The following is a 102,805-nucleotide window of genomic DNA, read 5'->3' on the forward strand; positions in this document are numbered from 1 at the left end:
CTCCCAGCCCATCGCGAACTGGATCACCGTGTGCAATTTGCCCAAGGTGATGTTCTCGGGCACCGCCACACGGCGCCAGATGGCAGGTTCGATCCACTTCAATTCAATGTGCAGTAGCAACAAATCAGGCTCGGGTTTTGGCAAGCGAACAGTTTTGACCATGGATCAGGCGGCCTCGCAGAGTTCCGTGGGGGTGAGAGAAACGTTCCAGGGCAGCAGTTCGTCGACCCGATTGATCGGGTGCTCGGCGATGCGCTCCAGCACGTGTGTCAAATAGGCTTGCGGGTTCAGGTCGTTGAGTTTGGCCGAACCCACCAGGCTGTAAATCGCAGCCGCTCGTTCTCCGCCGGCATCGGAACCGGCAAACAGGTAATTTTTGCGACCCAAAGCGACGGCGCGCAACGCGCGTTCGGCGGCGTTGTTGTCGATTTCGATCCGGCCGTCATCGCAGTAGCGCGTCAGCGCCTGCCACCGGTTGAGGGCATAGAAGATCGCACCGGCCAATGCCGATTTTTTCGACAATTGAGTCAGCGTCTGGTTAAGCCACGCGTGTAGTTGTTCCAGTAGCGGACTTGCTCGGCTTTGCCGAACCGCTTTTCGCAGGTTGGGCGGTTGCCCTCGAATCTCGCTTTCGATGGCATACAGTGCCGCAATCCGTTGCAGCGCCTCGGCGGCAAGTGGTGAAGCCAGGTCTTTGTAGACATCGTAAAACTTGCGGCGGGCGTGAGCCCAGCACGCGGCTTCCTCAATAGTGCCTGTGGCATACAGCTGAGCAAAACCGGCATAGCCGTCAGCCTGCAAGATCCCGCTGAAGCTCTTGAGATGAGCGCGGGGATGCTGCCCCTTGCGATCCGGCGAGTAGGCAAACCATACCGCCGCCGGTGTCGCGTCACCGGCAGGTCGGTCGTCCCGCACGTAAGTCCACAGACGAGCCGTTTTGGTCTTGCCGTTGCCTGGCGCGAGCACGCCAATCGGCGTGTCGTCGGCATGGACTTTGTGACCGCTCATGACGTGGTGCTCAAGGGCGTTGATCAGTGGTCGCAGCAACTGACTGCTCTGGCCGACCCAGTCGGCCAGGGTTGAGCGTTCCAGCTCCACGCCCTCACGGGCGTAGATCTCGGACTGCCGATACAACGGCAAATGGTCGACAAACTTCGAGACCAGCACATGGGCCAACAACCCCGGGCCTGCAAGGCCTCGGGCTATCGGCCGACTCGGCGCCGACACCTGGGCGATGTGCTCGCAGCAACGGCAAACCCACTTCGGACGGACATGGCGAATGACTTTGAAGCGTGCCGGAACGTACTCCAGCACTTCGGACACATCCTCACCCAAATGGCGAAGCGCCTCACCGCAACCGGGGCACTGCGACTCGGGCTGATACACATGGACTTCGCGTGGCAGGTGTTCAGGTAACGGCTTGCGCCGAGAGACGGTGCGAGGTGGCGGTTCAGTTGGCGGTATCAGTTCAGTCTGGCTGACTTCCAGTTCCTCAAGACTCAACTGGAGCTGGTCGATCATCGCCTCCAGTTGCTCGGAGCTACGACCGAACTGCGTGCGACGCAGTTTGGCGATCATCATCTTCAAGCGCTCGATCTCTGCGCGCTGGGCAGCGACCAGAGCCTTCAAGGCTTGAAGATCGTTCGGCAGGGAGTCGGTCAGGAGTGTCATGACCGAATATTACTGGGGATTTTTTCAGCGCGGCAAGTCAGACCGCGAGGACGGGTGCTGTACGAATTGGCCTGCGCCAATCAATGCCCTCCAACAGCATCGACAACTGCGCGGTCGTCAGCGACACGCTGCCGCTGGTTGCTTGCGGCCAGACAAAGCGCCCTTGTTCCAGCCGCTTGCAAAAAAGGCACAAACCGTCGCCATCCCACCACAACAGTTTGATCCGGTCACCACGCCGTCCGCGAAAGACAAAGATCTGCCCCGAAAAAGGGTCGGCTTCCAGTTGAGTCTGCACCAGTGCCGCCAATCCGTCGAAGCCACGGCGCATGTCGGTGACGCCGGCGGCGATCCAGATACGGGTTCCAGCGGGTGGGGCAATCATCGCAATAACTGCTGCAAGACGAGTTGCAGCGTCTGCGGATCTGGCGTGCCCGTGATGCGCAGCTTGGCTTTTCCTGCCTCAACTGCGATCTCGGAACAACACTCTGCCTGTGGCTGGACGACTTGCGGCAGATCCATTGGCGCCTCGATCACCTGGACTGGCAAAAGCGTTGCACCCTGGTTGACGGGGCCGAGTAACCCTTCCTGATATTGATGCCGCCAGCGAAAGACCAGGTTGGCATTGACGTCATGTTCGCGAGCGATCAATGACACGGAGGTGCCAGGCTGGAAGGTGGCTTCGACGACTTGGCGTTTAAAGTCCAGCGGAAAGTTGGGGCGGCGACCGGCTCGACGGGCTGGGGCAACTGTATCCAAGATAGTGTCCACTAAAAAATGGTGTCCACTATCTTGGCCAATTTGGAGGGCTGTCAGGAGAGGGTGCTGGCCGGACGGTTACCCCCAACGAAACTCTTAAGGCGTAAAAAGTCATGCGTATTCTGGAGCACGCTGGACTTGTTGAGCGATGTCTGCACCGTGTTCAATCTCCGCCTTACGCAAGTCGTAAGCTGATTGGAGGTTTGCCCAGAATTGCGGACTGGTATCAAAGCATGCTGCTAGGCGTAGAGCTACGTCAGCGCTGATATTGCGACGCTCATGGACGATTTCATGCACCGTAGGCGCAGAGACATTCAGCAACCTCGCGAGTGCGGTAGGGGAAAGGTCCATGGGATGGAGATATTCTTCCCTGAGAACTTCGCCCGGATGGACAGGGCGCATGCCGTTAGTGAACACAATTTCACCTCAGTGGTAGTCTACAATTTCAACGCTTTCTGGCCCATAAGCCCCCCAGATGAAGCAAATTCGATACTGATCATTGATTCGGATGCTGTGTTGACCTTGTCGGTTCCCTTGTAGTGCTTCCAGCCGATTTCCCGGCGGTGACCCCAGATCCTGGATGGTAGTCGCGGCATTGAGCATGTTCAGTTTCCGTTGCGCCACAGTCAAGATAGCCGTCCACCTTCTGGAGGATCCCGTCGTGAAGAGGCTCTCTGTGTCACCGCAGCGAAAATTTATGATCATTATTAACGCTTAACGTTAGTCGTTAATGGGATTGTAGCGCCACTGCGCTCCGTCAAGGGGGATCCTGATGAGTGGTCGCCAGCGGCGTAATCATTCATACAGCGGCAGAGGAGATGGTAGTAGCGGTTTTCAATTCTTGCTTGCATGAAATACCCGCTTAAAAGGCTATAACTGGTGTGCACTTAAATTTAAGTGCACACCATGTCTTGGCCTTGCGGGGATGGGTAGATGAGTTGGCCGGACGGATACAAACCAGATGCCTACGCCGTCATGCACCAGGACATTCATCCGGTTGACGCGGCGATTGGCGAAGAGATAAGCACAGTGCGGCTTCGCCGCACCGAACACTGCAATCACCCGAGCCAGCGCGGTCTCGGTACCGACGCGCATGTACATCGGTTCAGTGGCGAGCCAGATGGCGTCGATGCGGATCAATGGGCAAACGCGCATCCTTCAGGATCGCAAGTTGGCCACTTCACCGTGACCGATTGCTCACCAAGGGACAGCTCAATGATCGCCAACGCCTCAGCCGGCCGTTTAAGCGCAGCCCTCAAAGGAACAAAGGCCGGCGGCGCCGCTGCTGACTGATCCCGGTAAAGTGGCAGCCACTTGCGAATGACGTTGGCGTTGATGCCATGGCTGATGGCAACGCTTGAGATGCTCGCACCGGGTTGCAGGCATTCCTGAACGACCTGGGCTTTGAACGGTTTAGGGTAAGAGCTTCGTTTCTGACGTTAAGGGCTATCGCGTCCGCTTAAAACGTGGACACCATCGCCCTTAATGCTGGAGTTCGGAAGATGACTTCCCCAAACGCTTACGTCGTAGCGGTGTTAGGCGAAAACGAGGATAGCTGAGGCTCCCTCCAACTGAAAAAAAGCTCCCAGTTAAGGAGGTTTCGATCAATCACCTTCGGCTTCGATAAATTGCGTCGAAAGCACTGGAGGGACATTCCTCAGATAAACTTCAGCTTCTCTACCGATTTCTTCAGCCGTATCTTTGTGAGGCGGCAGCTTTTCAGCCCATTTTCGACCCGGATGAAGCGTATCCCACTTTGGTCGCATCCCTTTCTCCCGCCCGCTGCCGGGCGTATGGTTACCAAACCCATCAATCAGAGTGTTCCAAACGGGGGTGAAGCGAGTAATTATTAAGGATTCCCCCAGAGGAATCCAAATATCGTCAACAACTAAGAAGCGGCAGTAAAAATCTTCGATTTTGAGCTGTGTATTCTTGATGCTGCCAGCGTGCTCACGCAACCTTTTCAGCAGCGCCGGTTCCATTTCCTTTTCTGTCTCAATCCCACGCCTAGATCCTTTTGGAACAGCTTTTCCGACGTAAATAGGCCACAAGAACAATCCGTTCCTGTTCATCTTCGCCATATTTTCATAGATCGGCAGGTCACCGGTGTAATAGATGGCGTAGACGCCAGCACCTACAAATTTGGGCAGACTCCCCAGCGGATGCACCTCTTTTGTAAGCAGTGCTTCCGCAACACTCGCGCCGAGATTTTTCTTATCCAGAGGGTTAAATGGAACTACGGTCATGCAACGTTCTTCCCTTTTTTGTTGCTGCTGGCTTTTTGAACTTTATCAAGCTCTGCAAGCAGTAGCTTCTCCGCAACACTGGATGCCACTTGCTGAGCCAGCAACACAGGCACGGCATTACCCAGTTGTCGCATAGTTTCCGTCCAACTGCCGTGAAATTTAAAGCCGTCTGGGAATGTCTGAATCCGAGCGCTCTCACGAATTGTAAAGTACCGAACATCTCCGTTTTCTTTGACGAGCATGTTCTCGCCACCGGGAACACCGTGATCTCCTGCTTTCAGCGTTTTGGCTGGCAAATCAAGCGGGCTTCCTGTGTGACCAGGATATGAACGAGCACCGCCTTGGAACCCGTGATTCGATATTTTCAATGCTGCCTTTGTTTGCGGATCTGGTAGATCACAAATCGCATCCCGCACAGTACGCCAAGGCTGAGTATCCATTGGCAGGATACTGTTTTTCATCTTCTTGATGCGAGCAGCCAGCTTCTCTGGAACCGGGGGCATCTTCATGCCATGTCGCTCCCAGTAGCGACCCGTAATCCACTGCGAGCGCAGTAGCGCCTCATGGCTGTGAGTTGGTTTAGGAAACGACCACTCGATACCCAAATCGTCGCGAAAGCCGACGATGAAAACCCGCTCACGCTTCTGAGGAACGCCATAGTCAGCCGCGTTCACAAGGGTCGGGACGACGTTATATGTAAGCCCTTTGCCTTTTTTCTTCCCGCTCGTATGTTCAGCTTGGAGACGCTTGAAGTGATCATCCCAAAGCTCATCCTTGCGGTGTGGAAGCTCTGGAAACTCAAGTTGCAGGAGAATGTATTGGTAGTAATTTGCAAATGCAGCACGAGTCAGGCCCTTCACGTTCTCGACGATGAAGGCTTTAGGCTTTAGCCTGCGGATGATATCTACCGTAGCCGGGAACATGTCCCGGCTATCATCATAAGCTTGATGCTTACCGCCAATAGAAAATGGCTGACAAGGAGGACCACCAGCAAGAAGCTCTATTCCTTCTGGAATCGATGCCCAGTCGAAGGTGCGCACGTCTCCCTCGTGCAGTGTCCAATTGGCAACGAGCGGATAGCCGCGCTTACGGTTCTCCCGAACTGTATCGCATGCCCATTTGTCCCACTCAACGACAGCAAGATGTTCGAAACCAGCTATCTCGCATCCCATCGCCAGTCCGCCGGCTCCCGCAAAAAGCTCTACCGATCGCATCGGACATCCTCTCAAAAACACTTACAAAAAACCGCAGCATAGTACCAGTCGATGCTAGCGATGTCGTCAAATAACGGCTCCGTCCTGGCTAATTCAGCGCAAGGAAAAAGTACCCCAGCTGCCTGTAGATACCGAAGAAAGTTGCCCCCTCCTCACCTCCCATTGCCTCCCTCCTTCGCTGGTAGTGCCGATCCGCACAGCCCCTCGTCCAAACCGTACATTCAGGGCGTCGATGACCTCCATCAGCCTCTCAGCGCTACACCGAGCAGGCATAGCAAAGAGATCAAATGTATCCCCACCCCACACCTCTTCGACAGGAGCGATCTTGAGCTGCTTGTCACATCGAGCTGGGTTGGTCAGGTAAACCACACCACCTGTCTTCTGCCACTTCCTTGAAGCGAAATTGGCGAGTTTTGCCCAGGTTTTGGTATGACCTATAGCGGAGCGACCGGGGTCAGCTTTGCCGACGCGGTTCACGACCAAGACATCGTGCTGGTAGATACCGAGGCTCGCCAAAGCGTCACTGTCGGCGATCCAGAGCCAAATATGAGGGAGGCATCAGGGCCAACGAAATCATCGATGCTCAAAGGCCCCTGCTCGTGATCACCAGCAGGGCTCTGGAAGCCGGTTATCTTCAATTTTTCGGGTGACAGGCGGAAGCGCTCTATGCGGCAACCGGGGGTCAAAAATGCGGTGTTCATCGGGACGCTCCAGAATACTGTACATATAAACAGTATAGTAGGATTATTTCGAATCCCAAGGGGGTCAGCGATGTAAGGCGACGTGGAGATTTCAAACAGGTACACACGGACAGGTGAGCATGTGCAGATCTATTTTTCCGATTCCGCACGCTCTCCTTCCCGTTCTCGGCGGTGCTGCTGATGAGGTGGTTTGGATGCCTTGGGGAAGACGACGGGGACAGGCCGGCAAGAGGCCTGCTTTCGGTTGGGCGAGACTAAGCTCGACTCAATAAGGGAAGTGGGAAAAGTACGGGCCGACTCGCGCCTTCATTCCAGTTGCGCGCTTTATGGAGAAAGACGAGGAAAAGGTGAGTCACTGATTCGACATAGCCGATGGCCAAGCAATGGAGAGTATGGTGATCGGCGAGGGTGAGCAGCAGCGGCTCTATGTGATTACAACCGATGCGCCTGAGGGACAGGCTTGGGTGTCTGATCGCTGGCCATTGTTCACTATTTAGCCAAGCGAGAAGTAGTAACCAAAGTAGTCACCAAAATTAGAGACCACACGAGCTGAAAACTCTGAAATACGCTGAGAGCCTTAAAAAATATGGTGTCCCAGGGCAGGTTCGAACTGCCAACCTTCCCCTTAGGAGGGGGATGCTCTATCCAATTGAGCTACTGAGACACAAGTCGCCCGCGAGAAATGCGATGCGATGGACGGCGTGCATGTTAACGGGCGGGTCTGATTTTGTCATGTCGTCCGTAGGCTTTTTAAGTGTAGGCAGACGCCCCTCTACAGCACGGGATTTGTTGACCGTGCAAATTGCATCACCGCAAAAAGTCATCATTGCAAATTGCAATGAGGCCACCTTGCACGATTATCTTAATTCTTTGTTTTTAAAGGATTTAATAGCCGTTAGACTCTTGGCACGTCGGCTGCTTCAGCTGTTCTCAAAGAACAACGGAGGTCAGCCCTCATGAACCGCGCCCTTTTACTCTCGAACGCGATCGCTCTGGCGATTTTTTTGGGTTTTCATTTTGCCCCGCAGAGCGGTGCCGAGCCGGTTGCCCAACGAATGCCTCATTACCTCCAGGTACAGAAGGCACCTCAATTGGCGGTGTTGGGTAATCAGCAGGGTTTTGTCGGTCAAGAAGTGAGTCAGGAAAATGTCCTGTTGCCAGCGCAGTCTTCAGAACGCCTGGTATTTTGAACAACCCATCAGGAGCACAGCATGTCCAAATCAGCCGCAGGATTTTTCGTCCTCGCCCTGCTCAGCGGCATTCTTCATTTATCACTGGTAGAAGACGCAGTCATCACTCTGCCGTTGATTGCCTGCGGCATTTTCAGTGCGTTGTTCGTGCTGGCGCTGGTCGCTGGCCGCAAGATCAAGTTTGATCCGGTGTTGCGCTGACGTGTATCAGCTTCAACAGACCGGCCACTGTGTCCGAAAGTTCGCCTGAATTGTCGAGTCGGTGGATTAGCGTCTCACCGACTGAGGCGTCCGCCGTGAACAGTTCATTTCTGCGCAATCTCGCCTCAATCTCCGCCAGACTTTCACGCCCGCGCCGCAACAAGCGCTCTCGCAGCACGTCCTCCTTGACCGTCAACAGAATCGGCACCAACGCTGGATAGCGGCGTAGCGCCTGAGCCAAGTGCCCGCGGGAACCGTTGATCAGGACATCCCTGCCCTCCTTGAGCCATTGATCGATCACGACGGGAATACCGTAATCCAGGCCATTGGCATGCCAGCACAGCGCGAAGTCGCCCTCTTCTTTGCGGCGCGCGAACTCTTCACGGGAAACACCGATGGCATCTTCGCCCAAGGATTCGGCTGAACGCGTAATGACCCGACGCACCACTTCGCAGTTGATTGCCTGCAAAGGCGCACGAGCGGCCTCGATGAGACTGTCCTTGCCGGATCCGGAAGGCCCCATCAGGTAAATCAGTCTGCCATCCATCCTGAATTAGCCCCCCATGTCGTGGTTGCCACTAGTAAATCGGCCAATTGCCACTATTCTGTACGAAGTAAGGAATCGTGATCGAAATCCGCACAGCATGCACCTTCAGGTGTCCCAGGACATCTCCTGTCGTGCAATAGGACGCGGCCAGCGATACGGACATGGGTAGTCTTTTCAAACCAGTCCGCATTTCTGATAATTGGTGCTGGCATAACGCCTTTATCCAGTTCAATATTTGTCACAGAATTGACGCCAATGATCTGGCTTCTTTGAGGCATGATGCGAGCCTCTATCAATTCAGGTTGAACATTTGGCCAGAGTCCTTGTCCTATCAGACATCGCGCGGCCAATCCCGAGAACCGCTCCCCTGAACTAACCGGTTAAATATATGCGCCCATTGAAACAGGCAATTTATTCCAGCCGTACGGCTGACAAGTTCGTCGTACGTCTGCCAGACGGAATGCGTGAACGCATTGCCGAGGTGGCTCGCAATCATCATCGCAGCATGAACTCCGAAATCATTGCGCGCCTTGAGCAGAGTCTCATTCAGGAAGGCGCACTGGGTGAAGAGTTGAGCATGCGACTGGACAGCCCGGAGCTGTCACTGCACGAACGCGAACTGCTGCAGCGCTTCCGCCAACTCTCCCACCGCCAGCAGAACGCACTCGTTTCGCTGATTGCCCACGACGCCGAAATGGCCGCAGACGCCTCCTGATTCATCCGAACGCTCAAGCCAGCTTAATCGCTGGCTTTTTTTTTGCCTGAAATTCAGCCACAAAAAAACCCGCCACCCGGAAACCTGTAGGAGCGAGCCTGCTCGCGATGGACGTAAACGATGATGCGTTAATACTGGATAAACGCGTCGTTCTTGAGTCCATCGCGAGCAGGCTCGCTCCTACAGTTCTACGCCGGATGGCGGGTTTTGTTCTGCCTGGGGATCAGAGCAGGAAGATGGTCGCCAGCCCGAGGAAGATGAAGAAACCACCGCTGTCGGTCATGGCCGTAATCATCACGCTGGCGCCCATCGCCGGGTCGCGCCCCATCTTCGCCAGGGTCATGGGGATCAACACACCCATCAACGCCGCGAGCAACAGGTTGAGCGTCATGGCAGCGGTCATCACCACACCAAGGGACCAACTGCCGTAAAGCAGGTAGGCCACCGCACCAATCACCCCACCCCACACCAAACCGTTGATCAAACCGACGGCCAGCTCCTTGCGCATCAGACGCGAGGTATTGCCGGTACTCACCTGGTCCAGCGCCATGGCGCGAACGATCATGGTGATGGTCTGGTTACCCGAGTTGCCACCGATGCCCGCCACGATCGGCATCAATGCCGCGAGCGCCACCAGTTTCTCGATCGAACCTTCGAACAATCCGATCACGCGAGAGGCAATAAAGGCGGTGATCAGGTTGATTGCCAGCCAAGCCCAGCGGTTGCGCAGGGATTTCCAGACTGACGCGAAAATATCTTCCTCTTCACGCAGACCCGCCATGTTGAGAACTTCGTTTTCGCTCTCTTCACGAATCAGGTCGACCATTTCATCGATGGTCAGACGGCCGATCAGCTTGCCGTTCTTGTCGACCACCGGGGCCGAGATCAAGTCGTAACGTTCGAACGCTTGTGCAGCATCGTAGGCGTCTTCGTCCGGGTGAAAACTCACCGGGTCGCTGGCCATCACTTCCGAAACCTGCTTTTCCGGGTCGTTGACCAGCAAACGCTTGATCGGCAGCACGCCCTTGAGCACGCCGTCGTAATCGACCACAAACAGTTTGTCGGTGTGACCCGGCAGCTCCTTGAGCCGACGCAGGTAGCGCAACACCACTTCAAGACTGACGTCCTCACGGATCGTCACCATCTCGAAGTCCATCAGCGCACCGACCTGCTCCTCGTCATAGGACAACGCGGAGCGGACGCGCTCACGCTGTTGACCGTCGAGGGTTTCCATCAGCTCGTGGACGACGTCTCGCGGCAGCTCGGAGGCCAGGTCAGCCAGTTCGTCGGCATCCATGTCCTTGGCCGCCGCCAGGAGCTCGTGATCGTCCATGTCGGCGATCAGGGTTTCACGTACCGAGTCGGACACTTCGAGCAGGATGTCGCCGTCGCGGTCAGCCTTGACCAATTGCCAGAGCGTCAGACGATCGTCCAGCGGCAAGGCTTCAAGGATGTAGGCAACGTCGGCGGAGTGCAGGTCATCGAGCTTGCGTTGCAGCTCGACGAGGTTTTGCCGGTGAACCAGGTTTTCAACCCGGTCGTGATGCGGACCTTCCTGGCGATGAGTCAGGTCTTCGACCACCCGCTGACGCTGCAACAGCTCAATCACTTGAGCGAGGCGGTCCTGCAGGCTTTCTTGCGTTTTCTTTACTTCAACTTCGGACATAGGCGAACTCCACTCCCAGCAGCGGGGCACGCCGGAAGGATCAATCAGTCAATTCATGATTGGAAAAGCGGTTTACTGAATTACTACTGGGTAAGTCCATGGAGGTATTCCACAAGCCCCGGCGGGGCTGACGGGCGCAATGATACACCGCCCAACGGTTTTAAATGTTAAAAAATCGCGGCTGAAACAAGCGCTTGCGAGACAAACCTGAGCGCCGTCCTGATCCGTGAAAATGCGACGACTCATTCTGAAAAGAAAACACACCAGCGCTGAAAAATGTAGCGGCTACCCTTGAGTCAGACCGTCATGGAGGACGTTTGATGCCATTGAATGCCTGTTATTTTCTGCTGATCGCCCTGCTCTGCCTGCCGCCCGTGGTACTTGCCTCAACCGTTCACCGCTGCGAGGCAGCAAACGGCCGCATCACCTTCACCACGCTGAGTTGTACGGCCGGAGAAAGCCTTTCGTTCCAGGAAGTGCGTACGTTTACCCCCGGCAGCACGGTGTCGCTTATGCCGGAAGCGGACTTTCGTGAAACATCACGTATGAATATCAAAAGGAGGGAGCCGACAGTCGTCGGCCAGACAGAGGACAACTGTGGAAACCAGATCGATGCCCGGGAACGCAGGGAAGCAATCATCAATCAACGGATTGTTGCCGGCATGACCCGGCAAGACGTCGAAAGCGCCCTCGGCAAGCCAGACAAGATCAGTATTCGGAATTCGGCGACGAGCTACCGATACGACACCAAGCGAGGTCGCAGCGCACACGTCGAATTCGATGAGAGAGGTTGTACCAGAGGAAAAGCCAAATCCCAGACGGCAAAAAGCCCGCGTTAAACGCGGGCTTTTTGTTGTTTGGTGCACTCGACAGGATTCGAACCTGTGACCGCTCGGTTCGTAGCCGAGTACTCTATCCAGCTGAGCTACGAGTGCAATTTGTGTTTTTAGACCAGATCACAACTGGTTGAAACAGAGTAGCTCACATCACTGCAAACAACTCTTAAATGGTGCACTCGACAGGATTCGAACCTGTGACCGCTCGGTTCGTAGCCGAGTACTCTATCCAGCTGAGCTACGAGTGCATTTGTTGCCGCGCATTATAGGCCGTCGAATCTTTTTGTAAAGCGCTTTTTTCTAGTAATTTCAACAACTTACCGAAGAAGCCAGATTACAACGTACTACGCAAATAATGGCGGAGAACGGGGGATTCGAACCCCCGACACCCTTTTGAGGTGTACTCCCTTAGCAGGGGAGCGCCTTCGGCCACTCGGCCAGCTCTCCGCAACACGGGGCGTATATTAACCAGCTTCTTCCCCGTTTGCAAACATAAAAAACGATAAAAATTAATGGCTTGGTTCTTCGTCCTTCTCTTTCTTTATACGCAGGTAAATTTCCTCACGGTGGACCGCAACCTCTTTCGGGGCGTTGACACCGATACGCACTTGATTTCCTTTAACGCCGAGCACGGTCACGGTGATTTCTCCATCACCAATAATCAGGCTTTCTGCGCACCGACGAGTCAGAATCAGCATACCTTTCTCCTCACGCATTTCATTTCAGGGACAACAGTCTGCAAAAAAAAGGCACTCGACCTACAACCTGAAAGATCGTAGCCCTACATGCCTGAGTATTGACTAGCGCGGGCAAAAGAACAGCTTCGAGCCGCACCATTCAAAAAAACAAAAGGGCGCGGTCAGACCGCGCCCTTCGGCAAACGCATCACTCGCCCGTTCGGGCCGGCGCGTCCAGTTCGAAAGCCGTGTGCAGGGCGCGCACAGCCAGTTCCAGGTACTTCTCTTCGATCACCACGGAAACCTTGATTTCCGAAGTCGAGATCATCTGGATGTTGATGCTCTCTTTCGCCAGGGATTCGAACATGCGGCTGGCCACACCTGCGTGGGAGCGCATGCCGACGCCGACGATCGAGACCTTGGCGATCTTGATGTCGCCAACGACCTCACGGGCACCGATCTCGCGAGCGGTGTTTTCCAGCACGGTTTGCGCGGCCTGGAAGTCGTTGCGGTGTACGGTGAAGGTGAAGTCGGTGGTGTTATCGTGCGCAACGTTCTGCACGATCATGTCGACTTCGATGTTCGCGGCGCTGATCGGGCCGAGAATCTTGAATGCAACGCCCGGGGTGTCTGGCACGCCACGGATGGTCAGCTTGGCTTCATCGCGGTTGAAAGCGATGCCGGAAATGATCGGCTGTTCCATGGTTTCCTCTTCATCAATAGTAATGAGGGTGCCCGGACCCTCCTTGAAGCTGTGCAGTACGCGCAGCGGAACGTTGTACTTGCCGGCGAATTCCACCGCACGGATCTGCAACACCTTGGAACCGAGGCTGGCCATTTCCAGCATCTCTTCGAAGGTAATCTTGTCCAGGCGCTGGGCCACGGACACCACACGCGGGTCGGTGGTGTAGACGCCGTCGACGTCGGTGTAGATCTGGCATTCGTCAGCCTTCAAGGCTGCCGCCAGCGCCACGCCGGTGGTGTCGGAACCGCCACGACCGAGGGTGGTGATGTTGCCGTGCTCGTCGACACCCTGGAAACCGGCGACAACCACCACACGACCTGCCTTCAGATCACCGCGAATCTTCTGGTCATCAATCTGCAAGATACGCGCTTTATTGTGCGCGCTATCCGTCAGAATCCGTACCTGGTTGCCGGTGTAGGACACCGCTGGCACGCCGCGCTTGATCAGCGCCATGGCCAACAGGGCAATCGTCACCTGCTCACCGGTGGAGACGATCACATCCAGCTCACGCGGAACCGGTTGGCCGTCGCCACTGATTTGCTTGGCCAGATCGATCAGACGGTTGGTTTCGCCGCTCATTGCAGACAGCACAACCACCAGGTCATCGCCGGCATCGCGGAATTTCTTAACCTTGTCGGCGACCTGCTCGATTCTCTCGACAGTGCCGACCGAGGTGCCTCCAAATTTCTGTACGATCAAAGCCATTTCAAAGCCGCCTCTGCCCATGAAGGGCGCCCAAATAATCACTCAAACAGCGTTCCGGCCCACCACTAGACTGTGGGCCGGACACACTGCCTTATAAACCCTGCTCTACAAATGGAACAGTCAGGGCCAATGCCGCATCCAGTGAGCCAGCGTCAGTACCACCGCCCTGCGCCATGTCTGGACGACCACCGCCCTTCCCGCCCACTGCCGCAGCGGCTTGCTTCATCAAATCACCGGCTTTGAGTTGGCCAGTCAGGTCTTTGGTTACGCCTGCAACCAGAACGACCTTTTCCTCATGGACACTGCCGAGCAGGATCACTGCGCGGCCGAGTTTGTTTTTCAGTTGATCGACCAGCGCCAGCAGCGCCTTGCCATCCTGACCGTCCAGACGCACGGCCAGCACTTTCACGCCTTTGACGTCCAGGGCGGAAGCCGACAGATCGTCGCCCGCCGCGCTGGCAGCCTTGGCCTGCAACTGCTCGAGTTGCTTCTCCAGCAGACGGTTGCGCTCCAGCACAGCCGACAGCTTGTCGATCAGGTTGTCGCGGCTGCCCTTGACCAGGTTGGCCGCTTCCTTGAGTTGTTCTTCGGCAGCGTTCAAGTATGCCAGTGCCGCAGCGCCGGTGACCGCTTCGATACGACGCACACCGGAAGCCACACCGCCTTCGCTGATGATTTTCAGCAGGCCGATGTCGCCGGTACGGTTGGCGTGGATCCCGCCGCACAGTTCGACGGAGAAATCGCCGCCCATGCTCAGTACGCGCACGTTGTCGCCATACTTCTCGCCAAACAGCGCCATGGCGCCTTTTTGCTTGGCGGTTTCGATATCGGTTTCTTCGGTTTCAACAGCCGTGTTCTTGCGAATCTCGGCGTTGACGATGTCTTCCAGCGCCTTCAGTTGCTCAGGCTTGATGGCTTCGAAGTGGCTGAAGTCAAAGCGCAGGCGCTGACTGTCGACCAACGAACCTTTCTGCTGAACGTGATCGCCCAGCACCTGACGCAATGCCGCGTGCAGCAAGTGAGTGGCCGAGTGGTTCAGCGATGTCGCGTGGCGCACGTCGGCTTCGACGTGGGTCTCGACCGGCGAACCGACAGTCAGGCTGCCCAATGCCTGCACACCGTGGTGCAGGAACGCGCCACCGGTCTTGGTGGTGTCGCGCACGTCGAAACGGCCGATGTTCGATTGCAGGTAACCGCAGTCGCCAACCTGACCGCCGGATTCAGCGTAGAACGGGGTCTGATCGAGAACGATCACGCCCTCTTCGCCTTCACTCAAGACGTCGACGGACTTGCCTTCTTTATAGATAGCGACAATTTTCGCCGAACCACTGGTGGCCTTGTAGCCGGTGAATTCGGTCGCCACGTCAACCTTGACCAGCGTGTTGTAGTCCAGACCGAACGAACTGGCGGAACGGGCACGGACGCGCTGGGCTTCCATTTCGCGTTCGAAGCCGGCTTCGTCGACGGTCAGGTTGCGCTCGCGGGCGATGTCCGCGGTCAGGTCCATCGGGAAACCGTAGGTGTCGTAGAGTTTGAACACCACGTCGCCCGGCACCACGGTGCCTTTGAGTTCCAGCAGATCCTGCTCGAGAATCTTCAGGCCGTGCTCCAGGGTCTTGGAGAACTGCTCTTCTTCGGCCTTGAGCACGCGCTCGATGTTGGCTTGTTGCTTCTGCAGTTCCGGGAAGGCTTCGCCCATCTCGGCAACCAGCGCCGCGACGATCTTGTAGAAGAAGCTGCCGGTCGCGCCCAGCTTGTTACCGTGACGGCACGCACGACGAATGATCCGGCGCAGCACGTAGCCACGACCTTCGTTGGACGGCAGCACGCCGTCGGCAATCAGGAAACCGCACGAACGGATGTGATCGGACACAACCTTCAGCGAAGACTGATCGTCATTGGTGCAGCCAATGGCCTTGGCGGATGCGCTCAGCAGGTTCTTGAACAGGTCGATTTCATAGTTGGAATGAACGTGCTGCATCACCGCACTGATCCGCTCCAGGCCCATGCCGGTGTCGACCGACGGTGCTGGCAGCGGATGCAACACGCCATCGGCGGTGCGGTTGAACTGCATGAACACGTTGTTCCAGATCTCGATGTAACGGTCGCCGTCTTCTTCCGGCGAGCCCGGTGGGCCGCCCCAGATGTCGGCGCCGTGATCGTAGAAAATCTCGGTGCAAGGACCGCACGGGCCGGTATCGCCCATGGTCCAGAAGTTGTCGGAGGCGTACGGCGCGCCTTTGTTGTCGCCGATGCGGATCATGCGCTCGACCGGCACACCGATCTGCTGGGTCCAGATGTCATAGGCTTCGTCATCCGAGGCGTAGACCGTTACCCAGAGTTTTTCCTTGGGCAGCTTCAGGACGCCGGTCAGGAAGGTCCAGGCGTAGGTGATTGCGTCGTGCTTGAAATAGTCACCGAAGCTGAAGTTACCCAGCATTTCGAAGAAGGTGTGGTGACGAGCGGTATAACCGACGTTTTCCAGGTCACTGTTCTTGCCACCGGCACGCACGCATTTCTGGCTGCTGGTCGCACGGGTGTACGCACGTTTTTCCTGGCCCAGGAAACAGTCCTTGAACTGGTTCATCCCCGCGTTAGTGAACAGCAGGGTTGGGTCGTTGCCCGGAATCAAAGAGCTGGAGGCTACACGAGTGTGGCCTTGCTCTTCGAAGAAGCGAAGGAAGGCTTCACGGATTTCTGCGCTTTTCATTAGGTTCTTCCACGGAGGCTGCGGCCAAAGGCCTGTGCGAAACGTCAACAGACGAAGCGACGGCAAAGGGCCGCATTATATCGGCCCAGCGCGCGGGGTACAGCGTGTTTATACGATAGAAACGGTCAATTGGACGGCTAACGCTGTCAGTTGCGCGAAAACTCGACGAATGTCGCGATGACTTGCTCGATTTGCGCGCGGCTCACGTCCATGTGCGTGACCATTCTAAGACGACCGGCGGCGCTGAGTTTGATCCCGCGCTCAGCGGCAAACGCCTTGATCGCCTCGGCCTTGTCGCCCATCTGCACATAAACCATGTTGGTTTGCACCGGTTCGACTTCGTAACCGGCTTTTCGCAGTCCGTCCGCGAGGAATTGCGCGTTGGCATGGTCGTCCGCCAGACGCTGAACGTTATTGTCCAGAGCGTACAACCCCGCCGCCGCCAGAATCCCGGCCTGACGCATGCCGCCGCCGACCATCTTGCGCAGACGGCGCGCCTTGCCGATCAACTCGACCGAGCCGCACAACACCGAACCGATCGGCGCGCCCAGCCCCTTGGACAGGCAGACCGACACCGAATCGAAATGCTGGGTGATTTCCCGGGCATCGACACCCAGTTTGACCGCCGCGTTGTACAGGCGAGCGCCGTCGAGGTGCAGTTGCAACCCGTGTTCGCGAGTGAAACTACGCGCCCGGGCCAGATACTCCAGCGGCAGCACCTTGCCCTGCATGGTGTTTTCCAGCGCCAGCAAGCGGGTGCGGGCGAAATGGAAATCGTCCGGTTTGATCGCGGCAGCCACCTGAGTCAGGTCCAGCGAGCCGTCGGCCTGCACTTCCAGCGGTTGCGGCTGGATCGAACCGAGCACCGCCGCGCCGCCACCTTCGTACTTATACGTGTGCGCCTGTTGGCCAACGATGTATTCGTCACCGCGCTCGCAGTGCGCCATCAGGCCCAGCAGGTTGCTCATGGTGCCGGTCGGCACGAACAGCGCCGCGGCAAAGCCCAGGCGTTTCGCCAACTCGGCTTCCAGACGATTGACCGTCGGATCTTCACCGTAGACGTCGTCACCGGTGGCCGCGTTGGCCATCGCGTCGAGCATCCCTGGAGTCGGCTGAGTGACGGTGTCGCTGCGAAGATCGATAACGCTCATGAATCTGGCCTCGGTAAGCAGGGGAAAATCCCTTTCGGAATGGAATTACTGCGGTCATGTCGACGAATAATCAACCCTTGGGCGAGGAAAAGACGCAGCAAGTGAGCGAAAAAGTCGATAGCAATCATCAGATAGCAGCAATGCACGGCTGAGAAATATGTGTTAAAAACGCTGCGCCGCCAGACAATCTGTCGGCAAAACGTTCTCAGGGCGGGGTGCAACTCCCCACCGGCGGTAATTGCGCGCAATGCGCATAGCCCGCGAGCGCTTGGCGACAGGCACGGCTTCGGCGGTGTGTGAAGGCAAGGTCAGCAGACCCGGTGTGATCCCGGGGCCGACGGTCATAGTCCGGATGAAGAGAGAACGGGATTGGCGCCGCCTAGGCTCTATACCAAAGCGCCGTCCGCAGGCATTTGTGCCTGTGTACCCTTAAATCCCATTCGATTCATATGCCCTGTTTTATACATAAACAGGAGTCAGAACATGCAACCCACCGCAATCGACAGCAAAAGCAAACACCATCAGGGCGAGCGCGTTGCGTTCATCCAGGCCTGCTGGCACAAGGAAATCGTCGATCAGAGCCGTAAGGGCTTCGTCGCAGAAATGATTGCTCAGGGTTATCAGGAATCCGACATCGACTTCTTCGAAGTCGGCGGCGCCTTTGAAATGCCCCTGCACGCCAAGTTGCTGGCCAAGACCGGCCGTTATGCCGGTATTGTCGCGGCAGCCCTGGTGGTGGACGGCGGGATCTACCGTCACGAATTCGTCGCCCAGTCTGTGGTCAGCGGCTTGATGCAGGTTCAATTGGAAACCGAAGTGCCGGTGTTCTCGGTGTCCCTGACCCCGCACCACTTCCATGCCGGCGAAGAACATCAGAAGTTCTTCTTCGAGCATTTCGTGCACAAAGGCCAGGAAGCGGCGAAGACGTGTGCGGATACGCTGAGCAAGATTCGGGCGTTGCGTCGTACTGAGCCACGCGCAGTAGCCGTCTAAACACAAAATCTGCTGCTTGGGTGCGGTTTTATGACCTCACCCAACCCCCCTGTGGGAGCGAGACCGGCTTGCCGGCGATGGTCGTCAACGATAACGCGGGAAGTCTGGCTCCCCGCGGCGTTCTCGGGTTCATCGCGAGCAGGCTCGCTCCTACAGGGGGGCGGTGGCGCCAGTCAGGCCAGGTTTTCGTCGGTGGTCGGCACGATCAGGATGCCGGCGCGCAGGCCGTTCTTGACCTTGGGGTTCGGGAAGATAATCCGCGCGCCCTCTTCTTCGATGATCCAGCGCGTCTGGGCGATGTCTTCGGCCAGCAGATAACCCACTTCCAGTTCCGAAAAATTCTCGATGTCCGCCGGCAGGTTCAAGCGGAAGCTATCGCTGTGCTTGATGATTTCCCGTGCCACGCTGAACAACTGCAACCCATTCAGCGCCTCTTCGGTCAGTTCCGGCTCGGTGCCTTCGATGATCTGTTTAAGGCGGGTTTCCAGCAGGGAGACGTTGACCCCGTCGTTTTGCCCGAACGGCCGCGCCTTGCCCAATTCCAGGGTGAAAGACTCGGCACCCAGCTTGTCGTAGGTGTAGGAACTGAAAACGATGGACGGCTTGTTTTGCAGCAACACCGCTTCCATACCGGCGGCGCGCAGGCGAGCCAGTTCCTGACGGGAATGCTGGCGATCTTCTTTCCACGGATACAACGCAAACTGCTCGATCTTCGAGCCACGAATCGCCGTGTGCAGGTCGTAATGCAGACGATCGCGATCCGGCAGGCTGAAGAAACTGGCCGCCAGCCGCTCCAGTTCACAGGCACGCAGGGCTTCGGAGCCGCTGGTTTGTTCGTGACGGCCGTTGAACAGCCGATTGACGTCCTGCTCGATAAAGCGCTCGCCCTTGCGAATCGCTTCCGGGTTGCCGAACAGGAACAGAATACGTGCGCGCGGCTTCAAGTCGCCGCGAGCGATGTCATGCAACAGGCGATCAAGCAACTCGATCGGCGCTGTTTCGTTGCCATGGATCCCGGCTGACAGCAGCAGGTCCAGGCCATTGTCGCGAGCCTCAGGTGGCCGGACTTCCAGCGCACCTTCGCTCAACCAGCGCATGCGCACGCCTTCGACAGTCAGTTGAGTCTTCTCCGCCGGTTCGCGGCCGGCGAGGGTCAGTTCAAGCAGTTTGCCGAGGGCGAGCATAGAGCGGTTTCCTTAGTGGTCGTGGGCGCAATCCGGGCCGTGCACGTGGTCTTCGTCGCCGACTTCAGCCGGTTCCATTTCCAGTTGCAGACTTACCAGATTAGTCGCCAATGGGCGCAGCAGCAGGTTGGCGTATTCAGCGTCACCTTCTTCGACGTCCACGCCGATCAGCAATTGGCCGCGGCCATCGTGCTGAATCCACAGCTCTTTGCCTTGCCAAATGACAGCGACGCGGGTGCAGGAAGTTTCCAGTTGCGTGCCGTCGGTGTCTTCAAGGATCAGCTGCAGGGTATCGCTCATGTGTTTTACGCTCTCGACGTTCAATTGATCTGGAATGGATAAACCGCGCCCAGTTTAAGGATTTGCGTCAGTTCATCCAGTGCCGTCCGGCACTCAAGCAACAATTGCGGGTCCGCAAGGTCGGTTTCGGCCATGCGGTCGCGGTAGTGCTTTTCGACCCATTCGGTCAGCGTGCCGTACAACGGTGCCGTCATGATAACCCCTGGGTTGACGGCCGCCAGTTCGGTTTCATTCAGTGCCACGCGCAAACGCAGGCACGCGGGGCCACCGCCGTTCTGCATGCTTTGCTTCAGATCGAAGACTTTGACTTCGCGGATCAAACCGCCAGAACTGGTCAGGCTTTGCAGGTACTGCCAGACGCGTTCGTTGCCACGGCACTCTTCCGGCACGATCAACAGCATCGAGCCGTCAGGACGCGACAGCAACTGGCTGTTGAACAGGTAGGAACGCACCGCGTCTTCCACGGTAACCGCCGAACGGGGCACACACACCGACTGGAATTTTCCGCCGACCTTGGCGAGTTTGCTTTGCAGCTCGGCCAGCATCTGTTCGGTGTCGAGGAACGCGTCCTCGTGATAGAACAGCACCTCGCCGTTACCTACCGCGATCACGTCGTTGTGGAACACGCCCTGATCGATCACCGCAGGATTCTGCTGGGCGTAGACCACGCCGTCATCGCTCAAACCGTGCAGACGGGCAACAGCTTGCGAGGCTTCGAGGGTCTGGCGCGCCGGGTATTTCTGCGGTGCCGGGTAGCGGTTATCGAACGCGCTGCGACCGAACACAAAGAACTCGACGCCGGCTTCACCGTATTCACGGCAGAAACGCGTGTGGTTCGCTGCGCCTTCGTCACCGAATTGCGCCACGGCCGGCAACGCCGCGTGGTGAGCGAAGTGCTTCTGATCAGCGAACATTGCACCCAGTACACGGCTGGTGGTCGGGTGCTCGATGCTGCGGTGGTATTTGCAGTTGAGGTTGGCGGCGGTGAAATGCACGCGACCGTCGGCGGTGTCGGCGCTCGGGCTGACCGTGGCGGCGTTGGCCACCCACATGCTCGACGCCGAGCAACTGGCGACCAGCAACGGCATCGCGTCTTTTGCAGCTTGCTCGATCACTTGCGCGTCGGTGCCGCTGAAGCCCAGGCGACGCAGGGCGGCGACATCAGGACGCTCTTGCGGGGCCAGAACGCCTTGTTGAAAGCCCATTTCCATCAGCGCTTTCATTTTCGCCAGGCCTTGCAGCGCGGCTTCCTTCGGGTTCGAAGACTGCTGGCTGTTGCTCTGGGACGCGACGTTGCCGTAGGACAGGCCGCCGTAGTTATGGGTCGGCCCCACTAGACCGTCAAAATTGACTTCATAGGATTTCATCAGCGAGGCTCCACGAGAATCTGTTTTTATAGGCTTCAGTAACTATTCAGTACGACCGCGTTGCGGTCATCGCCAGCAGGCTGGCTCCCACAGTGATTGGGTGGTACACAAAATGTGTGAACACCACCGAACCTGTGGGAGCCAGCCTGCTGGCGATGGGCATCACGCCATTTTCACGCCAGGCGTGAGGGCCGCTGGCAACGTCAGGCTCGGCGTTTCCAGCGAGGCCACCGGGTACGCGCAGTAATCTGCCGCGTAATAGGCGCTGGCGCGATGGTTGCCCGAGGCGCCGACGCCGCCGAACGGTGCGCTGCTCGCAGCACCGGTCAGCTGTTTGTTCCAGTTGACGATACCGGCACGGCTTTCCAGCCAGAACTGCTGATAACGCGCTTCGGAATCCGACAGCAAACCGGCCGCCAGGCCATAGTCGGTGTCGTTGGCTTCTGCGATGGCCGCTTCAAAATCAGCGTAGCGGATCACTTGCAGCAACGGGCCGAACAGCTCTTCGTCAGGACGATCGGCAACGGCGGTCACGTCCAGAATACCTGGAGTCAGCAACGCGGCTTGTGCCTCAGGCTGAGTCATTTCCAGCAACGTCACGGCGCCATTGGCCAGCAGATGCTCCTGCGCATCCATCAGCGCTTTTGCCGCACCGAGGGAAATCACCGACCCCATGAACGGCGCGGGCTGCTGATCGAACGCACCGACTTCAATCGTCGAGCTGACCGCCACCAGACGCGCCAGGAGCGTGTCGCCCCAAGCGCCCTGCGGCACCAGCAAGCGGCGGGCACAGGTGCAACGTTGACCGGCAGAAATGAAAGCGGACTGAATGATGGTGTACACCGCTGCATCCAGATCAGCGACCTCATCGACCACCAACGGGTTATTACCACCCATCTCCAGCGCGAGGATCTTGTCCGGACGACCGGCGAACTGCTGGTGCAGGTGATTGCCGGTACGGCTCGAACCGGTGAAGAACAGACCGTCGATACCCGGGTTCGCCGCCAGGGCGATACCGGTTTCGCGAGCGCCTTGCAGCAGGTTCAACACGCCGGCTGGCAGGCCGGCTTCGATCCAGCACTTGACCGTCAGTTCGGCGACTTTCGGGGTCAGCTCGCTCGGTTTGAACAGCACGCTGTTACCGGCCAGCAGCGCCGGCACGATGTGACCGTTGGGCAAGTGACCAGGGAAGTTGTAAGGACCGAAAACCGCGACCACGCCGTGTGGCTTGTGGCGCAATACGGCGGTGGCGTCGCCCAGCGGGCCGCTCTTCTCGCCGGTGCGTTCGCGGTAGCTCTGCACCGAAATCGCAATCTTGTTGACCATGCTGGTCACTTCAGTCGCCGCTTCCCACAGCGGTTTACCGGTTTCTTCACCGATGCAACGCGCCAGTTCGTCAGCGTTGTTTTTCAGCGCGCCAGCAAAGGCTTCCAGCACCGAGATACGTTCTTCCAAAGTACGACGGGCCCAACCCGGAAACGCCTGACGCGCGGCTTGCACGGCGGACTCAACCTGAGCAGCGGTAGCGCCCTCGCCGGCCCACAGCACTTGCTGGGTCACCGGGTTCAACGATTGGAAGGCTTCACCCTGACCGGCCAGCCATTCACCTGCGATGTATAGCGAATTCATTATTTCGACTCCCGAGCAGCAGACAACGGAACGGCGCGCACTTGATCGCCGGCGTTGAGTTGAAGACGTTTGGCGGTCAGCGGATCGACCACCAGCGTACCGGCGGCAAGACGTGCGGGAGCGGCAGTGATCCGGCAGTCTTCGCGCTTGCGGTTGTGAATGATGAATGGCGTGGCGTCGTCACCCGGCGTGCCAACGGCCAACACCAGCGCCTGACTGTCTCGCACGGCGCGGATCTTGCCGGTTTCGCATTCGATGGCCGGGCCGGCGTCGAAAATGTCGACGTAGCCCTGGTAGCTGAAACCTTCGCTCTTGAGCATGGCCAGCGCCGGCTCGGTGTCCGGGTGAACCTGACCGATCACGTTACGTGCATCCGGCGACAGGAAGCAGGTGTACAGCGGGAATTTCGGCATCAGTTCGGCGATGAACGCCTTGTTGCCCACGCCGGTCAGGTAATCGGCCTGGCTGAATTCCATTTTGAAGAAGTGTCGACCCAGGCTTTCCCAGAACGGCGAACGCCCTGCTTCGTCGGAGACACCGCGCATTTCGGCAATGATCTTGTTGCCGAACAGTTGCGGGAACTCGGCGATGAACAGCATTCGCGCCTTGGACAGCATGCGGCCGTTGAGGCCGGTGCGGAAATCGGCGTGCAGGAACAACGAGCACAATTCCGAGTTGCCGGTCAGGTCGTTGGCCAGAAACAGCGTCGGGATTTCGCGGTAGATGTTCAGCTCTTGCGAAGCGCTGACCGTCAGGCCGACCCGGAAGTTGTACCAGGGCTCACGCAGGCCGACGGCGCCGGCAATGGCGGAAATGCCCACCACACGAGCGTTGTCGTCTTCGAGGACGAACAGATAGTCCGCATCGCCGCGCCCGGCCTCGCCGCGAAAGGTCTTCTCGGCCCAGCCGACCCGATGGGCCAGACGCTCTTCGTTGGCCGGCAAGGTGGTCAGGCCGGTGCCGGTGCTGCGGGCCAGGTCGATCAGAGCGGGTAAATCGCTGCTGCGTACGGGACGAACGATCATGCTATCTCCTCAAACGGGCCGCTTGCGCCACCCGCGAAACACTTGCTGCTTTCTAGGTTGAAAAGCAGGCGTTAAACCGCCACCAGGCGCACGCTTGCACCTTCACCGACGCCCAGGGCTTCGGCCGCTTCCAGATCCAGGGTCACGGGTTTGCCCGGCGCGTAATCGAGCTCGAGCAACACGGCGCGGTAATCCTGCAACTGCGCATTGGCCACCAGGTACTGACGCCCTGCGCCTTTGACCGGCTCGCCGATTTTCACCGGCACTACACGGCTCTGGGCGATCGAACGGATCCCCGAAACACGCGCATGCAACGTCGGGCCACCGTCGAAAATGTCGATGTAGTGATCGGTCTCGAAGCCTTCGCGCATCAGGATGTCGAAAGTGATCTGCGCCCGTGGGTGCACCTGGCCCATCGCTTCTTGCGCGGAGTCCGGCAGCAACGGCACGTAGATCGGGTAATGCGGCATCAGCTCGGCGAGGAACGTGCGGCTCTTCAGACCGCACAGACGCTCGGCTTCGGCGTAGTTGAGGTCGAAGAAGTTGCGACCGATGGCGTCCCAGAACGGCGAGTCGCCATTTTCATCGCTGTAACCGACGATCTCGGTCACCACGGAATCGGCAAAGCGCTCCGGATGGCTGGCCACGAACAGCAAGCGGCCACGGGAGTTGAGCTCGGCCCACGGCGAACCCACCAACTCGCGCTGTACGTAGAAACTGGTCAGCAAGCTGTTGCCGGTCAGGTCGTGGCACTGGGAGAGCACGTGAATCTTGTTATGAATCTTCAGCTCGCGGGAGGCGTGCACGAAGGTTTCATTGCGGAAGCTGTAGAACGGCTCGGAATAACCGGCCGAGGCAACGATGGCCGAGCAGCCGGCCAGTTTGCCGGTGGCAGTGTCTTCGAGGACGAAGAAATAGCTCTCTTCACCGTTGAAGCTGACTTCGGCAGCGAACGAGGCTTCGCTCGCGGCGATCTTGTCGCTCAGGCGTTCAACGTCATCCGGCAAGGAAGTGACACCAATCGGGCTGTCCGCAGCCAGACGCTGTACCTCGCCCAGATCAGCCATTTGCGCGGGGCGCATCACCAGCATGGTGTCACTCCTTTCTCATACTCTTTGAGGAAAATAAGCCGGCCCTTGTAGGAGCGAAGCTTGCTCGCGAAGGTGTGTCAGTCACAGTGATGTCGACTGACACACCTTCGCGAGCAAGCTTCGCTCCTACAGAAAAGCGGGGCCGGCATCAAAATTGGGTTCGACGCCTGAAATCATCAGGCGTCGAAGGGTCTATCAGGCTTGCGTCAGTTTTGCCGCAGCGCGCTCGAAACGATCCAGGCCGGCATCGATATCGGCGTCTTCAACCACCAGGCTTGGCGCAAAACGCACCACGTCCGGGCCGGCTTGCAGGACCATCAGGCCTTCGCGCTCGGCGGCGTTGAAGATGTCCTTCGCCTTGCCTTTCCAGGCCTCGCTCAGCACGCAACCGATCAACAGGCCCATGCCACGAACCTTGGTGAACAGGCCGTATTTCTCGCCGATCTGCTCCAGGCGAGCCTTGAATTTGTCGTGCTTGGCGTTAACGCCAGCCAGCACTTCAGGGGTGTTGATCACGTCGATCACCGCTTCGGCGACGGCGCACGCCAGCGGGTTACCGCCGTAGGTGGTGCCGTGGGTGCCGACGACCAGGTGTTTGGCCAGGTCTTCGGTGGTCAGCATGGCTGCGATCGGGAAACCGCCGCCCAGGCTCTTCGCGCTGGTCAGGATGTCCGGGATCACGCCGTAATGCTGGTAGGCAAACAGATGGCCGGTACGGCCCATGCCGGTCTGCACTTCGTCGAAAATCAGCAGCGCATTGTGCGCGGTGCACAGGTCACGGGCGCCTTGCAGGTATTCGAGTTCGGCCGGGATCACACCGCTCTCGCCCTGGATCGGCTCCAGGACCACAGCGCAGGTCTTGTCGGAAATGGCGGCTTTCAGCGCAGCCAGATCGTTGTACGGCACATGGGTGATGCCGGTGATTTTCGGACCGAAACCGTCGGAATACTTCGACTGGCCACCGACGTTCACGGTGAACAGGGTACGGCCGTGGAAGCTGTTGAGCGCGGCGATGATTTCGTACTTCTCGCTGCCAAACCGATCATGGCCGACACGACGGGCCAGCTTGAAAGCGGCCTCGTTGGCTTCGGCGCCGGAGTTGCAGAAGAACGCACGCTCGGCAAAGGTTGCGTCGATCAGCTTGTGCGCCAGACGCAGGGCAGGCTCGTTGGTGAACACGTTGGACACGTGCCACAGCTTGTTCGCCTGCTCGGTCAAGGCACCGACCAGCGCCGGGTGCGCATGGCCCAATACGTTAACGGCAATCCCGCCGGCGAAGTCGATCAGCTCGCGGCCAGACTGGTCCCATACGCGGGAACCGGCGCCACGCACAGGAATGAAGGCGGCAGGCGCATAGTTGGGAACCATTACCTGGTCGAAATCGGCGCGTTCTACCGCAGCGTGCTCAACGGACATCGGAGTCTCCTGAAGAGGAACACTCGCCGGAAACTGGCGAGCGATGGGGGGATTGTAAGGACAGTTTTCAGCCCGGCCTTGCCGCCAAGCGACAACTTCTTATAGCGCAAACCCCGGTTTCAGCCGGGTTTACGGCAATGCGACATATAGCGTCGCAAAGGCGCAGTTTAAACCGGCGGCACAGGTTATAGGCAGGCTTGTCGAACGGTGCGGTAAATATGTACCGCACACCGTGCTTCATCGTTTGTTTTCCTTGGGCTCCATCCAAACGCTAACGGACTAGCGCCATGATTCAGCATGACCCCGAGCTTACGGCTCAGCCAGACGCACATTTCCAGCATGCGTTCCACAATCTGCCCGACTGGCTATTAACAGCATCGCCCGCTACGCGCACTGCGCTGAAAAGCGCGCGGCTGGACATCCCTCAATGGCACGCCCAGGCAACCCGCCAGCAGCACCAATCATTGAGAGCGGCCAGCACGCACTATCTGACCCAGCGTAACCACCTGGAATCCATGCTGGATAAATTGCAGAACGCCCGGGACTTTGCCGAACCGCTTCTGCGTGACGCATTGAAAACCCGGTACGGCCTGGAACTGGACGTCAAGACGACCTTCCTGCGCCTGTACATTCCGCAGACCGTTCCGTGGTTCCCGATCAAGACCGGTGCCGCGCGCACCTGGACGGTCTCGCTGCTCGACGCCGCCCTGCACAACTTTCAGGATTCGGAAACCGAAGCGCAGGCTTACGAATCTGCCTCGACGTTCATCACCGAACCCTCGTCCACCGGGCAATTCGATACATTGCCGGCGATCAAGCGCCAACTCTCCATTCAGCACTTCACCCGGTTGTGCAGGGAGCTGGATATCGGCGGTCGATACGAGACCCACCTCAAGGAAAACCTGGGGTTTACCAACCCGGTAGCCGCTGCCGTGTTGAAGTCGAGCGTGATCAAGACGCACAAGGCCGCCCTGCTATCAGCCCTGCATCTGGCCCAGGTCCGTGGCGACCTGCCGCTGGATGCAGGGCAATCGATTCTCGACATGATCGAGGGCCGCGAAAACGTGGGGCTGGACAACTGGCGACTGCACTGTCACGACCTGAGCCTGATGTCTTCATTGCTGACCGGCATTGTCATTTTCGCGCCGCGACTTGAACTCACCTCCCAGCGGTCGCGGATCGTCGTCTACATCCCCGACGACCCGGAACACCCGCTCAAACAATACCCCGACACCCTGGCGTTCTTGACCGAGCTGACCCGCAAACTGCGCTCGCCTGCTTACCAGGCGTTCTTCAGCCGGTTCATCGATCATCAGGAACGAGGCCACTTTTTCGCCGACCTCAACAGTCGCCTCCGCGCCGTGACCTGGCATGAACACCTGCGCGGTGATCCGCTGCCGAGCTGGCGCGACACCCCCATCGACAAGCCCAACCTGCAATTCTCGGTGAGCCCGATCAGAAACGATCTGTGGACTCACCTCTACCAGCAGCAATTGAACAAACTGCTCAATGACGCACGCACCCTTGCGGTCTCTACCGCCAGTGCCGACCGAGCGGCGCGATGGGCGGCGTGGGACGCCTTCAGCAATGTCGCCAAAAAGATCCTTGAAGTGGCGTCGTTCGTTGCCCTGCCTTTTGTTCCGTTTCTGGGCGAATTGATGCTCGCCTACATGGCCTACCAAGTGCTCGACGACACGTTCGAAGGCATCATCGACTGGGCCGAAGGCCTGAAAACCGAAGCGTTCGGACACTTGATGACGATCGCCGAGACGGTGGTTGAACTCGGGACGTTCGCGGTGGGCGGTGTCATGGCGGCCGGCGCGTTCAATGGCCTCATGTCTCGCGAGGCGGTGACGCTGATTTCCCCGCTCAAACCCATCAAGACAGCCGCAGGCAAAACCCGATACTGGAAACCGGATCTCACCCCTTACGAACAGTCCGTTGATCTGCCGGACGCTGCCAGCCCCGACCCTCTCGGTTTGTATCAGCATGAAGGCAAAACACTGGCGCGCGTTGAAGGCAAACTCTACTCGGTAAAACCGGACAGCAAGACTGGCCGCTTTCAGATTCAACACCCGCGCAGGGCCGACGCCTATCAGCCGGCTCTGCGCCACAACAACCACGGTGCCTGGCAGACCACACTGGAGCGACCGCTGACGTGGGACCGGGAAACCGTGCTGCGCCGCCTCGGCCAAAGTGTCGAGTCGTTCAATACTGCCGAGCGTGAGCAACTCCTGCAGATCAGCGGTTTTCACGACAACGTGTTGCGCGAGATCCACGTCGAGAATCAGCGCCCGCCTTCGCTGCTGACCGACACGATCAAGCGCTTCAGGATCGACCGCGACATTCAGGCGCTGGTCGAGCAGACTGGCAGCGACCATCCCGACCGCTATCAGGCGCTGAACCAGCGCAGATCGCTGTTCCAGTCTCGCTACCGTGAACTTGAAAAAACCGCCGATCGCCACGTTCTGCTACTGCAAGGCGAAGTACAGGGACTGCCCACGGACATCGCACAAGAACTGGTGAGCAACGCAAGCGGCACCGAGCTGAAGCAAATGCACAACGGCCGCTTGCCCCAGCGCCTCAAGGATGTAGCGCTGAAAGCCATGGACGCGGTGCGTGTCGCCAGAGCCTATGAGGGGTTTTATCTGGAGGGTATGGAAACGGTAGACACTCATCGCCTGGCCCTGCATAGCCTTGAAACATTGCCTGGCTGGCCTGCTCGCCTGCGCATCGAAGTCAGGGAGTTCTCCCATGAGGGGACATTGCGCGACAGCATTGGCCAGCCCGACGCACCGCTCCTCAAGACATTGGTGCACGCCGAGGACGGCACGTATCGGGTCCATGAAAACACGGCTCTGCCGGGCAACTTTTATCAGGCCCTCCTGCAGACACTTCCCGACGCTGAGCGTAGCGCACTGGGCCTTTCTGCCGAAGACGGTCAGCTACTCAAACAACGCATTGCCGAACATGCGCAGAACAAACCCGCATTGCGCACGCTGCTGGTGAAGCATCCCAACCGAAAACCCTTTTATGACCCGGCGACCATGCGCCTGCCCGGCGGATCGGAGGGGTACAACCGAACAGGTCGCCCCACCCCAACACTGAATGACAGGGTTCGCGAGGTCTATCCAGGCCTGCCCCAGGATGAACTCAGCGTCGTCGTCGCCCGCTTGCAACGCCACCCCGATGGCGCTCGCGTGGAGCTTTCGCGCCTGAGCAATGAACTCGAACGGCTGCATGAAGACCTGGATACCTGGATAAAGGAAGCCCCCACGGTCCACCCCGAAACCAGACAGCCATTGAGCGAGCTGGAGCAACAGGCCCAGCAGCACAACCGCCGGTTGCTGGCCCAGGAAATCCAGCAGAGCTGGCGTCGGCAAACGCCACGGGATCTCGACTCGACAGAGCACAGTGACCGCTATGTGCTGCGGTTCGCCGAGCCGATTATGGGTGAGCTGCCGGTGCTGACGGCGGACTTCAGTCACGTCTCGATGGTCGCCCTGGAGGGCAGTCACGCGGAGCAAGGTGTTCACGGTTTCCTGCAAAATTTCAGCGACCTTCGTCGCCTCGACTTGCGGCGCTTCTCCCTGACCACCCTGCCCGACGCCATCCCACGGATGACCAACCTCGACACATTGGTGCTGAACGAATGCGCGATCAGGATTGATGCAGACGCGTGGTCGAAACTGTCCTCATTGAACAAACTGGTGATGCTGGACCTGTTCCGTAATCCGGTTGATGTGGTACCCGATGTCGGCGCATTTACCGAGCTCGTGCACCTGGACCTGAGCGCAACCGGGCTGACTGAAATCCCCCCCAGCACCATCACGCACCCCAGACTCGATACGCTCATGCTGATCAATAACCGGATCACCGAGCTGCCCGAAGGGGTGTTCGACAGCGTGGTCTACGACAAGCGCGGCGTACACCTGTCGGACAACCCGCTCGTCGACAGCGCTCGGCAACTCGTCAAGCTGCACTACCTCGAAACCTCATACGATCTGGGCGTCTATGCCCCCGAGGCGGATATCGAACGAGCCAGGGCGCTCTACCCGAACATGGAAGTCGAGCAGGCCAGCGACTTCGTCTACGAACTGCCCGGCACACTGGAAGAGGGCCGAGAGGCGCTGACCCAACTGGAGGCAGAACTGGCTCAATTGAGCAACGACCTGACGACATGGACAGCCGATCTGCCACCGAGCCATCCGCTAACGGGTGAACCCTTCAGTGACATGCAACAGTTTGTCGAACACGCCAATCGCGATGAATTCAAAGAGGCACTGCAACGTTGCTGGCAGCATGACGCAGACCTGGATGATTTCACTGAGTCGCTTGAGCCGTCGTATGAACTCTCCATCCGCCCGGTCATCACCGGGGAACTGCCGACCCTCAGCGCTGACTTCAGCCATGTCTCGGCGCTGGAGCTGAACAGTGTCGATGGCGTGACGCGCATCGGGCGTTTTCTGGAATCCTTCCCGAACCTGAGAAGCCTGAGGCTGCGCGACTGCAACCTCGGCGACATTCCCGATGCGCTGTTCAAGATGGGGCAACTCAGGTCGCTGTCGATTCCCAACTGCCGCGTCAGTCTGTCCGTGGAGTCGGTCGGTGGATTGGCAGGAATGGAACAGCTCGAATACCTCGATCTGGGCCTCAACCCCTTGGGGCTGACACCTGACCTGAGTCAGATGCCGGACCTGGCGACCATTCTGCTCAACGACACCGGCATCACCGACATACCCGATGGCCTGCTACAACTGGCGGAACTGGACTGGGCAGACTTGAGCGGCAATGCAATCACCGACGTGCCCAGCGACCTGCTGGAGTTACCCGCGGAAGTGGCTGAGAACATTACGCTGAGGGGCAATCCGTTTACTGAGGAAAGCCTGTTGCGGCTGATCAGTTACTTCGAACGCACACGTGCCGACTTTGGCGTGGAAGAGGTGATCAATCGAGGTGAAATGTACGTATCCACCTCTGAGGGTTCCGAGATCGACGAATAGATCAGCCGCGCTCGGACGGCACCGACGACAACTCGAACGGACTGCTGCTGCGCCGCTGGTTGCGATCTTCCCGCGGCGTGGCACCGAAGAAGTTGCGGTAGGCGCTGGAGAAATGTGGCCCCGAGGAGAAGCCGCACGACAGGCCGATCTGGATGATCGACTTGCTGGTTTGCATCAACATCTGCCGGGCCTTGTTCAGGCGCAGCTCCAGGTAGTACTGGCTCGGCACGCGGTTGAGGTATTGCTTGAAGATCCGCTCCAACTGCCGACGGGATACGCACACGTGCTGGGCAATTTCGTCGGTGGTCAGCGGCTCTTCGATGTTCGCTTCCATCAGCAACACCGCTTGAGTGAGCTTCGGATGGCTGGAGCCGAGGCGGTTCTGCAGCGGAATGCGTTGGCGCTCGCCGCCTTCGCGGATGCGCTCGACCACCAGCTCTTCGGATACGGCGCCAGCGAGTTCGGCGCCGTGATCACGGGCCAGCACCGCCAACAACAGATCGAGAACCGACAGGCCGCCACACGCCGTCAGGCGATCGCGATCCCAGTCGAACAGATGGCTGGTGGCGATGACTTTCGGGAAACGTTCGGCGAAATCGTCCTGCCAGCGCCAGTGCACAGCAGCGCGATAACCGTCGAGCAAACCGAGTTGCGCCAACGGATAAACACCGGCGGACAAACCACCGATCACGCAACCGGCACGCACCAGTTGTTTCAGCGCACTGCTGAGCGCCGGCGCGAGGGTGGTCGGCGGCTCATCGGCGAGCAGGAACAGTTTCTGCAAGTTTTCGAGCTTGCCGGCCCAGGGTTCACCCGGCAATTGCCAGGCGCCTTCGGTCGACGGTTCGGCCTGCAGGAACGACAGTTCGTAGACCACGTCCGGATGCACACGCTGGGCAACACGCAAGGCCTCCTCAGCCAGCGCAAGCGTCAGTGCTTTAGTGCTGGGCCAAATCAGGAAACCAATTCGATGGGCAGTCATGGCGGGCAATCCGAAACGAAACAGTGATGAAGGCATGGGCCAATGCTAGCCCGTAAATGAACGCAAATCTCAAAACCGGTAACTATCCCCTGTAGGAGCCGGCTTGCTGGCGATAGCGGTGGGTCAGTTTAAATATCTGACACAGACATACCGCTATCGCCAGCAAGCCGGCTCCTACAAATCGGGGCTGGCCTCTAAATTGCGAAGCATGCACTATCCCGGTGCACAACGGCAGTCTTGATTATTTCAGGCTGCCCGAGAGGAATTGTTGCAGACGTTCGGACTGTGGATTGACCAGCACCTCACGCGGGTTGCCGCTTTCTTCGACGACACCTTTGTGCAGGAACACCAGCTGGTTCGACACTTCACGGGCGAAGCCCATTTCGTGGGTCACCACCACCATGGTCCGGCCTTCCTGGGCCAGGGCCTGCATCACCTTCAGCACGTCGCCGACCAGTTCCGGGTCGAGGGCCGAGGTCGGTTCGTCGAACAGCATCACCTCAGGTTCCATCGCCAGCGCACGGGCAATCGCCACGCGCTGCTGCTCGCCGCCGGACATGTGGCCAGGGTAAGCGTCTTTACGATGCGCCACGCCGACCTTGTTCAGGTAGTGCTCGGCTTTCTCGCGGGCTTCGGCCTTGGACATGCCGAGCACGTGGACCGGCGCTTCCATGATGTTTTCCATCGCGGTCATGTGCGACCACAGGTTGAAGTGCTGGAACACCATCGACAGACGCGAACGCATGCGTTGCAGCTGTTTCGGGTCAGCGGCTTTCAGCGCGCCGTCCTTGTTGGCAACCAGTTTCAGCTCTTCGTTGTTGAGCAGGATCTTGCCCGCGTGCGGCTGCTCCAGCAGGTTGATGCAGCGCAGGAAGGTACTTTTGCCGGAGCCACTGGAGCCGATGATGCTGATCACATCGCCAGCCGCCGCTTTCAGGGACACGCCCTTGAGCACTTCGTGACTGCCATAGCGTTTATGCAGGTCTTGGACTTCAAGTTTGTACATGCGGTCGGTTCTCACAAAAACAGTCAGTCAGTCGTTGAGCAAGCGCCCGTGACGCAGCGCTTCGCGCCCCGCCACCTTGGCCAGCCAGAAACCGGGTTGGGCATAACGCAGCCGTTCAATGGCAAACAGCACCCCGGACGTACCAGCACACACCGTGCTGACCCGATCCGATAACGGATCGATCACTTCAAAAATCTCGTCGCCGGCTTCGATCCACTCACCGGGTTTACGCAGAAAACTGATCACGCCCGGATGCGGCGCGAACAGCAATTCGGTGCCTTCGAACGGCATGCCTTCACACGCGTCCTGCGCAGGTTTCGGCCATTCGCCGCTGATCAAGCCTTGCTCGGCGAGGAACGCGAGAATGCCTTCGGCATAAGCCTCGGCATCAGCGCGAGCGGTATCGGCCTGCCCCCCTAATTCAATAGTAGTCGCCAGACAGGCCAGTGGAATCTGTGCGTCCGGGAACTGACGGGACAGACGCAACCATGGCAGCGAGCAGGCTTCGTCGAAGGAGCTGCCGCCGGAATCTTCCGCCAGCAGGCCCACTTTCACATTCAGGTGCGCGGCGAGCGAACGCCATTGCGGCCAGTGTTGCGGCAACGCGTACATGTGCAGCGCGGCTTCGGCATCGCAGTGCAAATCGAGCACCACATCAGCGGTGCAGGCATGGCTGAGCAACACGCGCTGCATGCCTTGCAACTGGCTGCTCGCCTGCGGCAATGCCGCCAGGTGATCGCTCATGGCCTGACGGATCAAGCGGATGTTGGCGTGCGGATCGTCACCCAGATGCCCTTCGAGTTGGGCGGCCACTGGCGCGCTCAGCTCGACGAAATCGCGGTTGAAGTTCTTGCCGCTGCCCGCCTCGAAACGTCCTTGATGGTTGCCTTGCAGCAGCTGACCGAGACCCAGTGGGTTGGCCACCGGCACCAGTTCGATCACACCGTTAAGCAAGCCTTGGGCTTCGAGTTCGGTCAGGTGCTTTTTCAGCTCCCAGGCCGTGCGCATGCCCGGCAATTCATCGGCGTGCAGGCTGGCCTGGATGTAGGCCTTGCGCTCGCCACTACCGAAGCGGAACACCGAAATCTGGCGTTCGCTGCCCAGGTGGCTCCACGGCAACGAATGATCGATGCGTTCCATATCAGTGCTTCCGCGGGGCCAGGTAGCCCAGCCAACGGCGCTCGGCCAGCTTGAACAGCTTCACCAGAATGAAGGTCAGGCACAGGTAGAACACACCCGCGGTGATGTACGCTTCGAACGGCAGGTAGAACTGAGCGTTGACCGTGCGCGCGGCGCCGGTGATGTCGATCAGGGTCACGATGGACGCCAGACTGGTGGTCTGCAGCATCATGATCACTTCGTTGCTGTACTGCGGCAGCGCCCGGCGCAGGGCCGATGGCAGCAGAATCCGCTTGTACATCTTGAAGCGCGACATGCCCATGGCCTTGGCCGCTTCGATCTCACCGTTCGGCGTGGCGCGCAGGCTGCCGGCGATGATTTCTGCGGTGTAGGCGCTGGTGTTGATCGCGAAGGCCAGGCACGCACAGAACGTCGCGCTGGACAGCCACGGCCACAGGAAGCTTTCCCGCACCGCCTGGAATTGCGCCAGACCGTAGTAGATCAAAAACAGCTGCACCAGCATCGGCGTGCCGCGGATCACGTAGGTGTAGAGCCAGGCAGTCATGTTGACGACCGCGTTCTTCGAAACGCGCATCAAGCCCAGGGGCAAGGCGCACAGCAAACCGAAGAACAATGACAGTGCGAGCAATTTGAGGGTGGTCACCAGGCCGCCGAGGTACAGCGGCAGGGCCTCCCAAATGACGTTGTAGTCGAAGATCATAGATCAGCCGCCCTTACGCCTACCGAGTAGCGCTTCTCAAGGTGACGCAATGCCAGCAACGAGACACTGGTGATCACCAGGTACATCGCGGCCACTGCGAGGAAGAAGGTGAAAGGCTCGCGGGTGGCATCTGCCGCCTGCTTGGCCTTGAACATCATGTCTTGCAGACCCACCACCGAAATCAGCGCGGTGGCCTTGGTCAGTACCAGCCAGTTGTTGGTGAAGCCCGGAATCGCCAGGCGAATCATCTGCGGCACCAACACCCGGAAGAACACCTGAAAACTGCTCATGCCGTACGCCATACCGGCTTCGGCCTGCCCCTTCGGAATCGCCATGAAGGCGCCACGGAAGGTTTCCGACAGATACGCACCGAAGATGAAACCCAGGGTGCCGATACCGGCGGCCAACGGGTTCAGGTCGATGTAATCGTCATAGCCGAGCATCGGTGCGACGCGGTTGAGCAGGTCCTGACCGCCGTAGAAAATCAGCAGGATCAGCACCAGATCGGGAATCCCGCGGATCACCGTGGAATACAGATCGCCCAGCCAGGCCAGCCAACGCACCGGCGACAGACGCAGCGCAACGCCGATCAGCCCCAGGACGATGGCCAGGGCCATGGACGACAAGGCGAGCTGAAGCGTCAGCCATGCGCCATCGAGGATGACAGCCCCGTAGCCTTTCAACATGATTCAGATCCTCGAAAGTTGGGATGAAAAAATGGCGCAAACCTCAGAGATCCTGCTGCTTGCGCCATTCGGACTTGTCGCCGGGACGTGTTACTTGCCGTAGATATCGAAGTCGAAGTACTTGTCCTGGATCTGCTTGTACTTGCCGTTCTCACGAATGGCAGTGATCGCGGTGTTGACCTTGTCTTTCAGCGCATCACCCTTGCGAACAGCAATACCTACGCCGTCGCCAAAGTATTTGACGTCGGTGAAGGCCGGGCCCACGAAAGCAAAACCTTTGCCGGCGTCGGTTTTCAGGAAACCGTCATTCAGCAGCGTAGCGTCTGCCACGGTGCCGTCGAGGCGACCGGCAGCGACGTCGAGGTAAATTTCGTTCTGCGAACCGTACGGCTTGACCTCGGCACCCAGCGGGGCCAGGACTTCGCGGGCGAAACGCTCGTGAATCGAACCACGCTGCACGCCGATGTTCTTGCCCTTCAGCTCGGTCAGGCCTTCGCTGACTTGAGTGCCGGCCTTCATGACCAGGCGAGCCGGGGTGTTGTAGTACTTGTTGGTGAAGTCCACGGACTTCTTGCGGTCTTCAGTGATCGACATGGACGACAGGATGGCGTCGATCTTGCGCACTTTGAGTGCTGGGATCAGACCGTCGAACTCTTGCTCGACCCAGACGCACTTGACCTTCATTTCTTCGCACAGTGCGTTGCCGATGTCGTAGTCGAAACCAACGATGCTGCCGTCCGGTGCTTTGGAAGCAAACGGAGGGTAAGCCGCTTCGATGCCAATTTTCAGAGGCTTTTCATCGGCGAAAGTTGGCAGGGACAGCACGGACAGTGCCAGGGCGCCAAGCAGCACGAGTTTCTTCATCTTGGGACTCCATCGGTAAAGGGCTAAAACGGCAGAGTGAGCAACAGCCCATTATGCGAATGAGTAAAACCGGAAAGCGGTTGCTGCGTCCTGGGAAACCGGCGTTGTTTTCAACGCGAGCAACGACGAGCGAGTGATCGGCATTCTAACGACAGGCCCGAAGCCGATATTTCTTCAATGCGACAACAAATTACAGAAGCACCGAGAAAGCCGTTTAGGCACGTTGACAGCCTTGCAATTTCATGCAAGAGCAAAAGACAGTGAACCGATCTATATTGCAAATTGCGGGCCTATTATTCGCAAAGCCTTCTAATCCGGCAAGCGCAGCGTGGGTTCTTATTTTTTTGCGGGGTTGAAATGCATTGATGCGGGGTTATGGCGTTTCGCAATGCCCCGTATCGGCGCAGGCGGTTACACATTCAGTTACTTGAAGGGTCGTGGGTAACAGTGGGAAATGGACTACGGGGGAAGCCGATAATTATTGGCTGGTGTTTATGTGGCGTTTGATAGATCGCCATCGCGAGCAGGCTCACTCCTACAGGGGGTTTCAGTGAATTCAGAATTTGCGTACGCCAACAATCCCTGTGGGAGTGAGCCTGCTCGCGATGGGGCCAGAACAGCCAACACAAAAATCCCAACCAACAAAAAGCCCCACCAGACTCAACACCTGGCAGGGCTTCGATAACGCCAAACGCTACTTACGCAACATTCATCGTCTTGTGCGTATCAATCAAATGCTGCACCACACCCGGATCCGCCAGGGTTGAAATGTCCCCCAACCCATCATATTCAGCGGTCGCAATCTTGCGCAGAATCCGGCGCATGATCTTGCCCGAACGCGTCTTCGGCAGCCCCGGCGCCCACTGAATCACATCCGGCGAAGCAATCGGGCCGATCTCTTTACGCACCCAGTTCTTCAGCTCCAGACGCAATTGCTCGCTCGTCTCTTCACCAGCGATCAACGTGACATAGACATAAATGCCCTGCCCCTTGATGTCATGCGGCACACCGACCACGGCTGCTTCAGCGACTTTCGGGTGCGCAACCATCGCGCTCTCGATCTCGGCGGTGCCCATGCGGTGGCCGGACACGTTGAGCACGTCGTCCACACGGCCGGTGATCCAGTAGTAACCGTCCTCGTCACGACGCGCACCGTCACCGGTGAAGTACATGCCGCGGAAGGTCTTGAAGTAGGTGTCGACGAAACGGTCGTGGTCGCCATACAGCGTGCGCGCCTGGCCTGGCCACGAATCGAGAATCACCAGGTTACCCTCGGCGACGCCTTCGATGATGTTGCCCAGGTTGTCCACCAGTGCCGGTACCACGCCGAAGAACGGACGTGCCGCCGAGCCTGGCTTCAGCGCGTGAGCGCCTGGCAACGGGCTCATCATGTTGCCGCCGGTTTCGGTCTGCCACCAGGTATCGACGATCGGGCAACGGGATTGGCCGACGTTCTTGTAGTACCAGTCCCACGCTTCCGGGTTGATCGGCTCACCGACCGAACCCAGCAGACGCAAGCTGCTGCCGTCAGCACCTTCAACAGCGGCCTTGCCCGACGCCATCATCGCGCGGATCGCGGTCGGCGCGGTGTAGAGGATGTTGACCTTGTGCTTGTCGACGATCTTCGCCACCCGGGTGATGTCCGGGTAGTTCGGCACGCCTTCGAACAGCAGCGTGGTCGCGCCGTTGGCCAGCGGGCCGTAGACGATGTAGCTGTGGCCGGTGACCCAGCCGACGTCGGCGGTGCACCAGTAGATTTCGCCCGGGCGGTAGTCGAACACGCGCTCATGGGTCATGGCCGCGTACAGCAAGTAGCCGCCGGTGGTGTGTTGCACGCCCTTCGGCTTGCCGGTGGAACCGGAGGTGTAAAGGATGAACAGCGCTTCTTCGGCGCCCATCTCTTTCGGCGCGCAGACACTGCCCGCCACTTTCATCAGGTCTTCAAACCAGATGTCGCGATGCTGGTTCCACTTGATGTCGCCACCGGTGCGCTTGCACACGATGACTTTCTGAATGCTGCTGGTTTCCGGGTTGGTCAGCGCGTCGTCGACGTTGGACTTGAGCGGGATTTTCTTGCCGGCACGAATGCCTTCGTCAGCGGTAATAACCACTTTCGAGCGGCAGTCGATGATGCGACCGGCCAGGGCTTCCGGCGAGAAACCACCGAACACCACCGAGTGAATCGCGCCGATCCGGGTGCAGGCCAGCATGGCGACCACGGCTTCGGGGATCATCGGCATATAGATAGTCACCACGTCGCCGCGGTGCACATCCTGGCCGCGCAAGGCGTTGGCGAACTTGCAGACTTGTTCGTGCAGCTCGCGGTAGGTGATGTTGCGGCTTTCGGAAGGGTCATCCCCTTCCCAAATGATCGCGACTTGATCGCCGCGCTCGGCCAGATGACGGTCGAGGCAGTTGTAGGAAACGTTCAGGGTGCCGTCGGCGAACCATTTGATGTCGACATGGTGATCGTCGAAGGACGTCTGCTTCACCGTGGTGAAAGGCTTGATCCAGTCGAGGCGCTTGGCTTGCTCGCGCCAGAAACCGTCAGGGTTGACGACCGACTGCTGGTACATGGCTTTGTAGGTTGCCTCGTCGGTCAGCGTGTTGGCCGCTACCTCGGGACGAACGGGATACAGAGAAGCCGCACTCATCTTTCTTACCTCGGTGGAATAGTTGTTTTTGTATGGCCCTGTTGTAGCCCGGGCCGGGCCTATAGAACCATTCGACGATGGTAGTAACAAGCCCCTACAAATTATCGTGATAAGCCCGCACAGATGTACGCAACCCCTGTAGGAGCGAGGCTTGCCCGCGAAGAACGATAACGCGGTCAACCTGAAAACCGCGTTATCGTTCTTCGCGGGCAAGCCTCGCTCCTACAACCGTATTCCACGATTGTTACGAAATCTGTCAAAGGTGTTTATCAAAACCCCACCTATATGAATGCCAGCCCCACGCCTAAAATCCACCTCGCCAACAAGGCAAACCCTGATTAACCAAGTTGCAGCCCCCACGAAGGCAGTTAATCAAAACACCGGTAACCAAGTTCCACACGCAACCCCAAAAAGGTTGCGTGACCCCACTCGACCTCTAAAAGGTAAAACCGAAATGAAAGCTTTATTAGTTCTGGCCCTCTCCAGCCTGTGCGCAACCGCCATGGCAGACGAGGTCCCGACTGATGTCGCCCAGCAACAACCGGTCATCGAGGAATACACTTACTCCACTCACCTCGATATCGCCAAAGTTGTCTCCATGAGTGAAATCCCCAATGTGTGCGAAGTTGTCCCCATGAAAATGGAATACGACGACTCCAAAGGCCAACGCCACATTCTGCGCTACAGCATCATGGGTAACGGCTGCTCCAACGGCTGATCACCCGCACTCCCCAAAACGGTTCGACCCAATGCCCGATCATCACACCGACCTGTAGGAGCCAGCTTGCTGGCGAAAGCAGTCGACGCAATGTTCCAGGCAGTCAAAGCGCCGAACCGTATAGATCGATTTATACGATAGCTTTAAGCATTTATTTGCGCTTTTTAATCGAATCCATCGGCGTAGTATGAATTCCACACCAAGGCACACAACGCCAACGAACCTGGAGCAACGACCATGAAAACCAAACTGATCCTCGCCCTGACCCTGTCTGTACTGGCCGCCAACACCTTCGCCGCCGACGGTTACGACCGCACGGGCTCGGCCACTTTCACCACCGAAGCCGCTGTCGCTTCTGACGGCTACGACCACACCGGCTCGGCCAAAGTCGCCGCCGACGGTGCCGATCACGTCGGTGCAAGCAAACTCGCTTCCGATGGCTTCGATCACACCGGCGCCGCCAAAGTCGCTGCCGATGGTGCCGACCATGTCGGTGCAGGCAAACTCGCCGCCGATGGCGCAGACCACGTCGGTGCCGCTCGCCTGAGCTGATCATCGAGCGTGACTGACAGCCCGACTTCGGTCGGGCTTAGTTGTGTCTGAGGCCAGCGAAAATCGACTCAAAACACAACATGTAGTGAAAAACCCGATTTTTTGTCTATTTTTTGAACAAAAAAGTAGCACGTCAAAATTTAAGAAAAAAAATCTGCACCCGCGATCTCCAGCCAAAGCCCTGTAAACCCTCGCTCCGACCGAAAAACCCTGCTTCTCGACCGCTCCATGCGCGGATTCGCCCCACCACGGCCGCAAAAATTTCCCTATAATGCCGCCTTAAACGGGCCTGCAATATTCCCTTACAGGGATGACAGCCAGTCCGAAGCCCAGGCCGACGTCGTCAACGACTGCAGCGCCATCAGCGGCTCTCGGAACCCCGTACAAAATTATGTTTATTTGCCTGCGTGTACCGCTGCAAAAAACGCTATCAAACGCGGCCAGACCGGTCGTGTGAAAAACCAACCAATCAGTTTTCACACGGGCATCTGGCCCTCACGCAGGAGACGACACGTCATGCTGAGCTGGGACGAATTCGACAAAGAAGACAGCGGCGAGACCGTGGTAAAAGGCGCCAACGCCGGCCACGCGACTGAAGCCAACATGGACCGCCTCGACACCGCCGGTGGTGTTGCCGCTCAAGAAGCTCGCGCTGTAACCGCGTCCGACTCCGCCGCCATCGCTCGCGCCAAGGCTGCCCTCGACAACCTCGACATCGCCGAAGGCCTCGCCGAACTCGAAGGCGCCTCCGCCCGTGTCGCCGTTGACGAAAAGCGCATGATCAACTGCCGTGCCGACCTCAACCAACTCGTACCGTTCAAGTACGACTGGGCCTGGCAGAAGTATCTGGACGGTTGCGCAAACCACTGGATGCCGCAAGAAGTCAACATGACCGCCGACATCGCCCTCTGGAAAGACCCGGAAGGCCTGACCGACGACGAGCGCCGCATCGTCATGCGCAACCTCGGCTTCTTCTCCACCGCCGACTCCCTGGTTGCCAACAACCTGGTCCTGGCCGTGTACCGCCTGATCACCAACCCGGAATGCCGCCAGTACATCCTGCGCCAGGCGTTCGAAGAAGCGATCCACACCCACGCCTACCAGTACTGCATCGAATCGCTGGCCATGGATGAAGGCGAAATCTTCAACATGTACCACGAGATCCCATCGGTCGCGAAAAAAGCCACCTGGGGCCTGAAATACACCCGTTCGATCTCCGATCCGAAGTTCGAAACCGGCACCGTCGAAACCGACAAAGAACTGCTGCGCAACCTGATCGCCTACTACTGCGTCCTGGAAGGCATCTTCTTCTACTGCGGCTTCACCCAGATCCTCTCCATGGGCCGCCGCAACAAAATGACCGGCGTCGCCGAGCAGTTCCAATACATCCTGCGCGACGAATCCATGCACCTGAACTTCGGCATCGACGTGATCAACCAGATCAAAATCGAAAACCCGCACTTGTGGGATGCCGAGATGAAGGAAGAGGCTTCGCAGATGATTCTGCAGGGGACTCAGCTGGAGATTGAATACGCGCGTGACACCATGCCTCGCGGCGTACTCGGCATGAATGCGGCGATGATGGAGGACTATCTGAAGTTCATCGCTAACCGTCGTTTGTCGCAGATTGGTTTGAAGGAAGAGTATCCAGGGACGACTAACCCGTTCCCTTGGATGAGCGAGATTATGGACTTGAAGAAAGAGAAGAATTTCTTTGAGACTCGGGTTATTGAGTATCAGACTGGTGGGGCTTTGAGCTGGGATTGATTTAATTTCACACCTACCGCGCCGATAAAAACTGCCTCTACTCAAGAGGCAGTTTTTTTTGCGCAGAATAAAAATGCGCCACGCCAAAATAGTAAGAACTACGCTACAAATACATATAAAAATATAGCTCACGAACAAGCATTAAAGACCTCCAAGAAACGGCCGATAAACATTCCAACTAGAGCCGAGGTCGATAAAGCCATGCTTAGCAACCCCCCCCTTAAACAAACATCACAAACAACCATGAGCTCGACCTGTATAAAATTTAAAAACCAAGACATCTCGCACGACTCAATTGAAGACATACTCAACTATCAACTTTCCTCTGAGGGAATTAAAAGAATTGAGTCCTTCATCTTTGAAGCATCCTTAAAGCAAAACCTACGACAAATAGCGCCTCCTTCCAAAGCAATATTTTCGTTTGGCTGGAGCGTAGGTTTCAATAAAGATGAAACCCCAGCTTATTGGTTTCGCTTTCAAGAAAGTGACGACGATTGGAACGAAGCAGATCAAGCGTTGGCGCTAAAAATTTCTGCATTTTCCCCGAGCGATGTGAGCATCCACAGAATCACATTTAACAACAGCTTGAATCAATATTTCTCACAAAGCCTTACGAAAAGTCAATGGAGCGCACCCACTCCCGTTTTACAAATGCTACATAGCCTTCCATTAAAGCTTCCGCAAAACTCAATCAAAAACACTGGCGAGGATTTTTTCAATGAGGACAGGTACGAAATTGCAAAAAAATGGATGAGAAAGAAAAAATTCGAAAATGAAATAAAGAACATCTCCATTCATCGAAGACTCATAAACTGCGTAATCGTACCTACATTGGGGCGACAAATTGTTGACCTCGACGCAGTCGTTCTTTCTTCAGAAAACAACCTATGCTGCTTAGAATTTAAAAGAAAGTACCCCTCTGAAAAGATCAAAGTCTTTGGAATTGATGAATACCCTCACATAAAAATAATCAACTTTCTCTCCAACCTTTCAATAAGTATGCGGCACTTGATCCTAGTATCACCTAACTGGAACAAAGACACATCTCCATTAAGCATGCTTGAGGATATAGTCAATCATAGCCGTTGGAGGTGGCTAGCCGCAACCCTTGACCCTTCTAGCATAGGTCAAACTAAAATGAAAACATTTGGCACAAATAGCGGACACTCAGGCCAACCCCGCACTCAATACAACATTAAATGGCCAAGCCTTTATGTTTTGCAGGAAGAGTTACGGCTAGGCAATACTGGAATTAAGAAGTTATTGGAATTTGTAGAAAAAGGAGATACTTCAGCTCTCCCACCTGCCACTTTCAAGTTACTCAATGACTTGAGAACAAGCATTCAATAGCAGCAGGCAAACTTTAATTCTTTTTTGGCCGAGGAGGTTCACTCGGCCAAATTAGATCAACCCGACTCTCAGAGACTATCATTTTTTTGAGCTCATCCACTTTATCAAACGAGTGTTTAAGACCACATTCCCAAACAACGACAACCCTCCACCCCATCGCTACCAAGGCGCTTAAATGCTCTTGATCTCTAATTACGTTACGACCTAACTTCTCCTCCCAAAACAAAGCACGACTTTTAGGAGACGCTGCATATTTACACCCTCCATGTTTATGCCAAAAACAACCATGAACAAAAATAGCGGTTTTATACTTTGGCAAAATCAAATCAGGCTGCCCAGGTAGATCCTTTCGATGTAGCCTGAAACGAAAGCCACATGAATGCAGATAGCGCCGAATGATTAGTTCTGGCTTTGTGTCTTTCCCTCGAATACCCGACATCATTCGTGACCTTGTCGGAGGATCAACTACATCTGGCATTCACGAACCCTCGCTAGAAATCCGTTAATAAAATTCGCTCACTCTTTTCATATAAAAGCCCAACATTTTTCCACGCCACTCTAAATTGATTACGCTTCTTGGAAACCCACCTGCCTTCCAGAAGCTTCATATTAATTCCAGGATCGTGATAGATTACATTAGAGTGCATTGCTCGAAGAAAAGAATTCAAACCAGCGCCTTCGCACAGATGAACTTCCGGGCCATATCTAAAAAACCTAACATCCCGCTCTTCAACGGAGTACGAAACATAGGCTGTTTGTGCGTGTTTTCTAGACCAGTGCGTTAATATTTTATTAAAAGACCATCCCGCGGCCTTATTCCCTGCTCTATCTCTCAGGACTAGACCACCTTCAGGGTCGGTAACTTCGTTAACATCTGGATCGTAACCTTCCATTTGCAAAGTAAGCCCACTGCGCTCCTGGAGAGTATCCATCAGATGCCTCCCGGTGAAATCACGTCTAAACTCACCACAAACACCATACTCGGAAAGAAACTGACCTAAACTAGAAAGGTACGTCCCCGAGTCGGGTTCAGGAGTCATCAAGGTTACAGCGCCAGTACTGTGTGACTTTAGCTCCCAACCTTGAAAGTCAGGCTCTGAACGGCCATTCGGGATAATCCCGAACAATCCCTCCAAAGTATAGCCCGCGCCATTTTTAGCGTGGTAGTCCATCAGCTTCCCTTCGGCACTTAAACGGCTAGAGCGGACGGGACCACCATGATAAATTTCAGCCAGCCGCTGCAATAGCAAAATACGGCCATTTACTATGGGTTGTTCCAACTCATAAAATACCGAAGCAACGTTTGATACGTTTCCTTTATTTATCCTTGCTCTAGCATCCTTTGATAATTCACCCTCCCATTCTCCTGAATAAGCGAGTACCGTATCATTCTCGCAAATACCCAATACTAGGCACCGCTGCATATGCTCTCGAGCAAGTCTTTCCTCTGGTGTAGGAGGTCTCATCAATTTTGCAGGAGACAATGATGACCCTCGAATAAATCCGGACAATCTAACTTCCGGATAACGAGGATAAAGTATGAGCTGCGCCCCCAAAGCGGGAGTGGGAGGAACGCAATCGTGAATATCTATCCAACTTAGCTTTAACTGCGCCTTAAACATTACACCTTTATCTTTGGTAGGCTCGCCCACCAGATCTCCATGAGGAATAAGGCGTAAAACATCGAAGTCACTTCCAAAATAAATTTGCTGCTTAGAGTTGTCGTTATTTGCTAACAACTTAAAAACAACACGCTTCGCTCCATGGCGGCGCATCACTTTGGAAACGTACTCCAAAGGTGATTCATTATTTTTTAGCACCTAACCCCTCCTGGATCTAGCCTACATCGAAGTAGCATTGCCGCTTCGATGTCTTAGTAGTGGCTAAATATCACCAGGGAAAGGTTAATTGGCAAGGGCAATTTCTAGCTGTGGCTGTTCAACATCAACACTCTTGCCTTTGGCGGCCAAAATTCGATCTTTCATCAACCGTGCCACAGCCTCAAAAACCGGAACGGCAACGGAGTTACCAAACTGACGGTATGCTTGGGTATCGGATACGGGAATAACAAATTTGCTTTCCCCCGGCTTGTCGAACCCCATCAAGCGCGAGCACTCATGCGGAGTAAGCCGACGCGGACGATTGAGCTGGTTCAGCTCACTGTTGAAGTCCAAGCTGTCCACAAACCCGCGGTCAACCAGAATTTCCGAACCATCCTTGTGATATCTCGCTGAGAGCGTACGGGCGACATCGTTTGGGCGGGTCAGACCGAAACCAAAGCCATTGCCCTTCTCGCGATGCTTCTCGGCGTAACGGTAGAGATAATCCCAAAGCTTTGGTGTGAGGATGTACTTGCTATCAACTTCTTTATCAAGCAAATCACCAAAGCTAGGTCGCTGCTTGGGTATCAGTTTGCTGATGTCGCGCAGCGTGAAGCCCTGGTGAACATTCAGATCACGACGGAAACCTACCAGCACGATTCGTTCACGGTGCTGGGGCACGAAGTGCTTGGCATCGATGACCTTGGGATCTGAACCCTTCGGCGCATTGACGTCTGCAACCTCGTAGCCCAGCTCATCGAGAGCTTCGCAAATGATCCGGAAGGTATTGCCCTTATCGTGACTTTTCAGGTTTTTCACGTTTTCAAGCAAGAAGGCAGCAGGCCTCTTTGCAGCGATAATCCGGGCCACATCAAAAAACAAAGTGCCTTGGGTTTCACATTCGAAGCCGTGTTTGCGTCCCAAGGAGTTTTTCTTGGAAACACCAGCAAGGGAGAATGGCTGACATGGAAAACCTGCCAACAGGACATCGTGATCAGGGATCTCAAGATCAATATTCTTATACGCATCCTCGTCACTCACCTCGGACTTGTCCGAAAGAGTGACGGAGCGAATATCCAGATTGAAGCGATGCCGGACCGGATCGCAAAAATGGTTCGCCTTGTAGGTTTTGACTGCGTATTTATTCCACTCAGACGTGAACAGGCATTCGCCACCGATGGCTTCAAAACCTTTTCTGATGCCCCCGATACCGGCAAAAAGATCAATAAAGGTAAACGAAGGTTTATGGTTCAAACGCTTGGGCAGAAGAGCTTCCAAGCGAGTGAATTCGATATGGGAAAGCTTTGGTGAAGCCTTGCCTTTGACCCAACGATTTATGGTTTCACGACACCAGTGAGTAGGACTGACATCGTTGAGAATCTCAGCAAGCTGACCTTGATCATAGATTTCCAGCAGCTGATGAAGCAGTGCGAGATCAGTGGCTGGATGGGTGTCTGCGTCATGGGAGCGCGAACTCATTTCACTCAAGGATTCAAAAGATGGTGTTTCAAAAAGATTCATGAGCCCGAGATCCTCTGGGTCAAAGCTGTGACGAATGGTCACCATTCTAGCCCTTGATACTTCAAAGTAAATGAAATTTCCTGGGTTCCCAAACATTTGGGTTGATGACACACGACAGGGCTAGGGATAGAAATTTGCAAATGCAAAATACTGTATATACAGCCAGTCTAATTCACTCTTCGTCGTTGTCCAGCGATCCTTGTGTTCAGAAATTTATGAAACGAACTGTGGGTTGACGGAGCCATCTGATCCTCCTACCCTCGGCTCCGAGCCTAAGAAACTCTACAAACCAGAGCGGTCCTCCGCACCCGACAGTCATGCGGCTTTTTTTCGTCTGCGGTTTCTCTACGCTTGCGAGAAAATCCCCGTTATGTCGGGAGTGGGCGAATACAAGACCCGAAAGGGGAATATGTCCGGCCCGTCTCTGGTGGGTTTCTTAGCTCCCGACACCCATAACGAATGCCCTAAGAAAGCAGCCAGAGGTAAAGGAAATGCCTGACATTCCGACCTTCACGATGAAGGTGACTTACCGTATCCGTGTGTCCAATCGCGCGCTTCCGTTTCAGGAGGTTCGCCATGTCTGAACCGCTCGTTTCAACCCTCTTCCTTCGTCACGGCACCTGTCTTCGTGCCCTACTCGTGGAGAACCAGGCGTGGTTCTGTGCTCACGACCTGGGTCGATTGATGGGCAAACATCTCGACGAACGCATGTCACGCAAGCTGGATGCGGATCAGCGGCGAATGATGCTCGTGGAGGCTCAAGGTATTGCTGAAGAACGACTGATGATCAGCGAGTCCGGCGTATATGCGTTGCTGGTTTATCACTATTGCCCGGAGTACCGACTCCTGAGGGAATGGCTGACTCACCAGGTTGTTCCGGCGCTACGTGATGCGCGTCCATCGCGTTCAGTTGAACGCCCAACGTTGAGTGTTCTGGACTGGCCAAAGATGTCGCTCTGCATGTTGCACTGGCAGGATGAACCGTGGATTCGGTTGCGGGATATGCCTTGTGTGTTGGCGGATGATCCGTTCAATCAGCGCGGTTCGTGGTGGCGTAAGGCGTCACGAGTGTTGCGAGGATTTTGATTGTTCATTGCCGTAAAAAATCCGCTGCTTGAGTTTCAGGCAGCGGATTTTTTTGGTGGTGTATTTAATGACGCCTTCGCGAGCAAGCTCGCCCCCACAAAGGAATTTGCTTCAGGGTCTGCTCCCGGTGCAAGCAGCACGGTGGCGCTGTGTCCGAGTTGTCATCGACGTTTTCACCATTCGAGTGACCGGGATAAGTTCACTGCTTCACTGTTTCAGAAAGTGAAGCGGTTGAAGTTTGAGTGATTGGGCCTGGAAAACCTACGCGCACGAAGGCCCCGAGTCCTAAGGGTTGCGCTGCAATCCCGATAAAAAGAGAAAACGCTTAGAGTCATTCAGGATCCGTCCTACAGCCACGATTAGCCACGTTCGTTAACGTCGCACAGCCCCTTTTCCGGGACTGCCGATGGATGAACGAAAGGATGATCAGTGGCTGGCAACAAGGACATTCCGCGGATTAAGAATCCACCCTCCGGTGATGGGCATCACGTCACCTACCGCTACATGACTGCCACCGAGTTGGCCGAGCGGGACGCCAGACAAAAAGCCTATGAGGCCATGCTGGCCAGGCAAGACGCCTTCGAACGCAGCCGTCAGGTCATCGCGGAAAAGCAAAGACCCACTCAAGCTGGATGTGTCTTCGCCAAGTCCTGCAAGCTGCCGGACGCCATCATCGATTACTCAAATCCCTCAGGGATGGTGCCGACCGATAGCCTGAAAGACTACGGTGACCTGATTCTGCTGGGTGCTCGCGAAGCGGATGAATCAGGCGCAGTGCCACTGAAGAATATCAGTGGCACTGCGATTCCCGCTGGGCTGGGCTCCCTCGCCTTGGCCGGCTCGGCATTCGCCGCTGCTCCCGTGGCCGCAGCGAGCGCCGTAACAGCAACGCTGGTTGGCCTTGTTGCGCTGTTCACACCATCGAGTCCGGGCGACAGCTCGCTTTACACCGACGACCAACTCCGTGCGCTCAAACAGGCCCGTACCCGCGTTCGCCTGCGGGTCGAGCAACAGACTGACGGCAGCCTCAAGGGATATGGTTTTTACACCGGCAAAAATCGCGATTGGGAAATGGTTGATGTCGTGCAGTTCACACTGCGTGGCAGCCAGCAGGTGGCTGACCTGGGTGACGGCATTGAACTGATCTGGACGCCGGCCGTAGATGGCTCCGACATCCTGGGCACTCCGGCGCTGGAGGCTGCCCCGCAAGCGCCGCATATCTGGGTTTACCCGCCAACGAAAGCGGCTGACAGCATCATCGTGAACCCGGTTTATCCGCCAGAGTACAAGGATTTCATTCTGGTGTTCCCGGCGGATTCGGGGGTAAGGCCGGTTTATGTTGTGGTGAGTGTTGCTGACCACAATTACCATCCCGCACCGAAGGGGCTAATTGCCTTTCCCGATGCAACGAGAGCGAAACGTAAGACCCCGCTAAAAGGCGGCGGTGGCCTTCGAAAACGATGGAAAACTTCAAAAGGGACAATTTTTGAATGGGACTCGCAGCACGGCACTGTGGAGATGTACGACAAACGCGGCCGCCATCTCGGAGAATATGATCCGACTACCGGTAAGCAAACCAAACCTGCAGACAGCTCCAGGAGTGTGGAACCATGATTTATGTAATCGAAGCCTTTCACAAACATAACGAACTGCTGGCATTCGAAGTGGAGCTACCGGCTGGGTGCGATCAGGAAATTAAAGACATTATGGGTTGGACTGCTGAGCAGCAAGGATGGGAAGGATACGACCTTACGGACGAGCAGCTTGGAGCCTTGGAGGCTTTGCTGGAAAAAAAAGTGTATGACGCAGCCTACCTATTTCAACTTAGCTGCAACGCTTGAATATATGAGTGGGAAACCAATTTGGCACCTCCACTGAGTTAGCCAAGCTAGCTGAAGTCGGAGATTTTCGATAGGCGAGGTGTCGAGGTTATTCGACGTCAAAAATGACGCCTCAAACCTCTCTGTCTCGACCTTGCTCTTAGCATCCAAGCCACCTGCTCATTCAACTGATCAAGCCCAAGCATTGTAGGAGCGAGCTTGCTCGCGATGGTCGTGAACGGTATCGCGTATAACCAGACGTCCCGTGGTGTTCTTGGGATTTTCGCGAGCAAGCTTCGCTCCTACAGGGACGGTGTGTTGCTGTTGATTTTGTGGTGCTTTAAAAGAGTGGGTGCAACCCGCCTCGCCTCCCGCTATTAATACCCTTCCCCACTCAAGGACCCGAGCCCACCATGAAATTCGATCTCGCCTACTGCCTCAGCCTCGACGACAAGTTGTCGATCTATGACGTGCGCGATCTGAATTTCGACGAGACCATGGATTTCGATTCCGCGAAGGAACACTTCCAATGCCCCAATGATGCATGCAGGGCGGCGTTCGATGCGGCAAACGTGCTGACAACGTTCAACGCCAAAAATGTGAATTACGTTCGCACCCCGCACTTCAAGAACACGCCCAGCACCCGGCATGTGGCGGATTGTCCCTATGTCAGTCTCAAGGCGCCGGCGTCGGGTGTGGACGCGGACGGTGCGGAAACGGATGACAGTCGCGAGGAACATTTCCCGTCGGAGTTGTTGCTGACTCGGCGTCAGTATGTGCGTAAGCCGTCGAACCCGGCGGTGGCGGCGGATGTAACGCGGGACGATCCGAAACCTCTTACACCGCCCAGCGATACCGAGCACCCGAGCCACGAATCAGCGCCGGACAAGACCAGCGTCTTCGCTCACCCGGTGGAGTGTTTTGTGTCGAACTTCGAGGACAAGGAGCTGCTCAAGCGCGTGCCGCTGAAGATTGGCGAGCACACGGCGCCTTATGGGTCGTTCTTCAAGAAGATCGAATACCTGACGGACAACAAGGGGCTGATTTACTGGGGCAAGATCAAGGAGATCAAGGATTACACGCAGAGCTTTCGCATCGATTTCGAGCAGAAGGTCTGGTTCAAGCAAGCGGATGAGGCGAAGAAGAAGCCTTATTCGGTCAACGTTTACCTGAGCAAGAAGTTGATCGAGAACTACCGCAAGCGCAAAGCGTTTCTGGAAGAGATCAAGCACGCCATCGACAGTGAAGCGCAGTTGTATTGCTTCTTTTATGGCGTGACGCCGGAGTTGAAGCAGGTGCCGAGCAAGAAAAACCCCGAGCAGACGTTCGGGGTGTTCAGTGCGAATATCGAGAACCTGGATCACTTCATTATTCGTGAGGCGCCGGGGTTGGAGGCGAAGTGACGGAGTTCAATTCAGGCACATGCTGAGCATCACCACGACCAGCAAACCGATGTACACCCGCGCATGTATCCGATCCGGAATCCGCCCAATCCACGGCGTAGCCAATCGAATCCCCACCAACGACCCCATCGTCAAAACCGCAAACGCCAGCAGATCTACATAACCGACAAACCACGCTCCCAAATCAAAATCGCTAAACCCCGCCATCGCCATGTAAGTCACCGTCCCGGCCAACGCCACGGGCAGGCTTAGCGGATTGGCCATCGACGTTGCCTGACTCATGCTCAACCCGCATCGCCGCAACAGTGGCACGGTCATGACACTGCCGCCTACGCCGAGAAACGTGGCGATGGCGCCGATTCCTACACCGCCTCCGGACACTTCTGCCCTCCCCAATCGCCGTGGGATTCCGTTATCTGCGTGTGTAAGAAAACCGCGTCTGAACAGGCAATCCACAATGGTCACGCCCAGGTAGGCAATGAACGCATACCGAATTACCTCGCCACTCACCCACATCGCCGCCACCGCTCCGCCCACCGCACCCAACCCGATGAACCCGCCCAACGGCCACAGGTAATGGCGAATCAGATTACCGGCGCGGTGATGTTTTCCGGTGGCGACCAGGGCGTTGACGATCATCACGCAGGTCGAGGTGGCGACGGCGATGTGCATCGCCGATTGGCCGATGGGGTCGTCTGCACCGTGGCTGGCCATGAGCATGCGGTACAGCAATGGCACGACGACGAAGCCGCCGCCGAAGCCGAACAGCACGGCGGTGATGCCGGTCATGCAGCCGAAGAGTGTCAGCAGGAGGTAGAACATTGCGCGTCGTCCGTTGGTTGGGAGTGGTCGACGATAGAGCGATGTGGCTTGGCCTGCTTCAGCAAGTCAGCCAATAATGTTTGTGTTTACGCCAACTGCTGGAAGCCGCTTGATGCGCAATGTTTCGATTAATTTGCTGGATGACACGCCACGGTCGGTGGTGGCGATCGGTACGGATTATTCCTACGGTCATGTGCTGCCTAGTCATACACACCGACGGGCGCAGTTGTTGTACGGCGCCACCGGGGTGATGCAGGTCGGTACGCATGACGGCAACTGGGTGGTGCCGCCGCAGCGGGCGGTGTGGATTCCGGCGGGGGTGGCGCATGAGGTGTTGATGCTGGGGGTGAGCACTCGCAGCTTGTACATCGAGCCGGGTGCTGTGGACTTGGGCGAGCGTTGTCAGGTGATCAGTGTTTCGCCGTTGATGCGGCATTTGCTGATGGAGGCGGTGGAGGTTCCGCTGGCGTACGACGAGACCGGGCGCGATGGCGCGTTGATCGAGTTGCTGCTGCATGAGCTGGCTCGCAGTGCTCACCTGCCGTTACACATTCCGCTGCCGGTCGATGCGCGGCTGCTTGGGTTGTGCCAAGGCTTTTTGCAGCGGCCTGATGTTCATCAATCGCCGCAGCAATGGGCGGATCAGATGCACGTCAGTCTGCGCACGTTCAATCGGCTGTTCCGCCAGCAGACCGGCCTGAGTTTCAGCCAGTGGCGCCAGCGCGCATGCGTGGTGCTGGCCCTGGCGCGATTGGCGGTGGGTGAGCCGGTGACGCGGATTGCGCTGGATTTCGGTTATGACAGCCCGGCGGCGTTTTCGACGATGTTTCGTCGTGTGTTAGGTCAGGCGCCGTCCGTCTGGTTGGCAGGGGCGAAATAGCAGAATTCAAAAAATGAGTTTGATCCGGGCGCAAAACAACTGTACAAAAACACAGTACATTTTGAATCAGCACTCTCGAGCCCGGAGAACACCATGGCCTCTTATGCGATGAAAATCACCCTGGAACGTATCGCCCTCTTCCAATTCACCCCCACCCATTGCGCCCAGGCCCGGGCGATGTTGGGTTGGAGCGTTGATGGGCTGTCTCGGGAGTCTGGCGTTTTGGTTGATGTGATTGAGCGATTTGAGGCCAGGCGTGAGGTGCCGGATGCTGATCGACTGGCGTTGGCGTATCGGTTTGAGTCGCAGGGGTTGGTGTTCTTCCCGGGGTTTGCGCCGGGGCGGGGGATGAGTGCTAGAGGGACTGAGTCGAATTCGGTGGGGCGGGCGGATTTTGCGATGGTTGAATGAGGTGTCGGCACGAGCCGCTTGCATCACAAGCGGCCGGGCTTCAATACGTCATGCGTTCTGGACTTCCACCTGATCGCTGACGTTTTCCATCCCCAACCACCAAGCACTCCCCCGCTGCGGGTACATCACATTAAACGCCTCACCCATCTGCGGCGTCGTAATCGAAACACTGCGTTCCCAAGCCAATGCCAGTATCCGGTCAAACGGTTCGAACCAGGCGTGCATCGACAGATCGAAGGTGCCGTTGTGAATCGGCAGTAACCAGCGGCCTTTCAGGTCGATGTGCGCTTGCAGGGTTTCTTCGGGTTGCATGTGCACATACGGCCACTCGACGTTGTAGGCGCCGGTTTCCATCAGTGTCAGGTCGAACGGGCCGAACTGTTCGCCGATGCGTTTGAAGCCGTCGAAGTAGCCGCTGTCGCCGCTGAAGAAGATTCGTGTGTCGGCGTCGATCATCACCCACGAGGCCCACAGCGTGCTGTTTCCATCGAACAGCCCACGGCCGGAAAAGTGTTGCGACGGGGTGGCGACGAATTGGATGCCGTCGACCTCGGTGCCTTGCCACCAGTCGAGTTGGCGCACTTTGCTGGCGTCGATGCCCCACTTGATCAGGGTGTCGCCGACGCCCAGCGGCGTGAGGAAGTATTTGGTTTTGTCCGCCAGTTTGAGCACGGCCTGATAATCGAGGTGATCGTAGTGATCGTGGGACAGGATTACCGCTTCAATCGGCGGTAGTTCTTCGAGGCTGATCGGTGGTTGGTGGAAGCGTTTCGGGCCGGCCCATTGCACCGGCGAAGCGCGTTCGGCGAAGACCGGGTCGGTGATCCAGAATTTGTCCCGCAGTTTCAGCAGTACCGTGGAATGACCAAGGCGATAGACGCTGTGGTTGGGCGCGGCGATCAACGCGTCGTGGGTCAGGCGTTGCACCGGAACGGCCGCCGTCGGGCGGGTGTTGCGCGGTTTGTGGAAGATCATGTTCCACATGATGCGCACCATTTTGTGCAAGCCTTCTCGTTGCACAGGGGCATGGTTGCGGAAGTTCCCTTGGGCCTGACGGGACGCTTCAGGTGCAGAAACGTTAGTGGAATTGGCCATGACTGAATGACTCCAGGAAACCGCACGAGGTGCAGTTTCTACGGTGGGACGATAAATGGCCAAGGCACGCACGCATCAGCCGAGCACTCTATTTTTGGCTGCGCAGGATTAACGAAACATTACACTGCACAGTGTAGTTTCTAGGTTGCATCAAAGCTGATCACAAGTAAACTGCCAAGTGTAATTCTTAATTTCTTCTGCCGAAGCGTACTTATGACAGCTCCACAGCGCCTGACCGACCGAAAACGCGAAGCGATCATTCAAGCGGCGATTGCCGAATTCCGGGCCAACGGTTTCGACATCACCAGCATGGACAAGATCGCCGCCACCGCTGGCGTGTCGAAGCGCACGGTGTACAACCACTTCCCAAGCAAGGAAGAGTTGTTCGCCGAAATCCTCAATCAATTATGGGCCAGGGTGACGGCCGAACAGGAAACAGCCTACCGCCCTGACTTGCCGCTGCGCGAGCAGATGCGCCGCATGCTGATGGCAAAATTGCAGATGCTGGGCGATGACAATTTTCTCGACCTGGCGCGGGTCGCCATCGCGGCCACCATCCACTCCCCCGAGCGCGCGCAGAACATGGTCGAGAGAATGGGCAAGCGCGAAGAAGGCCTGACCGTGTGGATTCGCGCCGCTCAGGCCGATGGGCGATTGAAGCCAGTCGACCCGGAGTTTGCCGCTCAACAGATTCAGGGGATGCTCAAATCCTTTGCATTCTGGCCGCAGATTTCCATGGGGCTACCGGGCCTGTCGTCTGAAATGCAGGCCACCGTCGTGGACTCTGCGCTGGACATGTTCCTCGCCTGCTACCAGCTCTGAATCAAGCGCCTACAAGCATTACAGCAATTTCAACGCCCGCCCCAACTCATCGAACAACGTCACCACCGAACGCAAGGCGCGACAGTCCGGGCGGGTCAGCAACCACAGCGCGGTGTCGTAACCGTGCAACGGCTCACTCAACGGTTGCAGCCCGTCATCGATCAGAAAGTCCGGCAATGCCGCGACACCGAGCCCGGCTCGCACCAGCTCAGTCACCGACAACATGCTGTTGCAACGATAACCCGGTGTGACGCCGGGCAATTGCTGACGACGCCACGCAACGGTGGGGTGATCGGGGAGGAAGTCGTCCGGGGCGATCCATGTCAGCGCGGCCAAGTCTTCGGCATCGACCGATTTCAGATACGCCGTGCTCGCACAGACGCGATACGATACCTGCGCCAGGCATCGGCCCACCAAGTGTTCCGGCGGATTCCGGGTCAGGCGCAAGGCGATGTCCGCATCTCGCCGGCTGAGATTGGCGAAGTCGTTGGACGTGCTCAGCTCGATCGTCAGCGCCGGATAGCCGGGCATGAACTGCGCCAGCGCCGGCAGCAACAAACCTTGTAAAACCGAATCGGTGCAGGTCAGGCGCACGGTGCCGCTGATGACTTCACCGCCCTGCTCCACGCCGATGCGCGCAGCCTCCAGCGCTTGCTCGGCGCGCTCGGCCTGTTCGGCCAAGGTCTGCGCAAGACTGGTGGGCAAGTAGCCGGCGCGGCTTTTTTCGAACAGTTGCTGGCCCAGCGCGGCTTCCAGTCGGCGCACGGCGCGGAACACGGTCGAAACGTCGACCTTCAACAGTGCCGAAGCCCGGGCCAGCGAGCCGCCGCGCACGAGGGCGAGAATCAGGGACAGGTCGGGGTAGTCCAGTCGATAGTGCGTTGCTGCATTGATCACTTGGGATAACGCCAATGTTGAGTGCGTGAACGCCAATCTATAGTGGGCTCCAGGAATCAACAAGCGTCGAGAGCCCTCATGGAAAACAGCGCCATCCGCATCGCCCTGATCGGCGATTACGACCCGCAAGTCACCGCCCACCAGGCGATTCCCGTCGCCCTCGGCATGGCTGCCGAACACGCCGGACTGGACGTGCAGTTCCAGTGGCTGGCCACCGACGGCATCAACGACGAAACGTCGCTGCAAGACTTCGACGGTTTTTGGTGCGTGCCCGCCAGCCCTTACCGCGATGAAGACGGTGCGCTGCGAGCGATTCGCTTTGCCCGCGAACAACAGCGACCTTTCCTCGGGACGTGTGGCGGTTTTCAGCACGCGGTACTCGAATACGCCCGCAACGTTCTGGGATGGGGAGATGCCGAGCACGGCGAGACATCACCCGATGCCACGCGAGCGTTGCTCACACCGCTGACTTGCTCGCTAGTGGAGGCCATCGACAGCATTCATCTGGTTGAAGGTTCGTTGATCGCCAAGGCGTACGAAAACCCGGAGATTCGTGAAGGCTATCGCTGCCGTTATGGTGTGAATCCGCAGTTTGAACGGGATCTGCTAAGCCAGGAATTATCCGCGGTGGGACACGATTCGACGGGGGATTTGCGAGCGGTGGAATTGCGCGGGCATCCGTTTTTTGTCGCCACGCTGTTTCAACCTGAACGTGCCGCGCTCAAAGGAATTGTGCCGCCGCTGGTGAGTGCATTGATCGAAGCGTGTGTGAGGCAGAAATCATGATTGCCCAGACACCGGAACCGCCCTACTACGCGGTGATTTTTACTTCGCTGCGCACCGACGGCGATCAGGGTTACGCCGAGGCTGCCGAGCGCATGGTTGAACTGGCGCGTGAGCAGCCGGGGTTTCTCGGTGTGGAGTCGGCGCGGGGTGAGGACGGGCTCGGGATTACGGTTTCCTATTGGGCCAGTGAGGCGGCGATTGTGGCGTGGAAACATCATCCCGAGCACAGCGCGATTCGTGAGCGTGGGCGCTCGACCTGGTATGCGGCGTGCAGTACGCGGGTGTGCAGGGTTGAGCGGGCCTATGGGTTTAAGCAGTAATTGATGTGGTGTTTTTGAGGCCGCCATCGCGAGCAGGCTCGCTCCCACAGGGGATAGGTGTCGTACGCAAAACCCTGTAGGAGCTGGCTTGCCGGCGATGGGGCCATCAAAAACACCACAAAAATTCAGCCCCGCACCAAACTCCGCACCGCCGAAATCTCCGGTACTTCCCGCCGATTCATGTACACCCGCAACGGCTCGGTAATGTTGATCCGGTCATCGATGTTCTGGTCCAGCAACAACTGAATCAACTCGCGCTTAAGCGTCATGACCTGCTCCGGCCCCGACGCCCAGACGAATTCACTCACAGGAATGATGCCGTCATCCGCCACGTCCATGCCGAAGGAATCTTCGCTGAAACGCACGATGTATTGGCCGGTTTTGCGATTGAGACCGACGAAGCCTTTGAGTTGGTCGGCGGCCTGGCAGATGAGTTCGGAAGTGATGCGCATATAAACCTCACACAAGTGATCGATGGTTTACACGCAGGGCAAGATGAAGGGCGTTCCCTCTGCCGGGGAAGCTGCCGGGGCCAAGAGTACTGCAAAGAACCGCACAAATGCGCTGAAAAAATCCGCTTTAAACACGTTTATGTCGGTCTCGCGATAGCGCAAGCAGCGTTCAGTTGTTAAAAGGGACTTCTTTGAAAACACTCTGCGAAAGGATCTCGACCATGCCTGTAACTTTCACCAAGAGCGCCCTGCTGCTGAGCGTGCTGCTCGGCCTCGGCCAGGCGCAGGCCGCCAGCGAGCCAAGCCCTACTTCACTGGCTACCCATGCAGGCATTCCGCACCCGGCGGTGATTGCCCACCGTGGCGCGTCCTTCGATGCACCGGAATCCACCGCCGCCGCCTACAAACTGGCGCGCGACCTGGGTGCCGATTACCTGGAACTCGACCTGCAACGCAGCAAGGACGGCGTGCTGTTTGCCCTGCACGACAACAACCTGCAACGCACCACCGACGTCGCCAGCAAATTCCCTGAGCGCAAGGACAGCCCGGCCAACGCGTTCACCATCGCCGAACTGAAAACCCTCGACGCCGGCAGCTGGTTCAACACGGCTTACCCGGACCGTGCACGTCCTTCCTTTGCCGGTCTGAAAATCCTGACCCTCGATGAAATCATCGACATCGCCCAGGGCAACCCGCTGCACAAGCCCGGCCTGTACATCGAAACCAAGGAGCCGAAGCAATTCCCCGGCCTCGAGCGTGACCTCAAGGATAAATTGCAGGATCGCGGATGGCTGAGTCCGGCGGGTTCGAAACTGGCGAAGAGCGAACTCGCCGTCGGCCAGGGCAAAGGTAAGGTGGTGCTGCAAACCTTCGAGAAGAGCAGCCTCGAGCTGCTGGAAAAGGAAATGCCGCAAGTGCCGAAGATCCTGCTGTTGTGGGTCGGCGAAGGCAGCATCGAACCCAAGTCCAAGGTGACGTTCGCCGAGTCCGGCGACAAGGACAAAGCCACGTACTACGCCAAACAGGAACCGAAGGACAAAGCCGAATTCCAGCAATGGGTCGAGTACGCCAAGGCTCAAGGCGCGATCGGCACCGGCCCTTCTGCCGCGCTGACCAAGGGGGGCGATCAGAGCTACTCGGACCTGGTCAAACCATGGATGAACCAGTACACCCACGATCAGGGTTTGCTGGTGCACGTCTACACCATCGATGATGCGGTGGATTACCAGAAAGTCATGGACGCCGGGGTTGATGGCATCTTCACCAACCGTGCCAGCGAGTTGTTGAAGTTCTACAAACGCCCGGCGGCGGGTACGGTTGCGCAGTTGTTGCAGAACAACGGGTATTGATCCAGAACCGAGGTGACGCCATCGCCGGCAAGCCGGCTCCTACAAGTCCGCGTCATTCGCGAAATTTGTGAACGACACGAACCTGTAGGAGCCGGCTTGCCGGCGATGCTCCTGGAATTAAGGGTGAATTAAGTTGCCCCAGTTAATCTGGCCCCACTTAAACAGCTCACCAAGGAAAGAACCTCATGAAGACTTTGACTGCCCTGTTCACCGCTGCCGCCCTGACCCTCACCGCTGGCCTGGCGCAAGCTGATGTTCGCGTCGACCAGATCCCTGAGCTGGTCAAGAGCGGCAAGATCAAGCCACTGGAAGAAATGAACCAGGCTGCCCTGAAACTGCACCCGGGTGCGACCATCACCGACACCGACCTGGACAACCACTTCAATGGCTTCGAGTACGAAGTGGAACTGAAAACCGCTGACGGCAAAGAATTTGACGTGGATTTCGATGCCACCACTGGCAAAGTCCTGAGCAACAAACAAGACACCTGATACGCGCATAAAAAAAGCCGCACGATTTTCGGATCGTGCGGCTTTTTTGTGTTTTCGAATCAGGCCGACGTACTGACCATCGATCCCGCAGTGCTGCTGCCTTCTTCCTGCAACGCCGCCAACAACGCCGCCGTTGCGGTCTGCAACGAACCTGAGGTCGTCGCAATCTGCGACTGAGCCGCCGCCACATCGGCGGCCTTGGCGTCTGCACTTTCCTGTTTAGCCTGGGCCGCTTGCAGTTGTTGCTGTTGTTCCTGCAATTGCTTTTGCAGCTCGGCGATCTGCTTGCGCAGTGCTTTCACCGAATCCGATTCTTCGCTGCTGCTGGAGCTGCCGCCACTCGCCGCCGGTGTGCCGTCGGCGGACACCTTGGTGGTGTCGCTGGACGCCTCGGCGCTGGCGGTGACAGACGTGTCGTCAGTGCTTGCTGTGGCGTTGGCCGAAGCAGTGGCGACGGGCTGGATGATCGAAACAGACGAGATGCTAACCATGGCGTTTTCCATTGAGGTGATGGGAATACGCTCATCATCGACATCGGGTCAGCAGACTTGAGATCGACTGTGTACCCACTCGGTAAGCAAGCCGGTACACAGCCATTTCCCTTAGGCGCTCAAGCGCGCCGTCACCTCGTTCAACTGCCCCGACAACCCGTGCAGGTTGTGGCTGGCGGCTTCGGTGCGTTGCACATTGTCGAGGTTGGTACTGGCGATGCTGGTGATCTCGGTGAGGTTACGCGAAATGTCTTCGGCAACCGAAGTCTGCTCTTCGGCGGCGGTGGCGATCTGGCGGTTCATGTCGCGAATCGCTTCCACGGCATGCGTGATGCGCTCCAGCATGGCGCCGGCCTCGGTCACTTGCTGAACGCTTTCCTCGCTGCGCGACTGGCCGCTTTCTATCGCCTGAGCCGCGTCCACCGCACCGGTTTGCACGGTCTGGATGATCTGGTTGATCTCGATAATCGACGCCGCCGTGCGCTGGGCCAGGCTACGGACTTCATCGGCCACCACGGCAAAACCGCGTCCGGCTTCACCGGCACGCGCCGCCTCGATCGCCGCGTTGAGTGCCAGCAGGTTGGTTTGCTCGGCAATGCCGCGAATCACTTCCAGCACCTTGCCGATGCGGCCGCTGTCGGTTTCCAGTTGGCGGATGACCGTGGCGGTGTTGGCGATTTCGCCGCGCATGCGAGTGATGGTGTGGATGGTGCCCTGCATGACTTTTTCGCCTTGTTGGGCGGACTGGTCGGCATCGTCGGCGGCACGTGCGGCGTCGGCAGCGTGGCGCGCGACTTCTTGCGCGGTGGCAGACATTTCGTTCATCGCCGTGGCCACCTGATCAGTGCGGCTGAACTGTTCGTTGGTGCCACTGGCCATGAGGCCGGCGATTGAATTCAGCTCACCGCTCGCGCTGTCCAGATCCTTGGCGCTGCGCTGCAAACGGCTAAAGGTTTCAGCAAGAAAATCACGCAAGGTGTTGGCCGCCACCGCTAACTTGCCCAGCTCGTCCTGACGGGTGCTGGCCACGCGTTCGGCAAACTTGCCCTGGGCAAGTTGCGCCACGTAGTCGATCAATTTGCGGATCGGTTCAACCAGATTGCGATTGACCAGCCACAGGCTCAACAGCCCGATCAACAGGCCCGAAGCGAGCATCACAATGATGCCCAGCAACACGGTGCGATCGGCGCTGGCGCTGATCAGCTTCGACTGCTCGACGCCCTGTTTGCGCAATTCGCTGACCAGTTCGCTCATCTGATCGCTGGCTGCCCGGTCCACGCCCTTGACCGCCGTGTCGCCCGCCGTTGGGTCGGCACCGGCTGCCACGTAGGCATCACGGCCCTTCTGGTATGCCGCACCCAACTGACGATGCTCGTCACGCAGGCGTTCGATGCGGGTCTTGAGTTGCGGCTCGATGCCCTTCTGCCCGGCCAGTTCGCCGAGGATGCCCTGCACCTCGCGCTGACGGTCTTCGAATTGCTTCCAGTATTTGTCCAGGTCTGCCGGTTGCTTGCCACGCAGCAGAACGTTTTTCCATTCCTGCACCTGCACCTTGAATTGCAGATTGGCTTCATCGATCAATTGCGAAGTGTGCAGCGGGCCGTCAATGAGATTCGCGTAGCTTTGAACGCCATTCGACAGAAAGTGAAAACAGGCCAGAGCGATCAACAGCATCGCAAACAGGCTGCCGCTCAACAGGGCGAGAATTTGCGCTCTCAAGGACTTTTGCAAAGACATCGGAAGGTACTCGTGACAGGAATGAGGCACGCCCTTGGGAGGCGTGAAAATAATCCGGACATTCCCTGTCTACAACGTCGAACGCATGCTTTTGTAGGAGCCGGCTTGCTGGCGATAGCGTCCGGTCAGTCGGGAAATCTATTGACTGGCAGCACGCTATCGCCAGCAAGCTGGCTCCTACGAGATCGGCGTGTCAGGGCCGTTCTTGAGCGGTTCCGACAGCCGGTAGAAGGCACTTGGCCAGCCACACGAAGCTGTCACAAAACTGTCAAGACGCCTTGCGATGATGCGGCTCAAGTGAACCTGTGAAACCCGCGACAGGCCGCCTCCTCACAGCGAGACCTCATGAACCACAGCATCGACCAAAGCCATCGCGACCCGGACCTGTTCGGTCTGCTGTACGGTTTCAGTTTTCGTCCCGGTGAACGCGGTCGGGAAATCGATTCGGCCATGGCGTTGCGGTCCCTGCAACAACCGGACGACAGCGACGAATTTCTCTGGCTGCACCTGAACCTCGCTCACGCCGCGTGCGAGCGCTGGATGAAAAGTCATCTGGAATTGCCCGACGAGTTTTTCGAAGCCTTGCATGAAGGCTCGCGTTCGACGCGCATCGAGCATGTCGATTCGGCGTTGCTGGCGGTGGTCAACGACGTGGTGTTCAACCTCAGCAGCATGGTCTCCTCGGACGTGTCGACGCTGTGGGTGTGTGCGCGCAGTCGGCTGATCATCAGCGCGCGCCTGCAACCGCTGCACTCGGTGGACAAGTTGCGTTCCTCGGTGAAGGCCGGTGAGCGCTTTCGCTCGCCGCTGGAATTGCTCGTGCATTTGCTGCGCGACCAGGGCGAAGTGCTGACGCAGATCGTGCGCAAGACCAGCCTCAGTGTCGATCAGATCGAAGATGAATTGCTGTCCTCGCGGCTGTCGACCAACCGCGCAGAGCTGGGCGCCAATCGCAGGGTGCTGGTGCGCTTGCAACGACTGCTGGCGCTGGAGCCGGGCTCGTTGCTGCGCCTGCTCAATCGCCCGCCGCAATGGTTGCAGAAGGAAGACGTGAAGGAGCTGCGCAAATCCACCGAGGAGTTTGCGCTGATCATCAACGACCTCACGGCGCTGGGTGAGCGGATCAAGCTGTTGCAGGAAGAGATTGCCGCCAACCTCAACGAGCAAAGCAACCGCACGCTGTTCACCTTGACCGTGGTCACCGTGCTGGCGTTGCCGATCAACATCATTGCCGGTTTTTTTGGCATGAACGTGGGGGGCGTGCCGCTATCGCAGGACCCGGAGGGGTTCTGGATCCTGGTGGCCTTGGTTGCGACGTTTACGGTGATTGCGGGGCGTTGGGCGTTTCGTAAGCGCCAGGATTATTAATTCCCCCTCCGCCCCTGTAGGAGCGAGCCTGCTCGCGAAAAACCTGAGAGCGACGCGGGTTCTCAGGCTTTACGCGTTATCGTTCACGACCTTCGCGAGCAAGCTCGCTCCTACAGTGAGCGGTGTTGGGTTCGGATCAACGGAACGGTAAAAAACCCAAACACTGACCCAACGCAGCCTCCCTGTAATATTTAGCAACGATCATGACCGACACACTTCCCTCCTCAGGATTGTCCGTCATGGCTACTCCTTCCTACACCGCCGCCCAGGCGCCCGCCAGCAGCGCCAGACCCCAGCTCGACAAGAAACCCAACCTGTTCACTCTGGTGATTTTCTTCGGTGTGCTGGCCAGTGGACTGTTGTTCACCGCGTACAGCCTGATGCACGACATGAGCGAACTCGGCACGGTGGTCACCACTTGGACGCCGTTTCTGTTGCTGGGCGTGGCGCTGCTGATCGCGCTGGGCTTTGAGTTCGTCAACGGTTTCCACGACACCGCCAACGCGGTGGCCACGGTGATTTACACCAACTCGATGCCGCCGAATTTCGCGGTGGCCTGGTCCGGGTTCTTCAACTTCCTGGGGGTGTTGCTGTCCAGCGGCGCGGTGGCGTTCGGCATCATCGCCCTGCTGCCGGTAGAGCTGATTCTGCAGGTCGGTTCGTCCGCCGGGTTCGCGATGATTTTCGCCCTGCTGATCGCCGCGATTCTATGGAACCTCGGCACTTGGTGGCTGGGCTTGCCGGCGTCGTCGTCGCACACGCTGATCGGCTCGATCATTGGTGTCGGCGTGGCCAATGCCCTGATGCATGGCCGCGACGGCACCAGCGGCGTGGACTGGGCGCAGGCCACAAAAATCGGTTACGCGCTGCTGCTCTCGCCGCTGGTCGGCTTTGGTTTTGCCGCGCTGTTGCTGCTGGCCTTGCGCGCCTTCGTCAAGAATCGTGCGTTGTACAAGGCGCCAAAAGGCAACACGCCGCCACCGTGGTGGATTCGCGGCATGCTGATCGTGACCTGCACCGGCGTGTCGTTTGCCCACGGTTCCAACGATGGCCAGAAAGGCATGGGCCTGATCATGCTGATTCTGGTCGGCACGCTACCCATGGCCTATGCGCTGAACCGCACCATGCCGGCCGATCAGGCTTTGCAGTTCGCCGCCGTCGCCGAAGTCACCCAGCAAGCGCTGGTGAAAAATTCGCCGCTGCCGGCACCGGCCGACCCGCGTGCTGTGTTGTCCGACTACGTGCGCAGCAAGGAGGCCGCGCCGCAACTGATCCCGGCCCTCGCCGCGCTCACCGGCCGTATCGGTGCCGAGGTCAAGGGTTACGGCTCGTTGTCCAAAGTGCCCGCCGAAGCCGTGGGTAACGTGCGTAACGACATGTACCTGGCCAGCGAAACCATTCGCCTGATGGACAAGAACAAGGTCGGCAACTTCGACGCCGACACCAGCGGCAAGCTGCAACTGTTCAAGCAGCAGATCGACAATTCGACGCGGTTTATTCCGCTGTGGGTGAAGATCGCGGTGGCGATTGCACTGGGGCTGGGCACCATGGTCGGCTGGAAACGCATTGTGGTGACGGTCGGCGAAAAGATCGGCAAGTCCCACCTGACCTACGCGCAAGGCGCCTCGGCGGAAACCGTGGCCATGCTGACCATCGGCGCGGCGGACATGTTCGGATTGCCGGTGTCGACCACCCACGTGTTGTCTTCAGGGGTGGCCGGGACCATGGTCGCCAACGGCGGCGGCTTGCAGATGAAGACCATCCGCAATCTGCTGATGGCGTGGGTGTTGACCTTGCCGGCGGCGATTGTGCTGTCAGGCAGTTTGTATTGGTTGTTTACCCAAATTTTCTAGCCCCAACAGCCTGCTCCCCTGTAGGAGCGAGGCTTGCCCGCGAAGAATGCACTGCGGTCCAATTGAATGACCGCGTTATCGTTCTTCGCGGGCAAGCCTCGCTCCTACAGGGGGATTTTTTTGTCTGGAGCATGCTTTTCGTCGCAAATTCAGGGGATTGCGCTTTTATTGATCCACCACCCGCCGGATTGCACTTCAGTTTGCTAACGTGTGGCCGACTCTTAAGAGACTCGATGCATTCAGGAGTGGAATCGTGAATCTGTACATCAATCAGCTTCAACAGAAAGCTGACTTCAAAGAAGCTATCTACGCCGGCGACATCTTCCTGAACACTCAGCTGCGCGCTGCCAAAGAGCTATGTGCGTTCGCCCAGGAAAGCATCACCGCTGCCTTCGACGGCGAGACCAATCACCAGGCGCTGCACACGCTGATGCCGGTGGAAGAATTCGTGGTACTGGTGACGCGCCTCAAGGGCCAGTTCACCAATAGCCTGCGCGTCAAGGAACTGATCCTGTCGTTCATCGACGAGATTGGCGTCGACCCGCGCGAGTACATTTTCGACGTGCCGCGCATTCGCGTGGTGCCGAACTATGACTACCTGCACGCCGGTGTCAGCTATGCCTACAAACCGCATCGCGACACCTGGTACGGCAGCGTCGATTGCCAGATCAACACCTGGATGCCGGTGCACACCATCCGCCCCGACCAGACCATGATGATCAACGCCGGCTACTTCGACGTGCCGGTGAAAAACACCTCCAGCGAATGGAGCCTCAACGACTGGATCAACAATCAGCGGCACAAGGCCAAGGACAACCTCAAGGAGGAAGTCCGCGTGCATCCGGTGCCACTGGAGGCGATCAACACGGCGTCCGAAGTGCGCATTGCCGGCAACACCGGCGAGATGCTGATCTTCTCCGGCTCGCACCTGCACGGCACGGTCGCCAACCACACCGAACAAACCCGCTTCAGCGTGGATTTCCGCCTGATGCACCTCGACGATCTCAAACACAAGCGCGGCGCGATCAACGTCGACAGTGCCTGCCCTGATGTCGGTGCAGGCTTCAAAGACTACTTCCACGCCCACGACTTTTCTAATTTCCAAGGAATCGAAGCATGACCAAGCGTCGCATCACGCCTGCCGAGGCCCAGTACAACGAAACCCGTGCCAACGTTCTGAAACGGGTCGATGCCGAGTACGTGGCCGACGCACCGTTCGTCTTCGCCAACCGCATCGGCGTGACCGCTGCGCTGTCGCGTATGGAACTGTTCAAGAAGGTCGCTGAAGTACCGGGCGCGATCATCGAGTGCGGCGTGTACAAAGGCAACTCGCTGATGCTCTACATGCACTTGTCGATGATTCTCGAACCGTACGCGATCAACCGTTCGATCATTGGCTTCGACACCTTCGAAGGCTTCCAGAGCATCGACAAGAAAGAAGACCCGGCCGACGTCAACGAGACCATGTTCTCCGACACCGACCAGTCGCTGATCCAGGACATGATCGACGCCAACGACTTGCTGCGTCCGGTCAACCGCATCCCGCGTTGCGAACTGGTCAAGGGCGACATCGTCAAGACCGTACCGGAGTGGGTCAAGACCCGTCCGGACCTGGTCGTGGCCATGCTGATCCTCGACACCGACCTGTACGAATCGACCAAAGTCGCGCTGGAAACCTTTCTGCCGTACATGCCAAAAGGCGCCATCGTGGTGCTGGACGAAGTCGCTTACCGCAACTTCCCGGGCGAAACCAAGGCCCTGCGTGAAGTGCTGGACCTGAACAAGATCGAGCTCAAGCGTCTGCCGTTTGACAGCTGCGTAGGCTACTTCCACGTCTAACGCATAACCCCCTGTAGGAGCCGGCTTGCTGGCGATTCAGGCAACGCGGTGTGTCTGTTTCACCGAGTCGTCTGGATCGCCAGCAAGCCGGCTCCTACAGAGGTATACGCATCACCATTCGTTCGCGCACTACGTCATACACCCAGTGGTAAACGTAGGTGTACGGCAGGAAAAACAGCAACACCCCGATATCCAGCAAGAACGCCTGCCACAGGCTGACGTTGAGCCACCAGGCAATCAGCGGCACGCCGACCGCCACCAACCCGCCTTCAAACAGCAGCGCATGAACGACTCGCGTCCAGGCGTTGTGCGCAATCTCGAATCGCGTCAGCACGCGGTCAAAAATCCCGTTGAAGATCACGTTCCAGGCCAGGGCCAGCGCCGCAATGACAACGGTGACGACGCCCATGTCGAGCATCGGCTTGTCCATGATCCACGCCAGCAACGGGGTGCAGATCACGATGGCCAGCAGTTCAAAGCCGATGGCCTGGAAAATACGTTCAGTGATGGATTTGTTGGCGTTCATGAGCAGAACTCCCTGAGTGACTGTGGTTGCCATGATCCATCCTCACACCGATACTTCATAACCAATAACCATCGACCAGAGCGATAGTTCATGGCTTCTCAAGAAGTGTTGCAGGCGTTTGTGCAAGCGGCGACCCAAGGCTCGTTTTCCGCGGCGGCACGCAAATTGGGGCGCAGCCAGTCAACCATCAGTGCTGCGGTGGCGAGCCTGGAGATCGATCTGAATCTGGTGTTGTTCGACCGCAGCAGCCGCAAGCCCACGCTGACGCCGGCCGGGCACGTGATGTTGCAACGGGCCGAGGAAATCCTCGCGGCCACCAGCCGCCTGGAAATGACCGCCAGTCAACTCTCTCAGGGTGTCGAACCGAAGCTGACCGTGGCGATTTCCGACACCTATCAGTCCGACCGTTTCGAAGCGGCGCTCAGTGCATTCGAGCAGCGTTACCCGGACCTGGAACTCGAATGCCTGATCGCCGAATGCGATGACCTGGTGGCGCTGGTGCAAAGCGGTCGGGCGCATGTGGCGTTCGCCGAGCAACAGGACAGTTACCCGCCGGACCTGGTTAGTTCGACGGTGCAGGAACGCACGGAAATCGCCTTGTTCGTGTCCCGTGAGCATCCGCTGGCGACCCTGACCGGAATCGATCAGGAGCTGTTGCAGCAGCACCGGGAGCTGCGTCTGGCGACCATCGTCAATCCGTATGAAAGCCGGGCGAAGGGGCGCGTGTGGTCGGCACCGAGTTACTTGATGCTGCTGGAAATGGCTCAGGGTGGATTCGGCTGGGCGCCGTTGCCGCGATGGCTGGTGGGGCGGTTTGATGCCGGGACGTTGCAGGAGTTGAACGTGCGAGGGTGGCCGAAGCCGCTGTTCGTCGATGCGTTGTGGTCGCGGCTGCATCCGCCGGGGCCGGCGGGGAGCTGGTTGTTGGGCAAAATGTTGGAATAGCGGTGCGGCCATTCGCGGGCAAGCCTCGCTCCTACGAAAGGTGTGATGAACCTGTAGGAGCGAGGCTTGCCCGCGAAGGGGCCCGCCAAATCACCTCATTCCAACGCCTTGATCCGGGCCTCGATAAACCGCCGCTCCGGCACCTGCTGCGTCAGTTCCAACGCCCGCCCATACGCCGCCCGAGCCTCTTCTACCCTGCCCAACTGCCGACAAAACTCCGCCCGCGCCGAATGCGCCAGGTGGTAATCCAGCAATTCGCCGCGATTCAGAATCCCTTCAACCAACGTCAACCCCGCCAACGGTCCATCGCGCTTGGAAATCGCCGCCGCGCGATTCAGCTCAATCACCGGCGAAGGCACCGCCGCCAACAGCACATCATACAAACCCGCAATCTGCACCCAGTCCGTCTCCCCCGCCGTCGGCGCTTCGGCATGCACCGCCGCAATCGCCGCTTGCAGGCAGTAAGGTCCGAATCGCCGCGTAGTCAACGCCCGCGCAATCAGCGCGCACCCTTCGGCAATCAACCCGGCATCCCACAGCGAACGGTCCTGCTCATCCAGCACAATCAACTCGCCACTCGCCGACGTTCGTGCCGGGCGTCGTGACTCATGCAACAGCATCAGCGCCAGCAGGCCCATGACTTCGGGTTCGGGCAGCAATTCCATGACCAATCGGCCGAGCCGGATGGCCTCGCGGGTCAGATCCTCGCGAGTCAGTTCAGCACCGACAGACGCCGAGTAACCTTCGTTGAACACCAGGTAAATCACCCGCAGCACGCTGTCGAGACGCTCGGGCAATTCCGCCAGGGTCGGCACCTGATAAGGGATTTTCGCGTCGCGGATTTTCGCCTTGGCACGCACGATGCGCTGGGCGATGGTGGCCGGTGCCGAGAGAAACGCCCGGGCGATTTCTTCGGTGGTCAGGTCGCAGACTTCGCGCAACGTCAGCGGCACTTGAGCATCCGCCGCGAGTGCCGGGTGACAACAGGTGAAGATCAAACGCAGGCGATCGTCTTCCACGTCTTCGTCACTCCAGTCGGCCTGCTCCAGCGCTTCCAGTTGCGCGATCAGCATCGGCCGGGACGCGGCAAACCGCGCGCGCCGACGCAAGCCGTCGATGGCCTTGAAGCGCCCGGTGGACACCAGCCAGGCACGCGGATTGTCCGGCACACCGTCACGCTGCCAACGCTCGACCGCGATGAAAAAAGCCTCGTGCAGGGCCTCCTCGGCCAGATCGAAATCACCGAGCAAACGGATCAGGGTCGCGAGGATCCGCCGCGAGTCTTCGCGGTAAACCTGCTCGACCCGAGCCTTGACCGACACTTCAGCCATCAGTGCCGATGGCCTTCAATCACCCACATCACCACGCAAACCTCCTTATCAGGGATTCAATTGACGAACCGGTCGCACCTCGACACAGCCGACCCGGGCCGCCGGAATGTTGCCGGCAACCTGGAGGGCTTCATTGAGGTCTTTGGCGTCGATCAGGTAGAAGCCGGCCAACTGCTCCTTGGTTTCGGCGAACGGGCCGTCGGTGATCGACACTTTGCCGTTGCGCATGCGCACGGTGGTCGCGGTCTGCACCGACTCCAGCGCTTCGGCGGCGAGCATGCGGCCGCTGCCCTGGATCGATTCGGCGTAGGCCATGCACTCGGCGTCGTTGGGACTTTCGGGCAGCGAGTGCAACTCCTGTTCGTTGCTGTAGACCAGGCATAAATACTTCATGGGGCTCTCCGGATCGAACTGATCAACTATGGCTGCAGTTTGGCGCATGGGGGGCACTTCCCGACGATCAGGGCTGCAGACCGAACAGCGCGGTGCCGCTCGTCATGTCGAACGGTGCCGACCAGTGTTCGTGGACGATGCGCCATTGCCCGGCCTCGCGCCGATAGCAGCCGGTCACGCGCATCCAGCAGGCCTGGGTTTCGCCCTTCTCGTTGGTGCCGCCGCAATGGGCCAGCCAATGGGCGAAGGCGATGTGCTCGTCGGCCACGATGTTCATCTGGTCAAAATCAAAGGTGTGCGGGCCCTGGCACATTTCCATGCATTCCAGCCAATGCGCGCGGTAGGCCGCCTTGCCGCGAAATTGCAGGGCCTTGACCGCGTCGTAGGAGACGATGTCCTCGGCATACAACGCCATGATTTTCTCGAGATCCTTGGTGATGACCGCCTGACGATAGGTGTCGATCAGGGCCTGGATTTCGTGGGTAGCGTTCATGGTGGTTCTCCGTGTTTTTTGTTGTGAAGACACCCTTAGTCGTCCGGCAAGACGCCAGATCGACAGTCAAATTAAAAATAATCCATGGGCGCAAACTCGCTAGAATCCGAGGCTCATTTCTGTTGGAAAAAGGACACTCCAGTGACAACCCGACTCGTGCCTTACGAAACCCTGAACGCGAAGCAGCGCCAGGAGGTGGAGGCCATCGAAGTTCATCAGGAACAGATCAAGTTCTCCGGCGACATCCACGGTGCGTTGCACACCCTGCTGTCCAAACCCGGCCCCGGCGTCAAAGGATTCGCCCTGCTGGTCGAGGATGTCCCGGTAGCTTTCCTGCTGCTCAAACGCCCGCCAGTGCTGCCGGCCTGGGCCGACGAACACAGCGCCACCCTGCATGCGTTGCAAGTCGATCAGCGTCATCAGGGCAAAGGTTATGGCAAGGCCTGCCTGCAAGCCTTACCGGAGGTCGCGCGTCAGGCGTTTCCGGAAATACGGGGACTGGAGTTGTCGGTGGATGCGGACAACGAAGCGGCCATCGCGCTGTATGCAAAATTCGGCTGGGTCGACAGCGGCGAGGCCTACAAGGGCCGGATCGGTTACGAACGGCGGATGGGGCTGGTTTTCTGAGGTGGTTATGCTCGACAGCATCGAAGCACTGGAAGCAATTTACGGCCAACCCCACGAACGCGCGGTGCGCAAGCAAATCGCCTTTCTGAACGAGGATTATCAAGCGATGGTCCGCGCCTCGCCGCTGGTGATCATCAGCTCGGTCGACCCCGACGGCCTGGACGGCTCGCCGCGCGGAGACACACCGGGTTTCGTGCGAATCATCGATGAGCGCACCCTGGCGATCCCGGATCGCCCAGGCAACAACCGCATCGACACGCTACGCAATGTGGTGTTCGATCCGCGGGTGTCGCTGTTGTTCATCATCCCGGGGATCGGCGAAACCTTGCGGGTCAACGGCGCAGCGCAGATCAGCAATGAGCCGGCCTTGCTGGAAAGCTTCGCGGTCAACGGCAAACCGGCGCGCACGGTGATGCTGGTGACGGTGGAGGCGGCGTTTTTTCACTGCTCGAAAGCGATTGTGCGTTCGGATTTGTGGAACCCGCAGAAGCACCTGGATCGCTCGGCGCTGCCGACGGCCGGGGCGTTTCACAAGCGGTTGAATGATGGGCAGTTTGATGCTGAGACGTATGACCGGGAAGCGCCGGTGAGGGTGCGAGACAGTCTCTACTGACACGAAACCTGACCATTGTAGGAGCCGGCTTGCCGGCGATGGCGGCGCATCAATCAATACTGATGGCACCTGACACACCGCTATCGCCGGCAAGCCGGCTCCTACAGGGGATCTTCTGCGTTTGGTAGATGGGGTTACAACGCCAACACCATCTCATGCCACGCCATTCCGCCATGGTCCGACGCGGAAGGTTTGACGTAGGCAAACCCGAACCCGGCGTACAGCGGAATATGCCGCTCCTTGCACATCAGGTTGATGCTGGCCTTGCCCTGCGCACGCATGCGCTCGATGAACTCGCCCATCAGACGTTTCGCCAAACCCTGCCCCTGATAATCCGGATGCACAACCACCGACATGATCACCACGTGCGGGCCGGCCGGGTCGTGGCCGATCAGTTCCTTGAACGCTTCGTCCGACATCTCCACCTGAAACGCCGCACCGGAGTTGATGAAACCGGCTACAACGCCGTCCACTTCGGCGACGATAAAACCGTCAGGCCAGGTGGCGATGCGCGTGGCGATTTTTTCTCGGGTGGCAGCTTCGTCACCTTCATAGGCAACGGTTTCGATGGCGTAGCAGCGGTCCAGGTCAGCGGGGGTGACGTGGCGGATGACGGTGTTCATGGCGGCTCGGAATCAGCGGGGAAAGGCTGGGGATCATAAATCAGCCTGGGCATGACATCGAGAGGCGCATCGTTGATCCGCCTCCCGACGCACACCTCACGCTTTGATCGGCACCCAGATTTCCAGTTTTCCGGTGTTGAGCTTCGGGTTGAAGTCTTCGCTGTAGCGCTCATATTCCGGAGCATCCAGCACTTCATGCCCGGACTGCGGTTGCCAGGTGCCGAAGATGTACTGAAACAGCTGCGGCAATGCATCCAGCGGCCCTTTATGCTCGAACACCGCGTACAGCTGAGGCTGGACTTCTACCCAACGGTACTGATCCGGCAAGTCGTCGAGTTTGCTGATCTCAACGCCGGCGATGTAGTCGAAGCCGCCCTTGCCATCGAAATTGCAACACACGCCGTAGGTCACTTCGCCCTTTTGGCCCGGAACGTTTCCGATGTGCGGAATGAATTTTTCCCAGAGCACTGGAATGCCCTGGGTGGTTTGCTGAGTAAACCGTCCACCAAGCCCCGCAATGAGCAGGAAGTGCCCATGTTCGAAGCGTGGTTCCGGGAATTCGACGCTTTTTTTATCATCCATGACTCGGCTCCTGGTACAAAAAGTGGGTTCGGCTAGGAGTATAGAAGCCAAACCCGATTCGCCCAATTACAGCGTATGCAACGCCTCGGCGGCGCCAGCGCCAATAAACTCGTTGTACCCCGATAGGATCACGTACACCGCGAAATAGCAGAAGATCGCCGCCGATGCCATGTACGAATAACGCAACAGCTTGTCGCCCAGCAACTTGCCGCCATGGCTCGCGGCGAAGCACAGGCCTGCCGACCACAACAGTCCGGCACAGAGAAATCCGCCGAGGAACAATGCCGAGCTGAGCGCCCCGCCACCGCCAGACCGCGCGATCAGGGTGCCGCCCACCGCCGCGAACCAGAGTATGGCGCTGGGTGACGACATGGCGAGGAAGATCCCGCGAAAGAACTCCTTGCGGTGCGAGTTATGACCCACTTCGGCGGTCTCGGCCAACAGCGCCTCATGGTGGATCGCCGAATAGATCATCTTCGCCGCGAAATAGATCAGCAACGCCGAACCACCAATCCACAACACCCAGCGCACGGTTTCGTACTGCAGCAAAACGGTCATGCCGGCCAAGGCCAGCACGGCATAAATCAGATCGCCGACGCAGGTGCCCAACCCCAGCGCAAAGCCCTGAAAATAGCCGCGTTGCATGGCCAGCGTGATCATCGCGATGTTGGCTACGCCGATGTCCAGGCACAGAGAAAGGCTCAGCAAAAAGCCGCTGCTAAATTCCATCGACCGATTTCCTTCGGAAAAAAATTATTTACGTGGAGGCTGGACAGTCTGCCACAGCTGCCCTTACATTCCGCCACAGGTCACCGCAGTGACCAGCGTCGCTCGGACGGTTCCGGGCGCTTACGTTATCCGAGGCAACAATGGCCGAACAAGGTTCGCCGCGCCGCTTTGCGCGCATAGATCGACTCCCCCCTTACGTATTCAACATCACCGCCGAGCTGAAGATGGCCGCCCGTCGTCGTGGCGAAGACATCATCGACTTGAGCATGGGCAATCCCGACGGCCCGACGCCGCCGCACATTGTCGAAAAACTCGTCACCGTCGCCCAGCGCGAAGACACCCACGGTTATTCCACGTCCAAGGGCATTCCGCGTCTGCGCCGGGCAATTTCCAACTGGTACAAGGAACGCTACGAGGTCGACATCGACCCGGAAAGCGAAGCCATCGTGACCATCGGTTCCAAGGAAGGCCTGGCGCACTTGATGCTCGCCACTCTGGACCAGGGCGACACCGTGCTGGTGCCGAACCCGAGCTACCCGATTCACATCTACGGTGCCGTGATTGCCGGCGCCCAGGTGCGTTCGGTGCCGTTGATTCCGGGCGTGGACTTCTTCGCCGAACTGGAACGGGCGATTCGCGGCTCGATCCCGAAACCGAAGATGATGATCCTCGGCTTCCCGTCCAACCCCACCGCGCAGTGCGTTGAGCTGGATTTCTTCGAACGCGTCATCGCCCTCGCCAAACAGTACGACGTACTGGTGGTGCATGACCTGGCCTACGCCGACATCGTCTACGACGGCTGGAAAGCCCCGTCGATCATGCAAGTGCCCGGCGCCAAGGACATCGCGGTGGAGTTTTTCACCCTGTCCAAGAGCTACAACATGGCGGGCTGGCGCATCGGTTTCATGGTCGGCAACCCGGAACTGGTCAACGCCCTGGCGCGGATCAAGAGCTACCACGACTACGGCACCTTCACTCCGCTGCAAGTCGCGGCGATTGCGGCGCTGGAAGGCGATCAGCAATGCGTGAAAGACATCGCCGAGCAGTATCGTCAGCGGCGCAACGTGCTGGTCAAAGGCCTGCATGAACTGGGCTGGATGGTGGAAAACCCGAAAGCGTCTATGTACGTCTGGGCGAAGATTCCCGAAGCGTATGCGCACCTTGGCTCGTTGGAATTCGCCAAGAAACTGCTCGCCGAGGCCAAGGTCTGCGTCTCGCCGGGTGTCGGGTTCGGGGAATATGGGGATGATCATGTGCGCTTCGCGCTGATCGAAAACCAGGACCGGATACGTCAGGCCGTACGCGGAATTCGCGGGATGTTCAGGGTGGATGGTTTGGTCGCCAAATCCTGAGACCTGATACATAACACTGTGGGAGCGAGCCTGCTCGCGATAGCGGACTTACATTCAACATCTTCGCTGAATGTTAAGCCCTCATCGCGAGCAGGCTCGCTCCCACATTAGTTTTGCGGTGTCGCTACGTTAGACGAACAACGACAACAGCAGAATAAAGCCCAGGCCAACCACCGACAGGATGGTTTCCATCGCCGTCCAGGTCTTGAAGGTTTCCGCCACGGTCATGTTGAAGTACTGCTTCACCAGCCAGAAACCCGCGTCGTTGACGTGAGACAGGATCAACGAACCGGCGCCGGTCGCCAGCACCAGCAGCTCACGGTTCACACCCGGAATCATCCCCACCACCGGCACCACGATGCCTGCGCCAGTAATGGTCGCCACGGTCGCCGAACCGGTCGCGATACGGATCACCGCCGCCACCAGCCACGCCAGGAGGATCGGCGAGATTTGCGCGGCCACCGCCATGTTGCCGATGACATTACCCACGCCGCTGGTCACCAGCATCTGCTTGAAGCCACCACCGGCACCGATGATCAGGATGATCGCGGCGGTTGGCGCGAGGCTCGCATCCAGCCATTTGAGCATCTGGTTGGAGCCAATGCCCTGCTTGTAACCGAAGGTGTACAGCGACAGCAGCAACGCCAGCAGCAGAGCCGAGATCGGGTGACCGATCAGGTCCATGAAGGTGCGGAAGAAGTTGCCGTCTGGCAGCACCACGTCGGCGAAGGTCTTGAGCAGCATCAGGAACACCGGCGACAGCACGGTGATCAAGGTGATGGAGAAGCTCGGGAGATCGGCAGAATCGTTCTCACGCGCCAGTTGATCCACCAGTTCCTGGTTCGGATGGCCGGGAATGTATTTGGCAATGAAGGTGCCGTAGATCGGGCCGGCGATGATGGCCGTCGGCAGCGCAACGATCAGGCCGTAGAGAATGGTCTTGCCGATGTCGGCACCGAACACGCCGATGGCCAGCAATGGACCCGGGTGCGGCGGAACGAGCCCGTGCACCGCAGACAGACCGGCCAGCAGCGGGATACCGATCTTGATGATCGACACGCCGGTACGCCGGGCGACGATGAACACCAGCGGGATCAGCAGCACAAAACCGATTTCGAAGAACAGCGGAATGCCGACCAGGAACGCGGCGAACATCATTGCCCACTGCACTTTGTCCTTGCCGAACGCACGAATCAGCGTCTGGGCAATCTGATCCGCCCCGCCCGACTCGGCCATCATTTTGCCGAGCATCGTGCCCAGCGCGAGGATGATGCCGACGAAACCGAGCACGCCACCGAAGCCGTCCTGGAACGCCTTGATGATGGTGCCGATCGGCATGCCGGAAGTCAGCCCGAGAAAGGCTGCGGCAATGATCAGGGCAATGAACGGGTGAAATTTGAACTTGGTGATCAGGACGATAAGCCCGATCACCGTGACCACTGCATCGAGCAGCAGGAACGTCTCGTGGGACATGCCAAACATTAGGGGTGTCTCCTGGTTGTTGTTGTTATTAAAACGGGTAATTCGAAAGCCATAAGGACAGCGCTATCTCTTCAAGCAAAATTTAACCGGCGCGTTTCAGGCCGTGTTCCAGCCACCAGACGTGGGCTTGCTTCGCCAACTGGTCGACGCTGTGGTTCGAAGCATCGAGGGCCAACGTCAGCGGTTCGCCAACCGGGGATTCAAGGGTGGCGAACTGGCTGTCGATCAGGGTCGACGGCATGAAATGGCCCGGCCGATGGGAGACACGATCGGCCGCCACTTCAGGCGTGAGTTCAAGGAACACAAAGCCCAGGCCCGGCAAGGCGCTGCGCAAAACTTCGCGGTAACTGTGTTTGAGGGCCGAGCAGGTCAACACCGGGCGCTGGCCCGTGGCGTCGACGCGGCGCAGTTCATCGCACAGGCTGTCGAGCCAGCCGGCACGGTCGTCGTCGTTCAGGGGGATACCCGCGCTCATCTTTTCGATATTGGCGGCAGGGTGAAAAGTATCGCCTTCAATGGCAGTCGCGCCGCTGAGCTGGCACAAGGCTTCGCTGACGCAGGTCTTGCCGCAACCGGCAACGCCCATGATGACCAGGGCGGTGATGGGATGATTCATGTAACACCTCAGCGCGCAGACAGCGCTACCTTTGCCAGCTATGACACTAGACGAAAAGTAGAAGTTGCCGACGCCTTCTTGTCATTTTTGTGGGTTGCAGCATGTTCGTTCCGGACGCCGAAAAGCGAGGTTCAGGCAAAACTCGCTTACGCATTTGCAGCTGCATCGGGACAGCGCTACCTTAGTGCCTTGAATTTTGTTTGGCAAGCCGCCCGATGACCTCTCCTAAAAACGATAAAAATACGCGAACCACTGGCCGTCCTACCCTCAATGAAGTAGCCCGACTGGCCGGCGTCAGCCCGATTACCGCCTCCCGCGCCTTGCGCGGCGTGAGCACGGTGGCCACCGAACTGGTGGAAAAAGTCCAGAAAGCCGCGCTTGAACTCAACTACGTGGTCAACCCCGCCGCCCGAGCGTTAGCCTCGGCCCAGAGCCATTCCGTGGTGGTTTTGGTGCCGTCGCTGTCCAACTTGCTGTTCATCGACACCCTGGAAGCCATTCATCAGGTTTTACGACCGAAGGGCTTCGAAGTGCTGATCGGCAACTTCCATTACTCGCGCGATGAAGAAGAAAACCTGCTGCGCAATTACATGGCCTATCAGCCGCGCGGTTTGCTGCTGACCGGGTTTGATCGCACCGAAAGTTCGCGGCGGATGATCGAGGCGAGCAATATTCCCTGCGTGTACATGATGGAACTCGACAGCGCTGCGGGCCTCAATTGCGTGGGTTTCTCGCAACTGGCGGCCGGCGAAACGGCGGCGGAGCATTTGCTGTCCCGCGGTCGCAAGCGCCTGGCGTACATCGGTGCGCAACTGGATCAGCGCACGTTGCTGCGCGGCGAAGGGTTTCGCAAAGCCCTGCAAAAGGCCGGTCGATATGACCCGGACCTGGAAGTGCTGACGCCCCGCGCCTCTTCCGTCGGCCTGGGCGGCGAGCTGTTCCTGCAACTGATCGCCAGTCATCCCGATGTCGATGCGATCTTCTTCGGCAACGACGACCTGGCCCAGGGCGCGCTGCTGGAAGCGATGCGCTGCGGAATCAAAATTCCCGAACAAGTGGCAGTCCTCGGTTTCAACGACCTCCCGGCCTCGGCGCACATGGTCCCGCGCCTGAGCAGCATCAATACCCCGCGCGAGGCAATTGGCCGGCGCGCGGCAGAGCAGATGCTGACGCTGATGGCGGGCAACACGGTGGCGAAACCGGTGCAGGACATGGGGTTCGAATTGAAGGTGCGCGAAAGCACATAACCCTGTAGGAGCCGGCTTGCCGGCGATCGCCTCACCGCGTTGTACCTGACGGACCGAGGTGATGCGATCGCCAGCAAGCTGGCTCCTACAGAGGTATTCTGATCTTCCGGAAGCATCGAATCGCTAAAGGAGCAGCTCCATGGAACATGCACTGAAGATTCTCGGCAAAGCCTCGTCCATCAACGTCAGAAAAGTCCTGTGGACCTGCGACGAGCTGGGCCTTTCCTACGAACGCGAGGACTGGGGCAGCGGGTATGCGTCGACCCACAGTCCCGAATTTGTCCGGCTCAACCCCAACGCACAGGTGCCGGTGATCATCGATGAGGCCGGCGTGCTGTGGGAGTCCAATACCATCTGCCGTTACCTGGCCGGCAAACACCCACACGCTGAATTGCTGCCGCACGAACCGGCGGCGCGCGCCCGGGTGGAGCAGTGGATGGATTGGCAAGCCACCGATCTCAATTCGTCCTGGAGCTACGCGTTCACGGCGCTGGTACGCAAAGACCCGGAGTTCCAGGACGCGCACCGGATTGCGACGGGCTTACGCGGCTGGAATCAGAAGATGGGCATCCTCGAACATCAGCTCGCGACCACCAAAGCCTATGTTGCCGGACCACGGTTCACGTTGGCCGATATCGTCATCGGGCTGTCAGTCAACCGCTGGCTGATGACGCCGATGGATCGACCGGACTTCCCGGCCATCGACGAATATTTCCAACGCCTGGCGCAACGCCCCGGCTTCCTCAAACACGGCTGCAACGGCCTGCCTTGATCGGTCGACCTCTGCCGTCGGGCGGCAAAGGTTGACCGCAACGCTTTCGTTTTCTGCTCAAGAAAAAAACATAACCAATTGAAAGTACTAGGTTTCATTACCTAGGCACGCTAATTGCTCAAGTCGCTGCACCGCAAACACCTACAAGGTCTACTCATCATGTTGGTCAGTGCAAAGCAAAACCTAGTGACGCCGCTTCCCAAAAAGCCGGGCGACGAACCGACTGCGGACGCCGCCGCGGGTCTTCAAGGTGGCCTGCAAGCCGTGTTGATGCAGAGCGTGCAAAACAATATCCAGCTGCAAAACGTGAAGAACGATGGGAAGGTTCTGGCGTCTGCGTCCAAGCTCGCCACGGAACAGGTCAGCGCCGCCAATAAAATCAGCGACAACGTCGATGAAGCGTTCGCCAAGACCCGTGTCGCGCTGCAAGCCACCGATGCCTCGACAGTGCCAAAGGCCGGTGAAAGCACCGCCATGGCCGACTTCAAGGATTACATGAGCAAAACCCCGGAACAGCGGTTGCGCGACAGTATTCTGAAGGAGATGGGGATTACCGAAGAAGACCTGAAAGCCATGCCGCCGGAGAAACAACTGGCGGTCGGTAAAGAGATTGCCGAACGTCTGCAAGACAAGATAAAACTGGCGCAGGCCGAGAAAGAAAACGGCAGCAGCAGTGAGAAAAGCGGCGCCCAGGTGGTCGACAAGTTCCTCGCATCGCTCTGACCACACGGATGCTTCTGTAGGAGCCAGCTTGCTGGCGATGGCGATTATCAGGACGCCATCGCCGGCAAGCCGGCTCCTACAGGGATCGTGGCGGATTCTGGATTGTGGGTTCACCCAAGAACTGTAGGAGCCAGCTTGCTGGCGATGGCGATCTTCAGGACGCTATCGCCGGCAAGCCGGCTCCTACAGGGATCGTGGCGGATTCTGGATTGTGGGTTCACCCAAGAACTGTAGGAGCCGGCTTGCTGGCGATGGCGTCCGCAAGATCGCCATCGCCGGCAAGTCGGGCTCCTACAGGTCAGCGTTTCAATTCAAATGCAGCGTTGAATTGAACTGGCTGATCGCATCCACCACGTGCCGCGAGCCTTGCTGGATTTCCAGGATCACCTCCCCCGCCTCGTTCGCCAGTTCCACCCCAAGGCCGGTGCGGCTCAAGCTCGACTGCATGCTCGACACCGCGCTCAACGACAAATCGTGGTTTTTGCGCACCACGTCGACAATCTCCAGTGTCGCCTGGCTCGTGCGTGCCGCGAGGCTGCGAACCTCATCCGCCACCACGGCAAACCCTCGGCCGTGCTCCCCGGCCCGCGCCGCCTCGATGGCCGCGTTGAGCGCCAGCAGGTTGGTCTGGTCGGCAATGCCGCGAATGGTCTGAACGATGGTGCCGATGATGTCGGACTGTTTGCTCACCGCATCAATGCTCAGCGCCGCTTCGTTCAAGTCCCTGGAAATGTCCTGGATGATCTGCACCGTCTGCTGCACCACCTGAGATCCCTTCTGCGCGCAGGCATCGTTCTGCACCGAGGTGCTGTGGGCCGACTCCGCAGCCGTTTGCAGCGTGGTCACTTGCTGTGTGATGTCGCTGGCGAACTTCACCACTTTGTACAAACGGCCCTTGGCGTCGAACAACGGGTTGTAGGACGCTTCGAGAAAAATCGTATGACCATGCTTGTCTCTGCGTTCGAAACGGTGCGAGTGATATTCGCCGCGATTCAGTGAAGCCCAAAACCCTTTGTAAGACGGCGATTCGGCTTCGGCGCGGTGGCAAAACAGGCTGTGATGCTGGCCGACGATTTCGTTGAGCGCGTAATGCGTGGTCTTCAGGAAGTTTTCATTGGCGGTGATTACATTGCCAGCGGGGGTGAATTCGATCACCGCCATCGAACGACCGATTGCCGCGAGCATGCTTTCGTTTTCGTGTTCCTTGTTCACCCTGTCCGTAATGTCGGTGGCGACTTTGATCACACTGCTGACTTGCCGGTCGGGACCGATAACCGGCATGTAACTGGCTTCGAGCCAGATCTCCTTGCCGCCCTTGTTCAAGCGCAGGAAAGTCCCGCTGAGCGACTCACCACGGGCCAGGTCACGCCACAATTTGGCGTAGGCTTCGCTGCGATAAAACGTTTCCTCGCAAAAGATCCGGTGATGTTTGCCGCGCACTTCTTCGGCGCTGTAACCCATGGCTTTGCAAAAGTTGTCGTTGGCATCGAGCACGATGCCGTCAGGGGTGAACTCAATCATCGCCATCGAACGACTGACGGCCGCCAACTTGGCGTTGGCCTCGGTCAGCGCACAGCTGTAGCGCTCGATTTCCTGCAGGTCAGCCTTGTGATGTAGGTTAAACATGGTCGTATCACCCTAAGCGCGGTCGTTTGATTGATGAAAGTTCTTCGGTCTTTCAACGTATCCACCACAACGTTCCATGGAACAGGCACACGCATTCCTCCACGGGAGGAACTGTCAGGTGATCAATGATGTTGAATCGGAGAGTCCATGTGGCAACGCTCTTATCAAGACATCCGTCTCTTGATAGCCCGGGACCGGGCCAGCCCTAACGTTTTCATAAGTAACTCCCTTTGCCGTAAAACTCCTTGCCGCTCGCATCGGTGCCTTGGGGTGCGCACTCTGAAGCGTGCATGCCGGCCTTCACATGGCGACCGACATGATTCGTCAGGACTGAGCATAGCCAGCCGCATTAGGCTTGCAAGGCCACTAGTCGGCCAGTATTGGGGACAAAAACGGTTCAGCTAACGCCTGATTCAATGTTCAGCGAGCATGCTCAACAACGCCTGCACCGCTGCCGAGGGTTGTTTGTTTGCGGCGACCACCAAGGCAAACTCACGATCGATACGCGGTTTGACCGGCACCACACGCAGCCCCTGGAGATGGGTGGGCAAGGTCATTTCCGGCACCAGGGTGACTCCGATGTTTTCGCGCACCAGCGTGAACGCACTGCTCCACTCGCGGACCTCGACCCGAACGTCGCGCAATTGCAGACCGGCATCGGCGGCCAGGCTGCGGGCGTTGGTCGAACAGCCGCCCGTGGCCAGCACAAACGGCTGGTCTGCCAACTCCGCAAGGGTGACGCCTTGTTCAATCGAGCGGCGTGCCAAGGGATGGCCGCCGGGCAACACCGCGACCCAGGCATCGCGCCCCAAACGCCCGGCATTGCGCTCCGGCGCCGAGCAGTGCTTCCACTTCATCGTCGCTGACTTCCAGCGCGACCACCTGAATGCCGGGGTAAAGCCGGCTGAATGTGCGCAGCAGCGGCGGCAGAAAGGTTGCCAGCACCATGGGAAAACTCGCCAGGCGAATCGTCCCGCGCTGGATGTCTTTCGCGGCATCGACGGTGCTGCGGATGTTTTCCAGGGCGCCGAGCATGGTCCGGGCCTGCTCGATGACCGGCAGGCCGATAGCGGTCGGCAGCGTTTGGCGATTCTCCCGAGTGAACAGCTGCACGCCGAGGGTTTCTTCGATCAGCGCCAACGCCTGGCTCGCGCCTGACTGGGTCATGCCGACCCGCTCGGCCGCGCGGGTAATGTTGCCCGTATCGGCCACTGCCACCACCATTCGCCAGTGCATCAGATTCATCATGGCAGTAGCTTTCCTTATGGCGGTTTTCTGAAAGATTAATTTTACCGAGGGCGCCGCGCACTATGACACTGGCGCAAATCCCCAACCAGAGCCCTGCCGATGAAGTTGTATTACGCCCCTCAAGCCTGCTCGCTGGCACCGCACATTGTGCTGCGTGAACTGGACCTGCCGTTCGAGTTGATCCGCGTCGATAACCGCACCAAACGGACCGCGAACGGTGCCGATTTCCTCGCCATCAACCCGAAGGGTTACGTCGCGGCGCTGCAACTCGACAACGGTGACGTGCTGACTGAAGGCCCGGCGATCCTGCAATACCTGGCGGACCTGCGACCCGAGGCGAACCTGGCGCCCGTGAACGGAACGTTCGAGCGAGTGCGGTTGCAGGAGTGGCTGAATTTCGTTTCGACGGAGATTCATGGCGGGCTGGGTTGGCTGTTCAACGCGCAGCTCCCCGAGGAGGTGCAAGCGCTGATCAGGGAGAAGTTGTTCAAGCGCTTTGCGGTGTTGTGTCAGACGCTGGAGCGCCAGGATTATCTGCTGGCGGGTGGGTTCAGCGTGGCGGATGCTTACTTGTTTACGGTGTTGCGGTGGGCGCCGTTGTTTGCGATAGATTTGGATCAGTGGCCGGTGTTGGCGCGGTTTCAGGCGCGGGTTGATTTGCGCCCGGCGGTGCAAGCGGCGTTGGCCGTGGAGTTGGTGTAAGGTTTTAGATTGATTCGCGGGCAAGCCTCGCTCCTACAGGATTAACGATACCTTTGTAGGAGCGAGGCTTGCCCGCGAAATCGATGTAACAGACGCCGAAAAATTACAAACTCGCACTCACTTTGGTCGCCACCTCACCCGGCACCCACCCCTTCCAGATCTGCGGCTGATCGCGCAAAAACGCTTCCGCCACCTGACGCGGTTGCTGGCGTTTTTCGCTCATCTGCGCCAGCGTCTGGTTCAGCAGATCGATCGGGAAATCGACTTTCTCGAAGAACGACACCAAGTCCGGATACTGCGTCTTGAACGGTGCAGACACGCCGATCGCCAGGCTCGCCGGCATCGAGCGCGTGCCTTTGGGGTTTGGGTTGTTGGCATCGGCCAGGGTCTTCCAGGCCTCGGCGTCGAACGGCGGCTCTTCGAGTTTCACCAGTTTGAAGCGGCCCAATAGCGGCGTCGGCGACCAGTAGTAGAACAACACCGGTTTACCGCGACGGATCGACGAGGCCACTTCGGCATCCAGCGCCGCGCCGGAGCCGGTGCGGAAGTTGACGAAGCTGGTGGTCAGGTCGTAGGCCTTGAGCTTCTGACTGTTGACGATCTCCGAAGTCCAGCCGGTCGGGCTATTGAGGAAACGCCCGCGACTCGGGTCTTCAGGGTCGCGGAACACGTCTTTGTAGCGCGCCAGATCGGCGACGGATTTCAGCTCCGGCGCCAGCGGTTTGATCCCGCGCTCCGGGTCGCCCTTGATCACGTATTCCGGCACCCACCAGCCTTCGGTGGCGCCTTTGACGGTGTCGCCCAGCCCGAACACTTTGCCTTCCGACGCCGCCTTGACCCACGCCGGACTGCGCCCGGCCCACTCTTCACCGATCACTTGAATGTCGTTCTTGGCCAATGCCGCTTCAAGGCTGACGGTGCTGCCCGGCAAAGTGTCGGTCGGGTAGCCGTAACCTTTTTCGACGATCAACCGCAGGATCTCGGTGATCAGGCTGCCGCTTTCCCAGGTGATGTCACCGAAGTGGATTGGCTTGGTTTGTTCCGCGGCGGGAACGTGGCTCGCCACAAGGCTCAGGGCCAGCAGCGAACTGCCGAGCAGGGTTTTGATCGATTTCATGCGGACCTCTGGTGCAAGGGTTCATTGGCGCTGTGCTGGGCGCACAACGCTTGGGAGCGGGTCATGTAGACGCTGACCGAGCGCTGGGAAATGCCCAGTTCGGCAGCGATTTGCGGGTACGTCAGGCCATCGATGCGCGACAACAGGAACGTCGCCCGGACTTTGCCCGGCAAACGCTCAAGCGTTCGGTCGAGGCGGTGCAACGCCTGGGTCAGTTGCAGCAATTCCTCGGGCGAGGACGCTTGGGGCTGATCGAGGTGTTGCAGTTGATCGAGGTGCTGACGCTCCAGATCGCGGCGGCGCCAGAGCTGATAAATCAACCGGCGGGCGATGGTGGTGAGCAAGGCGCGGGGCTCGCGGATCGGGGTCAGACCCGGCGATTCGAGCAGTTGCGCGAAGGTCTCGGCGGCGATGTCTTCGACGCTGGAACTGGCCCCGAGAAACTGGCGCAACCGAGCGCACAGCCAGGGGTAATGGGCGCGGAACAATCCGCCCACATCGTTTCGATGGGATACGTCGGTGCCGGACATAGAGGCTCCAAGGGTTAGGGTCGCTGAATGTCCGGTGGTCCGGTGACGTGAATCCTAGCAAGGAGCCTTATTCTTTAATAATACTTAAAATGCATTTTTATATTCATTTAAGGAATTAAAGTGGTATTTGATGGATCGCCTTCGCGGGCAAGCCTCGCTCCTACAGGTGCAGCGCTAGACCTGTAGGAGCGTGGCTTGCCCGCGAAGGCGATCTCTACTCAACGCAACCGCCCAAACCCCAACGCCTCAGCTTCCTGCTGATAATCAAGAACAACCTGATAGTCGCTCTCGCTGGCCGGCAACACCTCGTGCAACCCGAGGATTTCGGCGACATCGGGCAATTCCCGCAACGTCTCGTTCATCACCTGCCGCAACGCCTCTACCTGCTCATCGGTCGCCGTCGCAACGGTGATATACGGCAAGGTCGGGCTGAACGCGCTACGCACCACCACGCGCAATCCCGCCACTTCCTCTTCGGCGTGCCGCGCCAGGTAGGCGAAGGTCACGCTGTCGATGGCGGCGAGGTCGGCTTGATCTTCACGCAGCCAGCGCAGGCTCTCGCGGTGGCTGCCGCTGATACCGACGCTGGCGAAGAACTGCCCGTCGCGGTGCAACGGCGCCAGTCGTTGACGCAGCAGGTTCATGCCGCTATTGGAGTCTTCGCCGTTGATCACGCCACGGCTGCCGAAAAACGCGGGCAAGGTCCGGCGTGAATCATCGGCACGGCTCAGCAGCAGGCTGCAATGGTTGCCGCCGCTGCTGTCCGGCAGTTCGTAACGAGGCCGGCCGATAACCCGAACCTGGCCGCGCAATGCGGTCATCAGCGGATAGCCGCAGGTTTGGGTCAGCAACAACTGCGGGGACAGCCACAGGTCCATCAGCGATAGCCCATCGGCATTGCGGCGGGTGGCACCCAGACGTTCGAGGATTCGCGTCAGCCAACGCTCGTTGGCCTGGCGGATGGGTTCGGGGGCGACGTACATCAGTAATTCGGCGAGGTGTTGAGTCATCAAAATCGTCCATACAACGAAAATCAACTGTAGGAGCCGGCTTGCTGGCGATAGCGGTGTGTCATGTTGCATTGATGGGACTGATACACCGCCATCGCCAGCAAGCCGGCTCCTACAAGGGGATGCGTTTGCAATCAGTGGAAGGGGTGTTTCGGGCTGTCGATCGCCTTTATCCCGTTCTCACGCCACAACTGAGCATAACCCTGCACCAGAAACCCGCCGCTGCGCGCCACCCATTGCTCGCGGCGCGCATGGTAGGCGCGGGGCAAGTCGTACCAGGGCAGGCCCGGCAAGTCGTGATGCACCAGATGAAAATTCAGGTTCAGGAACAGCCAGCGCCATGGCCAGCCGGCTTCATTGAGCACGGTGCGTTGCTCGGGTTGCGCATGGGGACGGTGCTCATAGTAGGAGCGGATCATTGCAATCGACAGCGCCGGCACGCTGATCAGCAACAGGTAATGCCACACCGGCACCACGCTGTAATGGGCGATGAACAGCAACATCAACACGGTCAGTGCGCCGTGGGTCAGCCACATCAACCAGGCCTGTCGATCACCCGACTTCAGGCGCTGAAGCTCTTCGCGCGCCAGCGCCAGCAAGGCCAGCGGCGCACCGATGATGAAGCGTCCGAGTACGGTTTTGTTCAACCAATGCAGGCTCTGTTCAAACACGGAACTGCCCTGCCACCGCTCGGCACTCAGGTAACGGCTTTCCGGATCGATGCCCGGCAAGGTCAGGTCTTCGTCGCGGTGATGCAGCAGATGGCTGTCGCGATACAACGTGTAGGGATACCAGACGGCGAACGGTGCGTAACCGAGGATTTTGTTCAGCGTGGTCCAGCGGGTGGGATGACCGTGGAGCAATTCGTGCTGCACCGACAACCACAACACCACCAGCGGAATCAGCAACAACGTGCTCCACCAGACGCCCAATCGATTGCTAGCCAACATGATGCTGAACCAGCCGCCGTACACGCCGATCAGCAGCAACCAGGTCGGCCACTCGGTGCGAGCAGTCAGGCGATGGCGCAGGGTTTCGATTTCTTCTCGGTGGGCACTATCGAAGTAATGGGGCATGGCGTTGCTCAGATCGGGGACCAGTCCCCTTCTGTGCAATGGCATCGGGAAATCTTGCAGATTATTTTGCCCCCCTCCTGTAGGAGCTGGCTTGCCGGCGATGGACTCTCAGACACCGCGTTTTTTTCTATGTAAACGCGTCATCGTTAACGGCCATCGCCGGCAAGCCAGCTCCTACAGGGGGATGGGTTTCATGCTTACCGCTTAATGGCCGAACACTCCCACCTTCTTGGCCTTCTTGTCCGCGCGTTTTTCATCGGCGGTTTTCGCCGGTTTCTTCTTCGCTGCTTTTTTTGAATCCATGCCTTTGGCCATGATACGTACTCCACTCATACGGGATGTGAGATCAGGTATACACCTATCCCCGGCCGCCCGTTCTTTTATAATCGCCCGCTTTGCGCACACACAGACCCGCCCCATGACCGACACTCAATACACCTTGCTCGACGAGCCGTTATGGCCCCTGATGAACAAGTTTTATCGCGCTCACCAATCGTCGATGAAAGCGGTCCGCGACGCTCAATTGTGGGTGGCCAGGCGCAACGAGATCATTGCGGCGCTATGCTTGCGACCGGTCTCGGGCGGGCATTGGTTGACCGGTTTGCTTGTCGACCCGGCCTGTCGTGAACAAGGGATCGCAGCGACGCTGATTGCCGAAGCGGTGAACGGTCTCGACCAACCGGTGTGGCTGTTCTGCCACCCGGACTTGCGGGGTTTTTATGAGCGTCGCGGGTTTACCTTCGATCCGCCCATGCCTTACGCGATGGTCGAACGCTTGAGCCGCTATGCGCGCAGCAAACCGATGATTGCGATGGGCTTGGAGCCGGTCGGATAAACATGAAGATCAACTGTAGGAGTGAGCCTGCTCGCGATTGCGGTGGGTCAGTCACCAACAGTATTTACTGTCACGGCCCCATCGCGAGCAGGCTCGCTCCTACAGGGTTTGACGGTGAGGTCAATCGTCGGCGTTGGGATCTAGATCCGGAAACATCACTTCGGTAAACCCGAATTTGCTGAAGTCGGTAATCCGCGACGGGTACAACCGGCCGATCAGGTGATCACATTCGTGCTGCACCACACGGGCGTGAAACCCTGAAGCGATGCGCACGATCGGCTCGCCTTTCGGGTCGAAACCTTCATAGCGAATTTGCTGGTACCGACTCACCGCGCCGCGTAATCCGGGCACCGACAGGCAGCCTTCAAACCCCTCTTCCATCACCGGGCTCAACGGCGTGATCAGCGGATTGATCAGGATCGTCTGCGGCACCGCTTCAGCGTCCGGATAACGCTCGCTGTGCTCGAAACCGAAGATCACCAGTTGCAGGTCGACGCCGATCTGCGGCGCGGCCAGGCCCACCCCGCCGACGCTTTCCATGGTCTGGAACATGTCGTCGATCAGTTGCCACAGCTCGGGGCTGTCGAACATCTCGGCGGGGACCGGCGGCGCAATGCGCAGCAGGCGTTCGTCGCCCATTTTCAGGATTTCACGGATCATTTGATGACTTCGTCAGTGGGTGGTTTCACCGAGTGATCCCGGCCCAGTCCGGAAACGTGATGTTTCTCTTCGTGGACAGGACCATGCTCGCCGGGGACCTTTTCGCCAGGGTCCTTGCCTTCGGTCGACATGTGTTCGATCACCGCATTCATTTCCGCGCCGAGCAGCAGCACCGCGGCGGAAATGTAGAAGTACAGCAACAGCACGATGATCGCGCCGATACTGCCATACATGGCGTTGTAGTTGGCGAAGGTCTTGACGTAAAACGCAAAGCCCAACGACGCGATGATCCACACCACCACCGCCAGCACCGAGCCTGGGGTGATGAAACGAAACTCCTGTTTGACGTCGGGCATGACGTAATAGATCAGCGCCACGGCAATCATCATCAGGATCACGATGACCGGCCAGCGAGCGATGGTCCAGACCGTGACAATAAAGTCTTCAAGGCCAACCTGCGCGGCGATCCAGCCCATCACTTGCGGCCCGAGCACCATCAGCGCGGCGGCAATCAGCAACATCCCGGCAATGCCGATCGTGTAGAAAACCGACAGCGGAAAACGCTTCCAGAACGGCCGGCCTTCGACCACGTCATACGCGGCGTTCATCGCGCTCATCATCAGTCGCACGCCGGCCGAGGCCGTATACAGCGCGATGACGATACCGACCGAGAGCAAGCCGCCCTTGGATTGCTGGAGCTGGTCGATCACCGGGTTCACCTGCTCCAGCGCCTGGGGCGGCAGGACCAGTTCCGATTGCAGGCGCAGCCAGGAAAAGAAGTCCGGCAGGTGCAGGAAACCGATCAGGGCAATCAGAAAAAGAATGAAGGGAAACAACGAAAACAGCATTTGATAGGCCAACGCCGAGGCATAGGTCGACATCTCGTCGGCGACGAACTCGGTGACCGTGCGCACCATCACGCGATGGAGGGGCACACCTTTCATGTCCGGGAAAATCATTAGCGTCTCCTTTCGCCGCAATGGGGTTGAAGTCGTGGCGACTCGGGGGCCGTTTTCTACATCAAAGTAGCCTACTTGGCGACTTTGAAACAATTTCCGTGCGCAAGTTCAGGCTGACACAAAAACGACATTTCATCGTTCCGTGCAGGTTGGGCTTTATGTTTGCCGACCAACCCCCGAGAATGCGCAACGTATTCAGGCCACGGCCCTGAAGATCCAATCCCGTAGGAATGTTATGAAACTCGATAAAAAGCAGGCCATTGCCCGCAGAAACCAGGAACTCGGCGGTGCTGTGCTTGGCGTCAACAACTGCCATTTCGCCGAATTGAACCGTAACCGCAACATCTGGTGGTTCGATCTCCCGGTGGCGCGCCTGGCCATTGGTCAGTACGAATGGATTCACCTGCTGATGCACACGCCGGACACCGACGAACTGCTGCACCTGAAAGTGCCGACGGTGTTCCTGCGCGAAAAACTAGAAGGGCTGGTGGTGCGTAACCAGGGCAAGCGCAAGGCTGCGCTGAGCCTGGAACTGAGTGCGGACAAGGATTCGTACCTGCAGGACATGCGCCCGGCGGGCACCAACGTCAATTTCGCGCCGTTCCGCCAATAACCACAAACGCCTGACCGCCTGCCGACCTGTGGGAGCGAGCCTGCTCGCGATGGTCGTCAACGATAACGCGGGCTGCCTGAATGAAAGCGTTGTCCGAACGTCTATCGCCGGCAAGCCGGTCTCGCTCCCACAGTGGTTAATCTTTGCCTGACAGGCAACAAAAAGCCCCGCATCTGCGGGGCTTTTTGCTGGATTACGCGGTGGTCTTCTTCGCGTTGATCTTCTTCAGCTCTTCATCACGCAATTCCCGACGCAGGATCTTGCCAACGTTGGTCGTCGGCAGCGCATCGCGGAACTCGACGGCTTTCGGCACTTTGTAGCCGGTGACGTTCGCACGCATGTGCTCCATCACTTGCTCTTTGGTGAGGGTCACGCCCGGTTTGGCGACGATGAAAATCTTGATCGCCTCGCCCGACTTCTCGTCCGGCACGCCGATGGCCGCGCATTGCAGCACGCCCGGCAGGGTCGCGAGCACGTCTTCGAGCTCATTCGGGTACACGTTGAAACCGGACACCAGGATCATGTCTTTCTTGCGATCGACAATGCGCATGTAGCCGTCAGGCTGGATCAGCGCGATGTCACCGGTCTTCAACCAGCCTTCGCTGTCGAGCATTTCGTCGGTGGCTTCCTGACGCTGCCAGTAGCCCTTCATCACCTGCGGACCTTTCACACACAGTTCGCCGATTTCGCCCAACGGCTGTTCAACGCCGGCATCGTCGATGACTTTGCACAGGGTCGACGGCACCGGAATGCCGATGGTGCCGATCTGGATGTTCTGGATCGGGTTCACGGTGGCCACCGGGCTGGTTTCGGTCATGCCGTAACCTTCGCAGATGGCGCAACCGGTGACCGCTTTCCAGCGTTCGGCCGCGGCCAGTTGCAGGGCCATGCCGCCCGACAGGGTGACTTTCAGCGCCGAGAAATCCAGCTTGCGGAAGCCCTCGTTGTTGCACAGGGCCACGAACAGCGTGTTCAGGCCGACGAAGCCGCTGAACTTCCACTTCGACAGTTCCTTGACCATCGCCGTCAGGTCGCGCGGGTTGCTGATCAGGATGTTGTGGTTGCCGATCAGCATCATCGCCATGCAATGAAAGGTGAAGGCATAGATGTGGTAAAGCGGCAGCGGCGTGATCAGGATCTCGCAACCTTCATTCAGGTTGGAACCCATCAGCGCCTTGCACTGCAACATGTTGGCGACGAGGTTGCGATGGGTCAGCATTGCACCCTTGGCCACGCCAGTGGTGCCGCCGGTGTATTGCAGCACCGCCACGTCGCTGCTGGCCGGGTTGGCTTCAGCCACTGGCTGGCCATGGCCCTTGCTCAACACGTCGTTGAACTTGATGGCTTTGGGCAAGTGATACGCCGGGACCATCTTCTTCACGTACTTGATGACGCTGTTGATCAGCAGGCGCTTGAGCGGCGGCAGCAGGTCGGCGACTTCGGTGACGATGACGTGCTTGACGCCGGTTTTTGGCACGACGGCCTCGGCCAGATGCGCCATGTTGGCCAGGCAGACCAGGGCTTTGGCACCGGAGTCGTTGAACTGGTGTTCCATTTCCCGCGCGGTGTACAGCGGGTTGGTGTTGACCACGATCAGCCCGGCGCGGATGGCACCGAACACAGCGACCGGGTACTGCAAGACGTTGGGCAGTTGCACGGCGATTCGATCGCCCGGCTGCAAGTCGGTATGCTGTTGCAGGTAAGCGGCAAAGGCACCGGACAATTCGTACAGTTCACCGTAGGTGATTGTCTTGCCCAGGTTACTGAATGCCGGCTTGTCGGCGAAGCGTTGGCAGGACTGTTTCAACACTGCCTGAATATTCGGATACTCGTCCGGATTGATGTCGGCAGCAATCCCGGCAGGGTACTTATCCTTCCAGAAGTCTTCGATCATGGAAGCCCACTCCTCAGCAACGCGAATTCAAATACCGCATTTGATGCGATTATTATTGGTGTTTGATTATTGGTGAGTCTGGGCTTTTTACAGAGGCCGAGAGGTCACAAAGCGCGCCGAGAGTAGCAGCTTTGCCAAGGGCCGACTAGAGCCAAAAGCGGCCTCTACAGTCACATTCGTGACTCAAGAATGACAAGCGGTCATTTTAGAGCAAAAAACCTATATATCGCTGAAAGCCTTTAAATCCGGGCTTTACCTGACAATGTAGGAGCGAGCCTGCTCGCGAAAAACGCCCAGACAACGCGATCATTCAGACACGGCGCGTTATCGTTGACGTCCATCGCGAGCAGGCTCGCTCCTACAGGGAACCGCGCGAAACGCGGCCATTTATCGGTTACGCGATATCCCGCAACTCCCGCCGCAGAATCTTGCCCACTGGCGTCATCGGCAACGACTCACGCAACACGATGTGCTTGGGCACTTTGTACGCGGTGAAGTTTTCCTTGCAGTAAGCCTTCAACTCTTCAAGGCTGACCCCCGATTCACGCGCCACCACAAACAACTTCACCGCCTCGCCCGAACGTTCGTCCGGCACACCGATGACGGCGCAGTTGGCGACTTTCGGGTGAGCCATCACCACGTCTTCGATTTCGTTCGGGTACACGTTGAAACCCGAGACGATGATCATGTCTTTCTTGCGATCGACGATGCGCACAAAACCGTCCGGGTCGATCACCGCGATGTCGCCGGACTTGAACCAGCCTTCGGCATCCAGCACTTCGGCGGTGGCTTCGGGTTTCTGCCAGTAGCCCTTCATGATCTGCGGGCCCTTGATGCACAGTTCGCCGCGCTCGCCCAACGGTTGCTCGACGCCTTCGTCGTTGATGACTTTCAACGTGGTGCCCGGCACCGGCAGGCCGACCGTGCCGATCCGCGATTTGTCGCCGTACGGGTTGGTGCACGCCACCGGCGAGGTTTCGGTCAGGCCGTAACCTTCGGTGATGCGGCAACCGGTCAGTTGCTCCCAGCGCTCGGCGGTGGCCTTGACCAGCGCGGTACCGCCAGAGTTGGTGAGCTTGAGGCTGGAGAAATCCAGGGTCTTGAAGTCCGGGTGGTCCATCAACGCGACGAACAGCGTGTTGAGCCCCAGCAACGCCGAGAACCGCCAGTTTTTCAGCTCCTTGATGAAACCCTTGATGTCTCGTGGATTGGTGATCAGCACGTTGTGGTTGCCGGTCACCATCATGCACATGCAATTCGCCGTGAATGCATAGATGTGGTACAGCGGCAGCGGCGCGATCATCACTTCCTGCCCCTCGCGCAACAACGGCTGGCCGTCAGCGCCGAACTGGCCGAGGCAGGCGCGTGCCTGCTGCATGTTCGCCACCAGGTTGCCGTGGGTCAGCATCGCGCCCTTGGCCAGCCCGGTGGTGCCGCCGGTGTATTGCAGCACGGCGATATCGTTGAGGCCGGCGTTCAACGGCTTGATGCCCAGGCCCCGACCCAGACGCAGCGCGCTCCTGAAGGAAATGGCCTGCGGCAAGGCGTAGTCCGGGACCATTTTCTTGACCTTGCTGACCAGGGTGTTGACCAGCCAGCCCTTGGCGGCGGGCATCAGGTCGCCCATCTTCGCTTCGATCAGGTACTGGATGTCGGTGTCGGCCAGCACTTCCTGGACCTTCTGCCCGAATACGTTCAGGTAAACCAGTGCCCGGGCACCGGAATCCTTGAACTGATGACGCATTTCCCGCGCGGTGTACAGCGGGTTGGTGTTGACCACGATCAGCCCGGCGCGCAACGCACCGAACACGGCAATTGGGTAATGCAGGACGTTGGGCATCTGCACCGCGATGCGATCGCCGGGCTCCAGGTCGGTGTGGGCTTGCAGGTAACCGGCGAACGCGGCGCTGTAGCGTTCCAGTTCGGCGTAGGTCAGGGTGACGCCCATGTTGCTGAAGGCCGGGCGGTCAGCAAATTTTTTGCAGGAACGCTCGAACACCTCGATCACCGACTTGTAAGCCCCTTGTTCGATGTCCAGGGGTACGCCGGCCGGGCGTTTGTCATTCCAGAAATCAGGTTGCATTGTTCTTGTCCTCTTTACCTGAACCTATCCGGGGCCGCTTTTGTGTCACCTTTGAAAAAGCGGAGCTTCACGGACACTAGCAGCTATGGCGAATCAGGCAAATATGCCAACAACCGTCATTGACCGTGTGAATCTCGGTGCCGTGGTGCGGCCTGATCAGACGGTAAGCGCAGGATGCGCTATACAATGGGCCGAGCCCATGCAAAGGAATCGCCATGATCCACGACACCTTCTGGCTGACCGCGAGTGACCGCAGCCGCCTCTTCGTCAACCAGTGGCTGCCCGCAGCGCCGTTGAAAGCGGTGATCCTGCTGGCCCACGGCATGGCCGAACACAGCGGTCGCTATGCGCGCCTGGCAGAAAAGTGCTGCGCACAGGACTACGGTGTGTACGCACCGGACCTGCGTGGACATGGCAAAACTGCCGAAAACGGGACACTCGGTCATTTCGCCGACGACGATGGCTGGTGCAAGGTGGTCGGCGACCTCGCCAGCCTCAATCAGCACATTGGCCAGCATCATCCCGGCGTGCCGATCGTGTTGCTCGGCCACAGCATGGGCAGCTACATCGCCCAGGCTTATCTGCTGCATCACAGCGCCAGCCTGCACGGCGCTGTGCTCAGCGGCTCAAATTTCCAGCCAGTGGCGCTTTATCGTGCGGCGCGGCAGATTGCCCGCCTGGAACGACTGCGCCAAGGGCCGAAGGGCCGCAGCGCGCTGATCGAATGGCTGTCGTTCGGCTCGTTCAACAAGGCCTTCAAACCGGCCCGCACCCGGTTCGACTGGCTCAGCCGCGACCCGGCGGAGGTCGATCTGTACGCCAACGACCCGCTCTGCGGCTTTCGCTGCACCAACCAACTGTGGATCGATTTGCTCGGCGGCTTGCAGCAAATCAGCAAAGCGTCCAATCTCGCTCAGATCGATCCGGGCCTGCCATTGCTGGTGATAGGCGGTGAATGTGATCCGGTGAGCGAAGGCAAGCGTCTGAAAGATCTGGCCGATGCGCTACGCGCCGCAGGCAGCCAGAGCCTGCAACTGACGATTTACCCGCAGGCACGGCACGAACTGTTCAACGAGAGCAACCGCGATGAGGTGACGGCCGATGTGCTGGGCTGGATCGCACAAGCCCTGAGCCACCGCCGCCCGCCCCGATCCGAATAGTTTTTTTGTGGTTTTTTTATTTGTCACAGGAATTGAAACAGATGACCCAGGTTACCAACACCCCGTACGAAGCCCTCGAAGTCGGCCAGACCGCCAGCTACAGCAAGACGGTCGAAGAGCGTGACATTCAGCTGTTCGCCGCCATGTCGGGTGACCACAACCCGGTGCATCTGGACGCCGAATTCGCCGCCGGCACCATGTTCAAGGAACGCATCGCGCACGGCATGTTCAGTGGCGCGTTGATCAGCGCTGCGGTTGCCTGCGAGTTGCCTGGGCCGGGGACTATTTATATCGGTCAGCAGATGAGCTTTCAGAAGCCGGTGAAGCTTGGCGACACGCTGACGGTGCGCCTGGAGATTCTGGAGAAGTTGCCGAAATTCCGTGTGCGCATTGCCACCCGCGTGTTCAACCAGCGCGATGAGTTGGTGGTGGATGGCGAGGCGGAGATTCTGGCGCCGCGTAAGCAGCAGACCGTGACGTTGACTAGTCTGCCGGCGATCAGCATCGGCTGAGTCCGGCGGGCACCTGTAGGAGCGAGCCTGCTCGCGAAGGACGTTAACGATAACGCGTTCATCCTGAATAAACGCGTTGCTCTCAAGTCCTTCGCGAGCAGGCTCGCTCCTACAGTTACTTCGGTCCTTCCTGCACCTGCACACTCGCCGTCATCCCCGAACTCAAATTGATCCCCTCGGGCACCTTGTCCAGTTTGATTCGCACCGGAATCCGCTGCGCCAGTCTCACCCAGTTAAATGTCGGCTCCACCTCCGCCAACAACTGCCCATCCGGCGTGGTGTTGCGATCGGTAATGCCGCGACTGATGCTTTCCACCTGCCCTTCCAGCGCCTCTCCCGCGCTCATCAACCAGACCTTCACCGGATCGCCGACGCGAATCCGCGGCAGTTTGGTTTCTTCGAAATACGCCTGCACATAAAACGTTGAATCATCGATCAACGCCATCACCGGTTGCCCGGCATTCACGTAATTGCCCTGGGCCAGGCGCAGGTTGGTGATGTGGCCGCTGCGGGGCGCGTGGACCTGACTGCGGGCAAGATTGAGTTCGGCGACTTTGGCTTCGGCCTGGGCTTCACTCAGTTCGCCACGAGCGATGCCGGCGTTGATTTGCGCATTCTCGCGCAGCTCGGCACTGATCGCTTGCGGCCCGAGGCTGGCGCGACGGCTGGCTTCGCGCTCGCGCAGGTTGAGTTGCTGTTGACGGGTCTGCACCACCGCTTGTGCCTTCTCCAGCGCCGCTTCGAAACGGTCGCGGTCAATGCTCAGCAACAGATCGCCGGCCTTCACCGGCTGGTTGTCGAAGGCCTTGAGTTCACGCACCCAGCCCGACACATCCGGGGCGATGACCACCACGTCGGCGCGAATCCGCGCGTCTCGGGTCCACGGCGTGAGCATGTAGTACTGCCACAAATGGAAACCGGCAAAAATCGCCAGCGCCACCAGGCACAGGGTTACCGCGACACGCACGGGTGTACGCATGTTCAACTCCTTATAAAGGTCCGAGGACGACGGTGATCAGGGTCAATACACAGACGTACAAGGCGCAATCGAATAACGCTTCGTGCCAGATCCAGCGACCCGCCGGGGTCAGGCGCAACAGCAGGCGCAAAGCCCCGGTGACCAGCAGCGCCAGCACCACATAAATCAGAAACGGACTGAGCAGCACGCCGCCCACCGACCATTCACGCAAGCCCATGGCTTTGCTCCTGTTGACGGCACCAGGCGCGCCAGCTGTTCTGCAATTGCAGCACCGCGCCCTGGGCCAGTTTCACCGGGTCGCTGGGTGGCAACGCGTACAAGGTTTTCAGGAATTCTTCGCTGGGTTGTTCCAGCGCATCCGCGCAGTGGCCGGCCGGGCCTTGTTCGAGGATGTTTTCCAGTTGTTCGAGATAACGCCGCTGCGCTGCATTGACCGGTGCCTGCGCCGCCGCCAGGCTCAAGCGCAAATGCAGCAGCTCGTCGCCGATGTCGAGACCGAGCAAGCCGTCGTCCCAGCGGCTGCGCGCCGGTTCCGGCAGCTCCGGGTAGTGCCGCGCCAGTTGCAGCAAGCGGTCGGCCATGCGTCCGCCGAACCAGCTTTCGGCACCGCGCAGGTTGCGCCGGGTCAGGCGCACCAGGTCGTCAAGGGTCGCCGCCAGCAAACGCCGACCGTGCCACGTCGGGTTGCGCAGGATCAGCAAGTGGAAGGCCAGCACCGCCGCACCGACGCCCACCACCATGGCTTGAGCGCTGTTGAAGAACGTCGCGACATCAAACTTCATCGCGTTGAGCGGTGACACCAGCACGATGAAATGCAGACAGAACGACGTGGCCGTGGCGCCGATCTGCGGCCTGGCCATGCCCAGCGCACCGAAAAACAAAGGCACGCCCATGCCCATGCAGAGCAGCGCAAAACCACTCCATTGCGGCAGCAGAATCTGCCCGACGAAAAACGCCGCCGGGATCGCCAGAAATATCCCGCGCATGAAACTCATGCCGATTTGCGCGCCATTTTCGCGACTGGCGAACAGGCTGCACACCACACACGTCAGCACCAATGCGCCCGACGCGGCGGGCCATGCAGTGGCCAGCCAGAAACACGACACCACCAGAAACGCCAAGGCACTGCGCGCGCCGAACACCAACGCCAAAGACAGGTCGCGATGCGGTGTCAGGGTGCGCGGCGGGTCGACCGCTTCCTTGCCCTCCTCCACCGCCGTCAATGCCGCGCTCGCCGCCATCGCGGTATCCATCAGCAAGGTGAAACGGACCAGACAGTAACTCTGCGCAGAGCTGATCTGCGGGTCATGGCTGGCGTCGAGCAAGCGCGGGCGCAAGGTTTGCAGCATTGCGGTGTCCGGGCTGGCGAGCGCTTGCTGAACCTCGGTCATCCACGGCATCAATTGCTCGGCTTCCTGCGGTTCAAGCTGCTTCCACTGCCGGCGCACCGAGCGTGCAATGCGCAGCAACATCAACAGTTTCTGGCTCAATCCGCTGATGGCCCGCGCACGCTGCCGACCCAGCCCGCCTTCGAACCAGGCATGTTCGCGCTGGGCATCCACCGCGACGATGCGACCGAGGATTTCCAGCAGCCCCTTGCGCGCCTGACCGTCGCCGGCCAGGGTTGCGCGTGCGGCGTTCATCCCACTCTGCCACGCCGTTCGCGCCTGATCCGCCAGTTGCCGTTCGACGCGCATCGGCCATAGCAGCGCGCTGGCGGCGGTGGCGCAGAGAATGCCCAGACAGATTTCCGTGCAGCGCGCCACGGCTTGGTCAAACACCGTCAGCGGGTGGCTGATGGCGGGTAATGCGATGATCGCCACCGTGTAACCGGCCAGCACAAACGAATAGGACCAGGCACTGCGCAGCAGCGTCGAGCTCGCCGTACACAACCCGAGCCACAACGCCAATGCCAGCAAAAACAGCCACGGCGTCTGGGCGAACAGGCCCATGAACACCACCGACATGAACGTCCCGATCAGCGTCCCCAGCAGCCGCGCCAACCCCTTTTGCACCACCATCCCGGACAACGGCTGAGCGACGATGAACGCTGTCATCAACGCCCAGGCCGGTTGCTCCAGGCCCCAGCGCAATGCCAGCCACAATGCCAGGCCGCCACCGAGTAACGTCTTGATCGCGAACTGCAAGGCGCGGCGGTCAGGCGCGAATAAAGCCTGCAAAGTGATAGGCACGTAAAGCACTCTTGAAAGGACGATTTAACGATAGTCGGGTTCATCGAAGTGACCGGTAAATCAAATTATTAGCTGGCTATCTATCAGGCGTCCAGCGCTAAAACCCAGGCACAAAAAAACGCCAGGCTGGCTGGCGTTTTTGACAGGCTTTACGCGCTTACGAGCGTGCGCGAGCCTGGTTGCGCAGGGCTTTCACCTGATCGTGATTGCGTTGCACGCCGTGATACTGGCGTTCAACCAGGTCACGAATGCCCACCAGGTTGTGCTTGTTGATTTTCTCGATGGCTTCTCGGTAAGCCTTCAGTGCATGGTCTTCACCGCGTTCGGCTTCGTTCAGCACGGCTTCTTCATCCTTGCCGGTGAACACCGCTTTCACGTCGACCCAGCGGCGGTGCAGGTCACCACTGACGCTGGTGGACGTTTCCGGATCGCCGCCCATCGAACGCACCGCAGCCTGCAGTTCGGAAGCCGCAGTGGCGCAGTCGGCGGAGCGAGAGATGAACAGTGTTTTCAGTTCTGGATGCTTGATGTCTTCAGCGCAAGTCTTGAACCCTTCCTGACCATCTTTGCTGGTTTCTATCAGGTCGTTGAGTACAGAGATCGCTTCTTTATTAATGTCGGTCATTTTTCAATTCCTTGCGGGTTGATGAAAGATGCAATAGGTATTGCACCCTGCATGCCAGCCTTGAACTGATAATTTATTTGTTAATTTTCAATAACTTAGTTTTAACGAGAAAATCTGTATCCGTTTTTTTTGCATGATCTGTCAATTGGCCTGCATGCAGAATGCCTGTATTTTCCAAGGCTGTTGAATCAAGACGATCGATTGATGAACCCTGAAAAACTCGAACTGCTGATTACCCGCGAAATGCCCTTCGGCAAATACAAGGGCCGCATCATTGCCGACCTGCCCGGCCCCTACCTGAACTGGTTTGCCCGGGAAGGTTTCCCCCATGGCGAACTGGGCGGACTGCTGGCCCTGATGCAGGAAATCGATCACAACGGCTTGTCGGAACTGCTTGAACCGCTGCGCGCCAAACACGGCAAACCCGCCCCTCGCCACTGAGCCGTCCCCATGCCCGATAACACCCGCCGTGCCCGTGATGAAATGTTCTGGCAAACCTTTGCCGACCGCTATGCCGTCGAACCCGGCCCGATCAACCTTGAGAACGGTTACTTCGGCCGCATGTCGCGCACGGTGGTCGAGGAATACCAGCGCAACATCGAACTCATCAATCGCGGCAACTCGGTGCATGTGCGCCAGCGTTTCGAACAGGGTGAAAACCTGGCGATCGTGAAACGTCTCGCCGACCTGATGGGCGTAACAACCGAATCCGTCGCCTTCACCCGCAACGCCTCAGACGGTTTGCAATCGCTGATCCGCAATTACAATCGCCTGCAACCCGGTGATCAGGTGCTGATCTGCGACCTGGAATACGACACGGTCAAAGGCGCCATGCGTTGGCTGGCCCGGCATCGCGGCGTGGAAGTGATCGAGATCGAACACGCCCACCCCGCCAGTTTCGACAGCCTGCTGGCGACTTACCGCGACGCCTTCGTGCGTTACCCAAAGCTCAAATTGATGGCCCTGACTCACGTCACTCACCGCACCGGCCTGGTGATGCCGGTGCAGGCGATTGCGGCCGCCGCCAGGGAACACGGGATCGACGTGATCCTCGACGGCGCCCATGCGCTCGGCCAGATCGAGTTCAGCCTCGATGACCTCGGCATCGCGTTCGCCGGTTTCAACCTGCACAAATGGATCGGTGCGCCGCTGACCCTGGGCTTCATCTACATCGCCCCGGAGCGCCTCGCCGACATCGACCCGGACATGGGCGAGATGCATTTCCCGATCACCGACATTCGCGCCCGCACGCCGTACAGCACACCCAACATCCCGGCGTTGCTGACCCTGCCGCTGGTGTTCGAAGAACATCGGGCGATGGGCGGTTCCGCCGCCAAGGGCGCCCGACTCAATTACCTGCGCAACCGCTGGGTCAGCGCCGTCCGTGACTTGCCGGGCATCGACGTCATGACCCCGGACGATCCACGACTGTATTGCGGCATCACGTCGATGCGCTTTACCCGGCATGCCGACCAACAAGCAATGGCCGGGCGGCTGCTCAAGGACTTCAACCTGTTTACCGTGGTGCGCAGCGGCGCAGCGAGTGGCCCGTGCATCCGCATCACGCCGGGGCTGACCACCACTGCAGCAGACATGGATGCGCTGAGCGAGGCACTGAACGAGCTGCGCTGACATCACACGGTGTACTTGTCGAAGTCCTCCGGCTTGAGCTGTGATGAAATCGCGAACGTGTCGATGCCAATGGTCATCTGCCCGAAAAAACCGTCTTCTTTCGAATCTCGACCGAGGGTGTGAACGTTCAGGGTCGAGGCTGCGCCGCCCATGCTGGTGTAGAAATAGTCCTCGTCGTTGGTCAGCGCGGTGACGGTTCGGCCGCTGTATTCCCTGGCATTGAGCACCGAACGCGAGGCCACTTCGGGGAAGTACAGTTGGCCGACCCAGGCAACGTGGCGCTCTTCGAGATAGTTGTTGCCGGCGGTCACTCGAATCGCGACGTGTATGTGCAGCGCGCGACCGGCATAGAACCCCGGATAGATCGTGGTGAAACGCACGATGCCCTTCTGGTCGGTGAATTGCCCGCCGCGCAGATATGTGTCGTCGTCGGTACGCGGGATCGCGCCGATATCGCCGACATCGACTTCCTTGTCCGGGTTGACCTTGCTCCACCCCGAATAGGCGCCGCGGGCATTGCAATGCCAGATATCGACGATGGCCCCGTTGACGGGCTCACGGGTCATCGCATCGATGATCGTCAACCGTAGGACCAGCGGAATACCGTCCAGGCCTTCGCTGATGTTTCGTCTGATCAGTTTCGGGTTGCGAAAATACGGACCGGCGATCTGTTCGGGTGACAGCAGGTAAGCCGGTTGTGTGGATGTCACTGAGGTGTTGTCGTCCATGACGTTCTCTCTTCCATAAGATGAACGCAGGTTAACGCGGGACCGGCGGCGAGATGCGGTAACTATGTATCGCATGATGTCCTGTAGGAGCGAGGCTTGCCCGCGAAGGCGTCGATACAGTCAGCATCGGATGTGACTGGGCTGACGCC

Annotated in this window: 104 protein-coding genes, 4 tRNA genes, 2 pseudogenes and 1 riboswitch; of the genes and pseudogenes, 40 read left to right on the forward strand and 70 right to left on the reverse strand. The window is 58.3% G+C overall.

Annotated elements, in window-relative coordinates:
- The 13 genes from KGB24_RS07560 to KGB24_RS07620 all read right to left on the reverse strand — a co-directional run.
- A partial coding sequence (locus tag KGB24_RS07560) for a plasmid pRiA4b ORF-3 family protein (protein WP_223474757.1) occupies window positions 1–162 on the reverse strand: 162 nt, incomplete at its 3' end.
- Between the two features lie 3 nt (window positions 163–165).
- The gene (gene tnpC / locus KGB24_RS07565) at window positions 166–1,671 is read right to left on the reverse strand and encodes an IS66 family transposase (protein WP_223416368.1); all 1,506 of its coding nucleotides are present in this window, start codon (window positions 1,669–1,671) and stop codon (window positions 166–168) included.
- Between the two features lie 37 nt (window positions 1,672–1,708).
- Window positions 1,709–2,053: an IS66 family insertion sequence element accessory protein TnpB gene (tnpB, locus tag KGB24_RS07570; RefSeq protein ID WP_223416369.1), complete on the reverse strand. Its 345-nt coding sequence runs from the start codon at window positions 2,051–2,053 to the stop codon at window positions 1,709–1,711.
- Entirely contained in the window at window positions 2,050–2,427 is a 378-nt protein-coding gene (gene tnpA / locus KGB24_RS07575; RefSeq protein WP_223416370.1) for an IS66-like element accessory protein TnpA, read from the reverse strand. The genes tnpB (KGB24_RS07570) and tnpA overlap by 4 nt, the downstream gene beginning before the upstream one ends.
- 111 nt (window positions 2,428–2,538) lie before the next feature.
- Complete coding sequence (locus KGB24_RS07580) at window positions 2,539–2,829, reverse strand: HigA family addiction module antitoxin (protein ID WP_263287631.1); 291 nt, start codon at window positions 2,827–2,829, stop codon at window positions 2,539–2,541.
- Window positions 2,830–2,853: 24 nt separating this feature from the next.
- On the reverse strand, window positions 2,854–3,132 hold the full coding sequence (locus KGB24_RS07585; protein WP_223416372.1) for a type II toxin-antitoxin system RelE/ParE family toxin: 279 nt from the start codon (window positions 3,130–3,132) through the stop codon (window positions 2,854–2,856).
- Between the two features lie 165 nt (window positions 3,133–3,297).
- Window positions 3,298–3,582: an IS66 family insertion sequence element accessory protein TnpB gene (gene tnpB, locus KGB24_RS07590; protein WP_223416373.1), complete on the reverse strand. Its 285-nt coding sequence runs from the start codon at window positions 3,580–3,582 to the stop codon at window positions 3,298–3,300.
- Window positions 3,564–3,809, reverse strand: a complete 246-nt coding sequence (locus tag KGB24_RS29375) for a transposase (protein WP_223416383.1) — start codon at window positions 3,807–3,809, stop codon at window positions 3,564–3,566. Before KGB24_RS29375 ends, tnpB (KGB24_RS07590) begins: the two co-directional genes overlap by 19 nt.
- 222 nt (window positions 3,810–4,031) lie before the next feature.
- Window positions 4,032–4,673: an Eco29kI family restriction endonuclease gene (locus KGB24_RS07600; protein WP_223416374.1), complete on the reverse strand. Its 642-nt coding sequence runs from the start codon at window positions 4,671–4,673 to the stop codon at window positions 4,032–4,034.
- Complete coding sequence (locus KGB24_RS07605; RefSeq protein ID WP_223416375.1) at window positions 4,670–5,887, reverse strand: DNA cytosine methyltransferase; 1,218 nt, start codon at window positions 5,885–5,887, stop codon at window positions 4,670–4,672. Before KGB24_RS07605 ends, KGB24_RS07600 begins: the two co-directional genes overlap by 4 nt.
- Window positions 5,888–5,980: 93 nt before the next feature.
- On the reverse strand, window positions 5,981–6,160 hold the full coding sequence (locus KGB24_RS29380) for a DUF4113 domain-containing protein (RefSeq protein WP_223416384.1): 180 nt from the start codon (window positions 6,158–6,160) through the stop codon (window positions 5,981–5,983).
- 200 nt (window positions 6,161–6,360) lie between these two features.
- Window positions 6,361–6,588, reverse strand: coding sequence for a hypothetical protein (locus tag KGB24_RS07615; RefSeq protein WP_223416376.1), 228 nt, complete (start codon window positions 6,586–6,588; stop codon window positions 6,361–6,363).
- Window positions 6,589–7,175: 587 nt separating this feature from the next.
- Window positions 7,176–7,252: transfer RNA gene (locus tag KGB24_RS07620), tRNA-Arg, on the reverse strand.
- A gap of 292 nt (window positions 7,253–7,544) precedes the next feature.
- Here KGB24_RS07620 and KGB24_RS07625 point away from each other — a divergent pair.
- Entirely contained in the window at window positions 7,545–7,778 is a 234-nt protein-coding gene (locus tag KGB24_RS07625) for a hypothetical protein (protein ID WP_008038450.1), read from the forward strand.
- A 21-nt stretch (window positions 7,779–7,799) separates the two neighbouring features.
- On the forward strand, window positions 7,800–7,979 hold the full coding sequence (locus KGB24_RS07630) for a PA3371 family protein (RefSeq protein WP_223416377.1): 180 nt from the start codon (window positions 7,800–7,802) through the stop codon (window positions 7,977–7,979).
- Here KGB24_RS07630 and phnN read toward each other — a convergent pair.
- Entirely contained in the window at window positions 7,954–8,526 is a 573-nt protein-coding gene (gene phnN, locus KGB24_RS07635; RefSeq protein ID WP_223416378.1) for a phosphonate metabolism protein/1,5-bisphosphokinase (PRPP-forming) PhnN, read from the reverse strand. The genes KGB24_RS07630 and phnN overlap by 26 nt on opposite strands.
- Before the next feature lie 388 nt (window positions 8,527–8,914).
- Between phnN and KGB24_RS07640 the strand changes: the two genes are divergently transcribed.
- Window positions 8,915–9,241, forward strand: coding sequence for an Arc family DNA-binding protein (locus KGB24_RS07640; protein WP_003178899.1), 327 nt, complete (start codon window positions 8,915–8,917; stop codon window positions 9,239–9,241).
- 223 nt (window positions 9,242–9,464) lie between these two features.
- Here the strand turns inward: KGB24_RS07640 and mgtE are convergent, their stop codons facing one another.
- The gene (gene mgtE, locus KGB24_RS07645) at window positions 9,465–10,907 is read right to left on the reverse strand and encodes a magnesium transporter (RefSeq protein ID WP_008033095.1); all 1,443 of its coding nucleotides are present in this window, start codon (window positions 10,905–10,907) and stop codon (window positions 9,465–9,467) included.
- Between the two features lie 320 nt (window positions 10,908–11,227).
- Here mgtE and KGB24_RS07650 point away from each other — a divergent pair, with 320 nt between their 5' ends.
- Window positions 11,228–11,746: an outer membrane protein assembly factor BamE gene (locus tag KGB24_RS07650; RefSeq protein ID WP_223416379.1), complete on the forward strand. Its 519-nt coding sequence runs from the start codon at window positions 11,228–11,230 to the stop codon at window positions 11,744–11,746.
- Window positions 11,747–11,765: 19 nt separating this feature from the next.
- Here KGB24_RS07650 and KGB24_RS07655 read toward each other — a convergent pair.
- The 7 genes from KGB24_RS07655 to ltaE all read right to left on the reverse strand — a co-directional run bounded on the left by KGB24_RS07655 (window position 11,766) and on the right by ltaE (window position 17,731).
- Window positions 11,766–11,842, reverse strand: a tRNA-Arg gene (locus KGB24_RS07655).
- 72 nt (window positions 11,843–11,914) lie between these two features.
- Window positions 11,915–11,991: transfer RNA gene (locus KGB24_RS07660), tRNA-Arg, on the reverse strand.
- 108 nt (window positions 11,992–12,099) lie between these two features.
- Window positions 12,100–12,190: transfer RNA gene (locus tag KGB24_RS07665), tRNA-Ser, on the reverse strand.
- A gap of 62 nt (window positions 12,191–12,252) precedes the next feature.
- On the reverse strand, window positions 12,253–12,441 hold the full coding sequence (gene csrA / locus KGB24_RS07670; protein WP_002554426.1) for a carbon storage regulator CsrA: 189 nt from the start codon (window positions 12,439–12,441) through the stop codon (window positions 12,253–12,255).
- Between the two features lie 187 nt (window positions 12,442–12,628).
- On the reverse strand, window positions 12,629–13,870 hold the full coding sequence (locus KGB24_RS07675) for an aspartate kinase (RefSeq protein WP_008033100.1): 1,242 nt from the start codon (window positions 13,868–13,870) through the stop codon (window positions 12,629–12,631).
- Between the two features lie 91 nt (window positions 13,871–13,961).
- On the reverse strand, window positions 13,962–16,580 hold the full coding sequence (gene alaS, locus KGB24_RS07680) for an alanine--tRNA ligase (protein WP_223416380.1): 2,619 nt from the start codon (window positions 16,578–16,580) through the stop codon (window positions 13,962–13,964).
- A 146-nt stretch (window positions 16,581–16,726) separates the two neighbouring features.
- On the reverse strand, window positions 16,727–17,731 hold the full coding sequence (gene ltaE / locus KGB24_RS07685; RefSeq protein WP_223416381.1) for a low-specificity L-threonine aldolase: 1,005 nt from the start codon (window positions 17,729–17,731) through the stop codon (window positions 16,727–16,729).
- A 197-nt stretch (window positions 17,732–17,928) separates the two neighbouring features.
- A riboswitch (FMN riboswitch) is annotated at window positions 17,929–18,100 on the forward strand.
- A 114-nt stretch (window positions 18,101–18,214) separates the two neighbouring features.
- Between ltaE and KGB24_RS07690 the strand changes: the two genes are divergently transcribed.
- Window positions 18,215–18,724, forward strand: a complete 510-nt coding sequence (locus KGB24_RS07690; protein ID WP_008033105.1) for a 6,7-dimethyl-8-ribityllumazine synthase — start codon at window positions 18,215–18,217, stop codon at window positions 18,722–18,724.
- Between the two features lie 173 nt (window positions 18,725–18,897).
- On the opposite strand, the gene astE is transcribed toward KGB24_RS07690, so the two are convergent.
- From astE to KGB24_RS07725, 7 genes are all read right to left on the reverse strand, one after another.
- Window positions 18,898–19,908: a succinylglutamate desuccinylase gene (gene astE, locus KGB24_RS07695; RefSeq protein ID WP_008033106.1), complete on the reverse strand. Its 1,011-nt coding sequence runs from the start codon at window positions 19,906–19,908 to the stop codon at window positions 18,898–18,900.
- A 12-nt stretch (window positions 19,909–19,920) separates the two neighbouring features.
- Entirely contained in the window at window positions 19,921–20,208 is a 288-nt protein-coding gene (locus tag KGB24_RS07700) for a hypothetical protein (protein WP_008033108.1), read from the reverse strand.
- Window positions 20,209–20,228: 20 nt separating this feature from the next.
- Entirely contained in the window at window positions 20,229–21,575 is a 1,347-nt protein-coding gene (astB, locus tag KGB24_RS07705; RefSeq protein WP_008033110.1) for an N-succinylarginine dihydrolase, read from the reverse strand.
- A 162-nt stretch (window positions 21,576–21,737) separates the two neighbouring features.
- Window positions 21,738–23,207 (reverse strand): succinylglutamate-semialdehyde dehydrogenase, encoded by a 1,470-nt coding sequence (gene astD, locus KGB24_RS07710; RefSeq protein ID WP_177318891.1) that lies wholly within the window; start codon window positions 23,205–23,207, stop codon window positions 21,738–21,740.
- Window positions 23,204–24,229, reverse strand: a complete 1,026-nt coding sequence (astA, locus tag KGB24_RS07715) for an arginine N-succinyltransferase (RefSeq protein ID WP_008033114.1) — start codon at window positions 24,227–24,229, stop codon at window positions 23,204–23,206. The genes astD and astA overlap by 4 nt, the downstream gene beginning before the upstream one ends.
- Window positions 24,230–24,300: 71 nt before the next feature.
- Window positions 24,301–25,320 (reverse strand): arginine/ornithine succinyltransferase subunit alpha, encoded by a 1,020-nt coding sequence (aruF, locus tag KGB24_RS07720; RefSeq protein WP_008033116.1) that lies wholly within the window; start codon window positions 25,318–25,320, stop codon window positions 24,301–24,303.
- 195 nt (window positions 25,321–25,515) lie between these two features.
- Complete coding sequence (locus tag KGB24_RS07725; RefSeq protein WP_008033117.1) at window positions 25,516–26,736, reverse strand: aspartate aminotransferase family protein; 1,221 nt, start codon at window positions 26,734–26,736, stop codon at window positions 25,516–25,518.
- A 287-nt stretch (window positions 26,737–27,023) separates the two neighbouring features.
- Here KGB24_RS07725 and KGB24_RS07730 point away from each other — a divergent pair, with 287 nt between their 5' ends.
- Window positions 27,024–31,739 carry a dermonecrotic toxin domain-containing protein gene (locus KGB24_RS07730; RefSeq protein ID WP_223413665.1) on the forward strand — a complete coding sequence of 1,572 codons (4,716 nt, stop codon included), beginning with the start codon at window positions 27,024–27,026 and terminating at the stop codon, window positions 31,737–31,739.
- Window position 31,740: 1 nt separating this feature from the next.
- On the opposite strand, the gene argR is transcribed toward KGB24_RS07730, so the two are convergent.
- The 7 genes from argR to acs all read right to left on the reverse strand — a co-directional run bounded on the left by argR (window position 31,741) and on the right by acs (window position 39,771).
- Window positions 31,741–32,721, reverse strand: a complete 981-nt coding sequence (gene argR, locus KGB24_RS07735) for a transcriptional regulator ArgR (protein WP_008033121.1) — start codon at window positions 32,719–32,721, stop codon at window positions 31,741–31,743.
- Between the two features lie 241 nt (window positions 32,722–32,962).
- Complete coding sequence (locus tag KGB24_RS07740) at window positions 32,963–33,727, reverse strand: ABC transporter ATP-binding protein (RefSeq protein ID WP_008034888.1); 765 nt, start codon at window positions 33,725–33,727, stop codon at window positions 32,963–32,965.
- Window positions 33,728–33,754: 27 nt separating this feature from the next.
- Window positions 33,755–34,867 (reverse strand): M14 family metallopeptidase, encoded by a 1,113-nt coding sequence (locus KGB24_RS07745; protein WP_223413663.1) that lies wholly within the window; start codon window positions 34,865–34,867, stop codon window positions 33,755–33,757.
- A 1-nt stretch (window position 34,868) separates the two neighbouring features.
- Window positions 34,869–35,567, reverse strand: a complete 699-nt coding sequence (locus KGB24_RS07750) for an ABC transporter permease (RefSeq protein ID WP_223413662.1) — start codon at window positions 35,565–35,567, stop codon at window positions 34,869–34,871.
- Window positions 35,564–36,253, reverse strand: coding sequence for an ABC transporter permease (locus KGB24_RS07755; protein ID WP_007951063.1), 690 nt, complete (start codon window positions 36,251–36,253; stop codon window positions 35,564–35,566). Before KGB24_RS07755 ends, KGB24_RS07750 begins: the two co-directional genes overlap by 4 nt.
- A gap of 90 nt (window positions 36,254–36,343) precedes the next feature.
- Window positions 36,344–37,117 (reverse strand): ABC transporter substrate-binding protein, encoded by a 774-nt coding sequence (locus tag KGB24_RS07760; RefSeq protein ID WP_008034882.1) that lies wholly within the window; start codon window positions 37,115–37,117, stop codon window positions 36,344–36,346.
- A gap of 698 nt (window positions 37,118–37,815) precedes the next feature.
- Window positions 37,816–39,771 (reverse strand): acetate--CoA ligase, encoded by a 1,956-nt coding sequence (gene acs / locus KGB24_RS07765; protein ID WP_008034880.1) that lies wholly within the window; start codon window positions 39,769–39,771, stop codon window positions 37,816–37,818.
- Window positions 39,772–40,225: 454 nt separating this feature from the next.
- On the opposite strand from acs, the gene KGB24_RS07770 reads away from it, so the two are divergent.
- The 4 genes from KGB24_RS07770 to KGB24_RS07785 all read left to right on the forward strand — a co-directional run bounded on the left by KGB24_RS07770 (window position 40,226) and on the right by KGB24_RS07785 (window position 44,158).
- Complete coding sequence (locus KGB24_RS07770; RefSeq protein WP_008034878.1) at window positions 40,226–40,489, forward strand: DUF2790 domain-containing protein; 264 nt, start codon at window positions 40,226–40,228, stop codon at window positions 40,487–40,489.
- A 237-nt stretch (window positions 40,490–40,726) separates the two neighbouring features.
- Entirely contained in the window at window positions 40,727–41,041 is a 315-nt protein-coding gene (locus tag KGB24_RS07775) for a hypothetical protein (RefSeq protein ID WP_223415580.1), read from the forward strand.
- 516 nt (window positions 41,042–41,557) lie between these two features.
- Window positions 41,558–42,808 (forward strand): ribonucleotide-diphosphate reductase subunit beta, encoded by a 1,251-nt coding sequence (locus KGB24_RS07780; protein ID WP_008034875.1) that lies wholly within the window; start codon window positions 41,558–41,560, stop codon window positions 42,806–42,808.
- A gap of 201 nt (window positions 42,809–43,009) precedes the next feature.
- Window positions 43,010–44,158, forward strand: a complete 1,149-nt coding sequence (locus tag KGB24_RS07785; RefSeq protein WP_223415579.1) for a hypothetical protein — start codon at window positions 43,010–43,012, stop codon at window positions 44,156–44,158.
- Between the two features lie 13 nt (window positions 44,159–44,171).
- Here KGB24_RS07785 and KGB24_RS07790 read toward each other — a convergent pair whose 3' ends face one another.
- The 3 genes from KGB24_RS07790 to dcm form a co-directional block, all read right to left on the reverse strand.
- A complete protein-coding gene (locus tag KGB24_RS07790) occupies window positions 44,172–44,636 on the reverse strand; it encodes a very short patch repair endonuclease (RefSeq protein ID WP_223415578.1) in 465 nt (154 codons plus the stop codon).
- 13 nt (window positions 44,637–44,649) lie between these two features.
- Window positions 44,650–45,978, reverse strand: coding sequence for an MvaI/BcnI family restriction endonuclease (locus KGB24_RS07795; RefSeq protein WP_223415577.1), 1,329 nt, complete (start codon window positions 45,976–45,978; stop codon window positions 44,650–44,652).
- Between the two features lie 84 nt (window positions 45,979–46,062).
- Window positions 46,063–47,499 (reverse strand): DNA (cytosine-5-)-methyltransferase, encoded by a 1,437-nt coding sequence (dcm, locus tag KGB24_RS07800; RefSeq protein ID WP_223415576.1) that lies wholly within the window; start codon window positions 47,497–47,499, stop codon window positions 46,063–46,065.
- A 576-nt stretch (window positions 47,500–48,075) separates the two neighbouring features.
- On the opposite strand from dcm, the gene KGB24_RS07805 reads away from it, so the two are divergent.
- The 5 genes from KGB24_RS07805 (at window position 48,076) to KGB24_RS07825 (ending at window position 51,808) form a co-directional block, all read left to right on the forward strand.
- A complete protein-coding gene (locus tag KGB24_RS07805; RefSeq protein WP_223415575.1) occupies window positions 48,076–48,585 on the forward strand; it encodes a Bro-N domain-containing protein in 510 nt (169 codons plus the stop codon).
- Window positions 48,586–48,831 carry a hypothetical protein gene (locus KGB24_RS29275; protein ID WP_317846490.1) on the forward strand — a complete coding sequence of 82 codons (246 nt, stop codon included), beginning with the start codon at window positions 48,586–48,588 and terminating at the stop codon, window positions 48,829–48,831.
- A gap of 183 nt (window positions 48,832–49,014) precedes the next feature.
- Window positions 49,015–50,199: a colicin E3/pyocin S6 family cytotoxin gene (locus KGB24_RS07815; RefSeq protein WP_223415574.1), complete on the forward strand. Its 1,185-nt coding sequence runs from the start codon at window positions 49,015–49,017 to the stop codon at window positions 50,197–50,199.
- Window positions 50,196–50,426 (forward strand): hypothetical protein, encoded by a 231-nt coding sequence (locus tag KGB24_RS07820; RefSeq protein ID WP_223415573.1) that lies wholly within the window; start codon window positions 50,196–50,198, stop codon window positions 50,424–50,426. Before KGB24_RS07815 ends, KGB24_RS07820 begins: the two co-directional genes overlap by 4 nt.
- Window positions 50,427–50,818: 392 nt before the next feature.
- Window positions 50,819–51,808 (forward strand): hypothetical protein, encoded by a 990-nt coding sequence (locus KGB24_RS07825; protein WP_223415572.1) that lies wholly within the window; start codon window positions 50,819–50,821, stop codon window positions 51,806–51,808.
- 6 nt (window positions 51,809–51,814) lie between these two features.
- On the opposite strand, the gene KGB24_RS07830 is transcribed toward KGB24_RS07825, so the two are convergent.
- Window positions 51,815–52,630: a sulfite exporter TauE/SafE family protein gene (locus KGB24_RS07830; RefSeq protein ID WP_223415571.1), complete on the reverse strand. Its 816-nt coding sequence runs from the start codon at window positions 52,628–52,630 to the stop codon at window positions 51,815–51,817.
- Between the two features lie 112 nt (window positions 52,631–52,742).
- Between KGB24_RS07830 and KGB24_RS07835 the strand changes: the two genes are divergently transcribed.
- A complete protein-coding gene (locus tag KGB24_RS07835; RefSeq protein WP_223415570.1) occupies window positions 52,743–53,510 on the forward strand; it encodes an AraC family transcriptional regulator in 768 nt (255 codons plus the stop codon).
- Window positions 53,511–53,603: 93 nt separating this feature from the next.
- Entirely contained in the window at window positions 53,604–53,921 is a 318-nt protein-coding gene (locus KGB24_RS07840) for an XRE family transcriptional regulator (protein ID WP_223415569.1), read from the forward strand.
- Between the two features lie 48 nt (window positions 53,922–53,969).
- Here KGB24_RS07840 and KGB24_RS07845 read toward each other — a convergent pair whose 3' ends face one another.
- A complete protein-coding gene (locus KGB24_RS07845; RefSeq protein WP_223415568.1) occupies window positions 53,970–55,016 on the reverse strand; it encodes an MBL fold metallo-hydrolase in 1,047 nt (348 codons plus the stop codon).
- A gap of 213 nt (window positions 55,017–55,229) precedes the next feature.
- Between KGB24_RS07845 and KGB24_RS07850 the strand changes: the two genes are divergently transcribed.
- Entirely contained in the window at window positions 55,230–55,838 is a 609-nt protein-coding gene (locus KGB24_RS07850) for a TetR/AcrR family transcriptional regulator (RefSeq protein ID WP_223415567.1), read from the forward strand.
- An 18-nt stretch (window positions 55,839–55,856) separates the two neighbouring features.
- Here the strand turns inward: KGB24_RS07850 and KGB24_RS07855 are convergent, their stop codons facing one another.
- Window positions 55,857–56,798, reverse strand: coding sequence for a LysR family transcriptional regulator (locus tag KGB24_RS07855; protein WP_223415566.1), 942 nt, complete (start codon window positions 56,796–56,798; stop codon window positions 55,857–55,859).
- A 15-nt stretch (window positions 56,799–56,813) separates the two neighbouring features.
- Here KGB24_RS07855 and KGB24_RS07860 point away from each other — a divergent pair, with 15 nt between their 5' ends.
- Both KGB24_RS07860 and KGB24_RS07865 read left to right on the forward strand, forming a co-directional pair.
- On the forward strand, window positions 56,814–57,521 hold the full coding sequence (locus KGB24_RS07860; protein WP_223415565.1) for a CTP synthase: 708 nt from the start codon (window positions 56,814–56,816) through the stop codon (window positions 57,519–57,521).
- Window positions 57,518–57,841 carry an antibiotic biosynthesis monooxygenase family protein gene (locus KGB24_RS07865; RefSeq protein WP_008034830.1) on the forward strand — a complete coding sequence of 108 codons (324 nt, stop codon included), beginning with the start codon at window positions 57,518–57,520 and terminating at the stop codon, window positions 57,839–57,841. The genes KGB24_RS07860 and KGB24_RS07865 overlap by 4 nt, the downstream gene beginning before the upstream one ends.
- A 125-nt stretch (window positions 57,842–57,966) precedes the next feature.
- On the opposite strand, the gene KGB24_RS07870 is transcribed toward KGB24_RS07865, so the two are convergent.
- Window positions 57,967–58,293, reverse strand: coding sequence for a DUF2025 family protein (locus KGB24_RS07870; RefSeq protein ID WP_008032544.1), 327 nt, complete (start codon window positions 58,291–58,293; stop codon window positions 57,967–57,969).
- Between the two features lie 221 nt (window positions 58,294–58,514).
- On the opposite strand from KGB24_RS07870, the gene KGB24_RS07875 reads away from it, so the two are divergent.
- Window positions 58,515–59,642 carry a glycerophosphodiester phosphodiesterase gene (locus KGB24_RS07875; RefSeq protein ID WP_008032545.1) on the forward strand — a complete coding sequence of 376 codons (1,128 nt, stop codon included), beginning with the start codon at window positions 58,515–58,517 and terminating at the stop codon, window positions 59,640–59,642.
- Between the two features lie 185 nt (window positions 59,643–59,827).
- On the forward strand, window positions 59,828–60,133 hold the full coding sequence (locus tag KGB24_RS07880) for a PepSY domain-containing protein (protein ID WP_008032547.1): 306 nt from the start codon (window positions 59,828–59,830) through the stop codon (window positions 60,131–60,133).
- A 59-nt stretch (window positions 60,134–60,192) separates the two neighbouring features.
- Here KGB24_RS07880 and KGB24_RS07885 read toward each other — a convergent pair whose 3' ends face one another.
- Together KGB24_RS07885 and KGB24_RS07890 are read right to left on the reverse strand one after the other, a co-directional pair.
- Entirely contained in the window at window positions 60,193–60,624 is a 432-nt protein-coding gene (locus tag KGB24_RS07885) for a hypothetical protein (protein ID WP_223415564.1), read from the reverse strand.
- Window positions 60,625–60,735: 111 nt separating this feature from the next.
- Window positions 60,736–62,361, reverse strand: coding sequence for a methyl-accepting chemotaxis protein (locus KGB24_RS07890; protein WP_223415563.1), 1,626 nt, complete (start codon window positions 62,359–62,361; stop codon window positions 60,736–60,738).
- 345 nt (window positions 62,362–62,706) lie between these two features.
- Between KGB24_RS07890 and KGB24_RS07895 the strand changes: the two genes are divergently transcribed.
- The 4 genes from KGB24_RS07895 (at window position 62,707) to KGB24_RS07910 (ending at window position 67,421) form a co-directional block, all read left to right on the forward strand.
- Window positions 62,707–63,729: a transporter gene (locus KGB24_RS07895; protein ID WP_192229145.1), complete on the forward strand. Its 1,023-nt coding sequence runs from the start codon at window positions 62,707–62,709 to the stop codon at window positions 63,727–63,729.
- A gap of 239 nt (window positions 63,730–63,968) precedes the next feature.
- Window positions 63,969–65,582 carry an inorganic phosphate transporter gene (locus tag KGB24_RS07900; protein ID WP_223415562.1) on the forward strand — a complete coding sequence of 538 codons (1,614 nt, stop codon included), beginning with the start codon at window positions 63,969–63,971 and terminating at the stop codon, window positions 65,580–65,582.
- 253 nt (window positions 65,583–65,835) lie between these two features.
- Window positions 65,836–66,702, forward strand: a complete 867-nt coding sequence (locus tag KGB24_RS07905; RefSeq protein ID WP_008032558.1) for a hypothetical protein — start codon at window positions 65,836–65,838, stop codon at window positions 66,700–66,702.
- On the forward strand, window positions 66,699–67,421 hold the full coding sequence (locus KGB24_RS07910) for a TylF/MycF/NovP-related O-methyltransferase (protein WP_007946102.1): 723 nt from the start codon (window positions 66,699–66,701) through the stop codon (window positions 67,419–67,421). The genes KGB24_RS07905 and KGB24_RS07910 overlap by 4 nt, the downstream gene beginning before the upstream one ends.
- A gap of 94 nt (window positions 67,422–67,515) precedes the next feature.
- On the opposite strand, the gene KGB24_RS07915 is transcribed toward KGB24_RS07910, so the two are convergent.
- A complete protein-coding gene (locus KGB24_RS07915) occupies window positions 67,516–67,947 on the reverse strand; it encodes a multidrug/biocide efflux PACE transporter (RefSeq protein ID WP_008032561.1) in 432 nt (143 codons plus the stop codon).
- A gap of 90 nt (window positions 67,948–68,037) precedes the next feature.
- On the opposite strand from KGB24_RS07915, the gene KGB24_RS07920 reads away from it, so the two are divergent.
- Window positions 68,038–68,892 carry a LysR family transcriptional regulator gene (locus tag KGB24_RS07920; RefSeq protein ID WP_008032563.1) on the forward strand — a complete coding sequence of 285 codons (855 nt, stop codon included), beginning with the start codon at window positions 68,038–68,040 and terminating at the stop codon, window positions 68,890–68,892.
- Between the two features lie 95 nt (window positions 68,893–68,987).
- Here the strand turns inward: KGB24_RS07920 and KGB24_RS07925 are convergent, their stop codons facing one another.
- The 3 genes from KGB24_RS07925 to KGB24_RS07935 form a co-directional block, all read right to left on the reverse strand.
- A complete protein-coding gene (locus tag KGB24_RS07925) occupies window positions 68,988–70,223 on the reverse strand; it encodes an RNA polymerase sigma factor (RefSeq protein ID WP_223415561.1) in 1,236 nt (411 codons plus the stop codon).
- Between the two features lie 48 nt (window positions 70,224–70,271).
- The gene (locus tag KGB24_RS07930; protein ID WP_008032567.1) at window positions 70,272–70,616 is read right to left on the reverse strand and encodes a YciI family protein; all 345 of its coding nucleotides are present in this window, start codon (window positions 70,614–70,616) and stop codon (window positions 70,272–70,274) included.
- 67 nt (window positions 70,617–70,683) lie between these two features.
- Window positions 70,684–71,109: a YybH family protein gene (locus tag KGB24_RS07935; RefSeq protein ID WP_008032569.1), complete on the reverse strand. Its 426-nt coding sequence runs from the start codon at window positions 71,107–71,109 to the stop codon at window positions 70,684–70,686.
- Window positions 71,110–71,250: 141 nt separating this feature from the next.
- On the opposite strand from KGB24_RS07935, the gene KGB24_RS07940 reads away from it, so the two are divergent.
- Window positions 71,251–71,736, forward strand: a complete 486-nt coding sequence (locus tag KGB24_RS07940; protein ID WP_223415560.1) for a GNAT family N-acetyltransferase — start codon at window positions 71,251–71,253, stop codon at window positions 71,734–71,736.
- A gap of 7 nt (window positions 71,737–71,743) precedes the next feature.
- Window positions 71,744–72,349: a pyridoxamine 5'-phosphate oxidase family protein gene (locus tag KGB24_RS07945; RefSeq protein ID WP_223415559.1), complete on the forward strand. Its 606-nt coding sequence runs from the start codon at window positions 71,744–71,746 to the stop codon at window positions 72,347–72,349.
- 134 nt (window positions 72,350–72,483) lie between these two features.
- On the opposite strand, the gene KGB24_RS07950 is transcribed toward KGB24_RS07945, so the two are convergent.
- From KGB24_RS07950 to KGB24_RS07960, 3 genes are all read right to left on the reverse strand, one after another.
- Window positions 72,484–72,972, reverse strand: coding sequence for a GNAT family N-acetyltransferase (locus KGB24_RS07950; RefSeq protein WP_223415558.1), 489 nt, complete (start codon window positions 72,970–72,972; stop codon window positions 72,484–72,486).
- Between the two features lie 96 nt (window positions 72,973–73,068).
- Entirely contained in the window at window positions 73,069–73,554 is a 486-nt protein-coding gene (locus tag KGB24_RS07955; protein ID WP_223415557.1) for a GyrI-like domain-containing protein, read from the reverse strand.
- A 66-nt stretch (window positions 73,555–73,620) separates the two neighbouring features.
- Window positions 73,621–74,283: a LysE family translocator gene (locus tag KGB24_RS07960; RefSeq protein ID WP_223415556.1), complete on the reverse strand. Its 663-nt coding sequence runs from the start codon at window positions 74,281–74,283 to the stop codon at window positions 73,621–73,623.
- A 140-nt stretch (window positions 74,284–74,423) separates the two neighbouring features.
- Here KGB24_RS07960 and alaC point away from each other — a divergent pair, with 140 nt between their 5' ends.
- Window positions 74,424–75,635: an alanine transaminase gene (gene alaC / locus KGB24_RS07965; RefSeq protein WP_223415555.1), complete on the forward strand. Its 1,212-nt coding sequence runs from the start codon at window positions 74,424–74,426 to the stop codon at window positions 75,633–75,635.
- Window positions 75,636–75,764: 129 nt separating this feature from the next.
- On the opposite strand, the gene KGB24_RS07970 is transcribed toward alaC, so the two are convergent.
- Window positions 75,765–77,117 (reverse strand): GntP family permease, encoded by a 1,353-nt coding sequence (locus KGB24_RS07970; RefSeq protein ID WP_008038555.1) that lies wholly within the window; start codon window positions 77,115–77,117, stop codon window positions 75,765–75,767.
- Window positions 77,118–77,199: 82 nt separating this feature from the next.
- Window positions 77,200–77,733: a gluconokinase gene (locus tag KGB24_RS07975; RefSeq protein WP_008032584.1), complete on the reverse strand. Its 534-nt coding sequence runs from the start codon at window positions 77,731–77,733 to the stop codon at window positions 77,200–77,202.
- Window positions 77,734–77,948: 215 nt separating this feature from the next.
- Between KGB24_RS07975 and KGB24_RS07980 the strand changes: the two genes are divergently transcribed.
- The 3 genes from KGB24_RS07980 (at window position 77,949) to KGB24_RS07990 (ending at window position 80,475) form a co-directional block, all read left to right on the forward strand.
- Entirely contained in the window at window positions 77,949–78,980 is a 1,032-nt protein-coding gene (locus KGB24_RS07980; protein ID WP_008032586.1) for a LacI family DNA-binding transcriptional regulator, read from the forward strand.
- Window positions 78,981–79,119: 139 nt separating this feature from the next.
- Complete coding sequence (locus KGB24_RS07985; RefSeq protein WP_008038561.1) at window positions 79,120–79,752, forward strand: glutathione S-transferase family protein; 633 nt, start codon at window positions 79,120–79,122, stop codon at window positions 79,750–79,752.
- A 159-nt stretch (window positions 79,753–79,911) separates the two neighbouring features.
- Complete coding sequence (locus tag KGB24_RS07990; protein WP_008038562.1) at window positions 79,912–80,475, forward strand: hypothetical protein; 564 nt, start codon at window positions 79,912–79,914, stop codon at window positions 80,473–80,475.
- Window positions 80,476–80,781: 306 nt separating this feature from the next.
- On the opposite strand, the gene KGB24_RS29385 is transcribed toward KGB24_RS07990, so the two are convergent.
- The 3 genes and pseudogenes from KGB24_RS29385 to KGB24_RS08005 form a co-directional block, all read right to left on the reverse strand.
- Complete coding sequence (locus KGB24_RS29385; protein WP_411736646.1) at window positions 80,782–81,351, reverse strand: methyl-accepting chemotaxis protein; 570 nt, start codon at window positions 81,349–81,351, stop codon at window positions 80,782–80,784.
- Window positions 81,325–82,101, reverse strand: a pseudogene (locus KGB24_RS29390) (PAS domain-containing protein); the annotation flags it as partial. The gene KGB24_RS29385 and the pseudogene KGB24_RS29390, both read right to left, overlap by 27 nt.
- A gap of 413 nt (window positions 82,102–82,514) precedes the next feature.
- Window positions 82,515–83,349, reverse strand: a pseudogene (locus KGB24_RS08005) (LysR family transcriptional regulator).
- A gap of 99 nt (window positions 83,350–83,448) precedes the next feature.
- On the opposite strand from KGB24_RS08005, the gene gstA reads away from it, so the two are divergent.
- Window positions 83,449–84,051 carry a glutathione transferase GstA gene (gene gstA, locus KGB24_RS08010; protein WP_223415554.1) on the forward strand — a complete coding sequence of 201 codons (603 nt, stop codon included), beginning with the start codon at window positions 83,449–83,451 and terminating at the stop codon, window positions 84,049–84,051.
- A 103-nt stretch (window positions 84,052–84,154) separates the two neighbouring features.
- Here gstA and KGB24_RS08015 read toward each other — a convergent pair whose 3' ends face one another.
- The 4 genes from KGB24_RS08015 to KGB24_RS08030 form a co-directional block, all read right to left on the reverse strand.
- The gene (locus KGB24_RS08015; protein WP_223415553.1) at window positions 84,155–85,168 is read right to left on the reverse strand and encodes an ABC transporter substrate-binding protein; all 1,014 of its coding nucleotides are present in this window, start codon (window positions 85,166–85,168) and stop codon (window positions 84,155–84,157) included.
- Window positions 85,165–85,698 (reverse strand): sigma-70 family RNA polymerase sigma factor, encoded by a 534-nt coding sequence (locus KGB24_RS08020; protein WP_008038576.1) that lies wholly within the window; start codon window positions 85,696–85,698, stop codon window positions 85,165–85,167. The genes KGB24_RS08015 and KGB24_RS08020 overlap by 4 nt, the downstream gene beginning before the upstream one ends.
- Window positions 85,699–85,916: 218 nt before the next feature.
- Entirely contained in the window at window positions 85,917–86,708 is a 792-nt protein-coding gene (locus KGB24_RS08025) for a phosphate/phosphite/phosphonate ABC transporter substrate-binding protein (RefSeq protein ID WP_223415552.1), read from the reverse strand.
- A 134-nt stretch (window positions 86,709–86,842) separates the two neighbouring features.
- Window positions 86,843–87,784, reverse strand: coding sequence for a fatty acid desaturase (locus tag KGB24_RS08030; protein ID WP_223413593.1), 942 nt, complete (start codon window positions 87,782–87,784; stop codon window positions 86,843–86,845).
- 418 nt (window positions 87,785–88,202) lie between these two features.
- On the opposite strand from KGB24_RS08030, the gene KGB24_RS08035 reads away from it, so the two are divergent.
- Window positions 88,203–88,619, forward strand: a complete 417-nt coding sequence (locus tag KGB24_RS08035) for a GNAT family N-acetyltransferase (protein ID WP_223413592.1) — start codon at window positions 88,203–88,205, stop codon at window positions 88,617–88,619.
- A gap of 120 nt (window positions 88,620–88,739) precedes the next feature.
- Here KGB24_RS08035 and def read toward each other — a convergent pair whose 3' ends face one another.
- A complete protein-coding gene (gene def / locus KGB24_RS08040) occupies window positions 88,740–89,279 on the reverse strand; it encodes a peptide deformylase (RefSeq protein WP_008032999.1) in 540 nt (179 codons plus the stop codon).
- Window positions 89,276–90,238: a YihY/virulence factor BrkB family protein gene (locus KGB24_RS08045; RefSeq protein ID WP_008032998.1), complete on the reverse strand. Its 963-nt coding sequence runs from the start codon at window positions 90,236–90,238 to the stop codon at window positions 89,276–89,278. The genes def and KGB24_RS08045 overlap by 4 nt, the downstream gene beginning before the upstream one ends.
- A gap of 235 nt (window positions 90,239–90,473) precedes the next feature.
- Here KGB24_RS08045 and KGB24_RS08050 point away from each other — a divergent pair, with 235 nt between their 5' ends.
- Window positions 90,474–90,851: a hypothetical protein gene (locus KGB24_RS08050; RefSeq protein ID WP_008032995.1), complete on the forward strand. Its 378-nt coding sequence runs from the start codon at window positions 90,474–90,476 to the stop codon at window positions 90,849–90,851.
- 193 nt (window positions 90,852–91,044) lie between these two features.
- On the opposite strand, the gene fadD1 is transcribed toward KGB24_RS08050, so the two are convergent.
- Complete coding sequence (gene fadD1 / locus KGB24_RS08055) at window positions 91,045–92,745, reverse strand: long-chain-fatty-acid--CoA ligase FadD1 (protein WP_008032993.1); 1,701 nt, start codon at window positions 92,743–92,745, stop codon at window positions 91,045–91,047.
- 394 nt (window positions 92,746–93,139) lie between these two features.
- Window positions 93,140–94,828 carry a long-chain-fatty-acid--CoA ligase FadD2 gene (gene fadD2 / locus KGB24_RS08060; protein ID WP_008032992.1) on the reverse strand — a complete coding sequence of 563 codons (1,689 nt, stop codon included), beginning with the start codon at window positions 94,826–94,828 and terminating at the stop codon, window positions 93,140–93,142.
- Between the two features lie 215 nt (window positions 94,829–95,043).
- Here fadD2 and KGB24_RS08065 point away from each other — a divergent pair, with 215 nt between their 5' ends.
- Both KGB24_RS08065 and KGB24_RS08070 read left to right on the forward strand, forming a co-directional pair.
- Window positions 95,044–95,988: an alpha/beta hydrolase gene (locus KGB24_RS08065; RefSeq protein WP_008032991.1), complete on the forward strand. Its 945-nt coding sequence runs from the start codon at window positions 95,044–95,046 to the stop codon at window positions 95,986–95,988.
- Window positions 95,989–96,029: 41 nt separating this feature from the next.
- Window positions 96,030–96,500: a MaoC family dehydratase gene (locus tag KGB24_RS08070; RefSeq protein WP_008032990.1), complete on the forward strand. Its 471-nt coding sequence runs from the start codon at window positions 96,030–96,032 to the stop codon at window positions 96,498–96,500.
- 115 nt (window positions 96,501–96,615) lie between these two features.
- On the opposite strand, the gene KGB24_RS08075 is transcribed toward KGB24_RS08070, so the two are convergent.
- The 4 genes from KGB24_RS08075 to KGB24_RS08090 all read right to left on the reverse strand — a co-directional run bounded on the left by KGB24_RS08075 (window position 96,616) and on the right by KGB24_RS08090 (window position 100,296).
- Window positions 96,616–97,479, reverse strand: coding sequence for an efflux RND transporter periplasmic adaptor subunit (locus tag KGB24_RS08075; RefSeq protein ID WP_223413591.1), 864 nt, complete (start codon window positions 97,477–97,479; stop codon window positions 96,616–96,618).
- Window positions 97,480–97,489: 10 nt separating this feature from the next.
- A complete protein-coding gene (locus tag KGB24_RS08080) occupies window positions 97,490–97,696 on the reverse strand; it encodes a DUF1656 domain-containing protein (protein WP_223413590.1) in 207 nt (68 codons plus the stop codon).
- Window positions 97,683–99,671 (reverse strand): FUSC family protein, encoded by a 1,989-nt coding sequence (locus KGB24_RS08085; protein ID WP_223413589.1) that lies wholly within the window; start codon window positions 99,669–99,671, stop codon window positions 97,683–97,685. The genes KGB24_RS08080 and KGB24_RS08085 overlap by 14 nt, the downstream gene beginning before the upstream one ends.
- A gap of 157 nt (window positions 99,672–99,828) precedes the next feature.
- Window positions 99,829–100,296: a ferritin-like domain-containing protein gene (locus tag KGB24_RS08090; RefSeq protein WP_008038590.1), complete on the reverse strand. Its 468-nt coding sequence runs from the start codon at window positions 100,294–100,296 to the stop codon at window positions 99,829–99,831.
- A 204-nt stretch (window positions 100,297–100,500) separates the two neighbouring features.
- On the opposite strand from KGB24_RS08090, the gene KGB24_RS08095 reads away from it, so the two are divergent.
- Window positions 100,501–100,737 carry a DUF3820 family protein gene (locus KGB24_RS08095; RefSeq protein WP_003213031.1) on the forward strand — a complete coding sequence of 79 codons (237 nt, stop codon included), beginning with the start codon at window positions 100,501–100,503 and terminating at the stop codon, window positions 100,735–100,737.
- 9 nt (window positions 100,738–100,746) lie between these two features.
- Window positions 100,747–101,928: an aminotransferase class V-fold PLP-dependent enzyme gene (locus KGB24_RS08100; protein WP_223413588.1), complete on the forward strand. Its 1,182-nt coding sequence runs from the start codon at window positions 100,747–100,749 to the stop codon at window positions 101,926–101,928.
- 2 nt (window positions 101,929–101,930) lie between these two features.
- On the opposite strand, the gene KGB24_RS08105 is transcribed toward KGB24_RS08100, so the two are convergent.
- Window positions 101,931–102,656 (reverse strand): intradiol ring-cleavage dioxygenase, encoded by a 726-nt coding sequence (locus KGB24_RS08105; RefSeq protein ID WP_223413587.1) that lies wholly within the window; start codon window positions 102,654–102,656, stop codon window positions 101,931–101,933.
- Between the last annotated feature and the right edge of the window lie 149 nt (window positions 102,657–102,805).

It is taken from the genome of Pseudomonas sp. BF-RE-25 (genome assembly GCF_019956105.1).
Classification (GTDB): Bacteria; Pseudomonadota; Gammaproteobacteria; order Pseudomonadales; family Pseudomonadaceae; genus Aquipseudomonas; species Aquipseudomonas migulae.

Coding starts and splice junctions, on each gene's coding strand:
- KGB24_RS07740 (WP_008034888.1), bottom strand. CDS start 33,727: ATGTACAAACTTGAAGTCCAAGACCTGCATAAACGCTATGGCAGTCAC.
- KGB24_RS07840 (WP_223415569.1), top strand. CDS start 53,604: ATGGCCTCTTATGCGATGAAAATCACCCTGGAACGTATCGCCCTCTTC.
- KGB24_RS07770 (WP_008034878.1), top strand. CDS start 40,226: ATGAAAGCTTTATTAGTTCTGGCCCTCTCCAGCCTGTGCGCAACCGCC.
- KGB24_RS08030 (WP_223413593.1), bottom strand. CDS start 87,784: ATGCCCCATTACTTCGATAGTGCCCACCGAGAAGAAATCGAAACCCTG.
- KGB24_RS07830 (WP_223415571.1), bottom strand. CDS start 52,630: ATGTTCTACCTCCTGCTGACACTCTTCGGCTGCATGACCGGCATCACC.
- KGB24_RS07980 (WP_008032586.1), top strand. CDS start 77,949: ATGACCTCTCCTAAAAACGATAAAAATACGCGAACCACTGGCCGTCCT.
- astB (WP_008033110.1), bottom strand. CDS start 21,575: ATGAAATCCTATGAAGTCAATTTTGACGGTCTAGTGGGGCCGACCCAT.
- KGB24_RS08105 (WP_223413587.1), bottom strand. CDS start 102,656: ATGGACGACAACACCTCAGTGACATCCACACAACCGGCTTACCTGCTG.
- KGB24_RS08090 (WP_008038590.1), bottom strand. CDS start 100,296: ATGACCGACATTAATAAAGAAGCGATCTCTGTACTCAACGACCTGATA.
- KGB24_RS07785 (WP_223415579.1), top strand. CDS start 43,010: ATGCTTAGCAACCCCCCCCTTAAACAAACATCACAAACAACCATGAGC.
- fadD2 (WP_008032992.1), bottom strand. CDS start 94,828: ATGCAACCTGATTTCTGGAATGACAAACGCCCGGCCGGCGTACCCCTG.
- KGB24_RS07615 (WP_223416376.1), bottom strand. CDS start 6,588: ATGAACACCGCATTTTTGACCCCCGGTTGCCGCATAGAGCGCTTCCGC.
- KGB24_RS07675 (WP_008033100.1), bottom strand. CDS start 13,870: ATGGCTTTGATCGTACAGAAATTTGGAGGCACCTCGGTCGGCACTGTC.
- KGB24_RS07885 (WP_223415564.1), bottom strand. CDS start 60,624: ATGGTTAGCATCTCGTCTGTTTCGATCATCCAGCCCGTCGCCACTGCT.
- KGB24_RS08095 (WP_003213031.1), top strand. CDS start 100,501: ATGAACCCTGAAAAACTCGAACTGCTGATTACCCGCGAAATGCCCTTC.
- KGB24_RS08045 (WP_008032998.1), bottom strand. CDS start 90,238: ATGATTTTCCCGGACATGAAAGGTGTGCCCCTCCATCGCGTGATGGTG.
- KGB24_RS07745 (WP_223413663.1), bottom strand. CDS start 34,867: ATGGAACGCATCGATCATTCGTTGCCGTGGAGCCACCTGGGCAGCGAA.
- KGB24_RS07930 (WP_008032567.1), bottom strand. CDS start 70,616: ATGAAGTATTTATGCCTGGTCTACAGCAACGAACAGGAGTTGCACTCG.
- KGB24_RS07845 (WP_223415568.1), bottom strand. CDS start 55,016: ATGGCCAATTCCACTAACGTTTCTGCACCTGAAGCGTCCCGTCAGGCC.
- KGB24_RS07700 (WP_008033108.1), bottom strand. CDS start 20,208: ATGAGCGATACCCTGCAGCTGATCCTTGAAGACACCGACGGCACGCAA.
- KGB24_RS07945 (WP_223415559.1), top strand. CDS start 71,744: ATGCTCGACAGCATCGAAGCACTGGAAGCAATTTACGGCCAACCCCAC.
- KGB24_RS07910 (WP_007946102.1), top strand. CDS start 66,699: ATGACCAAGCGTCGCATCACGCCTGCCGAGGCCCAGTACAACGAAACC.
- KGB24_RS07730 (WP_223413665.1), top strand. CDS start 27,024: ATGATTCAGCATGACCCCGAGCTTACGGCTCAGCCAGACGCACATTTC.
- KGB24_RS07890 (WP_223415563.1), bottom strand. CDS start 62,361: ATGTCTTTGCAAAAGTCCTTGAGAGCGCAAATTCTCGCCCTGTTGAGC.
- acs (WP_008034880.1), bottom strand. CDS start 39,771: ATGAGTGCGGCTTCTCTGTATCCCGTTCGTCCCGAGGTAGCGGCCAAC.
- KGB24_RS07625 (WP_008038450.1), top strand. CDS start 7,545: ATGAACCGCGCCCTTTTACTCTCGAACGCGATCGCTCTGGCGATTTTT.
- KGB24_RS07975 (WP_008032584.1), bottom strand. CDS start 77,733: ATGAATCATCCCATCACCGCCCTGGTCATCATGGGCGTTGCCGGTTGC.
- astA (WP_008033114.1), bottom strand. CDS start 24,229: ATGATCGTTCGTCCCGTACGCAGCAGCGATTTACCCGCTCTGATCGAC.
- KGB24_RS08015 (WP_223415553.1), bottom strand. CDS start 85,168: ATGAAATCGATCAAAACCCTGCTCGGCAGTTCGCTGCTGGCCCTGAGC.
- mgtE (WP_008033095.1), bottom strand. CDS start 10,907: ATGTCCGAAGTTGAAGTAAAGAAAACGCAAGAAAGCCTGCAGGACCGC.
- KGB24_RS07920 (WP_008032563.1), top strand. CDS start 68,038: ATGGCTTCTCAAGAAGTGTTGCAGGCGTTTGTGCAAGCGGCGACCCAA.
- KGB24_RS08020 (WP_008038576.1), bottom strand. CDS start 85,698: ATGTCCGGCACCGACGTATCCCATCGAAACGATGTGGGCGGATTGTTC.
- KGB24_RS08050 (WP_008032995.1), top strand. CDS start 90,474: ATGAAACTCGATAAAAAGCAGGCCATTGCCCGCAGAAACCAGGAACTC.
- phnN (WP_223416378.1), bottom strand. CDS start 8,526: ATGGATGGCAGACTGATTTACCTGATGGGGCCTTCCGGATCCGGCAAG.
- KGB24_RS08025 (WP_223415552.1), bottom strand. CDS start 86,708: ATGACTCAACACCTCGCCGAATTACTGATGTACGTCGCCCCCGAACCC.
- KGB24_RS07835 (WP_223415570.1), top strand. CDS start 52,743: ATGCGCAATGTTTCGATTAATTTGCTGGATGACACGCCACGGTCGGTG.
- argR (WP_008033121.1), bottom strand. CDS start 32,721: ATGACTGCCCATCGAATTGGTTTCCTGATTTGGCCCAGCACTAAAGCA.
- KGB24_RS07600 (WP_223416374.1), bottom strand. CDS start 4,673: ATGACCGTAGTTCCATTTAACCCTCTGGATAAGAAAAATCTCGGCGCG.
- tnpB (WP_223416373.1), bottom strand. CDS start 3,582: ATGCGCGTTTGCCCATTGATCCGCATCGACGCCATCTGGCTCGCCACT.
- KGB24_RS07895 (WP_192229145.1), top strand. CDS start 62,707: ATGAACCACAGCATCGACCAAAGCCATCGCGACCCGGACCTGTTCGGT.
- def (WP_008032999.1), bottom strand. CDS start 89,279: ATGATCCGTGAAATCCTGAAAATGGGCGACGAACGCCTGCTGCGCATT.
- KGB24_RS07825 (WP_223415572.1), top strand. CDS start 50,819: ATGAAATTCGATCTCGCCTACTGCCTCAGCCTCGACGACAAGTTGTCG.
- KGB24_RS07850 (WP_223415567.1), top strand. CDS start 55,230: ATGACAGCTCCACAGCGCCTGACCGACCGAAAACGCGAAGCGATCATT.
- KGB24_RS07805 (WP_223415575.1), top strand. CDS start 48,076: ATGTCTGAACCGCTCGTTTCAACCCTCTTCCTTCGTCACGGCACCTGT.
- KGB24_RS07955 (WP_223415557.1), bottom strand. CDS start 73,554: ATGGATGATAAAAAAAGCGTCGAATTCCCGGAACCACGCTTCGAACAT.
- KGB24_RS07900 (WP_223415562.1), top strand. CDS start 63,969: ATGGCTACTCCTTCCTACACCGCCGCCCAGGCGCCCGCCAGCAGCGCC.
- tnpB (WP_223416369.1), bottom strand. CDS start 2,053: ATGATTGCCCCACCCGCTGGAACCCGTATCTGGATCGCCGCCGGCGTC.
- KGB24_RS07605 (WP_223416375.1), bottom strand. CDS start 5,887: ATGCGATCGGTAGAGCTTTTTGCGGGAGCCGGCGGACTGGCGATGGGA.
- KGB24_RS07875 (WP_008032545.1), top strand. CDS start 58,515: ATGCCTGTAACTTTCACCAAGAGCGCCCTGCTGCTGAGCGTGCTGCTC.
- tnpC (WP_223416368.1), bottom strand. CDS start 1,671: ATGACACTCCTGACCGACTCCCTGCCGAACGATCTTCAAGCCTTGAAG.
- aruF (WP_008033116.1), bottom strand. CDS start 25,320: ATGCTGGTGATGCGCCCCGCGCAAATGGCTGATCTGGGCGAGGTACAG.
- KGB24_RS07985 (WP_008038561.1), top strand. CDS start 79,120: ATGGAACATGCACTGAAGATTCTCGGCAAAGCCTCGTCCATCAACGTC.
- KGB24_RS07880 (WP_008032547.1), top strand. CDS start 59,828: ATGAAGACTTTGACTGCCCTGTTCACCGCTGCCGCCCTGACCCTCACC.
- KGB24_RS07780 (WP_008034875.1), top strand. CDS start 41,558: ATGCTGAGCTGGGACGAATTCGACAAAGAAGACAGCGGCGAGACCGTG.
- ltaE (WP_223416381.1), bottom strand. CDS start 17,731: ATGAGCGTTATCGATCTTCGCAGCGACACCGTCACTCAGCCGACTCCA.
- dcm (WP_223415576.1), bottom strand. CDS start 47,499: ATGAATCTTTTTGAAACACCATCTTTTGAATCCTTGAGTGAAATGAGT.
- KGB24_RS07865 (WP_008034830.1), top strand. CDS start 57,518: ATGATTGCCCAGACACCGGAACCGCCCTACTACGCGGTGATTTTTACT.
- KGB24_RS08070 (WP_008032990.1), top strand. CDS start 96,030: ATGACCCAGGTTACCAACACCCCGTACGAAGCCCTCGAAGTCGGCCAG.
- KGB24_RS07970 (WP_008038555.1), bottom strand. CDS start 77,117: ATGTTTGGCATGTCCCACGAGACGTTCCTGCTGCTCGATGCAGTGGTC.
- KGB24_RS07630 (WP_223416377.1), top strand. CDS start 7,800: ATGTCCAAATCAGCCGCAGGATTTTTCGTCCTCGCCCTGCTCAGCGGC.
- csrA (WP_002554426.1), bottom strand. CDS start 12,441: ATGCTGATTCTGACTCGTCGGTGCGCAGAAAGCCTGATTATTGGTGAT.
- KGB24_RS07820 (WP_223415573.1), top strand. CDS start 50,196: ATGATTTATGTAATCGAAGCCTTTCACAAACATAACGAACTGCTGGCA.
- KGB24_RS07950 (WP_223415558.1), bottom strand. CDS start 72,972: ATGAACACCGTCATCCGCCACGTCACCCCCGCTGACCTGGACCGCTGC.
- KGB24_RS07650 (WP_223416379.1), top strand. CDS start 11,228: ATGCCATTGAATGCCTGTTATTTTCTGCTGATCGCCCTGCTCTGCCTG.
- KGB24_RS07580 (WP_263287631.1), bottom strand. CDS start 2,829: ATGCGCCCTGTCCATCCGGGCGAAGTTCTCAGGGAAGAATATCTCCAT.
- KGB24_RS07775 (WP_223415580.1), top strand. CDS start 40,727: ATGAAAACCAAACTGATCCTCGCCCTGACCCTGTCTGTACTGGCCGCC.
- KGB24_RS07790 (WP_223415578.1), bottom strand. CDS start 44,636: ATGCCAGATGTAGTTGATCCTCCGACAAGGTCACGAATGATGTCGGGT.
- KGB24_RS07915 (WP_008032561.1), bottom strand. CDS start 67,947: ATGAACGCCAACAAATCCATCACTGAACGTATTTTCCAGGCCATCGGC.
- KGB24_RS07960 (WP_223415556.1), bottom strand. CDS start 74,283: ATGGAATTTAGCAGCGGCTTTTTGCTGAGCCTTTCTCTGTGCCTGGAC.
- astE (WP_008033106.1), bottom strand. CDS start 19,908: ATGCTCGCCCTCGGCAAACTGCTTGAACTGACCCTCGCCGGCCGCGAA.
- KGB24_RS07935 (WP_008032569.1), bottom strand. CDS start 71,109: ATGAACGCTACCCACGAAATCCAGGCCCTGATCGACACCTATCGTCAG.
- KGB24_RS07585 (WP_223416372.1), bottom strand. CDS start 3,132: ATGATCATAAATTTTCGCTGCGGTGACACAGAGAGCCTCTTCACGACG.
- gstA (WP_223415554.1), top strand. CDS start 83,449: ATGAAGTTGTATTACGCCCCTCAAGCCTGCTCGCTGGCACCGCACATT.
- KGB24_RS07760 (WP_008034882.1), bottom strand. CDS start 37,117: ATGAAGAAACTCGTGCTGCTTGGCGCCCTGGCACTGTCCGTGCTGTCC.
- KGB24_RS08100 (WP_223413588.1), top strand. CDS start 100,747: ATGCCCGATAACACCCGCCGTGCCCGTGATGAAATGTTCTGGCAAACC.
- KGB24_RS08065 (WP_008032991.1), top strand. CDS start 95,044: ATGATCCACGACACCTTCTGGCTGACCGCGAGTGACCGCAGCCGCCTC.
- KGB24_RS07925 (WP_223415561.1), bottom strand. CDS start 70,223: ATGGCTGAAGTGTCGGTCAAGGCTCGGGTCGAGCAGGTTTACCGCGAA.
- fadD1 (WP_008032993.1), bottom strand. CDS start 92,745: ATGATCGAAGACTTCTGGAAGGATAAGTACCCTGCCGGGATTGCTGCC.
- KGB24_RS08035 (WP_223413592.1), top strand. CDS start 88,203: ATGACCGACACTCAATACACCTTGCTCGACGAGCCGTTATGGCCCCTG.
- KGB24_RS07990 (WP_008038562.1), top strand. CDS start 79,912: ATGTTGGTCAGTGCAAAGCAAAACCTAGTGACGCCGCTTCCCAAAAAG.
- alaS (WP_223416380.1), bottom strand. CDS start 16,580: ATGAAAAGCGCAGAAATCCGTGAAGCCTTCCTTCGCTTCTTCGAAGAG.
- KGB24_RS07860 (WP_223415565.1), top strand. CDS start 56,814: ATGGAAAACAGCGCCATCCGCATCGCCCTGATCGGCGATTACGACCCG.
- KGB24_RS07640 (WP_003178899.1), top strand. CDS start 8,915: ATGCGCCCATTGAAACAGGCAATTTATTCCAGCCGTACGGCTGACAAG.
- KGB24_RS29380 (WP_223416384.1), bottom strand. CDS start 6,160: ATGCCTGCTCGGTGTAGCGCTGAGAGGCTGATGGAGGTCATCGACGCC.
- KGB24_RS07725 (WP_008033117.1), bottom strand. CDS start 26,736: ATGTCCGTTGAGCACGCTGCGGTAGAACGCGCCGATTTCGACCAGGTA.
- KGB24_RS08075 (WP_223413591.1), bottom strand. CDS start 97,479: ATGCGTACACCCGTGCGTGTCGCGGTAACCCTGTGCCTGGTGGCGCTG.
- alaC (WP_223415555.1), top strand. CDS start 74,424: ATGGCCGAACAAGGTTCGCCGCGCCGCTTTGCGCGCATAGATCGACTC.
- KGB24_RS07870 (WP_008032544.1), bottom strand. CDS start 58,293: ATGCGCATCACTTCCGAACTCATCTGCCAGGCCGCCGACCAACTCAAA.
- KGB24_RS07755 (WP_007951063.1), bottom strand. CDS start 36,253: ATGTTGAAAGGCTACGGGGCTGTCATCCTCGATGGCGCATGGCTGACG.
- KGB24_RS07690 (WP_008033105.1), top strand. CDS start 18,215: ATGCAACCCACCGCAATCGACAGCAAAAGCAAACACCATCAGGGCGAG.
- KGB24_RS07750 (WP_223413662.1), bottom strand. CDS start 35,567: ATGATCTTCGACTACAACGTCATTTGGGAGGCCCTGCCGCTGTACCTC.
- KGB24_RS08080 (WP_223413590.1), bottom strand. CDS start 97,696: ATGGGCTTGCGTGAATGGTCGGTGGGCGGCGTGCTGCTCAGTCCGTTT.